121 protein-coding genes and 2 pseudogenes (1 of these 123 only partly in view) are annotated in these 115,343 nt (G+C 45.6%); 69 read left to right on the forward strand and 54 right to left on the reverse strand.

What is annotated here, in order from left to right:
* On the forward strand, positions 1-145 hold the final stretch of the coding sequence (locus NTE_RS15365) for a hypothetical protein (protein ID WP_148701822.1). 497 nt of this gene lie to the left of the window's left edge; the window shows 145 of its 642 coding nt (coding positions 498-642); its start codon lies beyond the left edge, outside the window; its stop codon occupies positions 143-145.
* 20 nt (positions 146-165) lie between these two features.
* Positions 166-1,098: a carboxypeptidase-like regulatory domain-containing protein gene (locus NTE_RS15370; RefSeq protein ID WP_158385665.1), complete on the forward strand. Its 933-nt coding sequence runs from the start codon at positions 166-168 to the stop codon at positions 1,096-1,098.
* Between the two features lie 185 nt (positions 1,099-1,283).
* On the opposite strand, the gene NTE_RS15375 is transcribed toward NTE_RS15370, so the two are convergent.
* The 3 genes from NTE_RS15375 to NTE_RS15390 form a co-directional block, all read right to left on the reverse strand.
* Complete coding sequence (locus NTE_RS15375) at positions 1,284-1,745, reverse strand: hypothetical protein (RefSeq protein ID WP_148701824.1); 462 nt, start codon at positions 1,743-1,745, stop codon at positions 1,284-1,286.
* 211 nt (positions 1,746-1,956) lie between these two features.
* The gene (locus tag NTE_RS15380) at positions 1,957-2,256 is read right to left on the reverse strand and encodes a hypothetical protein (RefSeq protein WP_148701825.1); all 300 of its coding nucleotides are present in this window, start codon (positions 2,254-2,256) and stop codon (positions 1,957-1,959) included.
* 465 nt (positions 2,257-2,721) lie between these two features.
* A complete protein-coding gene (locus NTE_RS15390) occupies positions 2,722-3,288 on the reverse strand; it encodes a hypothetical protein (protein ID WP_148701827.1) in 567 nt (188 codons plus the stop codon).
* A gap of 120 nt (positions 3,289-3,408) precedes the next feature.
* Between NTE_RS15390 and NTE_RS16840 the strand changes: the two genes are divergently transcribed.
* The 21 genes from NTE_RS16840 to NTE_RS15485 all read left to right on the forward strand — a co-directional run bounded on the left by NTE_RS16840 (position 3,409) and on the right by NTE_RS15485 (position 14,143).
* Positions 3,409-3,567, forward strand: coding sequence for a hypothetical protein (locus NTE_RS16840; RefSeq protein WP_158385667.1), 159 nt, complete (start codon positions 3,409-3,411; stop codon positions 3,565-3,567).
* Between the two features lies 1 nt (position 3,568).
* The gene (locus NTE_RS15395; RefSeq protein ID WP_148701828.1) at positions 3,569-5,092 is read left to right on the forward strand and encodes a hypothetical protein; all 1,524 of its coding nucleotides are present in this window, start codon (positions 3,569-3,571) and stop codon (positions 5,090-5,092) included.
* A 188-nt stretch (positions 5,093-5,280) separates the two neighbouring features.
* Positions 5,281-6,051: a hypothetical protein gene (locus NTE_RS15400; RefSeq protein WP_148701829.1), complete on the forward strand. Its 771-nt coding sequence runs from the start codon at positions 5,281-5,283 to the stop codon at positions 6,049-6,051.
* Positions 6,041-6,322, forward strand: a complete 282-nt coding sequence (locus NTE_RS15405; protein ID WP_148701830.1) for a hypothetical protein — start codon at positions 6,041-6,043, stop codon at positions 6,320-6,322. Before NTE_RS15400 ends, NTE_RS15405 begins: the two co-directional genes overlap by 11 nt.
* Positions 6,323-6,622, forward strand: coding sequence for a hypothetical protein (locus NTE_RS15410; RefSeq protein ID WP_148701831.1), 300 nt, complete (start codon positions 6,323-6,325; stop codon positions 6,620-6,622). It abuts the gene before it with no gap.
* Positions 6,619-6,810: a hypothetical protein gene (locus NTE_RS15415; protein ID WP_148701832.1), complete on the forward strand. Its 192-nt coding sequence runs from the start codon at positions 6,619-6,621 to the stop codon at positions 6,808-6,810. Before NTE_RS15410 ends, NTE_RS15415 begins: the two co-directional genes overlap by 4 nt.
* A gap of 9 nt (positions 6,811-6,819) precedes the next feature.
* A complete protein-coding gene (locus NTE_RS15420) occupies positions 6,820-6,999 on the forward strand; it encodes a hypothetical protein (RefSeq protein WP_148701833.1) in 180 nt (59 codons plus the stop codon).
* On the forward strand, positions 6,996-7,208 hold the full coding sequence (locus NTE_RS15425; RefSeq protein ID WP_148701834.1) for a hypothetical protein: 213 nt from the start codon (positions 6,996-6,998) through the stop codon (positions 7,206-7,208). Before NTE_RS15420 ends, NTE_RS15425 begins: the two co-directional genes overlap by 4 nt.
* A complete protein-coding gene (locus NTE_RS15430) occupies positions 7,205-7,444 on the forward strand; it encodes a hypothetical protein (protein ID WP_148701835.1) in 240 nt (79 codons plus the stop codon). The genes NTE_RS15425 and NTE_RS15430 overlap by 4 nt, the downstream gene beginning before the upstream one ends.
* A gap of 22 nt (positions 7,445-7,466) precedes the next feature.
* Positions 7,467-7,739, forward strand: a complete 273-nt coding sequence (locus tag NTE_RS15435; protein WP_148701836.1) for a hypothetical protein — start codon at positions 7,467-7,469, stop codon at positions 7,737-7,739.
* Positions 7,726-8,535, forward strand: coding sequence for a hypothetical protein (locus NTE_RS15440; protein WP_148701837.1), 810 nt, complete (start codon positions 7,726-7,728; stop codon positions 8,533-8,535). The genes NTE_RS15435 and NTE_RS15440 overlap by 14 nt, the downstream gene beginning before the upstream one ends.
* 2 nt (positions 8,536-8,537) lie before the next feature.
* The gene (locus NTE_RS15445) at positions 8,538-8,756 is read left to right on the forward strand and encodes a hypothetical protein (protein WP_148701838.1); all 219 of its coding nucleotides are present in this window, start codon (positions 8,538-8,540) and stop codon (positions 8,754-8,756) included.
* On the forward strand, positions 8,757-9,458 hold the full coding sequence (locus NTE_RS15450) for an ATP-binding protein (RefSeq protein WP_148701839.1): 702 nt from the start codon (positions 8,757-8,759) through the stop codon (positions 9,456-9,458).
* A gap of 43 nt (positions 9,459-9,501) precedes the next feature.
* Complete coding sequence (locus NTE_RS15455) at positions 9,502-9,786, forward strand: hypothetical protein (RefSeq protein ID WP_148701840.1); 285 nt, start codon at positions 9,502-9,504, stop codon at positions 9,784-9,786.
* A 121-nt stretch (positions 9,787-9,907) separates the two neighbouring features.
* Positions 9,908-10,981 carry a hypothetical protein gene (locus tag NTE_RS15460; protein ID WP_148701841.1) on the forward strand — a complete coding sequence of 358 codons (1,074 nt, stop codon included), beginning with the start codon at positions 9,908-9,910 and terminating at the stop codon, positions 10,979-10,981.
* Between the two features lie 18 nt (positions 10,982-10,999).
* The gene (locus tag NTE_RS15465; protein ID WP_148701842.1) at positions 11,000-11,662 is read left to right on the forward strand and encodes a hypothetical protein; all 663 of its coding nucleotides are present in this window, start codon (positions 11,000-11,002) and stop codon (positions 11,660-11,662) included.
* A complete protein-coding gene (locus NTE_RS15470; RefSeq protein WP_148701843.1) occupies positions 11,659-12,456 on the forward strand; it encodes a hypothetical protein in 798 nt (265 codons plus the stop codon). Before NTE_RS15465 ends, NTE_RS15470 begins: the two co-directional genes overlap by 4 nt.
* A gap of 5 nt (positions 12,457-12,461) precedes the next feature.
* Positions 12,462-12,821, forward strand: coding sequence for a hypothetical protein (locus NTE_RS15475; RefSeq protein WP_148701844.1), 360 nt, complete (start codon positions 12,462-12,464; stop codon positions 12,819-12,821).
* A gap of 3 nt (positions 12,822-12,824) precedes the next feature.
* A complete protein-coding gene (locus NTE_RS15480) occupies positions 12,825-13,805 on the forward strand; it encodes a discoidin domain-containing protein (protein ID WP_148701845.1) in 981 nt (326 codons plus the stop codon).
* Positions 13,806-13,808: 3 nt separating this feature from the next.
* Positions 13,809-13,955, forward strand: coding sequence for a hypothetical protein (locus NTE_RS16845; RefSeq protein ID WP_158385669.1), 147 nt, complete (start codon positions 13,809-13,811; stop codon positions 13,953-13,955).
* Between the two features lie 5 nt (positions 13,956-13,960).
* On the forward strand, positions 13,961-14,143 hold the full coding sequence (locus NTE_RS15485) for a hypothetical protein (protein ID WP_148701846.1): 183 nt from the start codon (positions 13,961-13,963) through the stop codon (positions 14,141-14,143).
* A 74-nt stretch (positions 14,144-14,217) separates the two neighbouring features.
* On the opposite strand, the gene NTE_RS15490 is transcribed toward NTE_RS15485, so the two are convergent.
* From NTE_RS15490 to NTE_RS17465, 4 genes are all read right to left on the reverse strand, one after another.
* The gene (locus tag NTE_RS15490; protein WP_148701847.1) at positions 14,218-14,514 is read right to left on the reverse strand and encodes an outer membrane family protein; all 297 of its coding nucleotides are present in this window, start codon (positions 14,512-14,514) and stop codon (positions 14,218-14,220) included.
* A 217-nt stretch (positions 14,515-14,731) separates the two neighbouring features.
* Positions 14,732-15,250: a DUF2524 family protein gene (locus NTE_RS15495; RefSeq protein ID WP_148701848.1), complete on the reverse strand. Its 519-nt coding sequence runs from the start codon at positions 15,248-15,250 to the stop codon at positions 14,732-14,734.
* Between the two features lie 521 nt (positions 15,251-15,771).
* Positions 15,772-16,224 carry a hemerythrin domain-containing protein gene (locus NTE_RS15500; RefSeq protein ID WP_148701849.1) on the reverse strand — a complete coding sequence of 151 codons (453 nt, stop codon included), beginning with the start codon at positions 16,222-16,224 and terminating at the stop codon, positions 15,772-15,774.
* Positions 16,225-16,244: 20 nt separating this feature from the next.
* Positions 16,245-16,784, reverse strand: coding sequence for a 4Fe-4S dicluster domain-containing protein (locus NTE_RS17465; RefSeq protein ID WP_148701850.1), 540 nt, complete (start codon positions 16,782-16,784; stop codon positions 16,245-16,247).
* Positions 16,785-17,061: 277 nt separating this feature from the next.
* On the opposite strand from NTE_RS17465, the gene NTE_RS15510 reads away from it, so the two are divergent.
* Together NTE_RS15510 and NTE_RS15515 are read left to right on the forward strand one after the other, a co-directional pair.
* Complete coding sequence (locus NTE_RS15510) at positions 17,062-17,490, forward strand: hemerythrin domain-containing protein (protein ID WP_148701851.1); 429 nt, start codon at positions 17,062-17,064, stop codon at positions 17,488-17,490.
* Between the two features lie 138 nt (positions 17,491-17,628).
* The gene (locus NTE_RS15515; protein WP_148701852.1) at positions 17,629-17,973 is read left to right on the forward strand and encodes a DUF488 domain-containing protein; all 345 of its coding nucleotides are present in this window, start codon (positions 17,629-17,631) and stop codon (positions 17,971-17,973) included.
* Positions 17,974-18,028: 55 nt separating this feature from the next.
* Here NTE_RS15515 and NTE_RS15520 read toward each other — a convergent pair whose 3' ends face one another.
* Both NTE_RS15520 and NTE_RS15525 read right to left on the reverse strand, forming a co-directional pair.
* A complete protein-coding gene (locus NTE_RS15520; protein ID WP_148701853.1) occupies positions 18,029-18,433 on the reverse strand; it encodes a hypothetical protein in 405 nt (134 codons plus the stop codon).
* Positions 18,434-18,569: 136 nt separating this feature from the next.
* On the reverse strand, positions 18,570-18,806 hold the full coding sequence (locus tag NTE_RS15525; protein ID WP_148701854.1) for a hypothetical protein: 237 nt from the start codon (positions 18,804-18,806) through the stop codon (positions 18,570-18,572).
* A gap of 459 nt (positions 18,807-19,265) precedes the next feature.
* Between NTE_RS15525 and NTE_RS15530 the strand changes: the two genes are divergently transcribed.
* Together NTE_RS15530 and NTE_RS15535 are read left to right on the forward strand one after the other, a co-directional pair.
* The gene (locus NTE_RS15530) at positions 19,266-19,760 is read left to right on the forward strand and encodes a hypothetical protein (RefSeq protein WP_148701855.1); all 495 of its coding nucleotides are present in this window, start codon (positions 19,266-19,268) and stop codon (positions 19,758-19,760) included.
* Positions 19,761-19,940: 180 nt separating this feature from the next.
* The gene (locus tag NTE_RS15535; protein WP_264357952.1) at positions 19,941-20,282 is read left to right on the forward strand and encodes a hypothetical protein; all 342 of its coding nucleotides are present in this window, start codon (positions 19,941-19,943) and stop codon (positions 20,280-20,282) included.
* 94 nt (positions 20,283-20,376) lie between these two features.
* Here NTE_RS15535 and NTE_RS15540 read toward each other — a convergent pair whose 3' ends face one another.
* Entirely contained in the window at positions 20,377-20,595 is a 219-nt protein-coding gene (locus NTE_RS15540; protein WP_148701857.1) for a hypothetical protein, read from the reverse strand.
* Between the two features lie 768 nt (positions 20,596-21,363).
* The gene (locus NTE_RS15545) at positions 21,364-21,762 is read right to left on the reverse strand and encodes a hypothetical protein (RefSeq protein WP_148701858.1); all 399 of its coding nucleotides are present in this window, start codon (positions 21,760-21,762) and stop codon (positions 21,364-21,366) included.
* A gap of 427 nt (positions 21,763-22,189) precedes the next feature.
* On the opposite strand from NTE_RS15545, the gene NTE_RS15550 reads away from it, so the two are divergent.
* Positions 22,190-23,923, forward strand: coding sequence for a hypothetical protein (locus NTE_RS15550; protein ID WP_148701859.1), 1,734 nt, complete (start codon positions 22,190-22,192; stop codon positions 23,921-23,923).
* A gap of 270 nt (positions 23,924-24,193) precedes the next feature.
* On the opposite strand, the gene NTE_RS15555 is transcribed toward NTE_RS15550, so the two are convergent.
* Together NTE_RS15555 and NTE_RS15560 are read right to left on the reverse strand one after the other, a co-directional pair.
* Positions 24,194-25,342 (reverse strand): LpqB family beta-propeller domain-containing protein, encoded by a 1,149-nt coding sequence (locus NTE_RS15555; protein ID WP_158385671.1) that lies wholly within the window; start codon positions 25,340-25,342, stop codon positions 24,194-24,196.
* 232 nt (positions 25,343-25,574) lie between these two features.
* On the reverse strand, positions 25,575-26,768 hold the full coding sequence (locus NTE_RS15560) for a hypothetical protein (protein WP_148701861.1): 1,194 nt from the start codon (positions 26,766-26,768) through the stop codon (positions 25,575-25,577).
* 211 nt (positions 26,769-26,979) lie between these two features.
* Between NTE_RS15560 and NTE_RS16850 the strand changes: the two genes are divergently transcribed.
* Complete coding sequence (locus tag NTE_RS16850) at positions 26,980-27,138, forward strand: hypothetical protein (RefSeq protein ID WP_158385673.1); 159 nt, start codon at positions 26,980-26,982, stop codon at positions 27,136-27,138.
* 337 nt (positions 27,139-27,475) lie between these two features.
* On the opposite strand, the gene NTE_RS15565 is transcribed toward NTE_RS16850, so the two are convergent.
* From NTE_RS15565 to NTE_RS17205, 4 genes are all read right to left on the reverse strand, one after another.
* Positions 27,476-28,105, reverse strand: a complete 630-nt coding sequence (locus NTE_RS15565) for a hypothetical protein (RefSeq protein ID WP_148701862.1) — start codon at positions 28,103-28,105, stop codon at positions 27,476-27,478.
* A gap of 472 nt (positions 28,106-28,577) precedes the next feature.
* The gene (locus tag NTE_RS15570; RefSeq protein WP_148701863.1) at positions 28,578-33,614 is read right to left on the reverse strand and encodes a hypothetical protein; all 5,037 of its coding nucleotides are present in this window, start codon (positions 33,612-33,614) and stop codon (positions 28,578-28,580) included.
* A gap of 155 nt (positions 33,615-33,769) precedes the next feature.
* Positions 33,770-34,168, reverse strand: a complete 399-nt coding sequence (locus tag NTE_RS15575) for a hypothetical protein (protein ID WP_148701864.1) — start codon at positions 34,166-34,168, stop codon at positions 33,770-33,772.
* Between the two features lie 10 nt (positions 34,169-34,178).
* On the reverse strand, positions 34,179-34,469 hold the full coding sequence (locus NTE_RS17205; RefSeq protein ID WP_148701865.1) for a hypothetical protein: 291 nt from the start codon (positions 34,467-34,469) through the stop codon (positions 34,179-34,181).
* A 305-nt stretch (positions 34,470-34,774) separates the two neighbouring features.
* Between NTE_RS17205 and NTE_RS15585 the strand changes: the two genes are divergently transcribed.
* On the forward strand, positions 34,775-35,209 hold the full coding sequence (locus tag NTE_RS15585; RefSeq protein ID WP_148701866.1) for a hypothetical protein: 435 nt from the start codon (positions 34,775-34,777) through the stop codon (positions 35,207-35,209).
* Between the two features lie 458 nt (positions 35,210-35,667).
* Here NTE_RS15585 and NTE_RS15590 read toward each other — a convergent pair whose 3' ends face one another.
* Positions 35,668-35,940 carry a MarR family transcriptional regulator gene (locus NTE_RS15590; RefSeq protein ID WP_148701867.1) on the reverse strand — a complete coding sequence of 91 codons (273 nt, stop codon included), beginning with the start codon at positions 35,938-35,940 and terminating at the stop codon, positions 35,668-35,670.
* Positions 35,941-36,327: 387 nt separating this feature from the next.
* Here NTE_RS15590 and NTE_RS15595 point away from each other — a divergent pair, with 387 nt between their 5' ends.
* Both NTE_RS15595 and NTE_RS15600 read left to right on the forward strand, forming a co-directional pair.
* Positions 36,328-36,702, forward strand: coding sequence for a hypothetical protein (locus NTE_RS15595; RefSeq protein WP_148701868.1), 375 nt, complete (start codon positions 36,328-36,330; stop codon positions 36,700-36,702).
* 216 nt (positions 36,703-36,918) lie between these two features.
* The gene (locus NTE_RS15600) at positions 36,919-37,191 is read left to right on the forward strand and encodes a hypothetical protein (protein ID WP_148701869.1); all 273 of its coding nucleotides are present in this window, start codon (positions 36,919-36,921) and stop codon (positions 37,189-37,191) included.
* Here NTE_RS15600 and NTE_RS15605 read toward each other — a convergent pair.
* Entirely contained in the window at positions 37,186-37,761 is a 576-nt protein-coding gene (locus NTE_RS15605) for a hypothetical protein (RefSeq protein WP_148701870.1), read from the reverse strand. The two genes, NTE_RS15600 and NTE_RS15605, sit on opposite strands and share 6 nt — an antisense overlap.
* A gap of 328 nt (positions 37,762-38,089) precedes the next feature.
* Between NTE_RS15605 and NTE_RS17660 the strand changes: the two are divergent.
* Positions 38,090-38,179, forward strand: a pseudogene (locus tag NTE_RS17660) (redoxin domain-containing protein); the annotation flags it as partial.
* Between the two features lie 1,016 nt (positions 38,180-39,195).
* Here the strand turns inward: NTE_RS17660 and NTE_RS15615 are convergent.
* Together NTE_RS15615 and NTE_RS15620 are read right to left on the reverse strand one after the other, a co-directional pair.
* The gene (locus tag NTE_RS15615) at positions 39,196-40,614 is read right to left on the reverse strand and encodes an NAD-dependent succinate-semialdehyde dehydrogenase (protein WP_226987057.1); all 1,419 of its coding nucleotides are present in this window, start codon (positions 40,612-40,614) and stop codon (positions 39,196-39,198) included.
* 49 nt (positions 40,615-40,663) lie between these two features.
* On the reverse strand, positions 40,664-41,719 hold the full coding sequence (locus NTE_RS15620) for an alcohol dehydrogenase (protein ID WP_148701872.1): 1,056 nt from the start codon (positions 41,717-41,719) through the stop codon (positions 40,664-40,666).
* 363 nt (positions 41,720-42,082) lie between these two features.
* Between NTE_RS15620 and NTE_RS15625 the strand changes: the two genes are divergently transcribed.
* The 4 genes from NTE_RS15625 to NTE_RS15640 all read left to right on the forward strand — a co-directional run bounded on the left by NTE_RS15625 (position 42,083) and on the right by NTE_RS15640 (position 45,716).
* A complete protein-coding gene (locus tag NTE_RS15625; RefSeq protein WP_148701873.1) occupies positions 42,083-43,021 on the forward strand; it encodes a DNA-3-methyladenine glycosylase family protein in 939 nt (312 codons plus the stop codon).
* Positions 43,018-43,554 (forward strand): DUF488 domain-containing protein, encoded by a 537-nt coding sequence (locus NTE_RS15630; protein WP_148701874.1) that lies wholly within the window; start codon positions 43,018-43,020, stop codon positions 43,552-43,554. The genes NTE_RS15625 and NTE_RS15630 overlap by 4 nt, the downstream gene beginning before the upstream one ends.
* A 99-nt stretch (positions 43,555-43,653) precedes the next feature.
* Complete coding sequence (locus tag NTE_RS15635) at positions 43,654-44,193, forward strand: 4Fe-4S dicluster domain-containing protein (protein WP_148701875.1); 540 nt, start codon at positions 43,654-43,656, stop codon at positions 44,191-44,193.
* 383 nt (positions 44,194-44,576) lie between these two features.
* Positions 44,577-45,716, forward strand: coding sequence for a patatin-like phospholipase family protein (locus tag NTE_RS15640; protein ID WP_148701876.1), 1,140 nt, complete (start codon positions 44,577-44,579; stop codon positions 45,714-45,716).
* A 48-nt stretch (positions 45,717-45,764) separates the two neighbouring features.
* Here NTE_RS15640 and NTE_RS15645 read toward each other — a convergent pair whose 3' ends face one another.
* Together NTE_RS15645 and NTE_RS15650 are read right to left on the reverse strand one after the other, a co-directional pair.
* The gene (locus tag NTE_RS15645) at positions 45,765-46,934 is read right to left on the reverse strand and encodes a Rieske 2Fe-2S domain-containing protein (protein WP_148701877.1); all 1,170 of its coding nucleotides are present in this window, start codon (positions 46,932-46,934) and stop codon (positions 45,765-45,767) included.
* Positions 46,935-47,649: 715 nt separating this feature from the next.
* Complete coding sequence (locus NTE_RS15650) at positions 47,650-48,162, reverse strand: CBS domain-containing protein (protein ID WP_148701878.1); 513 nt, start codon at positions 48,160-48,162, stop codon at positions 47,650-47,652.
* A 935-nt stretch (positions 48,163-49,097) separates the two neighbouring features.
* Between NTE_RS15650 and NTE_RS15655 the strand changes: the two genes are divergently transcribed.
* From NTE_RS15655 to NTE_RS15665, 3 genes are all read left to right on the forward strand, one after another.
* Positions 49,098-49,385, forward strand: a complete 288-nt coding sequence (locus NTE_RS15655) for a winged helix-turn-helix transcriptional regulator (protein ID WP_148701879.1) — start codon at positions 49,098-49,100, stop codon at positions 49,383-49,385.
* Between the two features lie 559 nt (positions 49,386-49,944).
* Entirely contained in the window at positions 49,945-50,508 is a 564-nt protein-coding gene (locus NTE_RS15660) for a methane monooxygenase/ammonia monooxygenase subunit C (RefSeq protein WP_148701880.1), read from the forward strand.
* A gap of 421 nt (positions 50,509-50,929) precedes the next feature.
* Entirely contained in the window at positions 50,930-51,430 is a 501-nt protein-coding gene (locus NTE_RS15665) for a 4Fe-4S dicluster domain-containing protein (RefSeq protein ID WP_148701881.1), read from the forward strand.
* A gap of 461 nt (positions 51,431-51,891) precedes the next feature.
* Here the strand turns inward: NTE_RS15665 and NTE_RS15670 are convergent, their stop codons facing one another.
* Complete coding sequence (locus NTE_RS15670; RefSeq protein ID WP_158385677.1) at positions 51,892-52,683, reverse strand: alpha/beta fold hydrolase; 792 nt, start codon at positions 52,681-52,683, stop codon at positions 51,892-51,894.
* Between the two features lie 193 nt (positions 52,684-52,876).
* Here NTE_RS15670 and NTE_RS15675 point away from each other — a divergent pair, with 193 nt between their 5' ends.
* The 5 genes and pseudogenes from NTE_RS15675 (at position 52,877) to NTE_RS17665 (ending at position 57,932) form a co-directional block, all read left to right on the forward strand.
* On the forward strand, positions 52,877-53,347 hold the full coding sequence (locus NTE_RS15675; protein WP_148701883.1) for a universal stress protein: 471 nt from the start codon (positions 52,877-52,879) through the stop codon (positions 53,345-53,347).
* A gap of 108 nt (positions 53,348-53,455) precedes the next feature.
* The gene (locus NTE_RS15680) at positions 53,456-54,679 is read left to right on the forward strand and encodes a cation:proton antiporter (RefSeq protein WP_226987059.1); all 1,224 of its coding nucleotides are present in this window, start codon (positions 53,456-53,458) and stop codon (positions 54,677-54,679) included.
* A gap of 243 nt (positions 54,680-54,922) precedes the next feature.
* Complete coding sequence (locus NTE_RS15685; RefSeq protein ID WP_148701884.1) at positions 54,923-55,258, forward strand: hypothetical protein; 336 nt, start codon at positions 54,923-54,925, stop codon at positions 55,256-55,258.
* 365 nt (positions 55,259-55,623) lie between these two features.
* Positions 55,624-57,075, forward strand: a complete 1,452-nt coding sequence (locus NTE_RS15690) for a glucose/sorbosone family PQQ-dependent dehydrogenase (RefSeq protein ID WP_226987060.1) — start codon at positions 55,624-55,626, stop codon at positions 57,073-57,075.
* A 295-nt stretch (positions 57,076-57,370) separates the two neighbouring features.
* A pseudogene (locus NTE_RS17665) lies at positions 57,371-57,932 on the forward strand (NADPH-dependent FMN reductase).
* A 151-nt stretch (positions 57,933-58,083) separates the two neighbouring features.
* On the opposite strand, the gene NTE_RS15700 reads toward NTE_RS17665, so the two are convergent.
* Both NTE_RS15700 and NTE_RS15705 read right to left on the reverse strand, forming a co-directional pair.
* On the reverse strand, positions 58,084-58,524 hold the full coding sequence (locus tag NTE_RS15700) for a universal stress protein (protein ID WP_148701885.1): 441 nt from the start codon (positions 58,522-58,524) through the stop codon (positions 58,084-58,086).
* Positions 58,525-58,831: 307 nt separating this feature from the next.
* The gene (locus tag NTE_RS15705; RefSeq protein WP_148701886.1) at positions 58,832-59,797 is read right to left on the reverse strand and encodes a CBS domain-containing protein; all 966 of its coding nucleotides are present in this window, start codon (positions 59,795-59,797) and stop codon (positions 58,832-58,834) included.
* Positions 59,798-59,899: 102 nt separating this feature from the next.
* Between NTE_RS15705 and NTE_RS15710 the strand changes: the two genes are divergently transcribed.
* The 3 genes from NTE_RS15710 to NTE_RS15720 all read left to right on the forward strand — a co-directional run bounded on the left by NTE_RS15710 (position 59,900) and on the right by NTE_RS15720 (position 63,491).
* Complete coding sequence (locus NTE_RS15710; protein WP_148701887.1) at positions 59,900-60,121, forward strand: hypothetical protein; 222 nt, start codon at positions 59,900-59,902, stop codon at positions 60,119-60,121.
* Between the two features lie 162 nt (positions 60,122-60,283).
* Complete coding sequence (locus tag NTE_RS15715; protein WP_148701888.1) at positions 60,284-61,996, forward strand: SLC13 family permease; 1,713 nt, start codon at positions 60,284-60,286, stop codon at positions 61,994-61,996.
* Positions 61,997-62,282: 286 nt separating this feature from the next.
* Complete coding sequence (locus NTE_RS15720; protein WP_158385679.1) at positions 62,283-63,491, forward strand: patatin-like phospholipase family protein; 1,209 nt, start codon at positions 62,283-62,285, stop codon at positions 63,489-63,491.
* A gap of 89 nt (positions 63,492-63,580) precedes the next feature.
* Here the strand turns inward: NTE_RS15720 and NTE_RS17670 are convergent, their stop codons facing one another.
* Complete coding sequence (locus tag NTE_RS17670) at positions 63,581-63,760, reverse strand: hypothetical protein (RefSeq protein WP_420835314.1); 180 nt, start codon at positions 63,758-63,760, stop codon at positions 63,581-63,583.
* A 230-nt stretch (positions 63,761-63,990) separates the two neighbouring features.
* Here NTE_RS17670 and NTE_RS15725 point away from each other — a divergent pair, with 230 nt between their 5' ends.
* Entirely contained in the window at positions 63,991-64,401 is a 411-nt protein-coding gene (locus tag NTE_RS15725; RefSeq protein WP_148701890.1) for an ATP cone domain-containing protein, read from the forward strand.
* A 473-nt stretch (positions 64,402-64,874) separates the two neighbouring features.
* Entirely contained in the window at positions 64,875-65,435 is a 561-nt protein-coding gene (locus NTE_RS15730; protein ID WP_148701891.1) for a hypothetical protein, read from the forward strand.
* A 1,480-nt stretch (positions 65,436-66,915) separates the two neighbouring features.
* On the opposite strand, the gene NTE_RS15735 is transcribed toward NTE_RS15730, so the two are convergent.
* On the reverse strand, positions 66,916-67,398 hold the full coding sequence (locus NTE_RS15735; protein WP_226987061.1) for a cupredoxin domain-containing protein: 483 nt from the start codon (positions 67,396-67,398) through the stop codon (positions 66,916-66,918).
* A gap of 482 nt (positions 67,399-67,880) precedes the next feature.
* Between NTE_RS15735 and NTE_RS15740 the strand changes: the two genes are divergently transcribed.
* On the forward strand, positions 67,881-68,363 hold the full coding sequence (locus NTE_RS15740) for a universal stress protein (RefSeq protein ID WP_158385681.1): 483 nt from the start codon (positions 67,881-67,883) through the stop codon (positions 68,361-68,363).
* 110 nt (positions 68,364-68,473) lie between these two features.
* Here NTE_RS15740 and NTE_RS15745 read toward each other — a convergent pair whose 3' ends face one another.
* The gene (locus NTE_RS15745; RefSeq protein ID WP_148701893.1) at positions 68,474-69,430 is read right to left on the reverse strand and encodes a hypothetical protein; all 957 of its coding nucleotides are present in this window, start codon (positions 69,428-69,430) and stop codon (positions 68,474-68,476) included.
* A 1,760-nt stretch (positions 69,431-71,190) separates the two neighbouring features.
* Here NTE_RS15745 and asnB point away from each other — a divergent pair.
* The 3 genes from asnB to NTE_RS15760 all read left to right on the forward strand — a co-directional run bounded on the left by asnB (position 71,191) and on the right by NTE_RS15760 (position 74,972).
* Positions 71,191-73,188, forward strand: a complete 1,998-nt coding sequence (gene asnB, locus NTE_RS15750) for an asparagine synthase (glutamine-hydrolyzing) (RefSeq protein ID WP_148701894.1) — start codon at positions 71,191-71,193, stop codon at positions 73,186-73,188.
* Positions 73,189-73,194: 6 nt separating this feature from the next.
* On the forward strand, positions 73,195-73,512 hold the full coding sequence (locus tag NTE_RS15755) for a hypothetical protein (protein WP_148701895.1): 318 nt from the start codon (positions 73,195-73,197) through the stop codon (positions 73,510-73,512).
* Positions 73,513-74,792: 1,280 nt separating this feature from the next.
* Positions 74,793-74,972 carry a nuclear transport factor 2 family protein gene (locus NTE_RS15760; RefSeq protein ID WP_148701896.1) on the forward strand — a complete coding sequence of 60 codons (180 nt, stop codon included), beginning with the start codon at positions 74,793-74,795 and terminating at the stop codon, positions 74,970-74,972.
* A gap of 842 nt (positions 74,973-75,814) precedes the next feature.
* Here NTE_RS15760 and NTE_RS15765 read toward each other — a convergent pair.
* Complete coding sequence (locus tag NTE_RS15765; protein ID WP_148701897.1) at positions 75,815-76,000, reverse strand: C2H2-type zinc finger protein; 186 nt, start codon at positions 75,998-76,000, stop codon at positions 75,815-75,817.
* Positions 76,001-76,065: 65 nt separating this feature from the next.
* Entirely contained in the window at positions 76,066-76,221 is a 156-nt protein-coding gene (locus NTE_RS16860; protein ID WP_158385682.1) for a hypothetical protein, read from the reverse strand.
* Positions 76,222-76,846: 625 nt separating this feature from the next.
* Between NTE_RS16860 and NTE_RS15770 the strand changes: the two genes are divergently transcribed.
* Complete coding sequence (locus tag NTE_RS15770; protein WP_148701898.1) at positions 76,847-77,800, forward strand: mechanosensitive ion channel family protein; 954 nt, start codon at positions 76,847-76,849, stop codon at positions 77,798-77,800.
* Positions 77,801-78,778: 978 nt separating this feature from the next.
* A complete protein-coding gene (locus NTE_RS15775; RefSeq protein ID WP_148701899.1) occupies positions 78,779-79,417 on the forward strand; it encodes a DUF1326 domain-containing protein in 639 nt (212 codons plus the stop codon).
* Positions 79,418-79,849: 432 nt separating this feature from the next.
* Here the strand turns inward: NTE_RS15775 and NTE_RS15780 are convergent, their stop codons facing one another.
* Positions 79,850-81,886 (reverse strand): potassium transporter TrkG, encoded by a 2,037-nt coding sequence (locus tag NTE_RS15780; protein ID WP_148701900.1) that lies wholly within the window; start codon positions 81,884-81,886, stop codon positions 79,850-79,852.
* Positions 81,887-82,200: 314 nt separating this feature from the next.
* Here NTE_RS15780 and NTE_RS15785 point away from each other — a divergent pair, with 314 nt between their 5' ends.
* Positions 82,201-83,298, forward strand: coding sequence for a prohibitin family protein (locus NTE_RS15785; RefSeq protein ID WP_226987062.1), 1,098 nt, complete (start codon positions 82,201-82,203; stop codon positions 83,296-83,298).
* 381 nt (positions 83,299-83,679) lie between these two features.
* Here NTE_RS15785 and NTE_RS15790 read toward each other — a convergent pair whose 3' ends face one another.
* Together NTE_RS15790 and NTE_RS15795 are read right to left on the reverse strand one after the other, a co-directional pair.
* Entirely contained in the window at positions 83,680-84,921 is a 1,242-nt protein-coding gene (locus NTE_RS15790) for a cation:proton antiporter (RefSeq protein ID WP_148701901.1), read from the reverse strand.
* Between the two features lie 121 nt (positions 84,922-85,042).
* Positions 85,043-86,002 (reverse strand): ligand-gated ion channel, encoded by a 960-nt coding sequence (locus tag NTE_RS15795; RefSeq protein WP_420835315.1) that lies wholly within the window; start codon positions 86,000-86,002, stop codon positions 85,043-85,045.
* Positions 86,003-86,160: 158 nt separating this feature from the next.
* On the opposite strand from NTE_RS15795, the gene NTE_RS15800 reads away from it, so the two are divergent.
* Positions 86,161-86,532, forward strand: coding sequence for a universal stress protein (locus tag NTE_RS15800; protein WP_148701903.1), 372 nt, complete (start codon positions 86,161-86,163; stop codon positions 86,530-86,532).
* A gap of 4 nt (positions 86,533-86,536) precedes the next feature.
* Positions 86,537-86,683 (forward strand): universal stress protein, encoded by a 147-nt coding sequence (locus tag NTE_RS17675; protein WP_420835316.1) that lies wholly within the window; start codon positions 86,537-86,539, stop codon positions 86,681-86,683.
* A 265-nt stretch (positions 86,684-86,948) separates the two neighbouring features.
* Here the strand turns inward: NTE_RS17675 and NTE_RS16865 are convergent, their stop codons facing one another.
* The gene (locus NTE_RS16865) at positions 86,949-87,098 is read right to left on the reverse strand and encodes a hypothetical protein (protein ID WP_158385687.1); all 150 of its coding nucleotides are present in this window, start codon (positions 87,096-87,098) and stop codon (positions 86,949-86,951) included.
* Positions 87,099-87,179: 81 nt separating this feature from the next.
* On the opposite strand from NTE_RS16865, the gene NTE_RS15810 reads away from it, so the two are divergent.
* Both NTE_RS15810 and NTE_RS15815 read left to right on the forward strand, forming a co-directional pair.
* A complete protein-coding gene (locus NTE_RS15810) occupies positions 87,180-87,575 on the forward strand; it encodes a hypothetical protein (RefSeq protein WP_226987063.1) in 396 nt (131 codons plus the stop codon).
* Positions 87,576-87,640: 65 nt separating this feature from the next.
* Positions 87,641-87,985 (forward strand): Sso10a family chromatin protein, encoded by a 345-nt coding sequence (locus tag NTE_RS15815; protein ID WP_148701905.1) that lies wholly within the window; start codon positions 87,641-87,643, stop codon positions 87,983-87,985.
* A 1,328-nt stretch (positions 87,986-89,313) separates the two neighbouring features.
* Here the strand turns inward: NTE_RS15815 and NTE_RS15820 are convergent.
* Positions 89,314-89,778, reverse strand: a complete 465-nt coding sequence (locus NTE_RS15820; RefSeq protein ID WP_148701906.1) for a universal stress protein — start codon at positions 89,776-89,778, stop codon at positions 89,314-89,316.
* Positions 89,779-89,955: 177 nt separating this feature from the next.
* Here NTE_RS15820 and NTE_RS15825 point away from each other — a divergent pair, with 177 nt between their 5' ends.
* Positions 89,956-90,201, forward strand: coding sequence for a hypothetical protein (locus NTE_RS15825; protein ID WP_148701907.1), 246 nt, complete (start codon positions 89,956-89,958; stop codon positions 90,199-90,201).
* A gap of 18 nt (positions 90,202-90,219) precedes the next feature.
* On the opposite strand, the gene NTE_RS15830 is transcribed toward NTE_RS15825, so the two are convergent.
* Together NTE_RS15830 and NTE_RS15835 are read right to left on the reverse strand one after the other, a co-directional pair.
* Positions 90,220-90,645, reverse strand: a complete 426-nt coding sequence (locus NTE_RS15830) for a YidH family protein (RefSeq protein WP_148701908.1) — start codon at positions 90,643-90,645, stop codon at positions 90,220-90,222.
* 364 nt (positions 90,646-91,009) lie between these two features.
* On the reverse strand, positions 91,010-91,795 hold the full coding sequence (locus tag NTE_RS15835; protein WP_148701909.1) for a PepSY domain-containing protein: 786 nt from the start codon (positions 91,793-91,795) through the stop codon (positions 91,010-91,012).
* 793 nt (positions 91,796-92,588) lie between these two features.
* Here NTE_RS15835 and NTE_RS15840 point away from each other — a divergent pair.
* Positions 92,589-93,137 carry a hypothetical protein gene (locus NTE_RS15840; RefSeq protein WP_148701910.1) on the forward strand — a complete coding sequence of 183 codons (549 nt, stop codon included), beginning with the start codon at positions 92,589-92,591 and terminating at the stop codon, positions 93,135-93,137.
* A 185-nt stretch (positions 93,138-93,322) separates the two neighbouring features.
* Here the strand turns inward: NTE_RS15840 and NTE_RS15845 are convergent, their stop codons facing one another.
* A complete protein-coding gene (locus NTE_RS15845) occupies positions 93,323-94,321 on the reverse strand; it encodes a DUF2182 domain-containing protein (protein ID WP_148701911.1) in 999 nt (332 codons plus the stop codon).
* Positions 94,322-94,651: 330 nt separating this feature from the next.
* Here NTE_RS15845 and NTE_RS15850 point away from each other — a divergent pair, with 330 nt between their 5' ends.
* On the forward strand, positions 94,652-95,314 hold the full coding sequence (locus NTE_RS15850) for a DUF1326 domain-containing protein (RefSeq protein ID WP_148701912.1): 663 nt from the start codon (positions 94,652-94,654) through the stop codon (positions 95,312-95,314).
* A 226-nt stretch (positions 95,315-95,540) separates the two neighbouring features.
* Here the strand turns inward: NTE_RS15850 and NTE_RS16870 are convergent, their stop codons facing one another.
* The 9 genes from NTE_RS16870 to NTE_RS15890 form a co-directional block, all read right to left on the reverse strand.
* On the reverse strand, positions 95,541-95,708 hold the full coding sequence (locus tag NTE_RS16870; protein ID WP_158385689.1) for a hypothetical protein: 168 nt from the start codon (positions 95,706-95,708) through the stop codon (positions 95,541-95,543).
* Positions 95,709-95,746: 38 nt separating this feature from the next.
* Positions 95,747-96,304 carry a class I SAM-dependent methyltransferase gene (locus NTE_RS15855; RefSeq protein ID WP_158385691.1) on the reverse strand — a complete coding sequence of 186 codons (558 nt, stop codon included), beginning with the start codon at positions 96,302-96,304 and terminating at the stop codon, positions 95,747-95,749.
* 476 nt (positions 96,305-96,780) lie between these two features.
* Positions 96,781-97,434, reverse strand: a complete 654-nt coding sequence (locus NTE_RS15860) for a hypothetical protein (RefSeq protein WP_148701914.1) — start codon at positions 97,432-97,434, stop codon at positions 96,781-96,783.
* Positions 97,435-98,509: 1,075 nt separating this feature from the next.
* On the reverse strand, positions 98,510-99,772 hold the full coding sequence (locus NTE_RS15865; RefSeq protein WP_148701915.1) for a cation:proton antiporter: 1,263 nt from the start codon (positions 99,770-99,772) through the stop codon (positions 98,510-98,512).
* 159 nt (positions 99,773-99,931) lie between these two features.
* A complete protein-coding gene (locus NTE_RS15870; RefSeq protein ID WP_148701916.1) occupies positions 99,932-100,183 on the reverse strand; it encodes a hypothetical protein in 252 nt (83 codons plus the stop codon).
* Between the two features lie 411 nt (positions 100,184-100,594).
* Positions 100,595-101,134, reverse strand: coding sequence for a MarR family transcriptional regulator (locus NTE_RS15875; RefSeq protein ID WP_226987064.1), 540 nt, complete (start codon positions 101,132-101,134; stop codon positions 100,595-100,597).
* A gap of 136 nt (positions 101,135-101,270) precedes the next feature.
* Positions 101,271-101,831, reverse strand: a complete 561-nt coding sequence (locus tag NTE_RS15880) for a hypothetical protein (protein WP_148701918.1) — start codon at positions 101,829-101,831, stop codon at positions 101,271-101,273.
* 409 nt (positions 101,832-102,240) lie between these two features.
* Positions 102,241-102,528 carry a hypothetical protein gene (locus NTE_RS17435; protein WP_148701919.1) on the reverse strand — a complete coding sequence of 96 codons (288 nt, stop codon included), beginning with the start codon at positions 102,526-102,528 and terminating at the stop codon, positions 102,241-102,243.
* Positions 102,529-102,857: 329 nt separating this feature from the next.
* Positions 102,858-103,922: a TerC family protein gene (locus NTE_RS15890; RefSeq protein WP_226987066.1), complete on the reverse strand. Its 1,065-nt coding sequence runs from the start codon at positions 103,920-103,922 to the stop codon at positions 102,858-102,860.
* Between the two features lie 183 nt (positions 103,923-104,105).
* Between NTE_RS15890 and NTE_RS15895 the strand changes: the two genes are divergently transcribed.
* On the forward strand, positions 104,106-104,561 hold the full coding sequence (locus NTE_RS15895; protein WP_158385695.1) for a PepSY domain-containing protein: 456 nt from the start codon (positions 104,106-104,108) through the stop codon (positions 104,559-104,561).
* A 986-nt stretch (positions 104,562-105,547) separates the two neighbouring features.
* Here NTE_RS15895 and NTE_RS15900 read toward each other — a convergent pair.
* From NTE_RS15900 to NTE_RS15910, 4 genes are all read right to left on the reverse strand, one after another.
* Positions 105,548-106,288, reverse strand: coding sequence for a prohibitin family protein (locus NTE_RS15900; RefSeq protein WP_264357926.1), 741 nt, complete (start codon positions 106,286-106,288; stop codon positions 105,548-105,550).
* 472 nt (positions 106,289-106,760) lie between these two features.
* Positions 106,761-108,377, reverse strand: coding sequence for an SLC13 family permease (locus NTE_RS15905; RefSeq protein WP_148701922.1), 1,617 nt, complete (start codon positions 108,375-108,377; stop codon positions 106,761-106,763).
* A 43-nt stretch (positions 108,378-108,420) separates the two neighbouring features.
* The gene (locus tag NTE_RS16880) at positions 108,421-108,558 is read right to left on the reverse strand and encodes a hypothetical protein (RefSeq protein WP_158385697.1); all 138 of its coding nucleotides are present in this window, start codon (positions 108,556-108,558) and stop codon (positions 108,421-108,423) included.
* A gap of 43 nt (positions 108,559-108,601) precedes the next feature.
* Entirely contained in the window at positions 108,602-109,072 is a 471-nt protein-coding gene (locus NTE_RS15910; protein ID WP_264357927.1) for a universal stress protein, read from the reverse strand.
* A gap of 469 nt (positions 109,073-109,541) precedes the next feature.
* Here NTE_RS15910 and NTE_RS15920 point away from each other — a divergent pair, with 469 nt between their 5' ends.
* The gene (locus tag NTE_RS15920; protein WP_148701924.1) at positions 109,542-110,621 is read left to right on the forward strand and encodes a slipin family protein; all 1,080 of its coding nucleotides are present in this window, start codon (positions 109,542-109,544) and stop codon (positions 110,619-110,621) included.
* A gap of 198 nt (positions 110,622-110,819) precedes the next feature.
* Positions 110,820-112,229, forward strand: a complete 1,410-nt coding sequence (locus NTE_RS15925; RefSeq protein ID WP_158385701.1) for an NfeD family protein — start codon at positions 110,820-110,822, stop codon at positions 112,227-112,229.
* On the opposite strand, the gene NTE_RS17680 is transcribed toward NTE_RS15925, so the two are convergent.
* Entirely contained in the window at positions 112,226-112,324 is a 99-nt protein-coding gene (locus NTE_RS17680; protein WP_226987292.1) for a universal stress protein, read from the reverse strand. The two genes, NTE_RS15925 and NTE_RS17680, sit on opposite strands and share 4 nt — an antisense overlap.
* Positions 112,325-112,633: 309 nt before the next feature.
* Complete coding sequence (locus NTE_RS15935) at positions 112,634-113,479, reverse strand: cupredoxin domain-containing protein (RefSeq protein ID WP_158385703.1); 846 nt, start codon at positions 113,477-113,479, stop codon at positions 112,634-112,636.
* Positions 113,480-114,746: 1,267 nt separating this feature from the next.
* On the opposite strand from NTE_RS15935, the gene NTE_RS17440 reads away from it, so the two are divergent.
* The gene (locus tag NTE_RS17440; RefSeq protein WP_148701928.1) at positions 114,747-115,049 is read left to right on the forward strand and encodes a universal stress protein; all 303 of its coding nucleotides are present in this window, start codon (positions 114,747-114,749) and stop codon (positions 115,047-115,049) included.
* Between the two features lie 8 nt (positions 115,050-115,057).
* Complete coding sequence (locus NTE_RS17685; protein ID WP_420835317.1) at positions 115,058-115,228, forward strand: universal stress protein; 171 nt, start codon at positions 115,058-115,060, stop codon at positions 115,226-115,228.
* Positions 115,229-115,343 lie beyond the last annotated feature (115 nt).

Genomic DNA, 115,343 nt, shown 5'->3' on the forward strand with positions numbered 1-115,343 from the left:
ACTTGATGAGCCAAGCGATGCAAGCGCGTTGAAGACAATGCTTGATGATAGCAAGGTGAAAAACTTTGAGGTGGTAAAGAATGACGGCAAGATCGAGCTCTACAACATTCGGTTGATCGATTCCGCTCAGGAGACCGTGAGCTAAACAGGGAGATGCTGAAGAGAATGAACAACAAGATTTCATCAACCCTTCTTGCAGTCTTAATAGTGGCGTCGATAGCATCAATTGCGTACACAATAAGTGGTCAACCACAAAAGGCATATGCCACAAACATTACAATCAGCGGCAGGGTGGTTACATCGCTTAACACTAGCGTCGCAAATGCAAAAGTGTATCTGGAAGCACCATATCAATCAGGAAATGGATTTTTGACTCCTTATGAACATGCCTTTACAGCAGACGCTTTTGGATCCTTTTCGATATCGGTTCCTCAAGGATATACATATACGCTTGACGCAAGCAAGGATGGATCCAGTAGAGCGCGATATCCTACCACAATAACTACAAGCACCAGCGGTATCACTCTGATAAGCAATCCTCAAACAACAGCAATTCTCGACCTGTTCGTAGCACCAGACGACGAATTTAGAAGCCTTTATGGCGTGAACTCGGAGAGTACTGCGTGGAGCAAAATTACCTCAAAAGAAGCAGTATATAGAGACAATTGGAATGTGCATTTCAATAAGAAATACTATTCGACTGCATGGACTTCTCCAAGCTCCACCGATATGCTTACGTTGCTAAATGATGCTGCGTCTGATACTGGATGGAGTTCTGGAAGCTACCAAGGGGCAGATGAGTTATTGGCTATAACAGGAATATCGGGCACTTTGTACTGTGGACCAGATCCCGCATCCGGTTGCGTACCTACTCCTCTGCCCTCTACTGGCGGCACACATCCAAAGGCACTTGTCCAAGAAGGTACGGCCATCACAGAGGCAGTGAATCACGAGTTATTACACAACTACGGATTCTCGCACCATACAAGTAACTACTATTGCATAATGAACACTGGGTTATGGAAAGACAATGATACGGCACAACCAAGCTATGATGATACAATGGCAATCAGTGGTTCGAGAAGGAGTTGGTATTAGCAAGCTACCGCTCCCCCTTCTCTCTTTTTTTAGTCCCAAACTAGCTGACCAAGGAATCGGCCGTATATAAGAATCCATTTTGTTATAGGCGATTTGGGTTGTATGCTTATTCTTTTAAGATTCTGACCTTCTTAACAAAGCCTTTGGAATCTGAAGAATTTTGCCTCCCGGCAGCGAATTTTGACTCAAGCGGTAATTTCGATCGAGTTCTCGGCAATGGGCCCCAAGCTCTCAGGGTTTTCTAAACCGCTGACGGCAAAAGTTCTGAGTGTATAGATGTCGGAGTAAAGGGGTGTCCAAGATATTCCCATCTCAGTCTTGTTATTTGCTCCCAATGTACCAGTCTGAAACGCCAGATACTCTGTCACACCAATGGAATTCCTAATTTCTATTATTTGTGCAAACTTCAAATCACTTGGCTCGCGATTATTTGCAACGACCCAGACCACGACTTGTTTGCCCACAACAGATTTTTGAACTTCGACTGATTGATCAGCCGACTTTAGAAAAGGCATGCTTGGAATAATAGAAGCGCGAGATTCTGCCATAGCAGGTTCTACTCCAACTGATGACAAACTTGGCAGCATAATGGCCACGATACCCAAAATAAGAAGTATCGGGCTTACATTCACCCTTAGGCGGGTCATCAAACTGAATGAACTCTGTACTTCCCGGTAATAAAATTGACGGTATCAGGCTCTACCCGATATCCTATCCTTACAATATCCACACGTGGTTTCCTACCCCTCCAATTGCAACTTCCTGAATTTTACTATTTGCAATCTGACGTTTTTTGTGAAACCGAACATTTGGCTCACACAAGTAGGGTATCAAGGTAAGCTAAAAGGCTGCTGAACGCTAGAAGTTTCGTTCTACCTGCTTCATAAGTTCAAGAATGGACCTGACCTTCCGGGTCAGATCATAAGTCGTCCTCATCGGTCTACTGTCCATAACAGTTCTTTCCAGTAGCCCCATTTTCGTTAGTCCGTTTAGGATGATGGTGATTGATGCCCTGCTCCTGACAAGTTTCTGCTCGAATGCGTATCTCATCACATCGTTGTAATGCATGCTCCCCTTCTCGTCGATATGCGCAAGAACCTCATAGAACCTCTTCTTGGCCGTCCCTTTCCCGAAATCTTCGAATTCGCTTGATGTCAACGGCTCGAAAGATATTTGGTCTAGAGTATTAGACAATTGCCGAGTTAGGCAACTGCTATTTTCTCTCGCTCTAATAGGTGGATCATCGCTTTCTCTGACGATGCGGACATACCAGCGTCGTGCAATCAGCCCTGCAATCGCTACAATCGTTCTTATCGGCGTAGCCTTGGCAATAGCCACGCCTGCAATTTTCCAGAACAGCCCTTTTAGCCGATTTTGAGCGTGTTAAGATACTTTAGAGGGTATCTTGACGGTATCTTAACACATTTTTCCATTTCACAGTGCGGCAGCACAGTGCGGCATACGTCAATTTCTATGCGGCAGCACAGTGCGGCAGGATACTATAGTTATACGGCAGCATGAAAACTTGATGCATGGCTTTTGTCAAATAGTGTCTAAACCGTGGAAAGTCGTTAAATGGTTGGAAATTCCATCGTAAAAACGGGCTGGAAAAAGGGCTATTGACTAACTATCATCTTTAACTCTGCTCTCCCCCCCCCTGTTGGCTTTTTTATTTGGTCGGTTTGTTGCTATTGCATGTTCTGTTTCAGCAATGTCGGCGTAGTCGCAGCCGTAGGATTTACATTTGAAGCAATATGGACGACCTTGGCGAAAATCAATCAAGTGTGTCTTGCCTGCCGAGTCTGTAAAGGTCATGGGAAGCACTGATTTCTGTTTGATGTTCAATGTTCCTAGTTCTGGCAGCGCCAAGGCAAAATGAACATGCTCGCAATCGTTGGACTCGTCAAGGTAGCAAATCAGTTGACTATCTTTTATCACAATTTCCGCCGTACGGTCTTTCATGTCGTCTTTGACAAACAATGATGTTTCCGTCCTGCCTGCAAATGACAGGCTTGGTGCATATCTTTTTAGAAATTCGTCTTTTTCTACCGACATTAGCACAATATCGTTGACAAAATCCTTTAGGCTCTTGCCTTTGGCCTCTGCAGCCTTCTGTGCTATTTCATATACTGACTTGTAAAACTCAACATTGACAACGCCCTGCGCATTCTTCGGGTTTTTCGGTGGCATGTTGCAGACATGCTATTAACATGCTAGGACTATAAAAGACTTGATGCCGCCAATCTCAATCGTTTTGACATGTCAATAGCACGGCAATGCTTTTATACATGTTAATGCTGTGTTATTGGCATGTCGATGACGAGTCAAAGGGAGGACACGACGTTGAACGTCGACAGGGACATTCTCGACTTGCTCGGGATTTTGGCGGTGCAGGAGAACCGCACGAAAAAAGGCGAGATAGCGTTCCTCGTTAAAGAACGTGCAAGGAAGTTGGGAGTGAAGGCGTAGCATGGCGGTCGTTGCAGGGTTCCAATCCACAATCAAGCCATCCATGCCTGCGCCTTCACTTTCTAGCGGCGACACGTCTCTAAAAGGCATTCGCAAAAGTCGGATGAGAGACGACAGTGGCAAGCGAGTCGCCGACAAGGGCGAGATTGAGCGCCGCATCGTGCAGCTGCTTGAAAAACCAAAGACGACAGGAGAACTGGCGGCGCTGATGAACCGCAGCAGCCCCAAATCGTTCTACCGTGACTACATCAAGCCGATGTTTGAGCGCGGCCTCATCGAAAAGGATGGCGACTACTGGAAGCGCAAGGGCGCCGCTGAAGAGACCGTGCGCCGTGAGCGCTTTGAAGACCTGACGGACGAGGCCTTTGGCAAGTTGCCATGCATGCAGCGCCTTGTAAAAAAGATGAGTGAGATAGAGCGTGGCGACGACTTTTACGGCAGGATACGGCGCATTTGCACAGGCCAATACATCAAGGGATTCAAGTGCCACCCTGAAGCATGGGTGGCCGCTGACAACAAGGACGCATCAACAAACGCCGTCACTCAGACATTCGTTGACGCCTACAAGGCCGAGAAGGGCACGACTCGCCTTGACAGCATGACGAGGCAGGCCGTGAGATACTTTTACTCTTACGTCATCGGCCGAGAGATGACCGACGCAGAAAAGACAGAGTATGGCCTTGACGGCAAAAAAGACCGCATCGGGATGCACAACGATGTCAAACTCACTGACGAGCAGATTGACGCAGGGCTTGACTTTTTCATCAACAAGGAAGAAAATGAAGAGATGGCGGCCTACTGGGCTTTTGCCATAGAGACCTTTGGCCGTCCAAACCGTGTCTTCAATGCCGACCCCGACAAGTTCACCTTTGCCAAGCGCAAGATAACCAAGGCCATCATCGAGGGCTTTGACGAGCCAATCTACGAGCCAAAACTCGTGCAGTTCTTCAGAGGCCTTGCACTCGTGCTGCCAGGGAAGGTGCGCATAGAGACTGTCGAGTCTGAAATAATGACAGGCGAACTCTACGAGAGCAAGACCGACAGGACATGGAAAAAATTTGCACTGCATCCAAAGTCAGTCGCCATCATAAAAGCATGGGTTGAGCAGCGCCGCCGTGCCCACCGCAACACTATGTTTGGCGACGATGGCGAGTCCTATGATGAATTTGCCTTGCGCATCAATCACGAGTTGCGCAAGGTCTACCTTCACCTTGGACTGATAAAGCCCGTCTGCGGCTGCGGCAAGGCCTTTGCGAACAATGACGACTATTTGGAGCACGGCAGACACAAGAACAGGGGCAAGACTGGCTGCCCGCAGTGGAAGAAAAAGGCCAAAACGTCCTACTGGGAAGACAGGCCTTCATACACACTGCGACACTGCGGCGCTCACCTTTGGCTGAGGCGCACGGGCTACAACTATGGCGCCGTTGCTGCCATGGGGTGGGAAGACCTGTCAACGCTGCGCACCTGGTATGGCGCCTTTGACATGACGCAACTCGAAGCGAACCTGATGCGTGAGTGGTAAGGGGGTGAATGGGGAAAAATGTGGAATATTTTATGTCAAGAATGCAAAAAGACAGGGCGAGCAGACGGAGAAGGAATGCTGCAGTCCTTCTACACTGAATTTGCTGCCAAACTAGCAAGCGACATGCACAACGTGACGCACGGGCACAACTCGTACGTGCGTGCTGATTATGAGGAGGATTGAGCAGCATGGGGAAATACAGTTACAAGAACCGTGTCTACGTCTACCCTGCTGATGACCTTTATGAGAAAATAAAGGCCGAAGCCAAAGCACAAGGCAAGAGCCTGAATGAATATGTCAAGGGCGCAATTGAGGCTTTTGCCAATGGGGAAATCGTGCAGACTTCGAAACTTTTCACTGGCGAGCCTTCAACGGCGTGCGTCTATGGCTTGGAGGCCTGCACCGCCTGTCCGCTCCGCAAAGCCTACCCAGAACTGCAAAAGCCAGAAAACGCCCTTGCGCTGCTGAAATTCTGCAACGGCTGCCACATCAAGAAACTTGCCATAGAGTTAGAAAAGGCCAAAATCAAGGCCCGTGACCGCATCAACGCATCAGCGCCGCCAAGAACAACAACACCAGCAGCAGTGCCCGTGCAGCAGGCCAGCACCGCGCCGCCACGCCGCATCTTTGACTGCATCAACGGCTGCGGCTGCAAACTCTACTGGCCCGCTGGCCCGACTAAAGACAACCCGAAGTGCAGGCCCCTTGAAGCAGAGACAAACATCGTGCATTTCTGCCCTCTCTACAAGCCAAAACCAAAGACAGAGAGTCAGCAAGTCGCCGCCATGGTCATGGGGCGAGTCACCTGCTCCGTGTGTAAGCAGGGCTTTTCTGCCGACTCTTACGGGGAATTGGAGCGAGACTTTCTCGACCACATAGACAAGGACGAGCATCGAGATGTCAAGGATGATGAAGTTGAGCAGCTGCGCAAGGCTGCGGAGGTGCTCGGTGATGACTGAAAGCACCCTTTCCGACATCGAAGCACGCCTGCGCATCTATAGCGCCTTGAAGAAGGCCAACGACAAGGACGATGAACTTGAGCCAATAACTGCTGAAATCATCAACCGCATTGGCGAGCGCACACGTGTCATGGCAGGGGTTCGCAAACTGCTCAAACAGGACTTGAAGACGTGCATCAACATGCTGGAATTCCCTGCCGACTACAAAGACGAGGTCAAATCGCTGCAACTTGTGCGCAACACGGCCAACCTCATCATCAAGGTGCTCTAAATGGCCGACCAGCGAGAGTTTTTGAACGCAAAGAAGGGCGGCCACTGCGACCACTGCGGCTCTGACGGGCTGCTGTTCGTGCAGCGTGTCGTCAGCGGCCACAGCGAGCGCTACTATGGCTATGTCAAGCACCCTGCCGAATTTGAAGACAGCAAGCAGGTAGCGACGGCAAAACGCTGCTACGTAGGCCTGCTATCGAAATACATCACGGGGCGCACGTGCGACCACTGCGGCCGCCGCTGCAAATTCAGCGAGTGCTACAAGTGCTCACGCAAAAGGAGGGCGGCAGTTGCAGCATGACGACTACGACCCAAAGCAGCGCTGCGTTTGCGGCGACACAAGAGCACAGCACGGCGGCGCCAGATGCGACACTGGAAAATGGAAAATGGCCTCAAAGTGGGCGGGTCGCTGCCATGCTAGACGCTATGTCACAGATGGAGAGGGCACGCACGAGGTTCCTTGCTTCTGTCTGGCATTCGTGGGAGTGAGCGGCAAAGATGGCGACAAAAATCAGAATCATCTTCGAGTTGACATGCCAGTGCGGCAAGTGCAGCAGCGACCTCAAGCACTTCAAGGCGCACGTCAAGGACTGCCGAGAATTCAAGAGTCTGCCGCCAAAACTGCAAGGGCTGTTCGAGACCTTGATTCATTCTGCGGGGGAGATGGCGCCTAAATGAAAGGTGGCTACAGACACGGGAATTATTTCCTGCACCGGGTCAATGTCGTCAACGGCTCGGTTGTTGGAAAATTGCCAGAGGTGCCTGCCATGCGCAAAGCGTATCTGAAATATTATGCGCACGCCAAGACGGTCAGGGAATTAGAGGCGCACGTTTTTTGGCGCTTCGAGTTGGCTGCGGCTGGTGTTTTGGAGTCGATGATGCCATGACCTGCAAGGGCATTCACGCACGCTTTCAGGGCTATCGCCGCCAAACAGCCAAAAAGCCAGACTACCATGTAGAGCAGTGGTGCAAGGGCTGCGAGTGCACCTTTGACATCGGCCTATACGTCAAGTGCCCGTGCTGCCGCTTCAACCTGCGCAGCAATCCCCTACATCGTGACGTAAAGTCAAGAGTGCCGCTGGAGATTCGTGGTCGGCCAATGCCGACCGTGACTCCTCTTTAACACCCTTTTCTTTTTTTTCTTCATGTCTTCTTCTGAAAATCCACCGCCCGCCGCCGCACCTGCGAGCGAGCAAAGCCAGTCGAAACAGCCCGACGCTTCAATCCCTGTTGGTCATTCTCCTCAAAAGCAAGAGGCGCCGACTGACGCTCAAAGCAAGCAGGGCAGCAAAAAGGGCGGTAGTGGATGGGGTCTCGTCATCGGCATAGTCCTTTTGGGCTTTGCTTTTGGCATGGGCTACTATCTCTACACGAAGCGCAACGAGGAAAAGGAGGAAAAACCAGTTGAGCAGCAATAGTGAAGCGCCTGCAACAGCCGACAAGCCATCCGAGACGCAGCGGATTTTGAAAGAACTTGCTGCGGCAATCGACAGCGGCAGCGACCTGACAAACAAGGAAACAAGGGTGCGTGTCTGTCACGACATCGAAGCAAGGCTGCAAGTGCCCTATGGGAATGTGACAAAGCAGGTGAATCGTGCGCTTCGAGAGGCAGCGCAAAAGGCAGGGGCCCCGCCCGCATCAGTCAAGCGCAACCTTGGCGGCAGCACGACAGAGGTCAAAATCCCGCCGCTTGCGCAAGCAGAGCAGGCAGCAACAAGCACAGAGCCAGCGGCTAGATCTACTGAGCCAGCGGCGCCAGGGCAGCAGGCCTCGCAGCCGCAGCGGCCAGAAAACGCCATCCTTGCCAAATACAATAACCTTGAAGAGTTGATGGCAGGCCCAGAATATCAGCGCCTTTATCTCACGTTCTACTCGGCCTTTTCAGAAGTGCACGGCATGTATGCCCGCATCGGCATCCCGCCTTTTGAAGAGGAAATAGAGTTCACCGTCGTCGGCTCTGACGGCACGACACGCAAGCAAAAGATGTTGAGGACGCAGCACCTTGCGCAGCAGTGGGCGCTTGCCATGATAAAATTCGGGTGGGATTTTCCGCCTTGGCTTGAAAAGGGGATGCTCATCGGTGGAACGCTGCTCACGCTGGCAATGCCGCCACTGGCGCACTTTGGCCTGCTTGACGACATAAAGAGCGGCTTTGGACGCAAGAACAAGAAAGACGCAAAGCCCGAACCTGAAAAGTCGGAGAACCCTCTCTAGGCATGTTCAGTCCTGCGATGATTGCCAAGGCCAAAAAGGCCAAGGAACTACACAAGAGCGTGCCTGCTCCTTTGAAGGTGCACGAGCACATCGAAGACAGGCCAGAGGGTGCAGGCCTCTATGTCTTTCAGGCCTTGTTTGCAAAGAAGGAAGACGCCGAGCGCTTTATGCAACTCTACCAGTTGAGCAGCGACCTTGAAAAATACGTAGAGGGTGACTAGATGGCTATCGACTATCAAGACCACTTTAACTTCAAGTGGGAGGTCGGCACTGAGAATAGCGTCGTTATCGGCGCCCACTGGCAGGGCAAGACGCACCTTGCGGCAAACTTGATAGCCCGCTCGATTCTTGGCGCCTATCCACTTTGGGCATGGGATTATCACGGCAAACTGCGCAAAGAACTGCTTTCAAGGCACCTGACGCCACAGCAGCAGGCGCTTGTCTATCATGGCACTTGTAAAAGGGTAGAGATGATTCGCAAGGGCACTAACTTTGTCGTGCCGCTCGACCTTGGCATTCGGCACTTTGACGAGTTCTGCAACCTTGTCAACAGGCAGGCCAACATGCACGTGATGATTGACGAGGCGCACAACTACAGCAGCGCCCACCGCATCTTGCCGTCCTACGAGCGCCTTGTCAGAGACAAGGGCAACCAAAACGTATCATACACGGCCATCTTCCAGCGACCAGCAGAGAACCACAAGAGCATCATTTCAAACGCCACGCACCTTTTCATCTTCAAACTGCCGCTGCACACGGACGTTGACTACCTGCGCAAGTGGGTCGGCGCAGAGGTGGAATTGCTGCTGCAGCCTGAATTCCGCAAGTTTTACGAAAAAGAGCCAGAATTGCCGAACCGTTCTTTCATCTACAAGGACACGAGGGCGAGCAGGCCGGTCGTGGTCAGGGGTGGTCTCCATTGAGCGTGACACGAGCGCCCCATCCATCAAGAGACCCTGAAATGTATTGCCATTCTTGCCACTGTCCGGCGTGTTTCATGGCAAGACGAATCGAGAGAGAAACATCGATTCGCTTTGCATGGGGGGGATTGACTTGAAGCGCCGCATCAAAATCTTCCGCTGCCCTGACTGCCGCAAGGGGTTTGAATCCTTGCGAGGATTGAATGACCACATCACCAAGACAGGCCACAACGAGCGCCAGAAAATAAGGGCGGAAACCAAAGTCACGTCAAGAGGCCTGTCGGTCGTTTTTATAGCCTGCGCAGCACAGGCCAGTTCTATTGAGGGCTGAAACGCCCTTTCATGGAATTCCAATCCATCATCGTAGGCGTTGGCATTGCCGTCGTCGGAACCGTCATCGGCATAGCCGTCGCCAAGAGAGTAGGCGTTCTTTAGGAGGCTCTTTTTTCTAAATGGCCTTCAAGGTTGAACGCAAACCGCTGGACTCTGCAAGAGACACACTGGACATAGCAAACAACCTCAACAAGCCGGGGCTGAAAATCGAACTGCCGCAGGACAAGTGGCTCAAGAAAATATGGATTATTCTCAAGGGTCAGGTTGACACGTCGGGCGCTTCAACGCTCAACGAGGATAACCCAATGTCGCTCATCAAGAACGTGCGCCTTGTGGTCAACGGCAAGGCTGTGCGCACCGTCGATTTTCCCATGCTGTACTACCTCAACATCTTTGACTACCACGGCGTAGTGCCGACAAGGTTCAAGACGCCGACAACGGCGCTGACGAACCAACTGTTCAAGGCTGTCGCGTGCATCGACTTTGCCACAAACCCGCAGGCGCCAAACGGCGATTTCAGCGCCATTGACGCCATGCTTCCGGCGCAAGACCTGTCGTCACTTTCGCTTGAAGTTGACACGGGCGCAGCGTCGGACCTTGGCACGAACCTCACGTTCGACAACGCAAGCCTCTACACCGTGCTTGAACAGGTCAGCATGGACAAGGCCACGGAGGAGAACCTCTACGGCAAGAACCGCGAGAAATTGTGGTTCATTCTCCAATCGATGGCCGAAAAGAAGATTGACGGCGCCTACACGAACTACCAGTTTTCGCAGGACTTGCCAGTAGGAAACGTGCTGCGCAGGTCGCTCATCAAGGCAGTGGACAACGGCATAAGGTCAGACTCTATCGTGTCTGGCTTCCGCACGAGGGTGCCCGTTGCCTTCATGGAGGACGTGTGGAACTGGGAGAGCGCACAGGAAGACGACCGTGTTGGCTTGCGCCTTGGCAAACTGACAGGCACAAACGAGATAGAGACCTCAAGCGGCACTGCAATCATCCCAAGCATCAGGGGCTTGGTGCTGAACGACTATGCCGACCTTGGCTTCATCAACGCCACTTCGTTGAAGAAAGGCTCGGTAGTGTGGGAGGCAAACACTGGCTCGCCGACAGGCACGAGCAAGGTCGTCATGCTGCACGAGGAACTTGCAAGCGCACAAGCGGCGCTAAACGCACTGAGCACTGGCAGGTAAGGAGGCGCAGCACCTTACTTGTCATCAGTCGTTCTTTCCCCCTTGGTGACGACGGCAGGTCCGTCGTCGCTTTTTCCATTATTTGGGCTTGGCGGCAATGTGCCGGAAGGCTCGCTAGGTGACAGCATCAACAAGGCCACTCTAAAGGCGCTTGATAACATACGTGCGGCAGTCGGCATTTCTGGCTTTGTGGTTGACAATGCGGTTGCCACCCCAAAGGCCAAGGACGTGAGCAAGTCGTCATCGACAGGCGGCAATGCACCTTCTGGCGGCGGTGGCGGCGGTGGAATGTCAAGAGGCAGCGGCGCAGGCGACGACAAGCCGCCAGCAGCAGGCAGGCCGGCCAGACTGTCAGACTTTAAAACAGCGCTAAAGATTGGAGCGACAGGCGCCGCTGTTGCGGGCGCTGGCCTTGCCGTCAATGAAACGGCAAAGCAACTCGGACAAACTGCCAATGATGCTGTCGCAACGACGGGCGAGGTCATCAAAAACATCTCTGACTCTGTCGGCAAAGGGCTTGACAGCGCATCTCAGGCGGTGGGAGACGCCCTTTCTCCAATCACTGACCCGCTAGGCTTGAGCGACCCTGAGACAAGAAAGAACATCGGCGGCCTTGTCATCGGCGTGCTGGTGGTCGGAATCATCGGCTTCGGCCTCTTTATGGTGATGAGTAGGAAATGAAAGCAGCCCCTCTAATCGGATTTGTTATCATCGGCGGTGTTGCAGCCTACGCTATTTGGCGCCTTGCTTCGGCAAAGTCAGCCGCAGCATCGACGCCCGCTGGCAGCGGCACCCCTTCCCCCAACAACGTGCAGCCGTTGACAGTGATAGTGCCCGCTGGCGACAGCGGCAGCACTGGCGGCGCCAGTGCGCCTATCGGCATAGGTCCAGTTGACCAGCAGCAGGTGCAGGCCAGAGAGGAAGCAAACACCGCAATTGCAGAGAACAACGAGCAGGTCACGGGCTTTGCGGCAGGCGACAAAGGACCGATACCGACCATTCCAGTGTCGTTTCTGACAACGCAGACAAACCCCGTTACTGGCAAGGAGCAGGCCGTCTTCCTTCGCACCGACAACGGAGGCGTGCCAGCAGCTGCAGCCTTCCAGTTTGGAGAGAACACGGTCGGCTTCATCGAACAAGTGCCCTTTGGCGCTCCAAGCGGCGCTCAAAACGTCATCCAACTTTCACCCGACCAGCAGTTTGGCTTCCATCAAGTCAGCGGCGGCAGCGGCGGTCCTTTGAAGCCGGGCGACCCTGGATATGAACAGGCCGTGGCGTCGGCAAGGGCGAAAGTGGCAGCAGTGAGGGCAGAACAAGGCGCAGTGGAAACAACTGATGCAAAGACGGGTTTGACGACAATCACATACACGAACACGGGCGCATCATCAAAGCCAGCATCATCATCATCAGAACCTGCGAGCAGCAGTGGCCTGCTGTCCTTCCTCAACGTCAAGAATCCAGCGAGGGCGAAATAGGCAAGATGCGAGTAGTCACAGAATCGACAAAGTTCTTGACGGTGCTCATCCCTGCAGGGCAAACAGGCGTTTTTCAGCCTACAACGCCGCTGGCCTTGAAGTCCGTCGTGCGCATAAGGCAGGTTGGCATTTCTGCACCGACCCACGATGCAACGACAATAATCACCGTCAGGGCAGGCCAGCACAACCTTATCGACCAATACCCCGACCTTCAGTCCTTCGAGACTGCACCCCACAGCGGCCCCGAAAGTGCGCCCGAAATAGGCCAGAGCGACGAAATTACTGCAAGCGTCAAGGTTGCAAACGCCTACCTAGCCAACACGACGGTCGTCATTGCCGTCTCTTATTGGGTGGTGCTGCCTTAGGATATGTGGGGCGGCCTTTCAGAGCAGCAAATCGCAGACATCGTAGAGAAACAAGTCGGCGTGAACAAGGTCAAAATGCCCTCTCCCGTTGTTGGCGACTACCAAAGCCCTGTTCTGGCAGTGGCAACGAGCGACACAATAGCAACCACGCCGGTGACGTGGTCGGCGACTTCGACATCATCGCACTCACTACGTAGCGGCTCGTACACCCGTGCAGGCATGAGGATAACCGACGCCACGAAAAGAGGGCTGTATCTGCTTTCTGCAACGTTCTATATGGGGAAGGCTCTAAACCCGACCGGCAATGTTGTCGCCACACTAAGAAAGACTAGCGACGACAGCATCATAGCATCATCGACCCCTATTGATGCAACCACTATCAACTCAAACGAGAACCCAGTAACCTTCACGTTTAACCGCGCACTGACGCCTAACGAAGACTTTAGAATCAGCGTCGAGTATTCTGGCGGCGATGCGTCTAATTTTCTGTCAGTGTTCGGGAATTTTGGCTCTAGCCAGTATTCTGGCGGGATGTGGTCGCTGTATGCTGGTTCATGGGGCGACGATGGTATTGGCAGAGACTTGCGCGGGAGCATGACTCTCTCCGCGGAGGCGTATGTCCTTGATGGAAACACCGCAACGGCGTGGAATTCCAACAGCCAGACAAACCCCTTCATCTATCTCGACATGGGGTCGAGCAAACTGATATCGGGCGTGCGCATCTACTGGCCGACATCGAACAGGCCGACAAATTATGTTATTGAAACTTCAATCGACACCTTGACATGGACTCCGGTATTGACCCTGAACTCGCAGCCTGCGGCTAATGCATGGACTGAATATGCCTTTAACACCGTTGTGGCAAGATACTTCCGTGTGCGTGACCTTGACGCTGGCAGTGTGGTAATGTCGATTGCTGAGATTCAGTATTATGTCAAGACGACTGACCAGGTGCTTTCGACGCACGGGCATGGAGATGTCTGAAAGATGGCGCGCAAAATAGTGGAAGATGCAAGGGCAAAGGCGGCCGATGTCAAGGCCAGACAGAGGGGCAAGCAGACGCCCGCAGCACTGGAAGAACGTATTGCAGCCTTGGAAGACACCATTGAAATGCTGCTTCACATGGTAGAGTAGAGAGCATGGAACCAGAACTTTTGACCATTGCGGGGCAGTTTGGCCTTGGCGGATTCGGCCTCTACCTGCTCTTTCGCATCTTCCAAATACAGCAGAAAACCTTCTCGTGCCACCTGACAGACTTGCACAAGGACAACGTGCGCACCCATAACCTGCTTGAAGACCTGCTGCGAGCGCTGCGCAAATGAGCACCTACCCCGCAAACTGCGGCGCCTTCGGCGCCGTGACGCCAGCCTTCTTTTGTTCTTTCAAAAAAAAGTCTTCATGCGCCCCGCAGCGCACTTTGGTATCTTTTAATTGAAAACGTGTGCTTGTAAAGATACTTTAAGTGTGCTTCCAGAATGTACTGTCTTGCCACCTGCGTATCGAGTCCTTCCTTTGTGAATACTTCAATGGTGTATGGTATGCCGTCTTCATCCTTGTCTGAATTTGCTGCTTCCCTTTGAAGAAAGTCATTTAACAGCGCGGGATCAACTTTTGGCAGCACCTTCCGGTAGGCTTCTCGCAGCTTTGCAAATTGGTTTCTTACTTCACCTACATTGACAAGTTCCGTGGTCATACAATTGCATTGTAATATTCATCTTTTAAGTACCGAGTTTTCAGTGTCATGCACTGCACACGTACATGCACAAGATGGATATAGGCAATTGACGATCGTTTTGCTAGGTTGACCTAATTACAGCCGGTGTTCCGATGTATTTTCAAAAAAAATAGAAATCAGAGCAGGGTGGGCACATAGAAAAGCGCACCGCCCCGATATTTCCGCTCTTACTTGCTCAAGATAGTTGCCGAAGGTTGTTCACTATCGGGCTTTGTGCAACGTCTTCTGCCAGATTAATGGGTGCTTTTCTCTCCATCAGAGTCTTGAGCGCTTCAACTCCACCCTGTGCTTTTGCTATGAGGGTTGCCTGCTGTGGGTTGGCTGTTTGTGAGAGAGATTGAAGCTGGTTTTGAGCCTTTGCAATCATATTCATGGCATCTGTGTATGCCGTCTGATTTACCACTGTAGGTACTCCCCCTCCTGTGTTATTGCCCGTGGTTGGCGGAGCCTGTGTTAGGAGGTCAAGGTCTATGTATTTTGCACCTATCCCGGTTGCGTATGATTTCAGTGCAGATATTACTGTATTCTCTATTTCCTTTGCTTTTGATTTGATGTCGGCTGTTGGCGCTTGGGCCCATGCTTTTGCACTTATTGCAGAAGACGATGCCCCCAACAACAATACTGCCATTGCAAATATGGCAGAAAGGAGTATCGTCTTTTTAGACCTCGTACTTTTGCTTGTACTTGACATCATCACATATTGGGATCATCAGAAAGAATTAAGAGAATCGCATGGTCTATACCTAATTATTTTATTAGAGAAGAATACTGCTTTCTTTCCGTGCACGAGATATGTACAATTCCATGCTAGAATTTTATTGATTCATACTTATACCAAGATGTTTAGAATGTGCGTCCTACATTCGCACTTACTTTCTCAAGACTTCTTTTTAAACTGCCGTATTGAGTGATGCAGTTCGTTGTGTCGTTTGTAATATCAGGAAGACGGAGTTTCGCACGCACTTTGTTGTATACCTTGATTGTTTGCTCTGTGGTCTCTGCGGTCTGCTTGATGATGGGATTGCACATGTCGGATATTATGTAACGAGCATTCGAGCGTAACTGGTCGGATTTTCTTTCCCATATTGTTTTGACTACTAATTTTGAGCTTCAAACATGCAAGATAATAAACAATCTAACACTTTGAGGACGGGGAGGGGAGGCAGATATACTTGTTCTTAGCCGTTCCTAGTTCGGTCTGAATGGGAGACTATCCTATGAAATTTTTAGCCTTTCCTTCAGATACTCGCCAACCAGAATACTCGCGGGATATAGAACCTCTTCTTCGTTCTTGGCATGCAACATCAACTTTTCTGCAAACGCAGCATATTCTGCCTTACCCTCCTTATTTGCAACATCCAACAGATTTTTCAGAGAAGCGACAATCGCTTTATGTTCTTCAAGCATATGCAGAAGGTCTGCCTTCAATTTGTCGGTCATCGGTATTACATCTTTCATATCTGACGTAACTCTCCCTTCAGCCAGTGCGGACAACAGCCCTAGTGGCGGCATGGCATACTCTTCCTCCTTCATAAAATGAAGATGGAGGGCTTCTGCTACTGCCTTTGCGGCTTCTCCCACTTTGCCGCCAGCTCCGATGGCTTTCTTCAGTTCTGCATGAAGCTCTTCGTGCTCGTGTTTCAGCGATTCTGGAATCTCAAACTGCATATACAGATGTCACACATCGCCTAATGCGCGTGTGGAGGCGGCGCGCTCCCCTTTGCTAACGCTTCATTGAACGTCCCAGCTGCCTTTTCATGGAACTCTAGGTTCGACTGATCTACTTTGATTGCCTGTGTGGGGCACACCGACACACAGGCCATGCACCATATGCAGTCGTGCTCCCTTATTGGGTCTGACTTGTCTGTATAGTCCTTGCGGCCGTCCCTTGAATGGTCTTCTCCTGAACCCGCGCTAGTTGCATTCTGCATTTCTATTCCCGGCACATCCTGTTCGCTTCTATACCACTGATAGACTTGAACTGGACATGCTTCAATGCAAGCACCGTCGGCTATGCAAGAGTCCCAGTCAAGGGCAACCATCGTGCCGTGCACGCCGAGTGGAACGAGCTGCTCGCCCCTAGCCTCGTAGGCTTTTCTTACCTCTTCATTTTCTGCCGCTTCTGCTTCTCTCCCCGGCCCCCATACGAAATGGAAATGCGCACCGTCTGCATGCTGGTGTTTGCCTATAACCTGATGGTTCTTTGGAAAGTCCGCGTCAATTGGCATAGAGGTTATAAGCTTAAAATCGCTAATAAGAGATGCGTTTGCGCTTAATTGCAAGGTACTCCTAATTCTTTTATCTCGTTCCAATGCATAATTAGAGAGCGGCTTTTGCAATGACTTCTTTGAGCGGACAATGCAAGCATAAAGGAGAAACTGTTCGCGACAAAGTGACACTAAAGGTCTTTCAGGCAAACCGCATTGCAGGTGAAAGAAGTTCTGAAACGATGTCAACAAATAAACAAGATGAGGAGTACACAAAAGAAGAGGGTGAGAGAGTGACTTGAGTTACAGAATCAACTTTGATGAGCCAATACCCGACCTGATAGAGAGGTTGAAAAGGGAACACCGCCAACTTGAGTCCAAGCTTGCTGCAGTAGAGTCTGCTGACACCGTTAACGAGCAGTCGATAAGAATATTGGAGGAGTTGAGCGAGCCCATTATACGCCATGCTGTAGAGGAAGAAGCGAGGGTTCTGCGCGTCATTATGCACGAAGCAAAAGAACAGTCGCGAGAATCTATCAAAATCGCACAAGAGCACAACTGGATTGCAGATTTCATCAAGAAAACAATCCCAAAGCTGTCATCGATGCCCCAACAGCAAGCAAAGCAGGAGGTAACGCAATTTATCTTGGATCTAAGGCAGCACTTCTCGGAGGAAGAGGAAATAATGTTTCCACTTGCCCTAAAGGCGAGCTCGGTGAAGAAATAATAATAATGAGTATTATTGTTGTTATGTAATTGAACTTGAGGGTCTCTTTGAATCCTGATCCCGGTACTTATATGGGAATTTGGGATGTTATTATCAGAGGTATCAATCACGACCCTTGAAATACAAAGAATCTATGATATGAAGAAGCACGCCGCCAGAGAAGAAGAGGAAAGAAGTTTCAAGATATTTGTAGATAGGCTTTGGGCCAGAGGCATAAGAAAGGAGGACATCACCGTAGACTTGTGGTTAAAGGACATAGCACCAAGCGATAGCCTCCGGAAGTGGTTTGGGCATGACCCCCGCAAGTGGAATGAATTCAAGAAGCGATATTTCAAAGAGCTAGATGGCAAGAAAGAGCCAGTTGAGTTGATTCTGCAAAGGTTGCGTTCTGGCACTCCTGTATTATTGCTTTATGGCGCCAAGGATGAGAAATTCAACAACGCAGTGGCGCTCAAGGAATATCTGCTTAGGCAGGCAGAGTAGATGCAATACTACTCTGCTTGTGTGTATAACAACACAGGTTGTGTGTCATCGTTGATTATGTAGTGCGAAACAGTCTGCACATACCATTTCTACTCATTTCTTTTATCCATTCTATTTGATCCTTGTTGGTTATCTTGCTGCCATCTATCACTGTCTTTTTGGCATTCGATAGTTTGTTTCCTGCGATAATTTCTTCCCGTATTACTGAAGAGCCATCGCGTGAAAGATATGCTATGATGCTAAAAAAGTTCTTTCTGTTGCCGTAAATGTTGACGAGATCATAACTAGTTACGATTTGTTCACCATTGGCACCTTGGTTGGTGGATACCTCCTTGAATATCAGCCTAGACTTGGCCGGAGTCTCTGACTGTTCTATCTCTTTGAGCAACGATTCGTTCTTTTTCCAAAATGGCAAGAGGTTAAAGTTGTCTAATTGTTGAGAAGAAATGCCTGATTCCATACAATTGCTCCTACTGTGAATTTGTGAATAGAACTTTAAACAGTTTCATACTTAGAATCTTCAGCATTACCTAGGGCGGATGCAGCAGTCTACAAGTGCGGGCGGTTTGGATAGTCTCTGGCATTTTTTACAGAACTCATTTTAGTACTTCTTCAAACTTTGAAATCAAGTTCTTGACCACGTCATATTCTATTCTCTGTTCTGACAGGCTCTCTATCGGACAAGCATCTGATGAAAATCTCAGGATTGCAATTATTGTCTTGATTTCCTCATCTGCAAGTTCAACAAGGTGGGAAATATGATCTACTCCTAACAACTTCACAATATCCTTTCCTCCATAAATAAAGGCAATAGCAATTATATTTTGGTTCAATGTGCATCCATGTTCACAACTGCATGCACAGGTGTGTCGGGGTGAGGGACATATTGGCCACCCCGCCCTCTGAGCGATAGGAGAGAGGGCAGGGTAGACCTAATCTCGTCGGTGCGTGGGGGTACATGCTGCGTAACTTGCTCAAGCGCAAAATGCGGTTATGCGCCTGACAGAGGTCAGTTAGATTGCGGCGTTATTATAAATTTCGATAGTTAACGCACCTATTTTTGCATGAAGTTAGCCCCGGTAGATAATTATTTGTAATTCTTCGGTACATAATTTTCCCTTGCGATGGCCAGGGCTATGCGAGGTAGTAGTATTATTCTTTTACTGCAATCTTCTCTTTTTTGTGGTTGGCATCGGGCATCATCCATATGGACAGTTATTGAGCCAATCTAACTAATACACGAGCAGAGGCTTGCTTGGCAAATACTGACAAGAAAAGAGACTCTACCTGTTGTGGCACATGCATGGAAGAAAAGAGGCGTCGGGCGTACGGTAGCCAGCTTTTTTTACCACCCGAGCAAGTCAGACCGCATTAAATATACCCCGTGTACAGACGTCCGCCTAGGTGGCATCTTTGAGCACAAGGATGTCTATCTCGTGGATATGCACGGGGATGGCAACATACACGGACACATCGACCTAATCAAAGCATACAGGATAAAGCATGTTGTGATGGCCGATTCTCAATATCGGAAGAACGAGTATAAAATGACGAAGGATGTCATGACACTACCGGGCAAGCTAGAAAATGAACTTGCCAGATTCGGTTGGTTCAGGGCGGTTAAGCCTTCTGCTTCTCCGGAGAAGGTCTATGAATTTGTTATGAAGAAGATGAAGGAAAAGGCGACAGGGGAGAAGATCAGGACATCAAATCTTGGAAAAGTATTCGAAGTCGTATTAGAAAAAGTGGGAGAAGAGCCGGAAAGAGTGTGGAATCAATTCTTGTAGCTTCGAATCCTTTCTAGCAGGTGAGGGAATCTCGTAACCCAAACTCCTGTGATGATGGCTTTCGTAAGAAACATTGCCGTTTTATTGCCAGTTTATGATATCCCTGTAATCATCCTCTAGATTATTGTTATATAATGGCGCGAGTCTTGCCACTGCCAGTGGGGGAGGGGTGCTTGGAGTATAGTAGATTCTGACATTTTGGCAGAGGAAATACTACACAGACTGGAGGAGATATTTAGTCGGCAAATTTTCAATGCAATCTGTGAAAAAATAACCGAGGACTTTTTTGGAAACGAAATGGATTTGCGCACGGCAATAGTAGCAAGACCCGACCTCTTTGAGCGCGCTTTCCATTCCATATTTGGAAACACGGGATTCAGGATTCTTGAGCCCGTTTATGATGAATTGCATAAAGAGTTTGGACTTGATAAGGACCTAACCTATTTGGGTAGAGGGGACTTTGCCAAGTTCATGGGAATGAAAAGTGTCAATTCAAACACTCCACGTCTGGCAAGCGTTTAGCTTTTGCCTTTCAACTTGTCTTTATGCCATTCCCTCTCGTGGGCCAGACATTCGCTCTCATAGAAAAAAGTCAGATTGCAGAAGTCGCATTTTATCAATGGCCTCTTGGCAGACTTCCCACTTTTGCCATTATTGTCACCCTGAGGAAAGATCGAAGAAAGTCTCCGGTTTCTCTGTGCATTGATTCTAGCGGTCTCCATTCATATGGTGCGGCGGAATGTCTGAATCCCTCCTTCCAGGCTGATATCCATTTTTCAAGCATGAAGGGAAATTCGATATGCTGTCCGTCAGGCTCGAGAATCTCATCTGCCAATTTTACGTAATCTGCGGATTCGTTGGTGGATGCCCGAAATCCAATCTTGTCGGCAGCCAGCCTGATTGCAAACTCGGTCTCTTTTGCGTTAGACCAGAGCTGGATCTTTATTATATAATATTGCTCTATTCTGCCATAATACGGCTATCCCCCCTATTCAAGGATTTCTGAAATTTCTTCATGTTTTGGTCTAAACGGGTCACCGGCATTTCTATAGTGCTGGTGGAAATACAACTGATTGCTAAGCTTGGTAGAAACGCAGATCATCGTCAAAATCAGCCGACTCCCCACCAGAGCTATTATTCTCGTGTTCTGCGCACCGAGCGGGATCCGTTCTTGCGCTGACTACTGTCCTCGTCTTTCTGACTCTGTGCGACTTGTTCTTTAGGTCTCTCTCTGCGTGTGTCTATGTCGAACTGACGCTGACTAGTCTACAGTGAGACAGTCTCTAGACCTGTCGTCTAATTGCGCCTGCGAGGCGTGGTTGGTCCTATTTTTTGCTGCCGCGATCCAGGATATGCTAGCGAGGATATGTTAGCATATTTTTCGCCCACTTGGCGGTGTTGCAAAGCATGTCCGTCCTAACGCAGGTGTGCACACAATCTTCCCATGCCTACTTCAGGCCGTGGGAGAGGAGGAGACTAGTTGTCTACTCCAAGGTTGAATACAAGGGAGCCTGACGCATGCATGCGTGGACTTTTCTTCTAAAGATATTCGGAAGATACTATGGGCAGACAGACTCGCTCAGGAGACGACTCGTGTTTTATTTTATTGTAATCCAACTACTTCAGTTCCTCTTTTTTCTTGAGAAACCTCTACTTTTTCTTTGCCTTTTTCCGCCGCCGCTGCCTTCTTTTTTTCTGGTTGTTGATTTTTTTCGGTGCCGGCTTCTTCTGCCGCTGCTCTTTCCTCTCCCGCAGTCCGGATATCATTTGTGGTAGTAGCAATTATGCCACTGATGACATCTTGGCAGTATTTCTTGATGTCATCGCGAGAACTTACTGCCATGACTTCATTCAGGACGTTCACTGCAGGTGGGGTTCCGACCTTTCCAAGTTCCTGGATTGCTTTCTTTTGGGTTTCAGTGTCTTTGCCCCACTTTGCATCCTGCCTCAGTTCCCAAAGCCTCTGTTCTTCTGGTGATGATGATGAAGGAGATGACGACATGTGATTAACTAAATGTCGTTTCATTCTAAAAGAGCTTCGGAGGTTTTTTCTCCCTCTAGAAGCGCTATTATCATCACGACTCGCGACCTAACTTGTACTATCTGACACGAGCTCATCATCCAAAACATAGCATATGAACACGCTTCGTAGTTACGACACTAGCAGCCATCAAAATCAGCATTTGATAATTCTAAATTGTTTTATGTTGTTTTGTAACACCATGGTAAATGGCTTCTGCCGCTTACACCTAGGTACGATGGTTAGTCACAAAGTTGTATACGTGATCTACGCTGTTTGTGCTCTGCGCTTACATTAGTTTCGCTCCAGGTTATGGAGGTTAGAGCTCGTTTCATATGCCGCTTACCGCAGTTTCGGTATCATTATACCACAACTTTATATAAATAACTGTGGTCATATGATACCGAAATTGAATCCTTCTTCAATAGCATTGCTCCGGGCACTCAAAGAGGGGCTGTCAAACCTTAAAGAAATAAGGAAGGCTGTTGGAGTGCAGGAATGGCAGTTCAACGAAACGGTTAAGGCTCTAATAAGCCAAGATTACATTGAAAAGAAAGGTTCGGTTCTTGCTTTCAAGCAAAATCCCAAGACGATATTATTCCGAGACGTATCAAGTCAATATAACATCGAAAAACTCTTGCGTTATTCCAACGAGCAGGTTCTAGTTCATCTTGTAGACGGACCCGTTTCTGCCAAGGATATTCAACGCTCCACAAAATTGGGAATAGCGACAATTCATAGGTCAATATCCGACCTTAAATCAATAGGAGCTATCCATAAACAAGAAGAAGGAGGAGATAAAATAAGCATAAAGAGAGACAACGAAGACAAACTCTATCTCTTTGCCCGGCTCCTAAAGACAGAAAATGAAAGGAAGAAAATTGAACCTTATGCTGAAGTAATCTATCGAAACCATTCTGTCACGATAAAGAAAGTCCCCACAGGAAAAATTGCCGATGGCGAGTTAACTGGTTTCTCCTTATTTTCTGAATATGGGATAGAGTATCACACTGCACATGATTACTATGTCAAGCAGACATCTCCGCTTACTCTCCAAGACGTGTTACTCCATTCAATCATTACAGCCGCCAAAAATAGCGATAGAAACGCTATGAGCGTGGCGATGTTGTTTTATCTCAAGAATCGAAGCAGGTTCGACCCCCTGGCCATTAGAGCAGCTGCCAGAGGTTATGGGATGTCCAAAGTCTGGCTTGATGTTGAAAGTTTTATCAGAAATGGACCGTTAAGGAATCCAAGCCTGTTTCCTTCAAGAAAGGACTTTGAAGAGAAAGCACGTCTATATGATACCTCTTCGGATGAATATGACCTTCCTAAAGCATATCCGCAATTATTCCAAGAAATAGGTGATAAGGCTCCTTTCAAAATCTCGGCCTATTTAATAGGTGGAGAAAATATGCGCATAAAGGGACTGAAGGATAAGACAAAGGATTGCGACATCGTAACCCTTGATACTAAAACCTTCACTGCAGTTGTAAAAGTGCTAAAGGAAATGGGTTACAGGTCCATCAACGAATCAAACCTTTCAGAAGATGACAAGAGGCTCAACGCAGGCGATATTTTGATACACTCTGAAAGAAGCAGTAGGATGGATGTCTTTAATCGAAATATTGGAAGGAATCAGTTGTATTTGTCGGAACGTATGGTAAAACGTGCAAAGATGGAATCCTTCAAAAAACTTGACCTTGGAATCTTGGATGATTCTGACATCTTTTTGTTAAAGAGTATAGCTGGTCGAACCGGCGACATCGATGACATGCTCAAGATTGTAAACGAGGGCCAACTTGATTGGAACATTGTATGGGATGAAATGGTTAAACAGGAAGACGAAACAAACGCAAATCTTTCAGGTTTGCTGCTAGAAGCAATTGAGGATTTAAAGGAAAGGAAGGGAATCGAGCCACCTTTTTATAAAAAGTTGATCAGACGAGTGCTTGACAGAAATATTTACTGGCAGGTTAGAAAGGGCAAAAACACCCTGAGAGAGATAGTTGACCTCCTTCAAGGAGCGGATATCTCTGAAAAGACTATTAGACATAGAATAGATTACTTGGAAAAGAAGGGTTACCTAAAAAAATTAAGAAAACGAAATAACGAAGTAATCCTGGAAATACGAAACGCTTGATTTTTTTGAAAACCCTCAAGCCTTGACAACTTCTGTAAGGTGTTGTTAACTATTCGTCGGCTGAAAGATCGTCTCAATAAAATGCTAGCCTATGGTAAGTTAACAGTATCGCGCTCTGTGACCTGGGCCCCGTGTACACGCGTTACTGGCAGGGCGTGGTCCATGTCGTGGAGAATTTCTCCTAGCCAGCCCGAGGGCTTGATCGTGCTCATTTATTGCAATATATTGCAAACCGCTTAAAGCATTTTGCGAAAAAATCTCAACATATCGCTAAACTTGTTTTCCAGTATACTTGGTTATGAAGGCTTTTCCCAAGAAGATACTTGTGCCTAACATTACTACCACCGCCATTAAGGCAGCCCCTGTTGCAAAATCTGGCATGGCGCTATCGATCTGCAGCATATAGATTCCTGATTCTCCTTGCAAGTCTTTATTGTTGGCGGCTAGTCCGAAAATCACGGATTTACCATCACCACCTGTAATCGCTGCCCCTACCGCGTTAAAGCTTGAATTACTGTAAACGGGTGTATTTATTGTACCATCGATTGAAATCAGCCTAATTTCTGAGGCTGGCAGTGTTTTGGGCGAGTATGTGGTCACAATAAATTCGTTATTTGGACTCCACCGCGGGTCATGATACGCGGCTGGAAGATTCTCATTGTTGTTAGTTGAGTTACCTAGGATTCTTGTTTTTCCTGTTTTGATATCGAGCACTTTCAGAAAGGAAGCATAGACATTTTCTTGACTAGAGGTGATAAAGGCTACCTTTGTACCATCCGAACTTACATCGATGTCTCCAACAGGTTCAGGGGAATTATAGACTTGTTTGGAGTTGGTGCCATTCTTTGAAGAAATCCAGATCGTATCTGAATTTGAAGACGCGTTGCCACCTGAGTAGAGAATAGTACCGTTTGGCACCCAATCTGCGGAGCGAACAGTAGGAATGTTGAGCGATACTTCTGCGAGAGTGTTTTTCTCTAAATTGTACTCAAAAAGTCCCTGTTTTGTTTCATCGCTAATGCTACTTGCATACGTAGCGACGAACAGAATCTCGCTGCCATCAGGAGATATGCGAGGGTTAAACATATTAGAAAAGGATGTCGTCAGCGAAAGCTCGATGAGCCTCGGATTCCCATAAGCAGATTCATTGCTACTTGAATTAGAAAGGGTTATCGCCCATAATGAGCTCTTTTTTGCGGCGTCCCCACTATTCGACGCAAAAATGATTGTCTTGCTATCTGGACTGATGTCAAGAACGGTTGCAGCTTGCGTGGTGTTGCTAATTTCAAAAGTAGTTACTTTTGTCAGCTTGGAACTATCGTGTAGATCCTTAGATGTGGCTGATGCGTTCCCATTTGAGGTCTCTGCCGCTTGAATAACCTTGATATCTGGCAGCGATATAACTATGAGGAGTATCATTATCGATAATGCCAAGACAACTTGAGTCCATCGCATATTTTGCATACTAATGGAACCAAGTTGGCTTGACCTCAAATAGTATTTTACTCTTATGCAGAAGAACTTCAAACTTTGGCCGTATATCTTTAGGATGCATTACTGGAAACCAAAATCTTGACGACAAATCCAAATGCAGATTTTATAAAAATCACGATTGACTTCATTATCAAAAAAAGAAAAGGAGGGGAGGAAGTTATGGGCAACCTGGGATGTAATTCGCCATGTTATAGTTGCTCCATGTGACCGTGCCACCGGTTACGAGACTTCCGGACATAACTGGCGGAGGAGTGGTGTGCGGGTAGGTATAGAAGGTGGTGCATTGCTGATCATATTGCTGATCTGATGGCCAATGGTAGTAGTTGACGCCATCAGAATAATCAGAGTACGCTTGCAAGTCAGCTGAGAATCTAGCGTTCCAGCTAGTTGATGATGGAGGGTTCCAATTCTCCATCCACACTGATGTATTTGCGCTGCCTGCCTGTATAAGATACGACTTCATACCTGTTCTTGAAGGACTCATTGCAGTCACGCCAGTGTTAACATCAAACGCTATCATTCTCCATGATGTAGAGGGAGTGCTATAAGCGTGTATTCTGAAGGTATAGTAATGCCCCGGGGTGTACGTAAGGCCAATATTGGTTGGGACACATTGGGTGAGCGTGTCAGCATACACAACGCGAGCGCCACCAACAGATGGATAATCGAATCCTACCTGAGCAAAGTAGCCATTGTACACATTAGAAGGCAGACAGCTGTTGCCGCTTGCCTGATACTCATCTGCATTTAGTAGGAAGTCTACTTGTCCGTCCATGCTTGCAGCCGATGGGGTGTAGGTCGGAACGCCATTTTGTGTGCTCATGAACATTTCTACAGGATTGGTAGTACCCTTGTAATCATCAGATGAATAACTAGGGCTTGATGCAGCAGATAGTATTGATTCCGTTCCATCTTCATTTACTCTTGGTGCAAGTTTGGTTATTGCATATTGCTCAACATTCGTTATTTTGCCCGTATTCATATCGATTGTCACGTTGATTCCTGTCTCGTTTGCCACATTGATATGGACTATTGGATACCATTTGACCGGCGATTCGCGCGTGTTGCCGATGAACCCTATTCCGTCAAAGTTGTATGACTTTCCGCTCGCAGCTTGCTGTACTTCGTTATTTGCTAGTGCAATGGCTTCCGCCTTTGTTTCTTGCGCTGCTGTTAGAGTCGGAGGGTTTGCTATAATTTGTGGGTCGATATCGGTCCTTGGATCGATAGGCAGCGATGGCTTTGACTCAATCGCTGAGGCCTGGCGCAGAGGGAGGCTGCCAATTGTCCCCATGAAAAAAATGAAAGCTAGGCCGATGGCAAACAGTTTGGTCTTCGATGACGTTGCCATAAATTTCTCAGATAAGATAATTCACTAAATAAATAGCGTAACTTAGTTTCATAATATTAATATTCGCCAACTGTAGTAATAAACGGGACAGAATAGACTAAGAGAAGAAAACCAAAAATCGTTGTATTTTCTTCGCCACACAATTGGCATGATGGAAAACCGTCTACTGCAGGAAATACAACCTGAAATCAAGACCCTCCCTTAGAACTTTATGAGCCTGCCTTTGCTGCACTTTTTGCCGTACAGCACAGGGCCGCGCTTTTTCAACTCCAACCTGCAATTCGTGAAAAAGTGGTTTGACGTCGACTATATCGACTATGGTATAACTTGGCGACGACGCCAGAAATGTGCAACAGAGCGGGCAGGCTAAAACGATAATGACAAGTGTCAGGTATCTTCCATCGTCGCCTCTGTTAAGCCTCACACTTCATCGACTCAGGATATCTTCACTCTACTCCTCTGTCATTCGATTTTGGTCGGACGAGTCGCGCTTTAGCTTCAAGAATCCGACCTGACCTTGATAGGTTCACGTTCAAGAATCTGCATATATGTGGTTGTAAAATGAACCGGATCTTCGATTGAGAACTATCTGATGACTGCCAAATTAGCTAACCTCGATCTCTATAATTTGACTAACCGCTATTTAACTACCGACAATGAGAACTGGAGCTACCTAGCCTTTAGATTTTCAGCAGCCTCAAACCAGACTATCCAAACCAGTTTGCAGGTGTTCGCTCTACCTTGAGAGTATAATAGCAGTATTCTTCAAAAGTAGCATCAGCCAAGTTTGCGTGAGAACATCTGTATTTGATATTGGTTTCTCTAACAGCAGCATCATTGTTGCTGCTGTCTTTTCCACCCGCTGCTTTGAAGGATATCTTGCCGCTATCCCTTAGATATTCATACTCGTCAATTGACATACCTGTTGTATATCTCGTAGCAGATGGGATATCGCATAATACAAGCTGCCGTGCGGGGCAATCTTGAGTAGCGCGGTCATACTTGATCGTGACTTCTCTGATTGCCCGAGCTAGTACTGGGGTGTGGTCAACAGTCTTTTGAGATATTTCCATGAACGGCATCGTAGTCGAGATTTGATTGGGAGGAATCTGTCTTAGCGTAAGTTGTGCATAATTTACGTAGAAGTAATAATACAGAAATAAAGCAGTCGTCGCTATCGCGGCAAGAGTTGCGGTAACTATTACCTTTCTTCGTGTTTTAACTAAATACATGTCTTTTAATATGAAGAAAGAAAGAAAAAAATATTCTGGTGTTTTTCTCCTATGGTTGCGGTGCTGCTGGGCATATTGGGAACGCATGATGGAAGAATATGTCATGCACGCTTGAGGCATGGGTATCTGAGTCAATTATTACGTTGGTTCCATAGTCGTGCCCATAAGTCCCTGACTGTATGGTCGTGCCTCCGCCGGGAAGGATTTTGAATTAAGTGCACCAGTTGCGTGTGTGAACGATACGACCCATGACTGAGTTGATACGTCATACGATATCCTCAGTCTCATTTGATTCGATGCTGAGTCACAAGGCGAGCCCACAGTGTACTGCTGTTGGGTTATGAAGCCTGTAGAGGTTGTCTTTCTTGCGTAGAAGCTCCATCCTGTAGAAGACAACATGCCATGACTCACGGAAAATCGTGCGGTTAATCAACTGCTAAGAGACCTTTTCGTGTTCACGGTTATAGTTGTACGTATGTGGGCTAGAAAGATGTCAGAGTTGAAAAATTGCAGATATTACAATTTTTCCGTCCTATAAATAAGTCATTTATACAAATTATGTAAACTCAGGTCCAATTCAAGGCCATCTTCTGCCAAAGAGCGAGAAATTGCCAGTTTTTGTAATAATAATGCTTATAGCTATAGAGATAGCCGCAATAATGCCGGCAATGTTGTTGAGACCAAACTCCGGCACTGGGGCATCATAATTCACCGTAAAATTGCGCGTCTTGGATGCGATAGAGTTGTCAGGCGTTCCATCTGCAAATGTTGCGGTCGCCGTCCATTGCCCGGTCTCAGTTGGATAAAATGGCTGTGACACTAAAGTATCATCATTCATTGTCGGAGAAGCAGATTCTGTTTTCCTTATTTTGCCGTCTGGTCCGCTCCAGTGGATGATGATTGTCTTTGATGCCAAGTTATCATTTGTCTTGGCGATTGCGATCAAAGGTTGGCCAAGAGTTACGGAGACAGCTGCAGAGGTTGTGTCAGCATTCTCGATATTTGTGAGAGAATTTGTGATCAAGGAATGGCCGTTGCTCGTCAGCTGCAAGTCGTAAGATGTTTTGCCTATTGCGACTACCTTATCATCATAGTCGCCATCCATCGGCACCGAGGCATAGCTTACAATGCTTCTGTGAGTTACATGCAAAGAATACGTGCTCCCTTCAACAAGGGGTTGGGAAGGCACAAAGTCGATTTCGCGGGTCAGCAATTTGCCATCAGGGGCATTGACCGTGCTAACAGGGATTGTAATCCCATTCAGCCCTGCGACGGTTATTGTCGTATTTTCCACATTGTTTGCCAATATATATTTGTCAAACTGCACTCTTATCGACGAGGAATTTGTATTCTTGCTGGTACCTCCATCCACATGAGCCAAGGCAGAGACTGCGATAACCGATGGTGCAGCAAGTGATACCATTCCTATATTAACATCGTATCTAGGTGGAGGCTCATGAATTATTTCACTTGATGCCTGCTGGTATCCGGGTTTTTGATAGGTTATCTTCCAATCGCCTTCTGGGACATCCCATGCATAGTGCCCATCCGAATCAACAGTTTCAGGGTTTATTTGACCGAATTCTTGGGCATCCCACACATGCCATTGCTTGGTTTTCGGATCCTGCTCAAGAATTGTGGCTGTGACGTTTTGTAACCTATTTGAGGGGACTGCTTCGTAAACAAAGCCGCTGGGATCAAACAAGTAGGTGGGATCGACTTCGTCGCAGATCGCCCAGCAGATACCAGCAGCAAGAACAGCGCCAATGCCAAATGCCGTTCCAAGTGCGCCAAGAAAAGAAATAGTGGAGTAAGCAGCCAGTAGACCAGCCATCCCAAGCTGAGCTCCAACAATAGTGCCGATTACTCCCGCAAGGGCACCACGTGTTATTCCGTTAGGATGTGCAACTATTTGTCCTTGAAGTATTGCTGTTCCTAGGTAATTTACTGACTGTAAATTCCCGACAGATTTCGCTTGCATACCCGAATCCTCCGGGGCAAGGGCAAAGTCTACCAGTGTTCCATGCAATTCTTCATCAACAGATACATCAAGAAAGTCGGTTTTTGTCGAGCCGCTCTCTTCGGAAGAGAAGGCGCCGTCAGGTACAAAGACTTCACCCTTAATTGCCAGACCCCCGTTAACATCTGTCTGGACTATGGAAATTGGGAAGATTGGATGCTGCGTGGATATTGCTTCTTTGATTTCTGCAATTGTTGGAGTATGCTTGACATTCTTGGTGGCATGAGATGCAAATTTGTAGACGGTGCCATCTTCTAGGGATACTCTGCCTGAAAAGTCAGTTTCGTTGTTATCCTGGATCGTGAGCTTTCCAGGCGAAGGCCCAGCCGGGGGTGGAATCTGAATAGGAAGCGTCGGGATCCGTACCTTTGAGATGTTGTCTGGCGGTACGAGCTTGTATACCACATCAACATTTCCAAGCGACTTGTTGTCCGAAGGAACGATTGTCGCCCGGTAAACTCCATCGCTGCCCAGGGTAGCATTTCCCATGCCTCCACCCGTACCGTCAAGAAAAACCTTTACGTCACTAACTCGCTCGGGATGGTCAAAGCGAAGTTCAAAATTATAGGGATACTGCCAGACTGAAAGATATGGAAAGCGTGCAACGCCCAGCTCTGGATTTACGCATACGCGGTTGTTCAAGTCTTGCTGCATGCATACCTCGATTAGTTTTGGAGATGTGCTATCAAATATTACAGTAGCATCGCGTGAATGCAGAATTTTTGATGAAGAATTGATGATGATGCCATTAGCATGTAAAACGTGCACGGCAGGGTCACCGCTATCGGGCAGCGTAACATTCATCCTCCAGAATCCGCCCTGTGAAACATCGGTTTGACCAAGCAAAGTATTTCCATCGTACAGTTCTATTTTGCCTCCAGCGGGACCTTGGCCTGATACCATTGTACCTCGTTGGGTCAGCTGGTGGGGAATATCAATACTGAGTTGGGGCACCGGTATGTGTAAGGAACCTATCACTTCCTGTCGTTTCTGAATCCCGCCGTCGGATTCCAACGAGTCATATTGCAGGAAGGCACTAATGTTAAGCCCATCCTTGTCAAAGTCATCATTCAGCCTGATCTTGTACGTGGCAGTGCCAGCTAATGAGGTGCCATTTACAACACCATCAAGTGGAATTTGGTAGAATGCTCCTCCGTCATAATTTGCGGCAGCTTGTTTTCCATTCAACACAATGCTCTTGTCTACCAATGTTGTGTTAGCAGGAACTTCTAATAGCAGAACAGGAGTATTTTTCATTCCTTGTGTGATTATGCTGTTGAATGAAACATGCAACGTAATTGTATTTCCAGGCGCTGCTGTTGCAGGGGTGCTGGCAATGGCATTTCCTTCATTTCGCACAACGCTTCTTTCGCGGAGTAGCTTTACATCGCCAACAAGTGCGCTCTTGTCATTGTCAACCATCGTCGTGATTTGGGCAAAATGGTTGCTGGGATTTATACTACCATGCGAGCTCACATCGGTATCGTTATACGTGCTGTATATGTCCAACTGGTACAGGCCCGCCTTAGGGACAGATACATCAATTATCTGAGAGTTGTTCCAAAAGCTAGAAATCCACTCCCGGCGGCCGTCATTATTCAATGAATAAAGGTACGCGTTCCAGCTGGAAACAGGATCGGCTGTAACAGCATCAATTACTCGCCCCTCTATCCGCCCACCCTCTTGCAAATAGAAACTGGCAGCTATGCTCTGAGTATCGTTCAGCACCATACTTCTACAGCTTTCTGGCAGGCGGAACGTAGCATATGGGCGAACACATTCTTCTATCTTATCCCCCAGAACTCCGCGAAAAGAAATTAGCCCGTCAGATCTAGGATAATGATGATTACCAAATTCATCTGTCAGTTCCGCCGTAAAAAAGTTCTCCGATGAAGGATTTACGGGTCCTACCCACCCTGATCCAACGTACTTTGAGTAGACGTTCGTAGTAACGTTATGGATGGGCATGAGCTCTGCGGTTAGATCCACCTTGACAGGGCTGTCTGCTTTATTCAAATCTAGACTCTTGTCATTGACAATGTAACTTGCATTGGAGCCCTTGATTGTAACGAGTCCTTGCAGCAGCGTGAAATTATAATGACCTGCATTATCAGTCGTAGAGGAGTAGAACCAATTCCTGCTGTCAACTTTTTCTGATGCCGTTATGGTCATCCCATCAATGGGTCTGCCGCCAACGTCTGTGACCGTACCAGCTACAGACTCTCTTTTCAGGGCATCGAGATGGATTATTTGGTTATTCCGACCTCGAGTTAGCGTGATAATTGTCTCATTCCTATTTGGGGCATGATAGAGGATGCTTCCCATTTCGATGCTGGCATTTACCTTATGAGCAGGGATCCAAGAGATCGATACGCTGCCATTTTCGTCCACCTTCTTTGTATCTATGTACTGACCCGTAGTAGCATCATTAAATGAAATAGATGGGCCCTTTATGCTGTTTCCATTTTCATCTTGCAATCGCACAGTAAGATTTGCCACAGGATTTGCATAGCCAAAGTCGATGTTTTGGATTGGCCCAGTCAAGCTGCCAAGATTACCAAATTCATAAATTCCACTGGCAATTGTCCGCGTAGTGTTATCAATCTGTACATCATTTACCGGCTGCGTCCTAGTCATGCCTTCCGGTTCGCTGGATGATTCAGAAACCAATTCTGCAGTTGGTGAGAGAAAAGCCTGGTACGTTCCATCGCTAAGGGTTTGAATGCGATATTCTGTAAATGGATGCAGGTAACTAATGTTAATACCGACGTCAGAAATGCCGGGTTCTCCAGAATCCCTTTTGCCATTACCATTCAGGTCCTCATACACCATACCCGTAACTAGAATCGCAGAGTCCTTAATAGAAGCAAATCCAAAATCGATATTTTTTCCGCTTATCTGCTGAACGTCATTGTAAAGGAAACTGCTTGTCAGGGTGCTGCTGTTGTTGTTATTATTATCCCAAGACGGGTTATGCACATCTCCCCCTTCAGTTTCAAAGTAGCCTTCAGGTACTGCCGTTTGAATACCAATCAAGGTAGAGGTGCTTGGAAGGAACGTCCGATATGAGCCGTCCTCACCCGTTTTCAGAGTTTCACCGTGTTCTTGAGAGCTAGTCCCATTAGGCCGATACGATACTTGTATTGAAGCTCCGGATATTCCCGAGTCGTCAAGATCTCTCTTTCCATTGGCATTCTTGTCATTGTACAACGTCCCAGAAAGCAGGACGGTCGGGTTGCCGCTTTGAATGCCACCACTGCCTGCGTCCGCAGTATCTTCAGTGCTTGAAGTTGATGTAGTAGAGTTATTGCTTCTGCTATCTGCATACGCGACTCCAAGCGGAATTGACAAACTAATGGATGATTGTTGTTCTGCGGAGTTGTTGTTATTGCTACTTGATTGCATGGCATGCAAGGATAAAGATTGAAAGATATTTGCGGCATTAATGCTTTGTAAAGATTCAAGATGCGAAATGCTCTTGCTGATAAGAAGAGGGTTTGCATACATGATGGAAAACAAGAGTAAAGTACTTAGGATTATTGCGGATACAGACATGGCGACATTTTCATCCCGTAGATAGGGTATTTCTCCCACACAATTCTGTCAAAATGGGCCTAGCGTTATAAACCTTATTCGAAAAATACCTTAACAAAACAACATAGCATGGTTTGTGCATTGTTTTGAGACAGCAGAGTATGCAATGCAGCATTTAGAAAAAATCTCCTGAACAACCCTGCGACGAATCTGCCTCATCCTTTAATCAAACCTGATCTGCATGGCAAGAAGAACGCTATGAATCCAATTGTGGCGGCAGTGGTAACACCGAGCATTGTCCCAGATGAGAATTCCGGCGTTGAAGGCGGGCCGATCGTGTCTGGAATTTTCAAAGTTTCTATAGATCTGTTAAATTCAGTCAGATGCTTGTCGTAATAAACCGGCGCCGACGACATGTACAAAAATACGATTGTATGCTTGTCAGTCTGTAAACCAATTGTCTTTTGCTTAAAAGACAAAGACACCTGATCATTGTTTTTGCATTCCCAGTCCGTTACCGCTGCGCTCATGCCGTTTATCTTGGGATAATCTGTTACAGGGTTACATTTTGCACCGGATAAAAGACCGACTATGGGAGGGATGCCAATTCCCACAGATCACCCTTCATCTGACAGGGCTTCTGTCTTTGAAATGCTCAAGGTAATGGGTGTCCTGTCGTCCTGCACGGCCGAATTTTCTACCGGCATCATGAACACCACCGTCCCATTCTCGGTTCTTGATTGAATGCCGCTCCAGCCGTCTGGAAACGTTATCGTCAAGCCAGAATAGGATCATGAAACTTGCCTTTGATATTTCCAGATTTGCTTCTCTCGGCCCAATCTCAACATGCTTGTTTATGACGATGATCTTGATTTTGTCAGGATGTCCTAAAGCATCAATGACACGGTTTGCCATAATACCTTGATGCGGTCTTGCAGGATTATATCCATATCGCGTTTTAAGAGTGGCCTCTCCATATCACGAACCAATTTTTTCATGTATATGAAAGTGAAAGAAACTACTGCACAGAATTATTGCTTTGGTATAGCTATGGTCCTAATTGCCTTAGCCATTATCTTCGTATCACTTTCTGCAAGCTCTCATTATGAACTCGCAACCGTAGTCGCTTACCTTACTATTCCCACAGCTATAGTTCTTGGAGCAGTTGGGATGGTCATCAAATACAATCAGTCAAGATGATTGTTATAGAAAAAGACTTAATGAGCTACTTTATCATTAAACGTCGCTTGACTGACGTTTTAGTACAATGGGCAGCCTACGGTAGTGCTTTCTCAATAATGAGTTTCTTTAGCAGCATTCTAGTTCATAAAGACGGAGCAAGCGACAGATACATTTTCCGCGGCGATCATCATTACACAAGTAATTTCAAAGCAGCAATCGCTATTCTGATAACGGTTGTAGTTGGTATAGCAGTGGAGGAATTCGTTCTACAGCCATATCTGATTTCTGTGTATGAAGTAAATCTTGGCAAGATTGTACAGCTACTGGTTGCCAGCGGCCTTGCGCTCTTTTTGACGATATGGTGGCATGCAGGTTTGATGGACAAGGCGGAGAACATACTTGGTTTCATAGGCGGTTGCGTACTGGCTGCTACGTTGTTTGCTGATGGATTTCGTGTCATTCCACTTTGGTAAGGCCAAACCGACGAATATTAACATCCTTTTCCAGCCTATGGCAAGTTAACATAACCATATGCTCTGCTTGCCACTCGATATTGACACCTCTAGTAATGCTGATGTCATACTTTTTGCCTAGCGTCAACCTGACCTCGGACGATGCAAGGACAAGCCCGAAGTGAATGCGGACCAGGTTTCTGTCGTCTTCAAGGCAGTAGGCCTTTTTTCTTAGACATTGGGATGAGTTAATTCCTGCCAGCATAAGACGCAAAAATTACCGGTCACCTGGAATATCTCTGCTGGCCGGATGGAGCAATATTCGCAGACACCATCATATCCGGGCCCTGCTGCTACAGTGACCAATTCGCCTTTCTCTTGGCCTTCAGAAGATCCATCGGTTGTTGACATTCTATTGGTTCCTTGCTGGACGGCAGCACTTGTAGAACATCATGTCTCTTCCGCTGCTGCAGCACCACTCATGCCGCTACGCTCCTCGAAACGCCATTCTTCTCAATGACAATGATGTTGCGTTCTGGGAACTCTGCCGTGATACGATAGACTCGCCGACTGTTACCCTTGGCTATGGGCACGCCGCTAATCAGGCTATTACAAATCAACTTTTTTAACGCATCATGTGTTGATGATTCTGAACAGTAGCAGTACTTGTTCTGCAGGTATTCTCTTATCTGTGAAAAAGTCGCGGTGCCGCCAAGTGACTGAATGGCCTCATAGACTTCCCATTGACCCATCAGGCTATCACCACCACTACTTCCTTTTCCCCAGCTGCAGCCGTAGAATGCATCGGCGGAGAAAACACTTGCAACCGCGTCCTGTTCTGTGGAATTGTCACTCTATTGCTTCACCTCATCGCCATGTCCAGTGCGAATTCTGACGGATGTGTGACAATCAGGGCATGAAGCATAGTATTTCTTGTGGCCTCCATACGTCCATTTACGTCCGCATCTTGTACACCTCATCCGGATTCCCTTTTCCGGTACCTGTGCCAAGACGTCACCTGTTTCCATACCTATTAGTCAGTAGATTCTACTATTATAATCTACCTAGTAGTATGTAGTAGTAATAGAGTATATATAATGGCTACTACATACTACTATACGGAGAGAGGTACGAAAGATATGCCGATGACCAAGGGAGATAAGCAAATAGTAATCCACCGAGATCTGGTTGCAAGACTTCAGTCCAAGTGGGAAGAAAGGAAGGTACGGCTGCCGCAGACGAACAAGACGTTCAACGGATTTGTAAACGAGCTATTGTCAGACGTTATAGAGAAGGATGAGTTCCTGCAAAAGTACGCACCGGCGCTATCTCTTGAAGGGCACAGCTACAATGTCCTGTTCATCAGAGACGCCAAGCGGAAGGCACTGGCAGAGATCTACCGCCACGACAACAAGATCAAATGCGCATTATGCAACACCTTTGACTGCGAGCATGTGCATTTTGCACTTGCGGTACCTGAAGTAGCCAAGCTGGGATTGAGAAACGCTTCCTAACTTGTGTAGAGTGGGATTTACGCTCGTTTTTACTAGTAAAGCGGTTCGAATTTCAACGGCCCCACGATGTCAGCGGGGTAAGTACAAGGGGTCAGATTTGTCACCCTTACCACCCTATACACGATAGTGTAGACGATAGTATGAGAGAAGGTATGCATGAAAGGTTATAGCTGGCTCTGTGGTTAAGCAGCGTTAACCAAGGTTAACACTATCGCCATGCCCACCGTCGGAGCCAAAGTCAGTCAAAAGGAGTTTGATGCCATTACAGAATATGCAAATCTGTGCGGAGAGACAGTCTCTAACCTCATCAGAAAAATAGTGGTTGCAGACGCCACTATTCTACACGGTGGCTGGGTGGATGAGCATCCAGAGTATGAATGCAGTATTCCAATGCCGCAGAATGTTTCAGGAGAAGAGGAAAATAGGATCCTGGAAGAGAAAACAAACAAAATAAGGAGAATTCTTGGTTGGCGCGACATAAAGCTATGAGGAGACATCTGAGCGCAGAAACTTCATCATCGCTTCTGCGGTCTTGCCATGCAGAGTTGGAATTCTACCTGCCTTAAGCAGTCGCTGTATGCGTAGCCATGTTTCTTTGATGATGCCAAATTGACGCACTCTGCTTGGCGGAGTGGCAATTATCCTTTCTTTGTTCTCCGACATCTTTTGTGAGATTGATGAATACGCGAGTGTGGTATCGTCATTAACGCCCAATACTTCAGAGACCTCCAAGTCATTGCTCTCCTTTCCAATGTGCACCACCGATGAAACCCTGATGTGCTTCCTTGTTAAGATGCCCTTACTTCCATCAAATTTTGCTTCGCGGTGATTGGCATAATCCCTGACAACACCTGAGAACTTTTTCCAGTAGTGCTGCCCCTTTAGCATCTTGTCCGAATTGTAATCGATAAAGTCTTCATAGGCGCAAACTTGCGCGTCCTTTCTAAAAGGGGCCAGTGGTTTGATGACCTCTCCTGTGTCAGGGTCAGTAAAGTTTCCAACGCCTACGATGCAAAAGTTGAAGGGCTTTATCTGCCGGTCGTAGGGCTTGCCTTCCATCTTATTCCTCAAGAAAAGCAAGAGCAAGGCAATGAGGATGGAAATTGGTATGATTTCTCGTCGAGAGCTAGGCCTCATTGTTGCTGGAGTTGGCTTATCAACAGGAGCGATAAAAAAGTGATGTTACACATCAATCATCATTCTCTGCTGCTGGAAAAACAATTAGCCGGTCAAACAAGTACTTTTTGCCATTCTTGAAAAGACACAGATAAAGATGAGTTGCAACAAGCCGCTTATTTCTTGTCATTTCGGTATCAAAAAGGGTGGAATACGCATATTGTCATTCTTCTTTCTTTGCGTGCCCTTTACCTCAATACTTCGTACATCTTTTCGAGGAAGGCCAGTTGTCCTAGCCTTCTATCCCGCGGACTTTAGTCCAGTTTGCGGAGATGAAATGGTGCTGTTAAACGAAATACTGCATAAGACTTGAGGAATCTTGCTACAGGCTCCTTGCTCTTGTCTTTGTTCCACTTTGGGCCCTTTTTACGATTCTTGTCGTTATCATCGTGATTGTCATTAAGAGTATCCAACTCGCGTCGCAGCATGTAGGCTATCCTTCTTCCAAGCTCATGTTCTATTAGGAACTTACGGATCTCTTCTGAATAATCATTCTTTTCTTTTGTTAGCGGAAAGTATGCGTTCTCCTCCTTCCCATGGTGAAAAACATCGACAAACTCCTCCATAACTACGGAGATTATCTAAATGTCTTCGATTGTTATCTCTTCATTGGCATATAACCTCTCGGAGCACCTTTGGGCAATGCCGCCAATGCGCCGGACAGTTAGATGTTCTTGTAACAAGTCCTTTGTAGCTGAGCTCATTCTATGAATTGTTCTCAACCTCCTCCACCGTATTTTGTTTTCGATGCAGCAAATTGCACAGGATTACCATAAATACTATGATTGGAATAGCTGTACGTGGTTGAGCTGAGATGTCCCAACTGCAAGAGAGTCTGGCAATATGATGGTCATGCCAAATTCTATACCCACTGTCCGCAATGTGAGACGGTAGTATGGATCGCCCGTCCGAGGAATTACGGTGGAAATAATCCGAAGGTAAGGAGCTTCAGAAATGCTCATTAAATTTTGTTAGTCGTGTTTAACGATTTGCGTAATGGTGTTTTCGAACTTGGATGTTCACATGCCTGAGCAAGTCAAACAAGATTGCTGCGTTTACGGCACTTGTGATTGCCATGTTTTCGTATTACGATGTAAAGACGTTAAGAGATCTAGAAACGAGATTAACTGCAAAGAACAAAACGGCTGGTCTGACAGCAGAGATCGATGCTTTGCAAAAACGTGTCGAAGAATTAGAAAGTAAGAGCATTAATGTTTAAGAGAACGCATGCGTTTTACTCTATAATGTTTCCCTGCACAAAGATAGACAGCAAGGCTTGTTTACTGCTTCTAGGATTCTGCGCGTAGCTTATTCATCTCACTCTACGTGATGATGACTATCTAGCTGATCATAGAAGCGCACGGATTTGATGTTTACAAATTCTAGCATCCCATACCGGGAAAGCTCCCTGCCAAACCCGCTTTTCTTTACTCCGCCAAATGGGATTCGAGGGTCGGAAGCCACCGTATTATTTACAGTCACCACGCCTGCTTCAATTGTTCTTGAGAGTTTATCAGCCTTATCCAGATCTGCAGTCCATACACTTGCGCCAAGACCGTACTCAGAATCATTTGCAATCTTAATTGCTTCCATTTCATCTTCGGCAATAGTTATGGGCGCAACAGGACCAAAGACCTCTTCTCGCGCAACGCGCATTTTTGGCGAAATGTTCTCCAGTATGGTGGGTTTGTAGAAATAGCCTTTGTCGCTACCATGCGTCAACCGTTCGCCTCCTGTCAGCACTTTTGCACCGTTTTTGACAGCATCCTGAACTAAGGACTCGATGTTGTTTACCGCACTTTCGTTTACAAGGGGACCCATGTCCGTGCTATCTATAAGAGGATCGCCTACGACAAGTTTCTCTGTTTTCTGGATAAATTGCTCTATGAACTCATTCGCCGCTTTCTTTGTCACAATGAACCGCTTTGACGCAATGCAGCTTTGTCCACAATTGATAAATCTCCCCTTGACAGCACCGCTTGATGCCTTTTCTATATCTGCATCTTCGCAGACGATGAAGGGGTCGCTACCCCCTAGTTCAAGCACGCACTTTTTTATCTGTGACGTTGTCCTTTGCGCGACCTTGGCACCTGCAGACACGCTTCCGGTAAAAGTGACTGCGCTCACATTCGAATCTATGAGTGTGTTTGCGATGGACGAATCGCCAACCAGCGTCTGAAAGACTCCATCAGGCAGCCCTGCCTCTCGGAATGTATTTTCAATCTCTATACCACACTGCATAGTAGCACTTGCAGGTTTTAACACAACGGTATTGCCAACCATGAGTGAAGGAGCTGCAAACCTCAATGCCTGCCAATAAGGAAAATTCCACGGCATTATGCTTCCAATAACGCCCAGAGGTTCAAATGTTATGAAACTCTTCCTTGCATTCGTATTGATCAGCTCATCGCCGACAAAGATGCTGCCATTGTCCGCATAATAGTCCATTGTCATCGCGCATTTTTCCACTTCCGAACGGGATTCTTTAATCGCCTTGCCCATCTCGCTCGTCGCAACTCTCGCAAGCTTTTCCTTGTTCTTTCTTAACTGAGAAGCAAAGTTGTGAAGAAAATCCGCCCTCTTGTTCTGACCTCCCTTCTCATTGTTTTTCCATTCGCCAAATGCCTCTTTCGCTTTCTTGACTGCCGCTAGGATTTGTTCTTCTGTCATCATATCATATTCATTGATGACGTGTCCCGTCGCAGGATTGACGGTCTTTATCTTGTTGTTCATCATTATTACTACTCAACTGACCTTGGTTGCATCAAATATTGGGAAATGGATGTCAAGGCTTGAGGACGCCTCTTCCGGTTATTTTGCCTTCCTTCAACATCGTCAGCGCCTCTGTTGCTTGCTCAAGTTTGAATTTATGAGAAACAATGGGCTTTATGACCCCTCTTTCAGTCAGAGATACCAGTTCTGCCAAGTCCCTTAGATTTCCAGTATATGAGCCAATCAGCCTGTACGCTCTAGTCGGCATTGAAACCAGATTTAGCTTTAATTCGCCCCCATAGAGTCCTACAAGTACTACTTTGGCTCTTCTTCTCAACATCTGCATGTCTGTTTCTACCGTCTTGGAAGCATTGACAAAGTCAATAACCGAATCTGCACCCAGTTTGTGTGTTAGCTCCATTACGCCCTTTACGGGATCGTCTTTCTTGGAGTTAATAACGAAGTCTGCACCGTTACTTTTTGCAACCTTCAGTTTTTCGTCGTCTATATCCATCGCAATTACGCGGGCGCCCGTGAGGGATTTTATTACTTGGATGGCCATCAAACCCAGTCCGCCGACGCCAACTATGACGACGTCTTCATCTGGTCTTAATGATGCATTCTTTACTGCCGTATATGCCGTTAGCGCGGAGCAGGACAATATTGCTGCTACATCGAAATCCAGCTTATCATCTATTTTTATCAAGTACTTGTAGCTGGAAGCCAGCACGTATTCTGCGTAGCCGCCTTCAGTATAGACACCGAGAGACCGAGGTTTATCGCAGAGATTTTCTTCTCCTGCTCTGCACGCGGGGCAAGTTCCATCGCCGATCCAAGGATATACAATTACCCGGTCTCCTCGACTAAGGCCCTCAACGCCTTCGCCCGTGGCTTCGACTACTCCAGCAATTTCATGACCTGGAGTCAGAGGATATTTTACCCCTCTATCGGTAGTCTTCATGAATTGACCCTCAATTCCCTCATAGCCTCCTTCCCACAGATGGATATCGCTATGACAAACTCCTGAAGAAATAATTCGAACCAGAACCTCTATCCCCTTAGGCTTGGGTGTTTCAAGCTGTTGTATTTGCAATGGTTCCTTCACGTGGACGATTCTCGCAGCTTTCATCGCGACACATTGTAAACTGGGTAACCAATTCTTTAAAGGGTTACAGTTCTTTTGCAATCATATGCATTGTCAAGAATACCTTTTGGTGTCAAGTGGGATTAAGAGTACTTTTTAAGGGAACAGTCTTCTAAAGACATTCTTTAATGCTGACACAAAGCATGCATTGCATATACCGTCCAATCTGCCATGATCTGAAGGACTGCTCTACAATCATCATCAATAACAACATCACAACAACTCTAATGGGATTGCCCTGGTGTAAATCTGCCCTCTGGAGCGATGTATTGCGGAGCCCAAGCATGGACACAATCTCTGTCAATCATGAATATAAGCAAATTTGACGTGTATACGTATACATCATTAATGGTAGACTCGATTGCTCTCTCCGCTGTAGCCACATTTCAACTCGATTTTACCGTGTGGGCTCTTCGAAGAAGAGATACGAACATTATTGACCGATGGGATGGAACCAAGTATGTACGGGTACTTACTTTCAATAATGAACCCGTAAAGATAGCTGTCAGACAGGAAGGCACCATTAATGATCCAAAAATCGCCATTACCTTGCAAAGTAAGAAGAGGGCAATGACCCCAGTTCGCGCACGAAAAGATGCTCAAGTACTCGTTCAAAAAATGCTTGGCCTTGATCGGGATTTGACCCCTTTGTATACACGGGCAAGAAACAACAAGGACGCCGTACTCATTTCGCTTGGTCAACAATTCTTGGGAGTTAAACCTCCTTGCTTTTCTAGCATCTTTGAGACACTCATAAATGCAATTGCATGTCAACAGGTAACACTTGACCTGGCAATTTTGATGCTTAATCGCTTATCTGTAAAGTTCGGGTTAGAATTTGAAGATGATGTTGATGGGACTCTCCTGCATGCTTTTCCAAGACCGGAGGATTTGGCGGATGTTTCAGAGCAAGAGATGAGAAAATTAGGGTTTAGTCGCCAGAAGGCAAGGGCAATAAAAGAACTAGCAATGGCTGTTGTAGATAATGAAACGAAGCTGAGCAATCTCTCAGAAATGACCAATGAGCAAATTGTAGAGTATCTGTCGTCCATACGCGGTATAGGACGATGGTCTGCAGAATATGCGCTCTTGCGAGGCTTTGGCAGAATAGATACATTTCCAGGTGACGACATCGGTGCTCAGAATAATCTTGAGCGATTATTTCACCTCGATAAAAAGCCAGATTATGCAGAGGTCAAAAAGTTGACATCACGATGGCACCCGTATGAAGGGCTTGTCTATTTCCATTTGTTGCTAAATAAGTTGCAGATGAGAGGAATTATATGAAAACTGGAGCCATCGTCTATACCATAGGTCACTCCACTCGTACAATTAATGAATTCGTTAAAATACTTCGAGCATATAAGATTCAAACGGTTGTTGACGTCAGAACAATTCCTAAATCGCGCCACAATCCTCAGTTTAATGAGGAGGAACTAAGGGCAAATTTACTCAAAAATGACATCGGATACATCCATATGGAGGGGTTAGGAGGTCTGCGGCATACAACCAAAGCATCAGTCAATACTGCTTGGAGAAATTCATCATTTCGCGGTTTTGCCGATTATATGCAAACATCAGAATTTAAGAATAGCATAGAACTACTCATCAAAATTTCTGCAAAGAAACAAGCGGTCATTATGTGCGCGGAAGCCGTCCCTTGGCGATGCCACAGGTCACTCATTGGAGACGCTCTAGTGATACGCAACATTCGTGTGGAAGATATCATGAGTGAGAACACTAGCAAACCTCATACACTAACATGGTTCGCAAAAGTAGGCGGAAATGAGATTACCTATCCTGAAGTCGATGATCCATGAAATCTGTACACAGAGGAGCAAGCAACTACTATCATTAATTTGCAATCGGTTGCATAGTGGTTGTAACTCTTTAAGGCTTGTTCGTCTAACGTACAGACTATGCCAATAGATCCAGAGTTTCCTAAAAATCAACAGGTGATAGGCAAACATAGCCATTCAGACGGTCAGCACTTCCATTTCGTATGGGGGCCGGGGAGAACTGCAGAGGCCGCAGATAATGAAGAGGTCAAAAAGGCCTACGAGGCCAGAGGAGAGCAGCTTGTTCCACTCGGCGTGCACGGCACGATGGTCGCGCTCGATTGGGATTCATGCATAGCAGATGGTGCGTGCATAGAGGTATGTCCTGTCCAGGTTTATCAGTGGTACAGAACAGAGCAAGATGTACCGGGGATAGAGCTTCAGAATGGAACAAGTGCAGGTTCTGGAGAGGATCATAATCGTGAAGGTCGAAAAGACTACACCGACAAGTCTGACCCAATTAGGGAGCACGACTGCATCTGGTGCATGGCATGCGTTTCAGTATGTCCCACACAGGCGATAAAGGTGGACCAGGCAAACTTGGAGTACCACGAAAAAGCTGCAGGAACGTTTAATGAAGCCCTTGCAAAGAGCGGTGCGCCTCCACCACATGTACACTAGAAGCATAGGTCAGTGCGGAGGGCCAAGCTATAGCAAGGAGGGTGAATAACACGCAATCTAGGATTAGCATTACCAAAAATAGTTCAAACAAACAAAGACATGCTTATTTCTTGCTATGCGGCAACTGTTTCTGATTTGTATCAGTAATCAAGCCTAATGATAGATGGAGTACTGACTTCGCTGATGCCGTCTGCCCGGTATGCAATGATTATAATTTGAGAGCATTGCGAACGTCTATTGACACAGTCTAGTTGCACGAAATAGGAAGGGGCAACCTAGCAAGTGGACGAAAAGGCAACTTCAAGAATCCTGGCAGAGACTGATCAAGAAGGCTGCGTTTTGCGTACTCTTAATAATCATATTCGCAATGTACCTCCAACGCCATGACACTACGTGAATTAAAAATAAAACATGTGCAAAAACCGCAATCCGAAACGGTTCTCGTCATGCAGGGCGGGGGCTCATTGGGTGCGTATGAATGTGGAGTGTACAAGGCGCTATCCAAACGCGACATAAAGTTTGACATAGTCGCGGGAACATCGATAGGAGCCGTCAATGCGGCAATAGTGGCAGGCTCAAAGAACGATAATCCGGAAGGAGATCTAGAGGATTTTTGGTTGGATGTCGCTGAAAGAGTAACTGGCTCTATTATTTCAGATAACCTTAGAGCGGTCATGTCCTCATGGTATGCGGCTCTGTACGGTAACGCCAAGATTTTTTCTCCTGCCTGGTACACGACACCAAGCCTAAACTACACTCCTTTAGGCCATTTTACTTCCATACGGCCGCCGTATATGTACGACCTTGCCATCCTGAAAAGAACCTTGGAAAGATACGTTGATTTTTCAAAATTGAACAGCAACAATGTTCCTAGACTTATAGTTACAGCCACTGACATCAAGAACAGTAAAGCAGTATTGTTCGATAGTATGGCAACAAATATTGATGCTGATCACATACTGGCGTGTGCCAGTTATCCCTTTTACGGTATAGGCTGGACTGAGAAAGACGGTAAGTTCCTCTGGGATGGAGCACTGCTTAGCAACACCCCGCTGAGGGAAGTGATTGAAGCATCGCCAAAGCGCGACAAAAAAGTGTATATTGTAAATCTATTTCCGCATGTTCAGGAGGAATTGCCGGAAAATATGTTTGACATCTGGCACAGAGCTAGAGATATTATGCACACGGACAAGACTGATAGCAATGTGAGACTATCGAAGGCAATCTCTGGATATCTATTGCTACTTAGAGAAATGCATGATATCTTGAGCAACGCTCCACTCGATAAAGAACTGCATGAAAGATTCACCAAGATAGAGCCCGAGTACCACAAGTTAGCTGATGCGAGAGGCGCAATAATTGATGAAATAACCAAGATTGAAAGGAGGGAAAAGGTGCATTTCCTTTTTGAAGATGCGGATTTTTCCCTTGCTACTATAAAGAACCTGATAAAACAAGGAGAAGAAGACGCAGAGAAAGTTATAGTGGAAAAAGAAAAAGGAAAAGCAGACGACAGAAACTAGAACTCAAGTTGATCTGATGCCATTCCAGTGAGAATCTCAGAGATCAGTCTAATAGCCAGTAAATGCCTCTGTCCTGATCCTGTCGCCGGATACTCCGATTTCCTCTGACAATAGCTTTCGCATGGCATTCAACATTGCAGGAGGGCCACATGTGTAAAATATCGAATCCTTCAGTTCGTCAATGCTCAGATGTCTTGCCAACATAGCTTTGTTTATCATCCCTTTTTCGTCGATCCATTCAGGTGTCGTCAATGACTGAGGAGTCTCTGGTTGTTCTTGCTCTCCGGTGATTGTATAGATAATCTTCAAATTCTTGTTGAGATTTGCCCATCTATCAAATTCATCTTTGTACAGGACATTTGCACGGTTCCGATTAGAATCAAACATCGTTATCTTTAGTGCTAATTGCTTATCCGTAGCATACTTTATCATACTTCTAAAGGGGGTCACTCCGCCGCCCCCTGTCAGAAGCACTACTGGCGATGAGTTATCCTCAGGAAGAGTAAATTTGCCTGCTGGAGCTGTAATTTTGACAGAAGCCCCAATATCGAGCTTTGATAGCTTTTGCTTGAAGGGAGTATCTCTTATTCTTGTACTAATAAGTATGCCTTCCTTTTCTGTTGGAGAAGAGGCTATCGTAAAAGACCGTGTCGGACCCTCGGGATCTTCCCTTGTACCAAGATCGACTATAGAATACTGTCCTGCCTTGTAATTTAGGTAGTTTTCGCTGTCGCTACGAGAGAATCGAAATGACATGATATCCGTCCCTTTTTGCGAGACCTTCTCTAGCAACTTTAATTCAAATTTCAGCGGTCGTGCCGGCACATCGTCCACTGCAACTGCGTTTTCTTGTCGCGCGATACGTGGGCTACTCCCGCTATCGGAATGAGATGCGCCAGAATCTGTATCTATCGCAATCAGTCCGCTTTTCTCTTCGACTTCAACTCTATAAGAGCGCAGGTCAGTAACCCAATCAGTTTCAGGCGATGCTTTAGCTGTTCGTATGTCAAAAATGCCCTGATGCCATGGGCAGATAAGAGAATATTCTTCGATGGATCCTTCCTCTAAGGGACCGCCTTCATGGGAGCAAACTGCGTCCATCGCATAAATCTTACCCGATACCAAGGCTAGAACAATTGCTTTACCATCAATATCGACTCTGACTGGTTTGCGCTCTTGTAAATCCGCTTTTCTAAACGTCGTATTGTACCTTGTCATGTATCATAATAATCCCTGACGGATTTAAGGCATTCCTCACGCGAATGAATCTGTAATAAAACTAAGATTTACAATAATCGCTGCAGATTGATAAATGTAGTTAGAACGGTTGATAATATGGATGAATTCGTGCATTTTGAAGGCTATCGGTGCTGTGCATCCATACTATATAACGTCAGTTCCAACTGCTATTAATTCCAAAAAAACAACTCACCTGACTTTGCACATGCCTGTTTTGGGTCAAAACTGACTGAAGAGATCATAGGCAATCAACACTGTGGTAATGACAGCGCAAGATTTGTCGTTGTAAATGAACCATTGTCGATTCAACAACTCGGGATACCGAAACCTAAAGGTACTGGAATAGGGATTAGGATTTTATTTCCTCGCCTTTCCAATGACCAAAGCAGCATTTCCCTATGCATGTGCGAGAGCGCCGGAGAAACTTTGTTTTAGTCTGCTGTCATCCCCTTCGTGAAATCGAACGCCGTAACTAACAAGTTAAGTCAGAGCATCAGGAGCGCTCTTTCATAGCTCTTCTCTAACTTTATCGAACACTCATTCGTGGCGATTTCTTCAGCATTTATCTTCCAACAACCTTCGGATCCATATCCGGAGCGCTTCTTTGATATTTCTACGAACATGCACAGTTTACAGGTTGGTCCATTTCCCCTTTTGTCAACAAAAAGAAGCTGCAACGCAGTATCCTGAGCTCTTACCTATTGCTTGACTGCGGATGCTGTAGGTCTGCAAGCATAAATTCTGAAAATCTCTGATAGACAGGTCGGTAATCGGCTGGCAGGCTTGCATCTATGAAGTTTGAGAGCAAAGCGGGACTCTTGAGTATCGCCCTAAAGATATCCTTGTCCGTTAGTATGCCTACCATTTTTCCATTGTGCATCACCGGTAGTCTCCGTATGTTTTTGTCCTGCATGGTATGAAGTGCGTCCTTCAGAGACATCATCGAATCCGCGGTAATCATCGGCTTCTTCATTACAGTAGATAAATGCACATTAAAGGAGATTTGAGAAGAACTGACGAGCTTGACAATATCTCGTTCTGTTATGATGCCCGAGGGAATACCGCCGCCATCTTCTTCGACGATAATGACTGCGCCAATGTTATTTCTATCCATTATTTCTGCAGCGGTCTTTATCGACTGATTTTCGTTAGCAGTTTTTACATTCTTTGTCATGATACTAGAGACAGGGATAGCATCTATCGTCATATGCTCTATTCTCTCTGAAAGTATTTACGCTTTAGGATCTTGAGAGGCAACATATGATGAAGGTATCCAAGAATCAATCAATGAAGAGGATTCGCGCAGCCAACACGACTATTACGAAGTACATCTATGTCTAATCGCATAGTATCGTTCGCGGATAATTTTTATCAGTTACGTCGTTATTCCGGATTACTCTCGCAACTACGCTACAAATAACCAAGGCAGCATCGACATTACTTTGAACGTTTTATTTGCATCATTCTCAGCAGGGTAATCATCATCTAACTTGAAGGTTGTTGGCGTACCAAATATTCCGAGTTAAAAGTTGATAGTGTTTAACAAATCCGCCGGCGATCAATTGGTCATGTGAAATCGTAACAAAGAGATTTTCCAAGCAGTCAGTGCAGGGAAGATTTTAATGTGATTTCTGTGAAGATCGGTCGTGTCGGAAATAGAAACCACAAAGTGTGAATCGTTCGGGCACGACCTGTGCGATTGCGGATATTGCTGCGTCGACGGATAAACGCTTCGAAGAATTACACTGCTTACCTGACTTAAGATCATATTGCCCCAAGGTATCCATAACGATACAATCGTTCTGATTCAGCTTGCAAGAGCCTGTCAACTATGGGAATGGGCTCCCTGATGCAACTCGTCTCCAAATACTCGATGAAGCAGCAAAATATCCCTTTCCTCCTTTTTGAATACGCTGTGATCCCGTCTTATCTATTGGCCACTATACTTGCAACTCTTAGCCAACAAGATAACTCTATAAGTCAGTCCGGCCACTTTTAGATAGATTGCAATCCACCGTTAGCTCTGAAGCTCTAAAGTTTGATCTAGAACTTGTTAAACTCTATGACGGGACAAAACAATGCCCCATTAACTTTACCTTAAAACTTATCGGTAACAAGTTTACTCTTTTAATTTTGAGAAACATGATTTATTTTAAACAAAACAGGTTCAATCAATTCCTCAATTCTATTGAGGACATCAACACCAAGGCACTCACTAACAGACTGAAGGAAATGGAGCACGAGGGATTGATTGAGCGCAGGATCTTCAACGAACATCCCGTGAAGATAGAATACTACCCTACAAAACAAGGTCTTGCACTCAAACCTCTTCTTGACTTGATGGCGTCATACTCTCTGACATGCTTTAGCAAGGAAGTAAAGGACGGCAAAAAGAGGAGCCTTTCCCAAATAATAAAGAATGGAAAATAAGGCTGGCAGGCTTCTAACGTTACACACGCGCACATATTGGCTAGTCGAGTCTGTGTGTATGTTACAGAAACATTTTTTCTAATTTTCGATTTCTTACTGAATGCACTTCCAACTTGTTATCTATCCACTGCAGTCGACTCTGCTCCGACAGTATCGATATCGATATTCTGTTGCGACGCAAACCATTCGTTCTCATACTCTTCCAAGGCTAGTTCCATTTAGAGAAAAATAGGAGTAGAAGCGAGATCATCAAATTGCTTCTTCTTCCTACTCCTAAACATCTGTGGATGGTAGGGAGTTTTAGTTGTCGTCTACATACTGCAGATTGCCTTCCTTAGTGTTGCATCCATCCACTTTGACATGTAATTCCAAATCTAGAGGGCCGGGAAAAGACTTGGAGCAGACGCCGCATGAATATGTTGGTCGCTTTATCAATTCGATATGGATACTTATGCTTAGCGTAATTAATAACTTTCCATACGAGCGGGCCTTTCTTTTATGCGGGCACTTTCATTTCGAAAGTAATTAATATCCTCAATACTATGCAATACTGATCAACATGGCACAAATGCCATCACTGATACCAAAAGAAGTCGAAATCCAAAGGCTGAAGAAAGTGTACATAATGGTGATAGCACTGGGTTCGATCGCAGCATCAGTAGAGGTTGATAATTTCATCGACGCTTCGCTGCATCAGACCGCCATTCGAGATTCTGCATTTACGCCTGCTCACTGGTGGCTGTACAGCCACTTCGTGGCCCTTCCGCTAGGATGGGGAATGATAGCTTTCTATAGCAGAAAGACTCCAATCCTGAGAGGCCCAGGAAACTCTATTCCCACGGGTTTGAAGATAACTATCATTGGTTACCTGGCGACAATGTTTACAATTGGAGTAAATGAACTGTGGCACTTCTGGTTCGTAGAAGAAATCTTCTCTGTTCCAAACCATTGGATGTTCAATACTGGAATTGTTGTGGCCTTTATGGGTGCATTGGCCTTCGTAGTAAGGGTATATGCACGTCTGGTGGAGCTGGGTGCAGAAACACCGGCAAAGAACCCGTATGTAGCAGAACTGTACAAGCTAGCGCTTGAAGGCAAGCTGTACAGCAGGTCGATACCGTAATAATACACAAAACACGACCATCAAATACCCCAGTCCTTCAAAAGTGCAGATTCAATAGTAAAATGACGAATGAAGACAAATTCCACTTCATTCGTTTCCGTTTCTCTTTTTTGTTAGCGACGGCGTGTCAGTACAGGGCAATACACCGCAGAGTATTTCTGATTAATAATAGTTTTTGCACGCATATATTATTTTGAACGATACTTTTGAGGAAAGTTGACACAGACACATATACGCAAACGCATACAGCTAGACGTGATACTGAGAAGCGATGTCCGCGATGCATCAAAACAAGTAAATGAAATATGTCTGGAGATGACTCAGCTTGATAGAACGTGATATCTTACGAAAAGGTTCTTGTGCATTATTCTTAACAGCGTGACAGGATGCTTTAAAGCAATTAAGAGTGTATCAAATGTTAATGCCAATTGATCCAGAGTTTCCCAAAAACCATCAAGTAATAGGTAAGCACAAACATGCGGATGGACAGCACTTTCACTTTGTATGGGGCCCCGGAAGGGCAGCAGAAGCCTCTGAAAACGAAGAGGTAAAGAAGTCATATGAGGCAAGGGGAGAGCAAATTCTGCCGCTAGGTGTTCATGGAACCGCGGTGGCGGTAGACTGGGATTCTTGCATTTCCGACGGCGCCTGCATCGAGGCGTGCCCCGTACAGGTGTACCAGTGGTACAGGACAGAGCAGGACGTGCCTGCTATAGAAATGCAAAACGCAACCAGTGAAGGAAGTGGTGAAAATAGCCTGAGAGACGGGAGAAAGGACTATACTGACAAATCCGATCCCATAAGGGAGCACGACTGCATATGGTGCATGGCGTGCGTTTCAGTGTGTCCACCGCAGGCTATCAAGGTAGAGGAATCAAGCCTGAAATTTCATGAGCAGGCCGCAAGCTCCTTCAAAGGTTAAGCAATAATTACACGGTATGCAACAGTATCTACGCACACACGCACTCACAAACGCGTTGAGAAGAAACAAAAGAATAGCTCGGGTTCAAAGTACGTTAAGCAGTACTACTAAATGTATATCGATCATTAATATGCATAGAGAACGATCTATTAACTGATGACAATGATGAAACTTTACCCAACCCGTTATCAAGATGGTGTAAATATTGTTTTCCTATTCTGTCGTTTCTGCTTCTGGTGCGCCTCCCTTCTAGGAGCCTCTTGCAGGATCGTGGAATGTCCTAGATGCCTCAATGAAGATATTGCAGCGATGCCGGTATCTGCGGCCTAGTTAGCCGATAGATCTGCTGTCCTGCCAGCAGCATTGAAGAATATCGAGTAACACCTTTTGATTTATTCAACCGGAGAGGCCACGACAACAGATGTAAAAATGCGGTCCTAACATCACTAAGGATTATCGGTTCAACTCTTGGAGACTCCGATTATCTTACCCAAAAAGCCCATTAGGATATCGTACATCTCCTTTGGTTTTTCTATTATCACCCAATGATCGCTGCCTTCTATGACTTTTAGCTCCATTTCCGGCATCATTTCTTTAGTCTCTTTTGATAGCCTTATAAAGGCAGAATCGTCGCTCCCTACTATCGCAAGCACTCTGCAGCCTGACATACGTAATTTTCTCGCAGCATCTTCTGGTATGGAATACAGAGCCACAGTCGCGGCTACAAATCCACCTACTGAGGTCTTTGTAAATACGTTCTTGAAAAAGTCAGAGTATCGCTTCTCCTTGGCAAGGTCCTTGAATTCGTCAAAGCTCTTGAGTTTGTGTTCTGCCAATGCTTCAATGCCTCGGGTAATTGCAATGGCCCGTGTTTTAAAGTGCTTCTCCAAGTCGAAATCCTGAAATTTCTTGGGTGACGAATTAATCAAAACAAGGCCATCTACCTTTTCTGGATTCTGTGCTGCGTATATGGAACCAATTATCCCGCCAATTGAATGCCCAATGATGGTGCATCTTCGAATGTCCAGATGAGTCAAGAGAGCACCCAGATCGTCTGCGAGGTCTTGCATGGCATATGCATTGCTCTTGCCCATGTTCGTCCTATGATGTCCCCTGATCTCATACGCAATTATCCTAAATCCGTTCTTTAGAAGGAGCGATATTTCGTACTCCCAGATTAGGACGTTGCCTCCGATAGGATGAATTAGAATGAGAGGATACGAATCGAGGTGACCATGATCTTCGTAGTACAAATTAATTGAGTGAGGAGCTATTTGCAGATAAGGCATGCCTTTAGAGTAAGACTCATTATGTCGCTACGCGCCTATTTAATAGTTCCAGTCGCTCCATCCACTATGTAAATAATTCGTGTACTAGCTCGCCATAGGCATTACCGACAGATACCTTCGAATTCTTAATACTCTCGGCCGAAAAATAAAATATAGTATGACAAAAACAATCTTTGTTCCACATGAGGATAACGAGGCGTCAGCCAAGGCCATAAAGTATGCAATAGAAATTGCCAAGGGCTTGAATATGGAAATAAAATTGGTCAGAGTCGTGCCCGAAGTGCTCGATTTTTCAACCATGTCTCACTGGAATGACGTGGAGAGAAAAAGGGTAAAGAAGGCATTAGATCGGTATAAGAAAAATGTTCGGGAGCAAGAAGCCGAAAAGCTTCAAAAGCATGTGTCCAAGATTAACTCCAAAGGCATCAAAGCCTCCGCAACGGTAGTCGAGGGCGTCAATGCCGCCGAAAAGATTGCCGATCTCGTAAGACAGGAAAGGCCATACCTAGTTGTTATCGCCAGTAAGAGGCTAAAACTAAGAGGCAGTCTTGCCAAGCTGCGGATGCTTGGAAGCGTTGCCAGAAGAATATCAGAGGAATCGACAAGTCCTGTTTTGATAGTAAAATGACGCAATGACCTGCCACGGTAATAGCCCGCAGCGGTCTCGGTGGTTTTTTGCGATAAGCAATATTTATGGCCGAAGAGTGAAGAAACAATGATAGAGATAACACAAGATATGGCAGAAATCGCAGCCGCCCAAGTAATTCAGGATTTTGCGATCATAATGGTCGTCGCCTCTGTCATGGCACTAGTCTCGTACAAGTTGAAGCAGCCCATGGTAATCGGGTATATCGCTGCGGGGATGATAATTGGACCCCACACTCCTCCGTTCAGTCTAATACTGCATCCCGAGATTCTAAACTTGCTTGCCGAAATTGGCATAGTGCTTTTGCTGTTTGTAGTGGGCCTAGAATACCCAATTGCCAAGCTACGTGCCGTAGGCAAAAAGGCACTTGTCATTGCTTTTGCAGAAGCGTTTGGCACTTTTGGTATCGGAATTGCGGTTGGGCAGGCTATGGGAATGACGCTATTTGACAGCATGTTCATCGCTTTGGCAATCTCAGTGACAAGCACTGTGGTGCTTTCCCAAGTAATGAGGGAATTTGGAATCGCCAAGACTGATACTGCCTCACTCATCTTGGGAGTAACTGTAATCGAAGACATAATCATCGTCTCAACACTTGCAGTACTGCAGTCGGTTGCGTCGACTGGTAACCTTACCATAGTTGAGATTGGTACATCAGTAGGTCTTGTACTGGCTTTCATTGGCGGTGCCTTGTTCATCGGTTCAAAGACCGTGCCCAAGTTTGTCGACATGGTTGGCAAGACTAATCACTTCGATGTGCTGCTTGTGGCAATATTGGGCGTAGCGTTTGGTCTAGCATTTATCGCAAACGAGCTTGGCATCTCTGTTGCAGCAGGCGCATTCTTTGCAGGCGTGTTGGTGGCCGAGTCCAAAGGTCATGCTACTGCCCATGTCTTAACAACGCCACTCAAAGACATGTTTGCAGCTCTCTTTTTCGTATCGATTGGAGCGCTAATGGATATCTCCCAGCTTCCGTTGTTCATTGTGCCTGCGCTGATATTCATCGCCGTTTCCTTTGCATCCAAGTTTGCAACCGTATACTTGTCTGCAAAATCCCAAGGACTGGACAAAAAGACAGCATTACAAGCGGCCTTTGGCTCATCTGCGTCAGGAGGAGAGCTGGCGCTCGTTACTGCAAAGGGAGGCGCGGACGTTGGCGCTACCAGCGGTTTTGTTCTTCCTATGGTGGGTGCAATGACGATAATTACCTCGTTTCTGTCGCCATACGTTGTCAAGTTTGGATTCAAGATAGGCGAGAGAATCGCTCCATCGTCTGAAGTAAAAAAGGATGACAAAGAAGGAAAAGAGATATGATACGCAAAATAAGAGGGAGGCCGAGATTAAGAAAGTGTGTATGCATGTGTGTACGATGCGTATCTATATGTACGTCTGACCCTGACGACACGCGAATAGGAAACTAATCTATAAAGAGATATCTTTTTGATCTTATAATTTACGGCAGTCGCAGTATTACATCCAGAAGATTGATAAGTGCTGAATTTGAAAAACAATAGAGCTGTCTGTCGTCGAACAAACCACATCGATGACTGATCAAAAATGTCTGATCGAAAGGAAAAATCATCTGAAGCCAATTCAAATCAAAGAGGCACAAAGAAATTCTCAAGCGAAAACACGCTAGATGAAGGAGTTATTGCTTTTGGAGAATGGTTAATGTCTGCAGAAGATCTGAGCGCTCGATGCGGTCCACTCTCTTTAAGGAAGATGATAAACGATGATGAAATTCTATTGTTTGATGCCATGCTTAATCAAGATGTCATCGTCAAAATGATTGGTGGAGTACCTGAGTGCGGCGCATGTCATAACGATACTGAGTGCATGCATATTGGCTTTAGCATCTGTGTTGCGCAGATGAATAGGCGGAACGCAATCTAGGAGCCTGCGGGATCCTAAACGAATACAGATGTGTGTATTGTTAGATAATTCGCTATGATGGACTGTGTGTATGTGTTAACATTTTCGTGCCTTCTTTCTGAATAAGGGATCTGTTTCTGCCTCTAAGAAGAGAATCGAGTCTCGTGCGCGATTTGATTCCAAAAAGTTTCTTGTTATTGAACATACCATTATAATATGCCGTAATCTCGAAGAATATATCAAAGAATTCTGCCTATTGATATCATAATCATATTCTTCAAGCCTTAAATATCAAGAATACGGTTTTTTATGATGCAAAAATGCCGAATTCTAAATTACGAACCGGCATGGCTGTTACATTTGGGTTAATCGTCCTACTATCGCTGATGCCTACAATTCTCGGCACTTTTAGACCAACGGCGCTGGCGCAGCCTATTCCACCTCCAAGCGGAAGTAACCAGAATGCCACTGATATGCAGGCTGGCGCCGGAGAGCCCAGACTTCCAACGCAAGATGGTTTTACAATACGCGTTTTAGCATCAAATTTTAGCGCGCCATACAACATCCTCTATGGGCCAGACGGCGCCCTGTGGATTACCGAGCGTACAGGCAAAAACATCACCCGCGTTGACCCCAACAATGGATTGAGGCTAAACAGCATGTCTGTTCCAGGTGTTTACCAGTCTGCAGGCCAAGATGGCCTCATGGGCATGGCTTTTGATCCTGAATTTAATAGTACACGTCACATTTTCGTAGCTTACACATATGCGAACGAAACCGCTGAAGAGGTTGACCGCCGTACAAAGATAACGCGCTTTACATATGATTCTGGAACTGGTACGATTAAAGACCCCGTGGATCTCATTCGAGGGCTCCCTGCCAGCATTGACCACAATTCTGGTCGCATGACGTTTGGTCCCGACGGCAAGCTCTACTATACAATAGGTGATCAGGGCAACAACCAGTTCACTAGATATTGTCTTAATATTCGTGCGCAGGCGCTCCCAACTGCTGAGCAGGTTGCATCTCACGACTGGAGCACATATCAAGGTAAGGTACTAAGAATCAACCCTGATGGCTCCATACCAGAGGATAATCCCCAGATAAACGGCGTCCGCAGCCACATCTTTACTTATGGCCACCGTAATGCTCAAGGCATAGCAGTGGGTCCAGACGGCGACCTCTATGCAGTCGAACACGGCCCTAACTCTGACGACGAGTTCAACCATCTTCGGGCGGGCGGAAACTTTGGGTGGCCGTACATAGCAGGGTTCCAGGACGACAAGGCGTACAGGTACATGAATTGGTCTGCGGCGGATAATTGCCAGGACCTCTCATGGACGCAGACTGGGCCTGCTCCGGAAGGCGTGCCTGTAATGAATGAGAGTGATTTTAAGGCAGAAAACCTAGTTGAGCCGATAGCCACCTTTTACACCGTAGAGACCGGATACAATTTTACAAACCCTGCTTGTGGCGAACTTAGGTCCGTCTGCTTCCCTACAGTAGCACCTTCTAGCCTGCACATGTATTCGTTCGACAAGATTCCAGACTGGAACGGCACATTCCTGATGACAACTTTGAAGTCCGGCAGGATCTTCCACTTGGTGCTGAACGAGAATGGAACAGCGCTTGCAGGCGAACCTCAAGAGCTATTCAGATCGGAGAACCGCTACCGCGACCTTGCATTCGGTCCGGATGGACGCACGATATACGTCATCACAGACTCTTTCGGTTTTGCGCAAAACCTTGAAGGCGGCGCGACTACCAGCCTATGGACGCCTGGCGCGCTTATAGAGTTCAAGTACATAGGCCAGGGCAATGGCTCCCCGGGCAAGTAGACAGAGAGGTTGAATCTTCTCTTGAACGTCTGCAACTTACCGAAACGAATAACGTGCGCTCGAGAAATTGGATTCAATGACGACAATGATATTTATGACTCTTATCTACGTTCCCAGAACCATGCGGTCAACACTACCAACTCAATATGTGAATATTGACACTTTCTTATACTCTGCAGCACTTTAACTCCCTTGGAGCAGTTTGTGAGAAGGGTCACCTTTCAATTTACACAGGTAACAGAGAACGGCTGACAAGATTGGCACAACGGATGGATGACAGTAGGCAACAACACAAATGCTAAAGGTGGCAATAATTCTAGGAAGCACCCGCCCCGGAAGAAACGGCGAAGCTGTGGCTAAATGGGTCTATGATATTGCAAAGAAGCGTACTGATGCCGAGTTCGAGTATGTAGACATCAAAGACTACAAAATCTCCCGTTGTTGGATGAACCGATTCTGCCTTCGTAAAGGAAATACTCCAAAGACCATACCAAAGCTTGGTCGGCCAAGATTGATTCCTTTGACGCATTTGTGTTTGTGACGCTGGAATATAACCACAGAATACCTGGCGCATTAAAGAATGCCATCGACTTTCTGTTTAAGGGGTGGAACAACAAAGCCGCAGGATTTGTCGGTTATGGAAGTGCCGACAGCGTTCGCTCGACGGAGCAGTTGGGTTTGATGACGGCAGAGCTAATGGGAGCGACCGTTCGTGCTCAGGCGCAGCTTTCCCTCTTTACCGATTTTGAGAACTTTAGTGTTTTCAAGCCAGCTCCATACCAAGAAAAATCGGTTAACACTATATGCTGGACCAAGTTATTTCTTGGGCCGGTGCTATGAAGACTGTTCGGACATGACAGAAGAAAGGAGGAGCGGAAAAATTCACTAGTTTTCACAGATATTGAGGCGCATGACCGATTCTGTTCAGTCTATTTCCAATGACATCTTTTTTCAAACTATGAACCTATGACCGGTTTATAGGACGATTTTAGCGTCTGGTCACTTCCACTATCTTACAACAAGTACCGAGCACTTGGCATGATGTACAACCTTATCCGATGTGCTGCCAAGCACAATGTCCTTTAGCTTGCTGTGTCCTTTGGCTCCCATTACTATCAGGTTAAAGTTACCTTTTTCGCAAAACCCAACAATGCTTTCGCCAGGACTAGTACCTACAAGAATGACAGTCTCTATGTCCAATGCTGCCCTCTCTTTGGCAGTGGCTTTACACTCGTCAAGCAGTTTCGAAGCCTCGCTTCTGAGTTTTGCCTTTGCATCGTCTAGCACCTTTTGAGATCCTACGTTTACCGTCGGCATTGGCACAATAACATGAATGGCAGTTACTACTACTGCGCCCGTACTGGCATTACCTTTGGCAATCGACAGCGCTTGTTCCAAGGCTCTTTTTGAATAATCAGAGCCGTCAACCGGCACTAGGATCTTCGACATAGCTTCTTGTTCCAATGCGTACTATTTTATCCGATGGTCTCTCAAAAAGCAATGTCGAGGACTTTTGGGATGCTAGAGCGAGGCAGACTGTTACATATCAGAGTTGCTCAGAGATGAAATCCTAAATAAGCATGTCATAAATCCAGAGAATTTGCAAGAACAAAGATACTTCATGCACGAGGTAAAGTTATGCCAACTTTCAGTTCGTACATAGAACTCATCTGCTAAATGAAAATAATATACAAGAAAATTCGAGAAGTCACTGCCTTTCAATATTATGAATATTCTGATGGTAGAGGAGCCTATCTTATATACGCGATAGTGCCGTTACTACATCGGTCTTTGATATAATTCCAATGGGCTGGTTACGTTTTGTTTCACCTTCTAATGAATCGACAACCGGTAGCGCGCTGACGCGATGACTTGTGAGGATCTTTGCAGCTACTGCCAAATCCGCATCCTTTTCGATGGTTATAGGATCAGGCGTAAAGATGTCTCCTATCCTCACAAGAGATGGCTCTGAAAAAGCCTTAAAATTCTGCTTGGACGATGCAAAAATTGTACCAATGTATTCAGAAACAGATCTCTGCGTCTTTGATTTGAGGGCGAGAGTAACACTAGAAATATCTTTTTCAGAAAGTATTCCAAGTATGCTTTTGGCAGTATCGTTTGACGTGACGGCCAGTTGCGAAATATTCTTCTCGACCATTAATTGTGCCGCAGTTGAGATTTTCTCATCTATTGAAATTGTGACAACTGGCTGCGACATGTACTCGCCGACTGATGATAAGCCAACGCAGTTTTCAGAGTAAAACCTCGAAAGGTCAGTTGATGTCACAATTCCAGATAATATTCTGCTACTCGCTGACGATTGCGTCTCTTTGGAAAAGCCAGAGTCTTCTCTGACAATTACCAACGAGCTGATATTGTGATTATCTTTAAGAATTCTTGCGCAATTCACAACCCGTTCGTCCGCATCCGCGGTTACCAGTTTGACAGTCATTGCTTCAGAAATTTTCATTTCATAAAGGGATCTATCTGTCTTATCGTTAAGTAAAAATTTCAACATGTCCTTTACTGTCATTATCCCAATTGGAATTTTTCTAGCAATTTTTCCAGAAGAATTGGCAATGACTATTTTTTTAATTCTGTATCGCGACATTTCATTTTGCGCCCGTAACAAATTATCGTAAGGCTCCAAGGTCATGACCTGCTTGGTCATCAACTCCTTGACCGTACGTTCAAGTATATCCTTAGTCGTTTCACCTATCATTCACAATGTTGCCTCGATCCCGCGTACTGTAAAGGCCTGGTTCCTTTTATCTTCTCCTCGTCCTTTCGGACAAGATGCAGAAATCAGATATATCTCATTGGAATGCCGCGATATCTTGACCCGATAGGAAATAATTCTACAACCCGGAGTCAAGACAATGCACTGATCTGCCTTATTCCCCCTCTCCTTACCAAGTCACAGAACAACCTATCTCCGGTAAATCTTCCCATCTTTCCAGTGGGCGACGGCAAGATCCTCATAAAGAATATTGCCAAAGCCTATGACATTGGAAGCAAGCAGGAAGGGGAAGAAGCAGTAGTCTAGTCCTTAGAACACAAGTCAGTGCGTCAAAGCCCATAACAACAAGATCGGAATCGGGTTTCTGCCGACATCGGCGAATCTCTCAGTTTTATTTGTTAAACTTCACATTACGCTTGTTCGTTCCAAAGAGTCTTTAATTTCCATTCCCACGAAATGAACATGTAATTGAGTTTGGATATATTGGGAGGCCACAAGGCTTGGTTTGTCAAGAAAGAGAACATCGGCTTGATTCTTGGACCCCTGCTATTCATAGCCATTATTCTGATACCAGCGCCCCAAAGCATGGCCAAGGCAGCATCAGATAAATCACTTCCTGCGTTTGCACCACAGCTCGCGCTTGGAACCATGATTTGGATGGTCGTATGGTGGGTGACAGAATGTGCTCCGTTGGGCATTACAGGTCTAATTGCTCCTTTAGTTTTTGTAATCTCTGGCATACTAACAATACAGAACGCGGTCCAAAACTTTGCCGACCCGATCATCTGGATCTTTATCGCAGGTTTTGTCTTGGCAGCGGCATTTCAGCGCTCAGGGCTTGATACAAGAATAGCTTATTCGCTGGCTCTTTTGTACCGTGGCAGCAACCCAAGAATTGCCACCTTCTTCGTCGCTTGTCTTCCGGTGTTTCTGCTGACTATGACAGGGTCAATAACGGCTTCAACTACCATCGTTTTTCCATTTCTTGTCGCATTTATGAATATCCTGAATATTCCAGTTAGGTCCAATGACGGTAGAAATAAGGGAGGTACGGATGACGATAATGATGCTGTTGATGCATCTCTGACTTCAGGTTCCTTACCCTCTAGTAGAGGAGAGTACAAACAACAAAAAAGAAGTAATTATGCTGAAGCAAGCTTCCTCTCCCTTGGCCAAGCCGCATCTGCCGGCGCAATGCTTCTCCTAATAAGCACGGCTCCAAATCTTATCGCAAAAGCCACCGTAGAAGAGTTTGTGTCGGCGGAAGGAGGCCAGACCATTTCATTTACTGACTGGTTTGTGATAGGAACTCCTCATGCAATAATGGGTTTGCTTGTCTCATGGTTTATCATTTTTCTGATGATAAAGCCGGAGATCAAGTCCCTTCCAGCAACAAGAAGTCAGTTCAAGGCAAGGTTGAAGAGCATGGGCAAGATGCAGCGCCAAGAAAAAGCAGTACTTGCCATTCTGATAGCAGCAATGTTCCTATGGACTGTGCCGTCGTTGCTGAGATCATCATCGGAGGCGTCTGCTTCACTCGCAGGCGATAGTGGTAGTGTGTTTTCTAACCTCGTCGCAGCATTTGCAAAAAATATGACAGAAGCCGTTCCTGCGCTGATGATTATTGTGGCTGTTGCACTAGTCCGGGTGGGTAGAAACAGGCCTCCATTGCTGAAATGGGAAGAGATGACAAAGGCTGTTGACTGGAATATCGTCCTGTTGTTTGGAGGTGGCCTTGCACTTGGAATGGGAATAGAAGCAAGCGGTCTTGCGGACTGGATAGGTCTGCAGCTTTCTTCATCGTCGCTCATAGCTGGAGATCCGGCAGCCGCCGCTGCTAACAACAACGTGCCTTGGATAGTATTTGCCATAAGCGCGATCATGGCTTTTGCCATTAGCTATGCCGCCTCAAACACCGCATCAGCAGTGATAACGTGTCCCATTGCTGCCACTCTTGCAATCGGAGCAGGAGTTAACCCCGTCCCGCCTATTATTGCAGCAGGGCTAGCGTGCTCCATATCTACCGCAATTCCATCCACGACACCGCCCATGGCAATAATTTACTCATCTCGTGCTGTCCGCATTTCCGGTATGCTCAAAACGGGCATAGTGTCTGACTTTGTCAGGCTTGTACTCTTGATATTGCTTGGACCGCCATTGATAAGCCTAGTGACAAGATAGCTAGAGAGAAATGCGAAGAAGAAACTCTTAGATGAACGGAAAAGGGCTAAATGAAATGGTTCTTTCTCTCTATATAAGCGACAGAGTAACGTAAGAACATGCTAGTTCCGAGCCCAATATGGGTTTTTACAGAGACTAAAAAGTTAGCATTAATAAAAGAAGAAGATCATCATTATCACAAGATACAGCGTTTTGGAATCCATCAAAGATAGAATTGCCAGATTCTTGTATGACCAGTCGGCTGTAAATTATTATTATAATGTCGAGCAAAGGCAGTGACAGAGCCGTGTCAAAAAAAAAGTTAGAAAAGGTGCTGATACTCCAAGGCGGAGGCTCGCTGGGTGCCTTTGGTTGCGGCGTGTTTAAGGCTCTTGCAAAGAGCAAAGAGCATAAGCAGCTGGACATCGTTGCCGGCACTTCCATAGGCGGCGTAAATGCTTCAATAATTGCAGGCAGCAAAGAAGACCATCCAGAAAAAGCGCTTGAACAGTTCTGGTTAGAACTCGCTGAAGAAAATAATGTCACATGCTTGAATTCGGACCACTTTAATTCAGAGAGTTTCCTAAGCAGTGGATGGTTGACAGAGCCTGTGATGGATCCATATTACGTTGCGTTGTCAAGCCTGCTGGCTATTATGACAGACGATCCCCGGCCAAAATCTTTGCTCTCCTTTATCCGCTCAGCAGTGTTTGGGAACAACAGGATGTTTAGTCCCAGGTGGTCTCCAGACTATATCTTCAAGGATCCCCAATTCTTTACACCCAAAAAGTGGACATATCTGTATGATCTCTTGCCGCTAGAGAAGACGCTTGCTGGCTATATCGATTACAACAAGCTAAGGCCAACAGGAAATCCAAACTCTCGCCTGATAATGACGGCAACAAACGTATTGACGGCAGAGCCCATCACCTTTGACAGCTCAAAACAGCAGATTACTTCCAAGCACATACTCGCCACATCTGCGTACCCGCTGTACTATTTTCCTTGGATGGAAGTCGAGAAGGGACTCTACTGTTGGGATGGAGGGCTTTTGAGCAACACTCCCCTAAGAGAGGTCATAGACGCATCTCCGATTGTGGATAAAGAAATCTTTCTAGTTGAAAATTACCCAAAGCATATTGCCAGTCTTCCACAGAACCTGCCAGAGGCATTTCATAGGGCTCGTGACATCATTTTCAGCGACAAGACGCTGCACAACGTAAAAATGTCAAAGGTGATAACACAGTACCTTCGCTTCATCGACGAGCTATACCAGATCATTGAGGGTCACGTTGATAAGTCAAAGATGGACAAGGAAACGCTTGCAACAATTAAGAGAAAGTACAAGAGAATCAAACAAGAGCGGGGCGCCGAAATTAAGCGGGTGTACTACATATCCAGAAAGGAAAAATATCCACACGTTTACGAAAATGCAGATTTTACGATGGAAACTATTCGCACATCCATTCAAGAAGGCGAGCTAGCGGCAAAAGAAGCCTTGCAGAAAATAAAGTAAGAACGATGTCGACTATTAATTGCGGTGCTAAAATATCCAAAGACATTTTTCCTACTTTATCCATAATTCTTCAAAGACTTTTTAGTAGATTATTTACTAGTTAACACAGCTTCTCTTCTTTGTCTAGTTCCTATTTCATGAGCATCGGAGACATCCTTGACAAATATCATCCCATGTGCGTCACGTCCAGCATGCTGGCCAAGACTATTTGATACATCTTCAACAATCTGATTCACTGAGGAGTCAGATACAATTGTTTCAGCCTTTATCCTCTTTACATATTATGGAGTAATTGCTCTACCGGTCATGTATGCCCGTACCATTTCTGATACGGCCTCCCGTTTTGATCTACCTGCGCCATTTACTTCATAGAAGATCTATTCGCCGTTATGATGCAGATAATGCGTACAAAACCGAGAGAGGTAAAAATGAATGTGATGAAGACGTAGTTTTTGTGTAGATATTCATAAAAAATAGTCTTGATAATATAATTGCACATATGTCGTTCAAGAAGACCACACGTAGCAACAGAATAACGGTAAAAAAGCGGAGCGGCCGTCTAGAACCGTTTGACAGCAGGAAGATGGCCAGAGCTACGAGTAGAGCAGGTGTGCCTTACTCCATCGCCCTAGAGATAGCCAAACGGATAAAAAACAGTAAATCACTCTCTGAGAGAAGTCAGGTTAGTTCCACTACATTGCGCAAGATGGTGGCCGAAGAGCTGATCAAGCACAACCATGATACTGTTGCCAAGTCATACCTGGGATATAAGAAAATTGAGGGTGCAAGAAAAGAAAAGTTTGCCAGAAGTCTCAGACATAGGTCAAAGGTCGGAAAGTCAATTAAGACCCATACAAAGCAGGCAGTCAAGGACAAAGACATTTCTGGTGGCAGATCTACGCGGCAATAAAAAGAACCGAGGGTAAGCAGCAAGTCTATGGCATATACGCGCTTTCGCCACGTGCATAAGGAGAAACCGACCGCAGAATAGGAGGCGACCCTGTTCGGCTACAGTCCGCCCTTAGGATTGAAGGGAGTTTCTTACAAACCTTCGTCAGCCCTCACACTCAGGTTAAGAAGGGTGACTATGCGGAATACTGGTCGATATGAACGCTGCGGAAGGGGCGCAGCACGGACTTATTTTTAGCATTTTGTATTGTAATGATTCTTCTTGACCTGAAGAATCATATAGTCGGCATGCTTTAAGACTCGTAGGCTCTTGCAGACAATCCTGAGAACCGTGCCAGTGGTATGATACTCGCAATCTTTCGTCAGATATGTTAGGTAGGCATCCGTGGTTAGGCAGATATCGCTTTAACTTAAGGAAGAAATCCTACCAAGGAAAAAGCTGCATTAAATACTCTCTTTACACATTATGATATTATGACTTCAGGTCAATATTTCAACAAAGGAGTAAAGGCGCTTGATTCGCCTCACGTCGGACACGTGGTAAGAGAGACGGACGACAAGATAGTAGTGTTTGGAGGCGGTGATGACAGATACGATATTCCAAAATCAGAAATCAAGTTTACTAGCGGCAATGTGCTGATTGATCTACCAATGTATGAAATTGCAAAAAAGTACAGAGTCAGCAGAGAAGAGCCGCTTCCAACTGGGAAGGCAACTAAAGACCCGTGGACACGGCCGGAAAACGTAGACCTGGCCTCATATGAGAGAGAGTATCCAAAATCACTTTTCAATAAGGGAGTAAGAACAAACAATGCAGATCATGTCGGGCATGTTGTAAAGGAAACGGATGACAAGATAGTAGTGTTTGGCCACTTTGATTATAGGTTTGACATTCCAAAATCAGAGATCGTCGCAGCTGGCAGAAATGTTATAGTCAAGCCAGATTTTCCTGAAATACTGAAGTATAGAGTAGACAGAAATGCTCCTCTACCGACAGGCGAGCCAATTGACAAGTTGGCTGAAGAGGAAGTGTAATGGTTCACTTCTCTTCTTTTAGTTACACTAGTCTCTATCAAATAGCTATCCTTTTTCAGTCAATAATCAGTTTAAATGATTTCTTTAGAAAATTGCATGCACGGACACACCAATAAATCCGATCTAGTCCGTCCACAAGTAAATCATAATAGTAAATGCGGACATGGGAAAAATCATCATTCGTTTTTTTGATATTTTTCTTTTGCTTGTAATGTGGTGCTCTCTCGTCGCCGGCGATAGAGTTAATTCTAAAATATGGCCAAGGATCTACAAAAGAGAAGAAGTGGATGATAAAAGAAGGCATGGAAGCGTGGCAATACAGCGAAAACCGTAGAAGAATAATCGTCTGGTTGAAATAATGTACGATTTCTTGAAATATGTCAGGCGGAGGTCGCCGCACAGAAGGTGCTATTGGCTAATATTAGAGATGTCGTGTTGGAGATTGCTCAGGCATGAAAAAAATGCTGGCTCGCAATTTTAATACAATCATAAAGTTTTACCTTATTTGGTCTACCTCTACCCATTGTGATCGTGATTAGACGGTGAGCAGGGGTAGACTTGCTTTGGAGTATGCCGATTTTTTACTTGCTCAGACACGGCTATGGTGGTTGTGCCTGATAGTACTCGATCATAACAGAATTGTCTAAGTTTTGCTCATTTACCGATAAGTGTACACTGTAACCATTAGCAACCGCCAGTTGCCAGTATTTGGTATTACTAACTTGATCTGTGAATATGAGATATGCAGGGCGTTGTCAATTTGCTTCTCGGGCTTTCAGGAGCCATGGTCGTTCCTGAGTTTCAGTTCGCAGTCTGATTATTGGTGCTATCTCTATGGCCGCGGTCATCGTTGTGTATAAAAAGTTGAATTGGATAGTACCAACGTCACGGTAGGCTGCTTTTCGCTTTAGCACAGGATCTTTGTATTAGAGGTCACCTACCCGCATCTATGCGAATCCCTCTGGGCTCGTACTTTTTCGGTTCGAAATCTTTGTCCATTATCCTTATTATTGGATGAAATATGTCGCTGATTGTCTAATATGAGTATGCATGGCCTTTTTCTAAAGTCTTCCATAACTAGTGGCAGCCAATTCTAGATGCTTTAGAATCAGAACAAATCTCACCAAAACTGAAACCGTGCCCAAGAAATTACATCACAACATCAATGGTGGGCACAATCGAGAATATGCGACCTACTGGACGCCGGAGGGCACCATGTGTTTTTTGTGCTCGATAATAATAATATGACTTTCTAAATATGTCTTGTTTGCAAAACGCAAATGACATACCTCGCATTCAAAACCTTCAAGCTTTTCTTTCCTTGATTTTTCCATTACCGAGTACGTCATATCCCTTTCCGAGCCTTGAGTTTAACTTAACTATGTTAGCCCGTTCTGCAACGAACGTGTGCTGTATAGGCATCGTGCTTTAATGTGGTACCTACTACATACGAGGGCAAAGAATACATCACAAGATGCCGCTAATCATGCTCGGCTAAAACCGTAACCGTGCCTTTCATCCAAGGATGCGGTATGCAGTGATAATGATAGACTCCAGCCTCTGTAAAAGTAAAATTGTATGTTTGTCCAGACGGCATCAGTCCGATGGTGGCTGTAGAATCGAATTTTCCGCTTATCTTGTCTACATAGTCATTGTCACTGGTTACGCTGTGATACGTGTTGTCGTTGTTTTTCCATATGACTTTGTTGTTAGCGCCTAGACTAACACGAACATCGCTTGGAAAGAAGTTTTGCGCTTGAGACTCTAGCGAAGAACCCGGCAAAATCCCAACATTAGTAATGCTTGGAGGATTCAAAATGTCTTGAGAGACCTGGGGCTTTTTATTTATCGCAGGGATGTAGTAGAATTGATAGTAAGCCAGACTGGCAGATACTGCCACTACAAATGCCATGATAGATATGCCTGCCGCCATCCTTTTTTGGTTTTTCTTCAAGAAAGCCATATACTGCAATCACCATGATTCGTAATGATGCAAGCCGTCAGGTTTCCTTTAAAATTTCTTGAAGATAGCCATCTTAAACGTTGTTGTGGATCTCCCTGAGAAGCAAAGAAACATTCTTTTTGGTTTTCCTCTTTGCCTTTCCAATATGATGACACGGATGAGAAGTAGATGTAGCAGAAGAATGAGAGCATCGATGCTACATTCTTCTTACCAAAAGGGCGCGAAGCTTCTACTAAATGTAAACACCGAAGAGAATCCATGAAGCTGTGAGTTCAACTCCTTATGCAGCATATGTGTGTATAAAGATCCATTTCATTGTTGATAACACTTTTGCTGAGGTAGAAAAAAGCGGACTTCAGCACTACCTTCTCAGCCATTATTGTTAGATAATCTATCATATTTCATTTCTCGTTTTCTTCTATTTTTAACCCTTCGAGTTCCTTTTGAATTAGAACCGCGTAGTAAAATGACAGATGAGGTATATGGAGACTAAGAAGAATGAGATTCAAAGAATACTAGTTCCGATTGACGGCTCTGAACCTGCCTTTGATGCTGCTTCACTTGCCATTACAATCGCAAGAAGGTTTGATGGAGCGCAATTGTACCTTTTGCATGTCGTACACATAGATCAGATTCTCCGTGCCTTAGGCATACATTCCACATCTGAATCATACTCCAAAGTAGTTGATGAACAGGTAACAAAAGCAAGAAAGGAGGCGGACAAATGGTTTGAAAGAATCAGCAAGGAAGCAGAGGCGCAAGAGGGTATGAAAATAACGAACATTGACGTCAAAGGTACGTCCCTTTCCATTGCCGGAGAAATTGTTGATTACGCAGAAAAGAACAACATTGACCTAATAGTCATTGGTACACGTGGGCTTGGTGGATTTACAAAGCTGCTTATGGGAAGCGTTGCCACAGGAGTTGTAAATTATGCTCCTTGCTCGGTACTTACTGTTCGATGACGCAGGCTCTACGTTTGTGTTTGTGTATGCATATGTGTATGTGGTCAACCGATTGAGAATACTGAGAGGAAAGGGGGAGGAGGTAAGGAGCATAGGCAGGGCCCTTAACTCTACTGCTCCTTCGGGCTACCACCATTACCAGCAGCGCTGCCGCCATCACCGCCACTATTCTTAGCATTCATCCTAAACCTGCCGTAAAGAACAGCTGCGGCAAGTGCAGGAAGCGATATTAGGAGCGGTATCGGAAATTCTGGCACTACTTGCAGGTTGTATGCTGTCATCAGGTTGGGGTGAATCTGCAAATGCGCAATTGACATAATGTCCATCGCAGACGCTTTGCTTTCTATTGCACTGAGAAAAGCTGGGAAGGACTTGTCAAGTTTCTCTACAGAGTTTCCGGATCCTCCATCAGTGGCTTGCGGTTTGATTTGTTGGTATAGGCCCCATGCCTTTTGTGCAAACGCCTTGGCGCTCTGGTAGTTAGCTTCGCTTACTATGACGGCTTTGCTCATGCTCATGCCGCTACTACCACTACTACTACTAATGTTACTACTGTTCATGCCTTGCGTGCTGCCGCTATTACTACTGCTACCGGTATTCATACTCATACTACTGCTTGTTGTGCTACTCTCGTTTCCTGACATGCTGCTGGTCATGCCGGCCATGCTTGACATGTCAGTCATGTTGCCTTCGTATCCAATCGCTTCGCCATAATGCTCAAGCGCTTCATTTACCAGATTTGCTACTATGACTGCCTGAACGGTAGAGTTGGTCAGCTGAGATTTTTCAATGCGCACTTGCACTGTTTCATCTAGCAGATCACTTATTGTCTTCACATCCTGCTCTATCTGGCTTGCACTAACACCGGAGCTTATAGACATTCTTAGTTGTTCAATGGACGCAGGAAGATCCGTTGCAAGCCTCTGGTTTCTCTCTGCTATTTCTTTTAGCGTTGAATTGGTCAATGCTTCACTGGCATGTTCAATATGATCTATTGCAATGTCCTTGTCAGCGGAGCCAGTATTGTTGCCAGCAAGTGCGGTTTCCGTCTTTATCACCTGGACCATAGTTAGGAATTCCGCACTTTCCCCTCCTTGAAATGTGTGGGCGTAAGCGACGTTGAAAGGCCCGATAACTATAGTTGCACTAGATAAAATCAGCATCAGACAACACGCAATGACAGCAATAACTGCACCAGTATTTGTACTCAAAGAAAAAACACTTTTCCTCTTCCTCTTACCCGCACAAAAGACGATAGGTATTGTCAAATTAAAGTATTATAGTACAATCTTCGAACAAGGCGGCCCTTGGAAGGCCATAATTGGAGATATTACCTTGCAAGAGCAACACCTGTATGATTATAGCAGCATTAGCTTTCTCCCTCGCACACATTGTGGGAATAGCAACCATAAGTATGCTTCCAAGTTTCAGGTTTGAAGGTAATAATGATAATCACATCACCTTCTTTTCTTCTTCAAATCAGCATATTCGAAAATTCGAATGGCATTATACATCTTTACCTGGGATACTCGCTGGCGTAGATGTTCGACTGATTCTAGTAATTCTTGCTACCTTGCTAGGTAGATGTAAATTGCGCGATCTTGTTCTCAATCGATTTCCACAGCAAGGACAGAGCCTGCCTTCGTATTTGAGAAATGCTTCGCACATGGTACATCTTTTTGAGCCATTGGCATAATACTTTCTGCAGAGATCTGCCTCGTATTGTTTGCATAGGTTTTTGCAAGGTCCGCCAGTACCTGCTTCTTCTATTCTCTATGTACAGAGAATTCTTTTATAATATTCACGTTTACTATGAATTGGCGGTTTCAACAACATAGCAGCCTCTCCGCCGGACAAAATCCATTGAGCTTGGGTTCTATCACGCCCGGCGGAGTATTGAATCGAGTCTATTTCCTTTTGCGTCTGTTTGCTATGTACACAAGAATCTTTTATTTTGGATTTTGTAATTTCGATTCACACACAGACAACTTTGTGTATCCTCCCTGCCGGTTGTTCTTCTCCCTTGGCTTGGGTTTATCACACAGCCGGCGGGGTTTCAAATCAGTGTGTTCTTTTGCATGTATTTGTCACGTACATACGATGATTTTATCAAAGCAAGGGTCATTAATCATTATTTACACTCTCGTCTAGTCGTGGCAGAGGCTTCGCTGGTTGTTTTCTCTTAGGCTTGGGGTAAATGCATATACGTCCGGCGGGGCCATCTTGTGCCTTTGTTGATAGGTTCACGATTAGAACGTAATGTAATTAACGCGACTTGATAGCAGCAAAAATGCCAATCCTGTATGTGTAAGAAGAATAGCAAGTACTGAACCTCGAATCGGAAATAATTCGGTTGTTGGCTGTCCGAATGCGGTCTGCAAAGTAGCATAGGCAGAGTGAGTTTGCCGTCTCTCCCTCCCTCTCTCCAGCTAGCGATGCAATACCTCCAGCAATAAGTGCTACTTTGGCTTTAGCAAAAATTCACCAAGTTCGTGAAGCTATCCTGAGAACTTGTTATAAAACCTCCTTATTAACATCTTCGAGAGTCTATAATGGAGATATTCCATAACAGAATATAACATGATTTTTACATCTATGTCAGACCGGATTAAGAAGTTTTGGCTTGTACAAAAATAGTACATATATTTGAATACAATAGTTTTTAAGTAATAAGACACATGTGCAATCAGTTCGAAAGGAAAAAGCCAGGATATATGTGGGCAGCCACAGATTCGCTGCACTGCTGCGTATCTCTCTATGTCCCTGGCCTCGAGCCGAGAAAAAGAACGTACGAAAAACATCTGTTGGGGTGAATATAAGCAAGAAAATGTGTGGAATAGCCGGAGTACTTGGAAAAAGTGAAAATAAGAAACAGAAGAAAACCAATGTCGTCCCTCTGGTCAAGTCAATGTTGTCATGTATGGTTCACCGGGGACCTGATGGTGCAGGAATAGCAGCAGATGATGAAGTAATAATAAATACAAACTCGATAGCGAGTCTCGCTGCTTACAAGATAAGGGCCAGTAGCAGCGTAGTTGGCCACAATAGACTTGCAATCGTTGGAGGCACTACCTGTGGCTCGCAGCCCTTTGTAAGCTGTGATAAAAGACTCGTGCTTGAGCATAATGGAGAGATATACAACTACAAACTTCTTCGAAAGAAACTTGAAAACTGCCACAACTTTAAAACGCTCACAGATAGCGAGGTAATCGTCCATCTTTTGGAGGATAATTTGAAGACGATCGAAGAGCAGAGTGAAGAAAAAGAAAGAGAAAGACGAGAGAAAAAAACATCGGAGAAGGAGGAAAATAGTAAAGCGAAAATACTTGAATTAGAAGCGACAGCATCAGAAGAAGCGGGCGCAATTCTCTTGAAGGCAATTCAGAAGACTATTGCCGAGCTTGACGGCGTGTACGCCCTTGTAATCAGAGACACAAAGACTGGCTACACTGCACTCGTGAGGGACAGACTGGGCGTGCGGCAGCTATATTACGCGCAGACTGACAAGTTTCTGGCATTTGCGTCAGAGCTGAAGGCACTGTGGAAGATAGGCATCAATGAACAGATTGAAAGAGTGATGCCCTGCACTGCCGTAATGATTTCCCCAGGTTGCGAAAAAATAGAGACTCACGCGGTTGCAAGTATCATGTCCGATATTGTTCTCGTAGCCGCTGATGACAATAGACGATGGAAAGAACGACGAAAGAAAAAGAAGGTGGGAGGAGGACGGCGAAGTAATGATAATAACAATAACTATTGGAAGCCACGCTATTACCGTACAATGCGCAAGTCTCTCAGAGAGTATCGCTTGGCACTCTTAAAATCAATGCAAAAGCGCACGCAAGACTTTGAAAGGATTGGCATTATTTTCTCCGGAGGCATTGACAGCGTCATGATTGCACACCTTGCAAAGCAAATGGTCCCTAACATCATCTGCTACACCGGTGGAATCAAGGGCTCTAGCGACATCGAATATGCCCGCCAAATAGCAAAGGAGCTGGACTTGGATCTTCGGGTAAATGAAATGACGCGGCAAGACATTGAAGAACTTGTGCCAGAGATCATAACTGTCATCGAGGATAACAATGCAGGCCAGGTGGAGGTGGCCTTGCCTGTGTATGCGGCCGTAGAACTCGCACATAAGGATGGCATAAGGGTGATGCTATCCGGCCAAGCAGCGGATGAGCTGTTTGGAGGCTACCCGTGGTACGCAAAGGTGGTAGAGCGAGAAGGCTATGACAAGCTACGCGAGCACATGACAGAAGACCTGTTTCTTTTGTACAAAGAAACACTGGAGCGCGAGGACAAGATTACGATGGCTCACAGCGTTGAACTGCGAGTGCCTTTTCTGGATCCTGAGGTTGTGAATGTGGCAATGAGGATCAATCCTTGCTTCAATGTAAAGGGCGGTGACGATATATTTGGCAAGCATGTGCACAGAGAACTTGCAGTAGCCATGGGCATACCGCGGAATATTGCATATCGAGTCAAAGAAGCAGCTCAACATGGCTCTGGAACCCACGGTGCGCTTGATGCTATAGCCAGACGCAGTGGATTTGCTTCTTCTGATGTTCCGGATTCATATCTTGAAGAACTGCGCGGCAGGGAAAGGATTGGCAGCTCACAAAGGTATGGCTACTTATTTGGAAACAAAAGAAGTTGGGTAGCGGAGCCACATGTCCAGATGTATCTGGACAAGATGGCAAGAACTGTGCTGCCAAACTTTGATACTCTCGTTCGGTCGTCAGTATCGTCATCATCAATGACGCCGCTGGCGCTTGTTAAGGAGAAAGCAGGAAGCAGGAATTCTGCAAAGTTTCCATAGTGATGATTGCCTTGGTGTGACGGTGATGGAGCAGGCGGTCCTGATGACGATGAAGATGACATAAATGATGACCTTTTCCTTCTTATCATCATCCCCCTTCTAACCCCTCCCTCGGCAGATGAATGCAGGATTCACCATTATATTGTCATCGTCGAAAGAGATATGTCTGACAGAAGAACGAAATTTTTAAAACCCTTTGCCCTATTGTTTCATGCAGCGATGAGTCTTTCGTCAAAGGCGATTATCGCAAGTCTTGGAATAATAGTCGTATTGGCAGTAATGTTCTATTGGCAATTCCTCGCCTCTGGTGCCGCATCGCAGTAGCACAATGACGACAGCACAAATCTAATTATGTATATCTCTTTCTAAGAGCTAAGATATATACCGACACAAGCTGGTTTACTAGCACAAAGTGGAGGAGGTAGTGGCCTGTCGACCTTTAGTTAATAATAGGTTCTGTGACACTTTGCCAACAGTCGATGCAAAAGTCTCCTTCAGCTTGGAATATCTGAGCTTCCTTTCCACAGCTATTACATTTCATTTCTGATTCGAGGATTTGCATATGCTTAATCAAGGCGCATCATACGAATTTCGCATTTAACACTACATGTTTCTAATGCAATCGTGTGTAATTATTAGCACGATTTAGAACCTAGGTAATTGGTGATAATCGTAATCGTGGATAATTAAGTGGACAAGCATTTCGTAGATGCCAATCCACGTTGCAGGAATTGGTGTGTGTATTTACGACTTCTTGGTCTATCTGGTTTCTGGAGCCGAGTAGGTTCTCTACTTTGTCATTGCTCTAAGCGAAGGTCTAACAGCAAACACTTGCGCCAGAGCAGGAAAAGGCATGACGACGGCGACGTTTCACCATATGAGCATTTACCACAATAACAAGGTCGTCGAGATGTCGAGGCTAGGAACGCAACTTTAACTTTGCCATCATCAGCCGCGCTATCCCATCATCATCATTATTATTGTCCTGCTCTGGCTCTTTGCCCTATACGCGTTAGTATAAAGCCATTCCTGTTTTCCGGTGGATTATATAGAAAGTAAAGCTAGAAGAATTGTTTCATTGGATAATAGTTGTGTTAGAACAGGCAACACCGACATCACGACCAGCTACTGTGACTCATGCTTGGGACGGCGTGAGTATGCAACTCAATTTGAGCATATTTGTTGGGAGCTTGAGCAGGCAGATGTCGCGCCAAGCCGTACCCCCATGTGCCCTGTCATGACGCCAGAAGTTATCCTAGGAACTTTATAAAAAATCTGGAGAGTTCTTAGATTATTTCGTTGCTGAGAAAGTAGTTACGAGAATACTGGCCCATCTCGGTCAACTCGAGTCACATATGCCGATATGAACGAAGCGGACAGAGATGGGCCAATGGCAAGTGGGTAGCTATGCCACATCCTTCAATCATGTGACTTTCATTAAAGCACGAGGTGTACAGTGCATGGCTTATTTGACTCGGTTCAAAGGCAGCAAGCGTATTGCGCCCCATTCTCACCGCTTATGTATTAGAATTACATAGAACAGATATAGGAGACGAGATACTACCCCATAACGGCTGCTACGACATAATTACACGAATCAGCAATTGGTTGAAGAATACTTCAAGCGTATTGCGCTTGATGCAGAAGGATCGCTCCAGCTGTTTGCTGATGGCGCTGTTGTTTATCAGCCATTTATTGCAGAAGAGGGCGGTCTTGGTCTTAGAGGCAAGGAGCAGATACGTTATTTCCGCAGGCAGCTCAAATGGCAAACAGTGGACCTGTAGAGTATTAATCTCGTCTTTCAGTGAAAAAGAGTGGAATCGAAGCACTTGTTCATTTTACACAAGAAGATACTATTGATGACAGGTTCCAATCCAAAACACGCAAAATACAAACGGAGAAAGGAACAGAAAAGAGAATCAAGGAATTGAGAATTCGGTCCCTCAAATAAACCTGAGCTAGAGGAGGAGTTAAGTGTGTAGATTTCTACTTCAAGGTACGTGAAGAATCCATCCATCTATTGTCTATAACCCTCCATATGCCTTAGCGTGTCGATTGCCTGCGCAAACTCTTCCTTGTAAGAAGTGCGGTATGCGGGCGTAATATGCTCACAAACATAACGGAGGGTGGCTAGGAAAGTAAGAAAGTAAGCAAGTTGTTTGAGGGCAGGCGATACTAGAGGCTTTTACTAATTCTCACTTTTAGCTATCCATGTTCTTTTTCATTTTGGGGTAGAGTAGTGCGCTTACCATCGCTGCTATTCGCTCATCATCGAGGGCTTGCAAAAGCCCGGGTTCTAGCCCAAATTCAATCAGCTTTTTACGATCACCGGCAGCAGAATCGTTTTCTTCTTCTGTGGTTATACCTGTAAAATTGTCCTAGTTAGAATCTATACATATGAAGAGGCTGCTAACTCTAACAGTTCAGACTAGAATTACCACATTCGCAAGCAAGTATGGTTTTATTCTCGCTCTTGGCGCAACAATAAACTAAAAAAGTTGAGAGTACATCGAGCCAACTTTATTGCATTTCATAGAGCCGACCTTCAACAGTGGGATGATAAAAGATAGATATAGCATTCCGAGAAGGGGGGTGAGAAGAGAGGGAGAGGCGTTTACTACTGTTATTATTTCTGCGCCATATCTTTCTGCATTTTCTCACTCTCTATTCCCTTTGAGCCTGCATAAGGGCTATGCACATTGTCTGTGTGAGCGGCCAAAGCATCATAAGAGTCAAAGGAAGCATCACAAGCAGTGCAGTCATACTTGTGTCGCTCATCTCTTCTTTCTCCACTTGCAGTTGCTTCAGGCATATGCAGATTATATCTTCTCCTGAAATAACTTCAGCAGAATAGCTTTAAACAGTTACAGAGTCTCACTAGGTTTTCTTATCCTCTTCCTCGTCAGCTGCTTCTATCTCTTCAGGATCGTCTATTTTTACTCCAGTATTGGTACGTGGAGCCTCCTCTACCGGAGTATTGGAATCAATTTCCTTGACGGGTGGAGCTCTTTTGCCTTCTCTTTCTTGTGACATGTACATGAAGAAAGGGCTCTAAGAAAATAAGCGAGTTAAGTTAATTCACAGGCTAACTAGATTAATCGCGTCTTTATGGCATAAATATAGCGCCTGAATACAGAAACAACGACCATGCATGGTCGTCCTGTCTTCAGTGTTCTCACATTATCGTCCGAGGACAGGGCCATCAAACGTAACAGTACATAATTTTTATCGTATAGATATTGTTACTCGTTCATGCTATATCCTGTGCGATTAATGATAATGCATTTAAGTTATTTCTACTATTTATTAATGGAAAAAAATCTGCTCAGATATAGGTGACGTAAGGGTTGATCGCTGAAAAAGAACACGCGGTTCTAAACAGGCAGCGAGGTATTAACGATAGCGTGAGATGTAATCTATAGAGAATAATACAATATGGCAATAATAGAAAGTCATTTAAGTTATTTCCTATAACTCGGCATCATGCGTCAAGTTCCAGACATGCCATCATCATGACGGAGTATTCTGCAGTAGCCAACTATGACTATTATATGCAGCTTGGTGGGACAACAATGACAATAATGAGAAAAATTGTGGTGCCAAGGATAAGATTCGACGGTCTCTATACGAACCAGCGGATACTAGAGATTAAGAGTATATGACTATCGTAAGCACGTACCAACTGGCAGGAATTCCTAACACGATAAACGTGTTTGGAGCAGAAGTCGAAGTATTCAGAGTAATACTTACCATAATAGTCATAGTCGCAGGAGTTGGACTTGCATATTTTGCCAAGGCAGTCACTTCAAGGTACATTGGCACAAAGCTTCCGCCAGGCACCCGCAAAAACATGGGAAGGATGGTCTATTACGGAATAATTGCAATAGCTCTTCTATCTGCGCTTGGAATCTCGCATCTTGACCTATCAGGCATCTTTTTGGCAGGTGGAATAGCTGGAATTGTCATTGGGTTTGCAACACAGTCGCTGTTTTCAAACCTAATTTCCGGGATATTCTTGTACATCGACAAGCCGATGAAGGTAGGCGACCCTGTACTTGTTACTGGCAAGCTTCCAGATATTGCTGCTGTGGTGATAGAAGTTACCGCGCTTTCAACTCGTTTCAGGATGTTTGACGGCACGTACGTCAGGCTTCCAAACACAGAGGTGTTTTCATCAGAGATTCGCAACTTCTCCGGCGCTGCCGCAAGAAGAGTTGAAATACAGATAAGAGTTGGACTTCATGAAGACAAGGCAAAGGTATTGAGTATAATAAGAAATATTCTTGCAGACAATCCTCTTGTGCTTGTAGAGCCAGAGCCGGACGTGTACGTCGACAGTGTCGGCGACTCGGGAGTGAACATCAACATCTGGGCTTGGGCGCCCTTCACAGAATGGTTTCCAGTCAGAAAGCAATTGGTGGAGCAGGTGATGCTAGAGCTTGAGAAGAATCATGTAGAGGTGCCACTTCCGCAAAGGGTTGTGCATCTGGACATTAAAAGCAATAACAGCGACAGAGGCTTTCTTTCGCCTTTTAGAGGGAGGGAGATTAGGGAGGGAGAAGGAATTGATGATCAAAGGGACAGGAATGTTGATTTTTCTGGCACCAAGTGAGAGAAGGCGGCCTTCTGTTTCTTGTCGTTGTCTTGTCTAGACGAGAGATTCAGTCCTTGAGCGCATGTCCAATGATAGCGCTTGCGACCGTTTCGCCTTTTTTGGGAATAATAACATTGTCCTACAGCAATAGTATTGCCGCAGCGTTTGCAGATAGGAGCCTTTCCTAGCATACTTGCGAGTTTCTTGTACGAGGTATCAGTCATAATTTTCTGCAAAGGGGAGGTTTCGCTGCTTGAGGTAGTCGTATATCTCGGCATCGCAACTTAATGTACCACCGACAAATCTTTTAATTTTCCTCTTTTTGATACTATGGCGGATGACTCGCCATTTACAGGAACTTACCAATAGGACATTGCTCGCAGGATCTCAATTACATACACGCCGGTCCTTGAAAGCTTGAGTGCTCCGCCGGATCAGAAAGCACATGAAGCGCAATTAAAGTGCTCTGGCGGAGCTCTATGTTATGTCTTGCATTGATTACCTTACATAGGCTGTCATAAAATGATCTTGTGTACACAGCAAACAAATGCAAAGCCAAAATAATGGATGTATTTCTGGATCAGAAGCATTATAGCTCGATCATCAGATGATATAACATGCATTTGAGCATTTCCGACTTCAAGCTTGATCGGCACGTTATGCACCACTAGGCATGTCCTTAGATACTTGCTTCTGCTGCTCGTCCTCTCATCCACCACTAATCAAATCCTCAGGCCGAGAGTCTTGCATGTTTCTTTTTCTGCGTCCCTAAACTGACGCTCGGGCAATCTAGGCATCCTGCGAAAGAAGTTTGCCGCCCCAAGCCCAAATACTAAGGGATGGTTTTTGCAGCCACGACGGCACACTGGAATATTGCCTTATTGACATAATTTACCGAATACTCCGTCACGTTGAGCCAATGATTATTATTTTTACATTAGGAAAATATGCCAAAAGTCGATAATCCTATAAATCACTCCGGTATTCATTAGATATATGGTAGATGTTCCCAAATGGAAAGTTTCTGGCGACTGGTTTGACGTCTGCAAGTGCAGTATTCCCTGTCCATGTATATTTGCCCAGACTCCAACGTATGGCGACTGCGAGGGAGTGCTTGCATATCACATCAATAACGGCAACTATGGTGAAACGCCGCTTGATGGATTGAACGCACTTTTGGTAGGCGGCTTCAAAGGAAATATTTGGGCTGGCGAAGCAACTGATTCCAAAATGGGTTTCTTTTTTGACGAGCGAGCAAATGAAAAGCAGCGAGAAGCCCTGCAGATGATATTCATGGGAAAAGCGGGCGGCTTTATGGCAGAACTTGCCAAGCTCTTTGGAAAGGTTACAGGAGTAGACTTCGCCCCTATCAAGTTTGAGGTAGCAAAGGACTTGGCGCACTGGAGTGCAGAAATACCGGGCAAGGTTGTTGCAAAAGTCGAAGCTCTAACAGGCCCAATGACACCACTGGGAAAAAGGGTTCAGCTGTATAACGCTCCCGGGAGCGAGACTGGACCTGGCACAGTTGCGACATGGGGAAGGGCTTTGGCAAACGAGGTGGATGCCATGGGTTTCAAGTTTGACTGGAAAGGGAGGTCAAGCAAGCACATTCCATTTGACTGGAGCGGGCCATAGTAGTTGTTATCCGCAAGTAAGAATAATTGATTGTGGCAAAGGCTACTTTAGGTCATATCTCTTAATTGTCTCGATGCCGTGAAGCAACCCCGGACTCTTATCTTCAGAGGTTCCAACGTGCGTCCTTTTTCGTTACGCGTTGGTCTCTATCGAGTTGCCAGACCATGTAGCCCAGACCTCCAAAGATTACTACAGAGTTTATGTACATTATGGGATGGCTAATCACTCCCGTATAGATCCCAGCAGATCCTATGGCTGCCAGGATGACAGCAAGCATGATAAAGTCGTGGTCCATCCTATTCCTAGGAATTAGCGACTTTTTTTTCTTTATCTATGAAATTGCTATACTGGCAACTTTAGTTTCTGTTCGACTAGGAGACTTTCTGGCGTTATCAATAAGGATCACTTAGTACATACAAGATATCTTCCAAGCTATTTTCTAAAGTAGCTAAAGAAAATGTACAGCAACGCAATAATTTCAAATCTGCCGACAACCATATTGAGCGTAAGCATCAGTTTCGAAAATGAATCCAGATTAACCGATGTAACTCCAGCAGTCAAACCTGTTGTTGATATTGCAGACACTGATTCAAACAAGCTATCTTCAAACTTTGACCCTGTGAAAAAACTTATGGCTAGACCAGTTAAAAAGGAAATACATACATACAGCGCAATAATGACTAGAATCTCTCTCACTACTTTTTTGCCAACGATAAGCCGTGTCTGTCTCAGGAGAGTTGTTGTTTTTTCTTGATCGTCAATTTTATCTTCAATTTGTCCTCTTTGATGATCCTCGCGTATTCTTGTGATAAATTCAGAACTTCTGTAAGGATTGGCCGTCGAAGAGATGGAAGTGGATGTCGACGAACCTGCAACCGCCGCATTGCCCCCTACCTTTTCTCTTGCATGCTTGCGAAATTCTTGATAGAGGATTACGAATCTGCCCACCTTTATCCCACCTGCAGTAGAAAACGCCGTCCCACCCACAAGCATAATAACAATTAGAAATACCTTTGCAGTGGATGATGTGGAGTGGATATCTAGGTACTGAAAGCCGGTCGTGGTCGTACCGCTGATTACATGAAATGCAGCACTGTAAATGTCAACCTTTTCGCTCCTGTTGTCATCTCCAGTGATTGCAGATCCATTGTCCACAAAGCCGCCAGCCAACATAAAGAATATTGGAATTGACACTGCCATAAGGAGGAAAAATACTCCGACTTCCAGCGTTATCGTCTTTCTTGTCCTTAGCCCTGCCTTGCTAAATATGTAATAATGGAACGCAAAGGGCAGAGCTGAAAGTATCATCCCAACGCTTACAAACGCCATTCGTTCGGGGTGCTGAGGATTTATTATTCCAGAATCGGGGATAAACCCGCCACTTGTGATTGTACTAAACACGAGCGAGGTTGCGTCCAACACATCTGTTTGACTGAAAAAGACTGTTGCAAAGATTAGCAGTACAGTATAAGCGGTAAAGATTACCACTATCGTAACCAAAAGCTCCTTGACCCTTAGCATGCCTCCGCCAAGGACGCTCTTCATGGCACTCAATTTCCTTTCAGGGAAGAAGAGGATCATCACCAGATACACAAAGCTCAAACCCCCCACCCACTGAGTGTACGAGTGATAAAAGTCGAGGCTTTTTGGCAGAGACTCGGGATTGCTTATGAGGGAAAGGCCTGTCGTAGTAAAGCCGGACGCGCTTTCAAAAAAGCTATCCACAAACAATGAGGGCCAGTCCAAATTCCTCTGGAATGGGTCAAGGTACATGTAGGGAATTGAGCCAAATAAACTCAGCAAGACGAAACTGCTTACGATAAATATCGATGCTTGTTTCAGGTTCATCGGACTCTTCTCTCCCACGTGTGTCAAAAAGAATCCTGCAAAAGAAAGACCGATAACCGCAAAAAGGATGCCTACTATGCTGGTATTCTCTCCCAGTGCGGCTCCGAGAAACGCCGGAACTACTAGCAGTACTCCGGAGAACTGCAGCAGAATCCCAAGGTTGCCAAGGATGGGCTTGTATTTTTCGGTGATCATGCTCCTGTAACGGCCAAAAGTTCTCTCAAGAACAGATGTCCTTACGGCATTTGCCAGGGCTACCTGGGTAACTATTCCAAGTACTTCCGTCCCGTTGACAACAACGGGAAGCCGCTTTACCTGGTTAATACGCATAAGCTGCAAGGCTTGCCTTACCGTTCCCTTTGGCGAGATAGTGACTAGCGGCTTTGACATTACGGTTTTAAGAAATACTTGATCAGAATCCTCGCCTTTCATCACCACTTGGTCAAGGATGTCACTGTCGGTGACTATGCCTGCAGGCCGGGCGTTGCTAGAAACAATAATCGTTTCGGCACTCTGCGAGTTCATCTGCTGGACAGCACGTGCGACATTTGTATTTTCATCAAGAGTTACGAATAGGCGGTGCATGTACGATGTGACTGGTCTTTCTAGTACATCCTGCATGGAAGAAGCTTACTTCAGATGGTTAGGGTTGTGCAATATTTTAATGCTCATTCAGATGCATTATTTGTTCTCTTTTTGCAAGCTGTTCGATCGCCCCCTATCTATCTTACGCTCTTGCTTCACAATGTCAAGACGACATGGCCTGTGGCAGCAATGCAGAGAGCAATAATAATTATTGAATTATTATGACGGTGAGGGTGGACTTAATAGATGCCGATGTGAATGTTCTTCTAATGAGAGAATCAATCAGAAAAGTCTTCTTTAGCAAAACCGGTAGGATGAATAGTTTTCATTCCAGAGTGAGAGTTTAGGAAATGGTCGAAGCAGGAACAATAGTGGCAATTGCAATCATTGTAATCGTGTTTGGAATCGGCGGATTCTTTGCGTTCAGGCGTATACAGCGAGCAAGGTTATTGAAGGGTCGATACGGTGGCAGCAGAACAAGAAGAACAACGCCGGACGGCGAGCCCCTGGAAGACCCACGCTCTTACACCGCTGGTAGTTCTGCCTTCAGGCGACTGCCCAAGATGATCATTTTGGTCGTCATCGGCTTGGTCGTGCTCACAACGATGCTCGCATCAAGCATCAAGCTGGTCGAAGCCGGTAATAGAGGTGTCCTCTTGCAATTTGGCGCTGTTGACACCAACGTATCGCTGCCAGAAGGGCTACACATCGTTACACCTTTCCGTGACAACGTGCTTCAGATGGATGTGAGGACCCAAAAAACAAGCGAAGTTGCAGCGTCTGCATCAAAGGACCTTCAAGATGTCAGGACAGAAGTTGCTCTCAACTACCATTTGAATCCAGATAGTGCCCAAATAGTTTACCAGCAGCTTGGATTTGGCTACGCAGAGAGGGTCATAAGCCCTGCAATACAGGAATCAGTGAAACAGGTCACTGCTAGGTTCAACGCAGAAGAGCTCATTACAAAGAGAGAGACGGTCAAGACAGAGATAGAAGAGCAGATCAAGCAGAGGCTGGCCAAATACAACATTATCGTGGAGATAATATCCATCACAGAATTCAAGTTCTCAGAGCAATTCACAAAGGCAGTCGAGTCAAAAGTCGAGGCTGAGCAGCGCGCCCTTCAGGCGTCAAATGAACTTCGCAGAATCCAGATTGAAGCTCAGCAGGCCGAAGCGAAGGCAATTGGTGAACAAAAGGCCAACATCGCCCATGCGGAGGGTGTAAGGCAGTCCAATGTGCTCCAAGCCGAGGGTGAGGCGCAGGCGATACAGATCATCGACCAGCGATTGAGGGAGAGTCCAAGCTACCTAGAGTGGCTCAAGACGCAAAGGTGGGATGGCAAGCTTCCGTTCGTAGTAGGCGGAGGAGATGGAGGAGCGACACCTTTCATACAAATACCTACAGGTGGGGAAGGAGCAGGACAAAATGCGACGAGAACGCAGTGACAAAATCTCCCTAGTATGAACGCGAACGAGGAGGGCGCAGACAGTATAGAGGAGTATCTTTACGATATCTTCTCTACTTCGCTGTTCCTCTTTCCGCTAAACCTAAACAAACCTCTGAACCCTCATCCATGATAGAGGGACGGCAAGTGCGGTATTGAAAGAGTATCAAGCGCACCCCGATAGCATATTCCGCAGATCGGAAGATTTCCCAAAATTCTAAATTCATGATTCCTCTCCTGAATAGTGTTTTTGTACCGGGTCACTTGGAGCTAAGAATTAACGATTTTTGCGAAGCCTTATCTAGCAGAAAAATGCACATGCAAGGACCATAGTCGTTTCAGGGCCTCCCTACGTTAGGGGAGAAGGGGAACGAGAAGGTCCTTATTCAACTTTTGTAGTATCTGAAACAGCTGCGGGTTCATTTTTGTACGCTGCTTTAAGCCACAGTGGCGTTATGATTGTAGTCGCCGCAACCATGATGATAACAGAGGTGTACACATCGCTGGTTATGGCTCCTGCAGATACGCCTACTCCTGCAACTATCAATCCTACTTCTCCTCTAGAAATCATGCCTATTCCAACTTTCATTGCCTTGCCCTTGTCTTTGTTAAGGAATAGGAGAGAAGGCAAGCCTGTGCCAACAAGTTTAGTTACAATGGCTACCGCAACTAGTATCGCAGAGAAATACAGTACATTGAGATTCACACCTCTCAAATCCACTTGAGCGCCTATGATGGCAAAGAAAAGAGGTGCAAAAATGATCTGCAGCTTGTCGACATACTCTTCCATCTGATGTATGACCTTAGTGCTTGCAACTGCCATACCTACGGCAAATGCGCCGACGATGGGTGACAATCCAACAAATGCTGCTAGTCCGGCAGCTCCAAAGAATGCAGCAGTGGCTACGCCTTCGATGCTGCCTTTTGACTTCCATAGTTTCTCTGTGTGAAGCAGCTTTGGAATGAGAAATATTGCGCCGATGAGGAGCGCTGCAAACAATCCCAATATTTTCATAATGAGAAATGCTATCTCCATTATGTCCGGGGTGGTGTTGCCTGTCTGGACCATTGTAGTTACAACGGATAGGGCTGCGATTGCCAAAATGTCATCAACTATGGCGGCTCCCAAAATAAGACGGGCTTCTTTTGAATGCATTCTTCCAAGTTCTGTTAACACTTGGATAGAGATCGCAATGCTTGTCGCCGTAAGTGCAGTTGCAATCAGCATAGACTCTAGAGCTGGAAGTCCAAATGCTTCGAATACATAGAAACCTACAAAGAAAGGTACAATCACTCCAAGCGAACCAACAGTAAACGCAGCAGCGCCTCCTCTGAGAAACTCCCTTGGCGTAATTTCAAGGCCTGCAATAAACAGGATTACGATGGCAGAAATTTCGCCGATGTGCTTGACAGTTTCATCCAATACTACCAAAGGTTCACCGTTGAAAATAGGAATTGCACCAAGTGCGAAAGGTCCGACAACTATTCCTGCAGTAAGCTCGCCAAGAACTATTGGCAGCTTGAATCTGGCAAAGAGTTCCGCAAAGATTTTTGCAGCAAACAGAAGTACGCCAATCGTAATGATTACATGAATGAATGTTGTTGATGCTTCTTCCACTGCCATTTTTTGCTAACCCTCACCAAGTACAGTATTTACAATTAAAGAGTGTATAGCCTCTGACAGTTTGCCAACGGACTTCTTTCTCAGTCTTGCTTTTGTATTCATCTTTCTGAAGATGCAAGTATTATACTACTCTCAAGTCAAATGGCACCAATACTGCTAGTATGACACCGATAATTACAGGCATTAACTTGCGCATCTTTGCATTGACTTTTGCCGCCTGCTCTTCCTTCTTGTGATCCACCAGTCGCATCTGCAGCACCATGGAGACAAGGTTATTCAAAAAGAGCGCATAAGCAACTATCATCACTTTGTCCATTAAAGTCAAATAGCCTATTGGCGGGAGCTGACTTGCCGCAGCCAGATGCGCCGCCACGGCAGCCAATAAAGTTGATGCAGCAAGGCCAATGCGGGGAGGAAAGTTTGTGGGACTCATCCAGAAGGCAAGCATCGCTATGGTCGTAATTATGATGACAGGAAATATGGTCTTCAAAAACGCAGATAATGCGGCCCTCTGTATGTCAAATGAAAAGATGTACCTTGAATAGCTCTGGTCAGGGTATTGGTGGACTATAACACTCTGTTCGGTCTTTCCAAGATTCCATCCCGGCACGTTTACAAGACTATCGTATCCGCTTGATACAGTATCCGGGACAAACACGAGTTTGTCAACAGTTTCGAAGCCTTCAACTTCCACTGTGACCTCCTGAGTGTCGAATGGATAGTTCCTAAAGTCCATATTCTTTAGGAAAGTCCCCTTTACCCTGACTTCATAATAGTTAGGCTCAATACGGCTTGGCTCTATCTTTGCATTCATAGAGTTCATGAAGTCAAATGTGGGTTTCTGTTTCGTAAAATCTACAGTGGAGTTTGATGCAGAAGCTAGCCAGAAGTAAAAATCCAAGTCGTAAGAGCCTGTTTGGAGATCGACTTTTCCTATGTTAAGGAGATAGACGCCTGCAGAAAGACGCTCCGGCTCTGCGGCAGAAGAAGCAATGCCGCCACTATTGCTATCATCCGGAGTAGTAGTTTGTCCATACGCTTCCTTTATGGAATGAAAAGGATTCAAAGGTACAAGGCCCATCAACGATAATGAAGAAGATGACGATAGTACTAATCCTACCAATGTCAGAGATAACATCGCCAAAATCAGAGTTTTTAGTTGATGCTTATGCAACTTTCCTTCCTTGACGGTCCTTCTACATAATATTAATCTACGTTGGAACCTGAATATAGTTATATGTGAAAACAGAATCAAAGGCAAAGACAATTCTACTGCCGTTTGACGGTTCTAGCGCTTCCAATCGGGCGATCGAGACTGTGACGGATATGGTTCTCGCTAGCAGTGAAAGAGAATACCGAATCATTATTTTACACGTAATTCCGCAAGTTGACACTACTCCTCTCCTTGAGGAGTTTATGAAGCGAGAAGCCGACACCACTGGTAATAACAGTGGATCGCCAAAAGCTGATGACTATTTGCAGACAATGTACAAGCAGGAGTCAGATGCCGCCAAAAAAGAGCTAGAGCGCAAAAAAGGCGACTTGGCATGGAACTTAAAGAGCTCGAAAGGCTACAATAGAGACTTCGATCTTAATTGGCAATGCAGCTAATCAAATACTCAAGTGTGCCGCAAAGGAGCAGTCCGACGTTATTGTAATCGGCAGTAACAGTCGAAATATTGTTGATAGAATTAGAGGGCTTGGCAGCGTGGCAAGAAAAGTAGCAGAGGATGCACCTTGTCAGGTTTTGATTGTTCGTTGAGTTCAGGAGGAGGCAAGGTTTCTCTGTAATGTCAACGAGTATTCTAAAATTTGAGCATATGCATGTTTCATAGTTAAATTGGAAAACAGGCTCGGCAATGGATAGTCTTAATTAACTATGCTAAACCCGATGGCAGACCCCATCTTTATCTCTGTTGTGATGTTAGTGGACCCGACGAAATGCTGCGACTCATCTAAGAGTATTGCGCATCTCTTGAACTGAAACGCAATAGGTTAAACTTTTCCTAGATATGCAGAATTTCTTTTCAACAAGCCTTGTCAATTTTCTCTATTACACATTGATATCCCATCGATATCCATCCTTCGATTACGATCTTTGTTACCTTGTACGACGACGGGTTGACTGCGTGGTTCATTAAATACACATAGCCATACTGGTTGTTGAACCACATCATTGGTGTAAGCTGCTCCAGAGTAAACTTGCAGCCCGCGTGCCTTGGTTCAGAGGAATCTTCGCACCACCACTTTTGAAACGCTTGGTGGCACTAAAAGCAAAAGAATACGGAAACAGAGTCCTCTCCGATTCGGCCCACCCTGGACTCATCAGGAGCCTTATAGAGGAGCATCAAGTCAGCGCTCAACCAATCAGATTCAACGAACAACTATCACAAATGACAGCCAAGAGCTCAAGAGCAATCAAGGAAGAACGAGTTAGAATACATCCAACATTCAAGGACCACCTGTTAGAGCAGCTAATGACAGCATTCTACGATGGAAGAGGGCATACTGACAAAATAAAGGGCACCTTCGACCTTGGAGACGCTTTTCTAATGAGAATTAGTAATTTCAGAACCGGAGAGCTTGAGGTAATCAACAACCTCTGCAACTTCAAAGTCTCCAAGATTTCTTCTGTGCCATTAATTTTATCCTAGACAGGACAATCATCTGCAACATAGATCTGCGAGACTCTTTTATCAAATTACCTCGAATATATCTCATGAAAAATAGAAGTAGGCTGGATATTGCAGCTGCAGTCCTAGACATCGCTGAAAGCGGAGCTAGGAAAACAGAAATAATGTATCAAGCGTTCCTTTCGTTTCCACAACTAGAGGAATACTTGGAAATTCTGCAAAGTAGAGGGATGCTAGAATATACCGCGGGCAAGAAAAGATACAATACCACAAAAGAGGGAAAGAAGTTCTTGCAGGGCTACAAAGAAGTAGGCAGGTTTCTTATGCCACAGTCCAACAAGCTAACAACGCCGGAAATCAATGAGCTTAGGCAAAGAAAGGATATGGTGGGGCAATGGAAAGCTGGGGAAGAAGTTACAATCACAAAATAGTTCAGGATTAATCCTGTTATTTTTCATCTTAAATTTCCTACTAATGCTATTCCTCATTACCTCATATCCGGGTTCATGAGACGCTATGCCATCGAAAAACGGTTGATAAATAGTCAGAAGATTCTAGTCATATCCGCGCTGTTAACGCTCGCTGGTAGCATTTTTGCGACGTACAAAATAAAGAACTTGGAAAAGAGACGCGGTATCAGTTAACAAAAATATCATTCTAAGCAGTATCTGATCCTGTCCTGTTATTATATGCCGACGATGAGGAGAGACGGGGACGGTTTGCAGGTGTTGGCCAGGTTGTTCTCTGTATTCATGATATAAGACGTTCGATTAACATAGTTATCTTGCACAAAAGATGCACATAATTTGATATAATATGTCAAATAATGCAGAAACTGTCGCATTTACGAATCATTAGGTAAGGAGCTAAGCATAAGCACTAAAACCTGACTATGTTAATTCCTCTTCGTGAGGTTTTGGATTGAATATCATACCATTGGTGGGCGGCATGACTTCTCACGAGTGACTTTCAGGAGTTCAAGAAAGCGCACGAGTTAACTGGACTGCCTCAGGCTCTGTTCATTCTAAGTTGTCTGCATCGAGGATTACCAGAAAGAGAAATTATCGAGAGGTTGGATAATGACTCGCAGCTCGTAGAAATTTGGATAAAGTTTCTTTCGGATATGGGCTGGCTAATCAAAGTTAGGTCAAATAACAGATGGTTACTTACAGACATGGGAAAGATTGAGCTAGCCGAGGAATGGACTCTTGTGGTAGCATAGCTTCATTACGTTAGTAGAATGTCGCTAGATTAACCTGGTTACGGCACTACTCTTTTAGTTTCTGCAGTTCACTTACCAATGACTAATTCACTAGATTCGCCTCTAAAGGATTAGTCATGCAACCTGTTCACAGGGGCCTGAAAGCTTGGGGTTAGAAAGCAAGTGAGTAATGCCTTTCTTTTTCACAAACTGAATTAGGAAACTGCCTGCGCTCCTGCTTAACATCATCGGAAGTTAGCAGAATGGATACACAACAGGGGCGCAGTAGATGTCCGGTATCCCCCTTGCTCTACTCTACATTTATTACTAATAAGATTATTGTATCTTGATCTTGTCGCTCTTTACTTAAAACATTACATATATGCTGCGCCGATCATGCAATTTCTGGCATCTTTTGATATAGAGTATGTTAGCGATCGAGTGGATGCGCAGTGATGTATCAATTCGTGAGGTGCAGAAGATGTGGAAAGAAGGATCTCTTAGGCATTAAACCAGGACAAAGCCTCGAGTGGTGGCGGTAGTGCAAGAGATATACTCTCACTTTACAATCAAAACGGGGCAAGATGCATGATTTGAGACTGCATGGGATACGCTTCCAAGCAGCAATTCCTTGACACCGCTGGTTCCGCTGCTTCCTACTATTATTAGGTCAGCATCACTCTGCTTTGCAGAAGTAATAATTACTTTGGCAGGGCTTCCTTCCTTTATCAAGTAATCGATTGTAATTGTCGTTGTCTCTCCAGCTCTGATTCCAAATTGCATTTCCACGCGAGATTTGAGCTGTGCAATCAAATGGTCCCCTTCCTTTCGCAAAGAGTCGGCCAACTGTGCGGCTGATACACCCTCTTCGCCTGCCACAGGAGGCGTAACCACGTGCAAGACCGAGATGTTTGCTCCTGTCACCATTGATAACCGCACTGCATAATCAAAGGCCCTAACAGCGTGCTCGGACTTGTCTACTGCGACTAGGATTTTTGTGAACGGTGCGACATTTCCTTCCAAGCCTCATCCTCATCCCATTGATTGTTCTTATATTCTGCATATGATGCACACCATATTAATTGCCTCTGCTGTCGCATCTTGCTTCCAAGGACCGGAGAAGCGCCTTACAGGCCAATGGGATGGCAGAGCAGTTGTCGGATGGTTTCTGCCAATTCCTTCACTTAAGTGGTCAGATTCATGAAAAAAGAGAAAAGGATCAAGCGTGCTAATTCCAGTGTATACAAAATGGATCGTGACTTTATCATACTTGCTGCCATCCTTGTAGCCATTGGCCTTGCGGGCATCTATGCGGGATTGATTAGTCATCCAATAATGTACATAAACTCGGCAGTTCTCTTTGGATATGCAGGCTATGTGACTTGGCAAAGCTTTAGAGTTCGGAAAGCTGCAACAACAAGGAGAAGAAAAAAGGAAGTGATCTAGAACCTTATGAAGAAGACTTCAAGGCAAGGATACAATCAAGAGATAAACTATGGTAACGCCGCCAAAGATGGCTAGCAATACTGCGCCAGTATATACGACGCTCTTCTTTGGAACATACACACCGCTTTCAATCTGTCTATTGCCATCTCTGTAGCTTTTGAGCGCGTAAAATATCAATCCCACTCCAAGGGCAATCATCATGACTCCAAGAATGGAAGAAAAGGAGTGTTCTGGGAGTACAATGTTTGTAGTAGTAGTAGAAGCCGTTGCCGCAGCCTCTCGCTGAATAACTAACTGAAACTCACGTAGGAAAAGGCCAAACCTTGCTACTACAAAACCGAGACCAATAAGAGCAATGGATGTCCTCAACCACGATAGAAAGGTTCTCTCATTTGCCAGGTATTGCTGTGTTAGGTCAATGGGTCTTCTTCCATCTTCCGGCATATCCTTAACTGTCCAATCTTCGTCTGCATTCCTTTAAAAACACGCCTTCCTTTCTCCTTCTCTTGTGCTTGAATGTTTTAAACAAAACTTCAAGCAGTAAAAGAGATAAAACTCCAATCATACGGGAATATCTTTGGAGGATTTTTACCGCCGTGTGCTCGATTCTGCTGAATCCACGCCGTAATCGCCCGTATTGCCAGACACAAGCTGTGACCCACATATGTACGCTTATTCATTTTGGTATAGAACATACAGAACGGCTGAGGGCCTATGAATTATACCAAGTGAAGAGAAGAGGGAAGAGCAGATTAGAGCCTAGTCCCTCATGTCACACGTCAAGCTCTTCTCGCTCCCACCTTTGCTCTCAGAAAACACCTCCGATTGCCAGGTTGCCCATGGGCATCATCTGAGGGGTAGAAACCGCGCTGGTGTTCGGGTCGACAGTCATCTTGTAGAGCGTCCCGCCGTTAACATCGGCGACTGTGATACTATAGACTACTCCTACATTTCCTCCCTCCGAGCCTTCAATTTCGCCTGCAATTGCTATGCCATTTGGAATCTGGTTTTCTGCTAGATTGGCAGCGTCAACCAAAGTTATAGTGAGGTTTCCAAAGGTCGTTACATTGCCCGCAGCAGCACCAAGCTCCACCAGGGGTCTACCTTCCGTAGACCTGGCAAGAACTCTTCCAGTACTAGGATCGACGTATACTTTGTAGGCTAGCTCGCTGTTCAGGTCGGCCACCGTTATGTTGTATACGAGCGAGTCCTGTACTGCATCCAAGCTGCCTGCAACCACCGTGCCATTAGTGACTTGTTCTTCTGCCAGGTCGGTCGCATCTACCAGCGTTGCATTGATGTGCTGATTCAAAAAGTCCTTCGCTGCTTGCTTGACGTTTATGGATCCATTCAGCTGCGGCATTGCAGTCGTCACATTGGAAGTATTAGAGTTAGTAGTATTATTATTGTCACTTGTGATAGGACCAGCCTGTGCAAAAGCGCTCAAGGGAGTGACCGTCGTTGCAGTCGATGTTGTCATCCCCATCCCTACAGACGGGAGAGCAGCAATCACCAAACCAATAATGATGGCGACAGCTGCCCGGGACCGCATTGCGAAATGCAAGAATGTTTTACTTCTGTCTGGACTTGACATCACTTCATATTCTTACAGTTTGCCATCTTAAAACTTGGGTAACATATTTGAGTATCAAATCTATATGAAACGTTCATAGCATAATTTTCTTATGCTGTGGCTAGGATGTCTTCGCCACTGTAACACAATATATGCATCCTAACTTTTTAAAGTTTGACATTCACACCATATAGATGATGTGACTCCTCGTAATTTTGCAAAAACCAATTGTTCTTTGTCAGTAGTGGCCATATCTGCTCTACTATGTGATGCATTTCTTTCGCATAAAGACGTTTTCCAAAATACGACTACTACTGCTATGGCAGTCGTCTATCATAAGGCAGATGAAACAGCTGCTATGCCTACTAATGATAATGTTATTGTTCTCAATCCAAAGGACAGCGATGTCAGGTCACGCCTTTTCCGATCTAGAGAAAGGACGTCTGACGGTAAAAAGAAGAAGCGGCAGGTCAAATTTCTGATTTGCGACTCTTGTTTCTGGTGCGCGTCGGTGATCTCAATGGAATCTTCACCCACGGCAGGAGAATCTCGGATCGTAAGCTGCCCTGTGTGCGATAGCAAACAAGTAGAATGGCTTCCCGTATCAACGGACAACTATCTTGATGATAACGACGAACCTTGTGAATGGCGACATTTTTGAAGCAGAGATAAAAGACCTCTAGACAAGATAAGGAACAAGGTACCTTTTGCGGACTAGGCAGAGGAGATTCATATCATATATGCATGTACACGCACTGGTATCAGAATACAAAGAAAGAGAGCTATAAAGGACGCTTGATGGAATGAGTAATTGATGGTTGAAAATGACAAGGCTGATGATTGTAATAATACTAATGATGATGCAATTGCAGCTGAATTAGATTCGATCTTGGACTCATATGCTGACGATGAAACAAGACCGCAGGACAATGTGCTTAATGAAGAGCAAGAACAAGAATTCTTGGCAAGATTCGAGCGGATAAAAGTCGAGGTAATCAAACCGACGATGGAGGAAATCGGAAAGTATCTTGAGAGAAAGGGACACTCTTATCAAATCAAGGACAATGCCAGCCCATACCATGACGAAAATCCAATAATAAAGATGGAGATCTATCCAAAAATCTCTGCTGCTGACGACGGCCGGCTACAGGAGCACGAGTTTCCCACCATCGCCTTCATAGCCGAGCCTGACATTGCAACAGTCGGAATAGAAGTCAGAGATGGCATGCCAAGACGGCCTGGGCTCACCAGAGGTCACACAACCAACCTTGAGTCCCTTACAAAGGAATACGTCCGAAACCAGATTATTACCGTGATAAAGATGAATTTTGTAAAGAGGCCTGCTCGCAAAAATAGTGACTAGGCCGACGAGACAGAATGCTGTTGTTGGAGAAACAGTTGACTATATCATCTATAAATTGTTTATCCGAACAGTAGGGTTTTTTGTCATTTGATGTTGCTTGGGGTGGGGAACAAGTATTCTTGTCGATGCCAATGCGCTCATTCATGATTCTTCCTTCAATTAGGGGCCAAGCTCCCATTCACACTCTATTTTGATGCGGATGAGGGCATTTTCATTTCAGACATTGCATCAGAATTTACAGGTGAACTTACTACTGCCTCTGAATTATTTCCCATGTTATTAACTGGGTTTTGCATTTGCATAGAACCTTCCGAACTATTGTCGTTTGTCATTGATGATGTGCCTTCAACACCGCTCATCGCACCAATACCACCATTGTCCATGACCATGCCATCACTACTCCCTCCACTGCCGCTCTCCCCACTCATCAAAGATGCCGCTGATGACAATACCAGTGATGGAAGCATCCCTGAAATGACTAGTATTCCAGTTATAACCAGGCCAATTCCAGCAGTTCTTGCAACCCATATTCCCCTTGACCACATCTTTTCTGCAAAAATAATCCCTGCAAACAGGCCCATCCAGAGCAGGTTCATCCAGCCAAGCGCCACCATAAGCAAAAAATACGGCCAGCAGCATCCAAGGCAGTACAGGCCATGCCAAAGTCCCATTCTGACTGCGCCAGAGGTTCCGTCTTTCCACCTGCGCATGAAAAAGCTCAGCGGGGACTCACAATACCCTATGCACACTCGCTTTAATGGAGTGAATTGGTAGGCACCTGCTATTATCAAAAGGACTCCGTAGATGCTTGCAATAAGTTGAGAGTTATTACCTGCAGAAGCAGTGGTCGTCATCATTATGGTGTTGTTCATCACAAGCGACCATCCAAGAAGCAGAGCAATCCCAGTAAGAGCCCAGACTAAAAGATAGCAGCCGATAAAGAGTATGACCCTTAGTGAGTGAATAGAGGAAGAAGATCTTGGCTTCTCTCCTTCTTCCTCCTGAACAATGAGGGCGCTTTGATTCACCTCTTTGCCTTCTTTATTGCTATTGGCGACAAATCTGTTATACAAAAGAACCATTGGGGCAATAGCCGGAAACATCATTGCCGCCATTCCTGCTGTCCAGCTTGCTGTAAAAAGTGAGATAGCCAAAGGGTTGTATGTAGTCATGGCAACCATCATGTCAGGTTGCTCTATGGACGCGATCCAAGCAATAGCAGACGTGCCAATCAAAGAGGCAATTACTGCTTTTTGACTCTTGTTCACCAAAAGAGAAGAATGTGTTGTTTGCTTTAAAGTATTGCTTGGTCGGCAAAATATGATTTATTGATATAAGTTATAGAAGAAGCTGCTCTTGGCATTCTCAAAACTCTTTGAGCGGTGGTAGTAGCAGCAATAGCACTAACATCGTTTAAGCATGAGGGGTCCCTATGTGCTTCACTTATATCCGTAAATAATTCATCTCACTCTCCAATAATCTTAAAAGGATCACAGTGATTGCATTCTGCATATATGTCGACAACAACATCACAGGCCGCCTCGCAATCCTCTGTCTCTGAAATTCCAAAATGGCAAATGAAAGCGAACTATGTTGAAGCATGCAACTGTGATCACGGCTGTCCGTGCAACTTCAACGGCTTTCCAACGTATGGATTTTGCAGGGCGCTTGTACTTTATGCAATCAAATCTGGAAGCTACTATGGAAACGTAAAGCTAGACGGAATAGACGTAGTTATGGCGGCATCTTGGCCAAAAGCCATCCATGAAGGCAATGGTACTGCACAGCTGTACATATCAAAAGACACAACGCAAGAACAAAGAGATGCCATCCTGAAGATATTCTCTGGCCAAGCAAAGGGCGAGGGTCCATTTACAATATTCGCCTCAACGTTCAAGTACCTTCTTGAGCCCCAGTTCGTAGATATCAAGAAGAACATCGATGGAAAAAAGAGTACTTTCTCTGTTCCTAGCGTATTGGATGTTCAAGTTGAAACGTTCAAAAATCCGGTAACTGGAGAGGAGCAAGATACGCAAATACACCTTCCAAAGGGGTTCATATGGAAGCTTGGGCACGCTGCCAAGTCAAAGCTGATGAAGATCTCTACTCCAAGCCTCAACTTTGACGATTCTGGACAGAATGTGATTGTTTCGGAAGTAGAATACAAGGGTCCCTGAGTCCCTCCCTCTCTTCTTTCTCTTTTTCCTGTTTGCGAGCATAATAAGAGGACGTATATGCGCTAGCATCCCCACTTGGGTGTGCGAAGCCCACAAGAGAGTTTATTGTAGTACTGTTTAGGGCATCTAGTTTCCGTCATTACTGCCGTTCTGCGTACTAACGTCTTTTTCAAACGGCCAAAAAGCGCCACAAAGTTGAGCCTGAAAAAGGAGAGAGCATCTCATGCTATCTTGATTCCGGGACGGAACCGCGTACAGCCCAGACCTGGCCGCGAAGGATAAACGGAGCTGTTTCATCTCGAAGTCTCAACTGCCTCTTTACTTCTTCACGGAGGATTGGTAGGTGGTCGTGGCCGATATGTTTCAGATACGCGCCGGCCGGGCCTTGACCCATCAGGAAAGGCTCCCAATAGTCCGGAAAAGATTTGAAATTCATCTCGACTTCCAGTGACTGTTCTCGTGTATATTATCAAGTGCAGCAGACTTGCATAGCTCAGAGAGCTCACCGGCGCGGCACAGCGGCATGTGCCTTTCATCTAGCCTGCTAGCGGTCGAGTCCACAGCTACTGCGGCATCCCAAAACACTCGCAGCATCTCCATGACGCCACCATAATCCCATACCGCCGCGACAACCTGCCCTCCGGGTTTTGTTACCCTCTTCATTTCAGAGAGCGCCCGGGGTGCATTTGGGATGAAGTTGAGCACGAGCATGGAAAGGCTATTGTCAAATGCCGCATCCGGAAAGGCAAGGTTCTGTACGTCACCGATTTCAAAGTGAACCCTGTCAGAGTAATTGTTGCGAGATTCGGCGTAGCTGACGTATTCCTTTGAAGTGTCTATGCCCACTACATGGCAGAGGGGCCTGAATTCGGCGATGGCGAAAGCCAGAGCACCTACGCCACAACCAGCATCAAGGATCTTGCCGCCACTATTGGGAATCTCTGCAAATTGTGCCAAGCATGGCGCAAGCAGGCGGCTCCACCTACCCATGAATTGATCATAGGCATAGGCGTTGGTAAACATGTGCGCCACTTCTGTTCACGGAGTAAAGCGCAAGGTAGATAGAAATAGCTATCATTGATCTTCAGGCAGCGTTTCCGGACTAGAGCTATCCTTCTGTTATGCGTACATCCTATCTCTCTTGCTAAATGAATGGCGGTTAACCGTAACATTTCGTGCGTATCAATACGTATTACTTCGCGCGATTCCTTAAGTTCTGTAACATTAGCATTTGATCTATTGTAAGATTGAAGGTGAATCTGTTTCAACAATCTGAGCTTGCTGTAACTAGCACATAAAACGATAACACTTCAGTGCTTTTTTTGTTATCTCAGATTAAGAGAGAAACAAATCGTGTTAAGTGCTAAAGATAAATCCTTGGTATGCATGATAAATGTCTAGCATTAAAACATGCGTCTGCTTATTTGAGCGCATCAAAAAAAAGAAGGGAAGGCTACAATAAATCACTAGCCGTCGTCGTCATTCTCTTTGTCATCTTCTTCATCGTCGTGTTTGTTGTTGTGCTCCTTACCGTAGTGGTCATGATCACGGTCACGGTCTCCATGATAGCGGTCTTTGTCATTGTCATCCTCGGTATCACACCATTTGTCACCATCGTGTCTTTCCATGGTATTCTTCTTTTCGAATTCATACCTGTACGTGTGGTCACCCTTGTACTTCTCATAATCGCTTGAATCCTTGGAACCACTGCCACTAGAATAGTCGTATGATGACTTGTCCTTGTGGTCCTTTCCATTGTCATCATTTTTATCGTCATTACGGTTATTGTCGTAGCTAGCGTCCTTGTCTTTGTGGTAATGGCCGCCACTGTCTCTGTCGTTTTTGTCATCATCTTCAGACTTTTCATCACCTTCGTACGACTTGCCAAAGCCACTTTCTTTTTCATTCTCTTTAGAGTCGTGCGATTTCTTTAGCTTGTATTCATAGTCGGTACTCTTCTCTGTCTCTTTCCAGTATCCGCAGTTCTTGTAGTAGTATTCGCTGCCCTTAGATGCGTGCGCTGAAGTCGGTGCGACGGCCAATGACATTATCGACGCGGCGCCAAGTACTATCAATACAAGGGTCACGATTCTTCTCCTTTTGAGAGTTTGTTTGGACATAGGATATTATTTACCGGCAATGTCGCTATTATGCACACGAGGAGAAAAAACAGAAAAGGAGACGTGACAAGATATTACTCATGAGGCACTAGCTAACCTGACACGGCAACACATCAATTAGGAGCGTGCTCATAAAATCACGATATGCGGACGAGATCCGAATCCTTGTATTTCAAGGATATCAATTTTTGTTAATGTGATGTGGTCACGATACTGGTAACAGATCACTGGAATTTCTTTGCTAAAATATACCCATATGAGCTTTAATCTTCGAGAACCTAAATTGAAGAAGTCATGATGCAAGCCGTCCGCAGTTTTGAAATCAGAACAACGTCCGCAGTGCCGTCATCAAAGATCGTCCACAGAACAAATTTCGCGATCGCAATAATAGGATTCTTAGCATCGACGCTTCCAGGGTACTTTATCGCGGCGAACACGACAAGCGCATCACAGGAAGAGGGACGACCTCCCAACCTTGTAAGGGAAGGCTTTGTCTTGCTGACAACAGGGCGCTGCAAGATATCAAAGAATGATGATTGTTATTACAATGATTTCGCTGTAGTACGACATCTTGCAATTCAGAAACACAAGAGGGCTCCAATCTGCACGCGCTGCCGCGATAAAGCATCGTTCGAAGTCCTCCATGAAACAGAGGCTTGCTATCTTATGCGTCGTTTTTGTACCCGTTGCCTGGCGGGAGCTGGGTATGATTTGCCCGAATAGTGTATAATTCCTGATACCGCTATGTTGTAGTGAGCTGCTCTTTGTAACGGATTCCTCAGATCGGTCGGATGTTCTGCGTCAAGCGCGCCTTGGTGGCACCTGTAGTTCCAGTGGATGCCAAGGGTTTGGGCGGTAAGTGCACTCTAGTCCATAAGGTAATTAATTTTACGAGAGGTCATCCCATCTTTGTCGGCTCCTGACTTTGCCCCTGCAATGACCTGCAAATCCAAGAATGCGTTTTCTTTCTTGTGTCAGGATTCTCAATTTTCTGTCGATCGGTCCAAAGACTACTTCATTCATTCTACTTCAATATCCTATACGTCACCTCGAGGAGCAGCTTGGTACATGTACTCTAAGGGCTAGGAGCGTCATCCTTGGTGGCGGTCTTCGCGGAAGATGGCGCTTTTTCTGGCGGTACTTTCTTGTAGGCTGCCTTTAGCCACAGTGGCGTTATGATGGTGGTAGCTGCTACCATGATGATGACTGAAGTATATACGTCGCCTGTTATGGCTCCTGCTGACACACCAACACCCGCAACTATCAAACCCACTTCTCCCCTAGATATCATGCCAATTCCAACTCTCATTGCCTTGCTTCTGTCCTTCTTGAGGAATAGAATGGACGGCAGGCCGGTGCCAACAAGTTTTGTAATTATGGCCACCGCAACTAGAATTGCAGACAGATACAACACGTTAACGTTTGCTCCCCTTAAATCGACTTGGGCGCCAATAATTGCAAAGAAAAGTGGAGCGAAAATGATCTGAAGCTTGTCCACATACTCTTCCATTCGGTGGATTACTCTGGTACTTGCAACTGCCATTCCAACTGCAAACGCGCCAACGATAGGCGACAACCCAACAAATGCGGCAAGTCCAGCGGCTCCAAAGAATGCGGCAGTGGTTACGCCTTCGATGCTTCCCTTTGACTTCCATAGCCTCTCTGTGTGAAGCAGCTTTGGGATGAGAAATATCGCACCTATGAGAAGGGCGGCAAACAATCCCAGAATCTTCATTATCAGGAGCGCAATCTCTACTATGTCAGGAGTGGTGTTGCCCGTCTGCACCATCGTAGTCACCACTGATAGTGTTGCGATCGCTAGAATATCGTCGACTATGGCCGCGCCTAGTATCAACCGGGCCTCTTTTGATCGCATCCTTCCCAATTCCGTCAATACCTGAATAGTGATTGCAATGCTGGTAGCAGTGAGGGCAGTAGCTATAAGCATGGACTCTAGCGCTGATAGTCCATACGCCTCAAAAACATAGAACCCCACAAAGAATGGCACAATCACACCAAGCGAGCCAACAGTAAATGCCGCAGCACCTCCTCTGAGAAACTCTCTTGGAGTTATCTCTAGCCCCGCAATGAACAGGATTACAATGGCAGAAATCTCTCCAATATGCTTGACGGTTTCATCAAGAACTACCAGAGGCTCGCCATTAAAAACAGGAATTGCGCCCAAGGCAAAAGGGCCTACAATGATCCCAGCAGTCAGCTCGCCAAGAACTATTGGCAGCTTGAATCTGGCAAAGAGTTCTGCAAATATTTTTGCAGCAAACAGAAGTACGCCAATCGTGATAATCACATGAATAAACGCTGACCCCTCTGCTACCATTGTCTACTCCTTTGAATTTCCATGAAGATCCGAAACCAGCTATTAATAACCAGACCAATACTTGATCTTTTATACAGCTCTGAAGAAATTGTTCTGACCGAGGATGCCTGCCTCTTCTCCCATTGGATTTGTGGTTGCAATGACACGATGGTTAGCCTGCTATGTCAAAAGGTCTAGTACCATCTTTAATTCGGTTAATTCTTGCTCAATTGCATTCTTCTCGATTTCCGAGTTGTATCCGCATTTGAGAAGGAGGCTTTCACATGCTTTTATTTCCGCCAGTAGAATCTCCTTTTTGTCGACGGTCATCATGAGATGCGTCTGGGGCAATATGTATGCCACCCGGCTTTTGTTCCTCCCACCACACGTCCTCGCTTCAAGAGGCAGGACTCCGATATCAACGATGCCCACAGGATAGTAGCCTCCGGTTCGAATTGATCTCATCAGTATCTAATGGAATTACGCTCAAGTTTGAATCACAAAGTGGACATTTATTGGGCCGATGACCGATGGAAGTGGCGCACCAAAAGCAGAAGTCGCATATCACGAATCGCAAAGGCAATTGCGATTTGTTTTCATATTTAACGGTCCGACCTTCATGCCGCATGGCTGTATGGCTTGAGAGCGGGCTAGTCTCTTTTGCGCCTGCCCCTTCGTGTGAGGCAGGATTTGGCCCGGGGCAGCAATCAATATCTGCTACATTACTCCTCATGATCCATTCACTTTGAGAATGACGGGGATGATGCTGCCGCTTGAACCACAGAAGCAATTCCCGAGGTGCGTAAGTTTATCAAAACTGCGTGGATCAAACCTGCTGCTGTCCTAACCGGTCGCGGCAATGTCGTCCGCGCCAGTATCAGCTGAAGCAGTTTGACTCTCTCCATCAGTAGTTTGCGCATCCGCAATGTTGTTATTGTCACCAGTTTTCTGTTCACTACCTGCTATACTATCTTCAACCATCGCCGCTTCAGTGGGATTCATTGCCATCCCCATAAAGGACATCATTGACGCAAAGAGCGCTGCACTCATTATGCCGGAGAATATCATCGTAGGTATCCAAACACGGTTGTCGTCCATAAGTGACTCCATTGTCTTTCTGTCACTATTGTAATAGCATGCTCGCAGAGCCTTTGCCCCGAGATCAAGCTCATGCCTCTTTTTGTAAAGAAGCCTGCTTCCAATCTTGGTAATTCTTGTTTGAGTGCTCGTTCTCCTAAACAATTTCCTCCTTTCTGACAAGCTAACAAGTTGGTGCGCAAGGAGGTCGTTTACAATCAATTCTACGTCGGCCTTGTCAAATTTGGTTGCTTCTGCAATCCTGGCGACGTCTCTTATGTCCTTTGAAATTGCATCAAGTACCATGAAGTGAATGAGACTATCAGTTTTCCTGATACTACTATTTGTCGACATATGTATAACAGTCGATTGATTGTCTAATTAAGAAAGGAGTATACCTTGTCTTGCATTGTACTACAATGCGAGGACTGGACACAATGCACTATGCTGAAAAGGTGAAGCATATAGTATCGCCGTCCATCATTCTAATGTCTGTCTGCTTGCCAAGCACATCTTGTGACAGTTCTGATATGAGTGTCTTGACATAAAGCGACCATTTGCTCCCCAGATTATGCTGAATCTTGAAGTAGTATTTGCCATCCCTAAATTCGATATTTTGTTGTATCCATGATACGGTAAGCCAGGTTCGCATAATCTCCACAAAATCATCAATATTGGGGCTGTCGTTCATGAATGCTAATATTCTCTTGAACCTTTGCTTCTCTATCTTTTGGGCGAGGTTGACTATCTGCTCATCGGACAGCCTGATCAGTGCTTCGCCTAGGAAAGCCTCTGTCATGGGAAGGAGCCCAACCTTTCGCTCATATCTCTCCCACTGCACATGATTGACAAATATTCTTGCAACATAACTGTTGAGGGTGACCCCTTCTAGATCAGCATCCATTCTCAATTCATCAATAAGCACGGTCGGAAGCCTGAATGTAATAGTTTCAGTCTTGGCCTTTTTGACATCTGAGTCTTTACTATCGTTGTCCCACTGCACGATGGATACACATAGCTTCTGATAGCATGCGCTTGAATTAAAACTTGTTATGGCCGTCTAGTGACAGAAATTTATGTCCATAAATTTGGATCCTGGGAGCCGGTTATATTGGTTCATTTTGCCGTCGGCGGTACATGCATTGCGTCACTTCTTGCCAAGAATTACTCTACTGTGCATTAATAGACAAATAGCTTATTATGAAATGAAAGTAAATGATTCACGCAAGAAAGAAAACGAATGCATTAGAGACCTTTCAGAATAAAGTAAATAGTTTCTTAATTTGTCTCTGCACAGCGCTATCTGCAACCCTGGTCGTGTCGACAGATGGATCCTTGATAAATGAATCGTTTTCGGCCGTACAGGTGCCTTCAGAATCCTCATCCCCACCCTCAACTTCCTCTCCCTTGATTCAAAATTCAACACGGGACACGACAAAACCTTTTGGAGCAATTATTTCACCAGCGCCATTGGATGTCGTTCCTTTGAATGTACCCTTTATTGTGAATGGGACCGCATCTGACAATGTTGAGATATCGACGGTAGAAGTAAGAGCAGTAAACTTGGCGGATACGAATGGGACAACGTATGCTTTGGCGACATCCTCGGACAGGTACGCGCACTGGACCTTCACGTTGACAATACCCGACGAGACTTTCGAGAACATAACGGTCAGGATAACTGATACTTCAGGCAACATGAAATGGATGACTCACCGTGTCAACATTACTAATATAGCAGCCACAACTCTGCCACAACAATAAGTGTTATAGTTGAGCACTGATCCGGCTATTTAAATAGAAAAACATATGGGCGCATAATCGTTACCATTAATTTTTTGGCTCTCCTAGACGTTCATATGATACTCCAACTTTTGAAAACCAAGGTCAATTGTATTCCTATTGATTCCTGCAATCGACTGATTATGCAATCCGACAGTGCGCAGAGTTTGTGGAAGATCCTAGCGCGGCCGTATAAGATGGTGTGCAAGAGTCAGTGTTTTACAAAACTGTAGCTATAGAAGCTAACTCATCTTTTATTATCTTTGTCAGACTGTTGCTTATTTTTAAGAGCATTTTTGTCGCCAATCCTCGTTTTAGCAATTGACAATCCTACGGCAGAGCCAAGTATTGCAAATATCGCAGCCAAAGAGGCTTCGATTGGAATCTTGTAGAAATCTGAGAACAGCATCTTTGCACCCACCAGAACTAGCAACGCAATGAGGGCCGGCTTTAGATAGTAAAACCTGTCCATAAGTCCGGCAAGCAGAAAATAGAGACTTCTCAAGCCAAGTATTGCAAATATGTTTGAGGTTATCACTATGAATGGATCGGTAGTAATAGCCAGGACTGCAGGAATAGAATCCATAGCAAATATTAGGTCGGTTAGCTCGACAACTACGAGAGCCACAAGCATCGGAGTCGCATAGAGGACGCCCCGCGTCGAGCGAAAAAGAAATTTGTCCTCCCGTAGTGTCGAGGTTATGGGCACTAGTCTCCTCAGGAGCCTTACCGCAACATTTCTCTTGATGTCAATTGTTTCCTTTTCTCTTCTCTGAAGCGCCATCCGCAACGCGGTGACGAGCAACAACCCACCAAACACGTACAACATCCAGTGAAAGTTTTCGAGCAAAGTTGTTCCTGCAAGAATGAGCGGAATTCTCATGGAGATGGCGCCAAGGATACCTAGAAAGAGCACTTTGTGCTGATATTTATGAGGTATTGCAAGAGAAGAAAATATAATTGCAAAGACAAACATGTTATCGACACTCAGTGACTTTTCAAGAGTGTATGCACTTACAAATTCGAGGAGACTACCATATCCTCTGCCGAGGTAGATGATCAGAGCAAATACTCCGGCAAGCGATATCCAAGCAATTGTCCAATGCAAGGCCCGCCTGAAAGTAATATTTGTTCCAATTTCCTCTTGGACTGGACAATTCTCTTGGTCTGGAATTTTGGAAGAGGATGTTGACTCCTTTCTTCTGAACCGCATTTTGCTTATTACTCCAAGGTCTATAGCCAACGCTGCTCCAACGAAGAGGCCAAATACCAGCCAGAGAATGTAGTAATAGTAATTGCCATCAGGAAGCAATCGGAATTCACACAGTCTCTTTACTCAGAAATTGGACTAATTCGTATTTGATGAAGGTGTTTACCTTGTGTTGCAGTGTGGACCTAATTCGTAAATACACACTAGATGCAGCAATATTCATAGAATGACGAAAAGTCAAGCGTATTTTCATTCTCTTTCTTTTTCCTATTGTTTATGGCAGGCTTGAGCGCTGCCACCTGGAAAGAGACAATTATCAATACCACATCATCGAACGCATATGCGCAGATCGCAACAACCGAACCCGATGAAAAGCAAGCAGCCTCAAGTGCTGTGGCCACCGTATCTACTACAGGTTCTGTAAATGCCACCCAGGCGGCAATAGACTTTTTGAATGAAAATCTTAATCCAACACTTGTGGATGCAACAGACTTAGCAGAAGATCAGGTTGTTAACGGTACAGTGATCGGAGGCCGGTTGGACGTAGTGCAGGGCCACTTGGTGTACAATGTCACGGTGGTCGACTCAGACAATGAAGTAATGTATGAGGTAGACATAGATCCAAACACCGGAAGAGTCCTTACTACTTCTGCCGTTGGAGCGCCTTTTGGAATTCTTTTTACGACTGAAAATGATTTAATGATTGAATTTTTGAGCCAGAACTTAATGCAACCTGGTTGATGCTGCTAATACAGCAGAAAATCATTTTGTAAATGGATTTGCGATAGCGGGCAGCTATGAAGTTATGCAAGGCAGTGGAGTATACACCATTACTGTGGCCGAAATAGACAGAGCCACACTGTACAAAGTAGTAGTAGACCCACGCAATGGGAACATCATATCTATCTCCGAAGCAGTCCCAATGGGGGAGCTGAGAATTGTAGGAGTCTTCTGAGAATAAAGGACAGAGATGGTTCGTATCGCCCCCACCGGGCAGTGGCGAGCGCTCAAAGAAAGAGATCGACGAAATTGAGGACGTCGGTCCGCTCCGCCATGGCAAATGAAATCATCAAGATAGTGGTAGAACAACGATAGAGTCTTTAACGGCACTGCCTTGATTGGGAGGATTTCATGAATGAATCTCGTTGGTTCAGCGCCAATTGCAGGTTCTGTGAATGCTCCTAGAATAGATCTTTTTGCGCTGATCGATCGATCATCCAATACCAAACAAACTTTTATGATTGAATTGAAGTCCATAGAAACAAGAAAAAGGAAACTCGCCTTCACAGTTGTTGATCTGCGGACTTCCCGGTCCTCCGTGTTCATCTTAACCCTCGGACCGCAGGATTATTGGTTCCGTAATTTCTTGGGCGAGCTATCGGCACTGAATCACCACACTACGGACAGTGTGTAAAGAACTTTGAATTGCCATTGTACTGCCATACTCATTTGCAATTATTGCACCTTAGCTCAACCATGTATTTTATAGGGATTTTCATCTTAAATGGTTAAGATGGCGCATGTGACCCAATTCCATCGGGCAAACAGATAGCATCTTATTGAGGAGTCCTTGGGGCTAGCACTTCGTTTCGGTGAAGACATTCAGAGCCCTTTCCAGCACGGTGCGGAGAACCAATACTGGAAAGAGGCTTTTGAAATCCCAAAAACAGCATACGGGCTTCTATTTGCGCTACTTCTCTTAAAGAATTGAAAAAAATACATTCTTGCTAAGATGTCCTCGTTGCGTTTTGTATTGCTCCTTCTCCTCCACCATCTTCATCTGTGGCGGAAGCGCTGCCGCCAGTTGGTATCTGGATGAAAGGCGTTGCTCCTCCATCTCCTCCTCCCACTACAAATGGCAGTTTACCGTCCCACTTTTGGGTCTTGAGCCATTCCAGGTAGCTTGGGCTCTCGCGTAATTTCTGGTCGATTATCTGTATTGCCTGTGACTCTCCCTCGGCATGAAGGATGTTTGACTGTCTTATGCCTTCTGCGCGAGCAACGTTGGCTTTTTGCTCGCCGATGGCCTTTGCCTCTGCCTGCTGGGCTTCTATCTGGATTCTACGCAGCTCGTTTGACGCCTGTAAAGCGCGCTGCTCAGCCTCGACTTTTGATTCTACGGCCTTTGTGAACTGCTCTGAGAACTTGAATTCTGTGATTGATATCGTTTCAACGACGATGTTGTAGATGGCCAGCCTCTGCTTGATCTGCTCTTCAATCTCAGTCTTGACAGTCTCCCTCTTTGTGATAAGTTCTTCTGCATTAAACCGGGCTGTAACCTGCTTGACAGACTCTTGAATTGCAGGGCTTATGACTCGCTCTGCATAGCCAAATCCAAGCTGCTGGTAGACTATTTGTGCGCTATCTGGATTCAAGTGGTAGTTGAGAGCGACTTCAGTTCGGACATCTTGAAGATCCTTCGATGCCGAGGCTGCAACTTCGCTTGTTTTTTGAGTCCTTACATCCATCTGAAGGACGTTGTCCCGAAAGGGTGGGACAAGGTGCAGACCCACCTGCAGCGATACGTTGGTGTCGACAGCAGGGCACTGGCAAGTGTCAAGAAAGTATGAGGACGTGTAATACAGCGCCTCCCTGCTGAAAAATGGCGAAGGGCATCAATCCGTGCCTTTTGCCGGGACAAAGCCGTTTTTCAAGTATTGACCGAAACAGAGCATTGCTACTTGATGCGCCCCTTTTGGATCCAATGTTTCCTGCAGGCGGGCTACGAACTGCCCAAAGATGCCCAGTGCGACCCTAACTAGAGAGATAGATCTATGCGACAAAATCAGGACCTTATAGGTTTACACCACAGCAGTCCTGCATCCGACAAAATGACAAATAAAAGTGCACAAGAAAGCCGTCACAACCTGAATCGTAGATGATGAGAAGTGGTGACGCCGATGCGCCCGATGGCTCCTGGTGTAACTCCATATTTTTTTCTCATTTTCCCCATGCGAGAGGCGCCAGCAAGCTCGTCATTACCGTAACCAAGACTATCCCAATGACGTCAAGAGGAAGACCTGCCCGGGCCATCCTTTTGGCAGTAATATGCCCCGTTGCAAAGACAATTGCGTTTGGAGGAGTCCCAACTGGCATGACAAACCCATAACTTGTGGCAACCGCTACGGAAGCCATCAGCAGAATTGGGTCCATAGACAGCGACGAGGCAAGCGAAGCTGCCACAGGGATGATGAGCGCTGCTGATGCTGTATTGCTTATAAATTCACTCGAAAATATTGTTACCGCAACGATGACAAGGATTATCACGATATAGTTCATGCCACCCAGCGAGCCTAGTGATGTGGCTATCCTTACATCAAGTCCAGATTCTGAAAAGGCATGGGCAAGTGCAAGTCCGCCGCCAATCAGAATTAGAACACCCCATGGAATCTTGGCAGCAGACTCCCAGTCAAGGACTGCTACTGCTATTGCTCTTGAATGTTTTTTTGGATTAGGAGAGGCAGCAGCTGATGGTGAGGAAGTCGAAGATGGGGGAAGATGCATATTGCCATCGTTTGAATTTGCTTCTTCTTTCTTTTTTCGGTCACCTTGACTTGCCGCAGAGCAATTAGAAGAAGCAGCTGCAGGGATAAGGAACAAACTTACCGCAGCAGCGATGGCTATCATCGAATCATCTACCATCGGAACGAGGTCTTTCCATAATAATCCACGGCTGACCCATGCAATTGCAGTGGCAAGAAAAACAGCTGCTACCATCTTTTCATCCCTGCTCATCTTGCCCAGCTCTGCCAGCTTTTTGGTTATCAGCGACTTTTCACCTGCAATCGATGATGACGGCATGCTCTTTGCGTCAAGCTTGGTGCCAGCACCAAGATTGACAAGGTAAGCCCAGGCAACAAAGAGCGAGACGGCACTTACTGGCATCCCAACTACCATCCACTGGGAAAATGTCACGTCAGTATCGAGAATTGATTTTGAAAGGGATGCAAAAACAGCGTTTGGAGGCGTACCTACAAGGGTAGCCATGCCGCCGAGGCTGGCAGAATACGCGACTGCAAGCATCAGGCACACGCCAAATCTTGCTCTTTGTTTTTCGTCGTCTATCAGAGCTATCACCGCTGCCGCTATTGGGACCATAAGCATCGCGGTGGCAGTGTTGCTCAACCATGCACTAAGAAAGCCGGTGACTATGACAAAGGCCGCAACGACGTATTTTGGGTTTGTCCCAAAAATCCGAAGGATGTTGAGGGCAAACCTTGTATGCAGGCCTGTTTTTTCTACCGCCTTTGCTATGATAAAGCCGCCAAGAAAGAGGAAGATGATTCTGTCAGCATATCTTGCCGCCGTATCTCCCAGATCCGTTACGCCAAATAATGGAAATAAGACTATGGGGAGCAGCGCAGTCACATATATCGGAAGTGCCTCAGATATCCACCAAGCGACCATCCAGGCTGTAGCGCCAAGAACTACTCTCTGTTCAAATGTTACTTCATCTGGAAAAGGGAAGAATGCCGCCAATATAATAAAAAGCAGAGGTCCTGAGACAAGACCGAGCTTGCCAAGCATTCCTTCCTTGGCTGCAAAATTAGCAGTCATAGGCTATACATAAGCCATCTTGACCAGGATAAAGACTGAGGCATCATATCCCGCTCATTCTGCCATGATGTTTTTTATTATGATTACAGCTGTAGATGCAGGTTTCTAAATTGGTCTTTATTTTCCCCTTGCCTTTCCCTCTGCAGTTTTTGTTCCCTTCGTCTTTTGATATCATCATCATTGTCATTATCTCTATCTCCAGATATACACACACTCTGCCATGTCTAGTGAACTAACATAACGGGACACATAGATCTTTCTGACACAGCTCTTGCCACACTTCCAAGCGATGTGATGCGGCGAATGCCTGTTAATCTACCACTCCCTATTATTATCAGGTCTACGTCATTGTCTTTTGCTACGGTTAGAATTTGCTCGACAGGATTACCAACTCTTACCAGAGTTTTTACTGCATTTGCCCCTGCAGCAGCTTCGAGCGTTTCTTCGAGAGCCATTTTCTTATCGGCGAGCATTTCTACCGCTGCCTCTTTCATTCCCTGGTACAATTCCTTTAGGTACTCTCTTGACGATTTCACATATGAGATTTTCATACCATAATCGAGACTCGGAGGAAGATGTATTTCTGGAACTACATACAAAAGAAAAACTTGAGGACTATTTTCTTTCACAGAACGGGCTAAGTCAGCGGCATATCCAAGAGCTTTTTCGGAGGGCTCGGAGCCATCATAAGGCAAAAGAATTCGCTTCAAAGCTGCTTGTATGCAGTGCACCGAGCAATATTTATCTCTCTGTTGCAACTATGTTTTCAGTGCAAGGCAATGCGCTGCAAAGAATACTCATAGTAGATATCCAATTATTTCTTGTACTCTGTGTAATAGTGAGCTAGATACAAAATGACTACTTCCGCTACTACAGCATACTGAGAGCAAAGCAGCAACACATCTAAGTTCAAGGTATCGTCGTTCCTTACGACGGCTCTCCTTGTTCGGAGAGCGCTTTAAGACTGGCAATCGCCTTGGCAAAATCCCTCAAGTATGAGGGAGATCACACTTTTGACCGTAGTGCGAGAAATTGTTATTCCGCCTATGATGAGGCAGACATTCTAGAACTTGTGAATGTGTATGCCTCCTCTTCGCATACAAATATGGCCGTGGGATGAGACTTTTTTCTGAAACTTAAATATGTGTAGGAACCATAGATAGTATGAGCACCTCTCAATTATCCTCATTGTCCGCGTCGTCCCCCTCTCTGTCTCCCTCGCTAATTCTAGAGCAGCTGGCTCTTCCGGAGTTAATTGGAATAGGCATTGTAGTGATAATATTCCTTGTCGTTGTGGCGTCGTCCATCCGGATTATTAGAGAATATGAAAGGGCCATAGTCTTTAGGCTTGGTAGATTAATTGGAGCAAAAGGACCTGGACTGATAATACTCATACCATTCATAGATAGGGCCCTAAAGGTGGACCTGAGAGTTATCACCCTCGATGTCCCCAAGCAAAAGATAATCACTCTTGACAACGTAACGGTTGACGTCGACGCTGTGGTTTATCTGCGTGTAAGCGATCCCAGCAACGCGGTAGTTAAAGTCAACAACTACCTGATGGCGTCAAGCCTGCTTTCTCAAACCACTCTCAGGGACCTTATTGGGCAAACCAGCTTTGACGACCTCCTCTCTAGAAGGGAAGATCTGAACAAGAGGATGCAAGAAATTCTTGATACAGCAACCGATCCTTGGGGTGTAAAAGTAAGCTCTGTGGCAATAAGGGATGTTTCACTGCCTGAGAACATGCACAGGGCAATTGCAAAGCAGGCCGAAGCTGAAAGGGAAAAGAGAGGTAGAATAATCATTGCAGAGGGAGAACTCATTGCAGCAGAAAAAATGGCTCTGGCTGCTGATTATTATACAAAGAATATCGCGGCTCTGAGGCTACGGGAGCTTCAGACATGGGCGGAAGTGGCAAGAGAAAAGAACATGATAGTAGTAACAGCCGGTGGTAGTGGAGCAGTAGGAGCAAATAGTGGCAGCGGTGACAACCAACGCGATCTCGGTTCTCTGCTTGGCATAATCAAAGAAAGAACACCTGTCGCCGAACAAGTCGACGCCGAAAGGATAAGGGAGATCGCAAGAGAAGAGCTAGCCTCTATAATTAGCGAGAGGGGCGGCGAAGGAGAACGTCGCCGTCCTCAAGAAACTAAGGGGCGGACGGGGCGAAACAAAAATCATAATGATAATAATATCATAAACGACCGTACTGTAAATTCAGATGACTTGAGTGAGGGTTGAGGAGATGTGGGCACTCGAGGATGATAATGATGACGATAATTTCGAGGTCCATCGCTTCTTTCTCTCTAAATGAATCTAAAAAATAATGTCAAAAAGCCGTCGTATTCCCTACATCAGACAGTACGAGAGCTGTTGTTGTTGCGAAAGCAATTTCATCGACTCTTGATGTTGATTGTCCTTTGTGCAGCCGGAGAGTTTGTGGTATACTGCTGCTCAATCTCGCTGTCGCCTGGCATTTCTTCTCCTATTACCATAGTGCATGCCCAAGAGGCGACCAGCTCCTCATCCTCTCCAAGGGAGCGACAAATACTCTGGGTCGACGTTAAGGACATTATCTCATCTGCTACCGCAGATCATATCTCGTCTGCGATAAGCCGTGCTTCAGACTCGCGTGAGGAGGTGGACGACAAGAGTAGCAGCAGCAATTTTTCTGCTGTCATCATTGCCTTGGATACACCTGGCGGTTCAGTCGATGCGACTTTCAAGATTATAGAAAGCATACAATCCTCCAAAGTCCCTGTAATAGGATACGTCTACCCTCAAGGAAAAAGCGCGTGGTCGGCAGGAACGATAATCCTTCTTGCCACAGATTATGCGGCCATGGCGCCCTTTACCACCATAGGTTCTGCTCAGCCAGTGGCCGGCGGAATCCCCGTAAATGATACAAAGATTGTCAATGCGATAACAGAAAAGATAGTCACCCTTGCCCAGCTACACAACAGAAATGTAACTCAGGCTACTCGGTTCGTAACACATAACGACAATCTCACACCTGAAGCAGCCATGAAAAACCATGTTATCGAAGCCATAGCAAGGGATCCGGAAGAACTACTTCAGAAAGCAAACAATTCCACCGTGATGACCCTCGCAGGTCCAAAACTTTTGGATACTCCTTTCAGCAATTCACACATTGTCGTTCACGAGCCGAGCCTTCGAGTTTCTCTGGTCGACATCCTTTCAAATCCTCTCCTTTCCACTACCCTCTTTACAATCGGGTTTTTTGCACTGATCTATGGTCTCACATCTCCAGGCTTTGGAAGTGAAATAGCCGGCGCCGCGATGATAATTCTTGCGCTCATTGGTCAGGGTTTTGACATCAACTGGGCAGCTTTTGCGCTGCTGGCGATAGGAGCCGGCCTTATTGCATACGAACTTTACTCGCCCGGATTTGGCGCGATGGGAATTGGCGGCATTGTACTTCTCGTTGTAGGATCCACTCTCATGATCACCCAGCCAGTGCGGCCGCTACTGATAAGCGAACATCGAATGTCTGAACTTGTCCTAATATCTGCGACAATCACTGCTCCGCTTGGAGTCTTTTTTGCGCTGATAACGTACAAGGCATGGAGGGCAAAAACGCAGGCACCTTTGCCGTTCGTACTTCAGAGCCAAACAGGAGTTACAGTTGAAGCTATATCTAGCACCAAGCCCGGCTTTGTGATTGTAGGTGGGGAATACTGGAGGGCCAGAACCGAAGAGGGTAGTGGAATTGAAATAGGAAAAGGCCAGAATGTGAGGGTGGTAAGAAAAGATTCAGATCTATTGATCATCGAGCCATTCAAAGAAGAAAAAGAAGAAAAGGAGAAACGGGAAGGAAAAGACCCCTAGCTCGCTAACACGCGCACGTCGCCCTTAAGTGATTTAGCAAGCTCTAACGCCTGTCTGATTGCATTGTCTGAAGGCTTTGAGCCATCATAGGGCACAAGAATATTGAATGCCAATCAGTCTCTCGATATCCCTAGTTTTGATTTAAGCATTTAGACAAACAGCGAATACGAGCCAATTACTTCCAACATGACACACAGATATACGGTTTACGTCGGATACCCGGCTTTTACGCTCAAAGGGGGGGGGTACTATTTTAGGATAATCATAGATGTGCTTGATACTAGATAGAGAGCTATGTTATACCTTCAATGAGGGAGCAGGAGAAAGAGAGAGAGAGTATAGTAATAATAATAAATGAAATAGTGAGGGAGGGAAGGTGGTGCAGTGAGGCGGCACCACCCTTCCTATTGTGTCAGCTGGAACTTGAACTGATCCAGTGGAAGTGGGTCACTTAGTTTTCCATTCACAGAGTAGAGGACCACGCTGATAGTGTAGTTTCCAGGTGCAAAGTTCCCTTGCACATGAAAAGCGCCCGGGTTGGAGTGTATTGTAGACGCCCTGTCCGGCCCATATGTAGTTGTCTGATTGTAGTTGCTGCCCGATATTAGCTCTACCTGCAGGTTGTTTGTCGATGGGAAGTAATGGCTGTAGACTGTCTGCTTTGTATCGCTGTTGGCCATGGTGAAGTAGTAGCTGGCCGGCGTAGTTTCCTCAAGTGATACCGTAGTCGGCTCGAATTTCAGCAGATTCCTATCAAACTCAGATAGGCTCCACGTACTTCCTGTTCCTGTCGAGAATTCAAAGTTTTTGCCAAGCGTAGACTGGTCGCTAACATGCACAAGTCCCGTCCTCCACGGATGGATCTGGCAGTAGTATGAATAGTCGCCTGCTTTATCGAACTCGTACTGGAAGAAGTAGAGGTATGACATCACGCCAGAGTTGAACAGCTGGCCGGAATCCGGACTGCCGGGACTACCACTCGTAACGGTATGGGGCTGTTCAGGGTCGTTTTCAAACCATGCCACTTCGGTATGCCTTGGGACTGCAATTTTGGGAGGATAATAATGATAGAGGCTTTCCTTTTGAGCTGCGCCTGGGACTATGGTCACGACGTATGTTCCTCCAAACGTGTGAAATGCGTATGCGCTGTTTGGTGTCAATATTGCCGCCGATGGCAGTAACACCGCAGCCAGCAGTACTGCTGCTACCATGCACGCCCATAGCGGCGCCGACGTTTTGAAGTTGATCATTTACCTCTAAAAACAGAGGGTCAGAGTTAAGATGGCGGACTGCTGAGCAATGCAGTGCAATACAGCAGAACCTTGTTATCCAAATAGACATGATACTTGGCAATCATCTAATATTTGCAAAAAGGCTCATTGCAGACAGAACAACTGGCGCCTAGTCTTGTCTGCCCCCTCCACCTTCCAATATCTCAGGATGAGAATAGAGAGCAAAGACATCCCGGAGCGGATCTCAAACCACTGACTGGTAGCTTTCTATAGCCGCGTTTCTAAAATAATTGCTTTCGCGCAAGGTGGTTGTTGCTGCTGAAGAAATAAGATGCGTGTTAACCGACAAATAGATATCAGCTAGCGATTCTTGTTATATAACATTCCCCTATAATTGGTGGACAGGGTAGGAATGAATCTACGATTTGGCTAGAGATTCTCATCCTGTGCCTTAATTTGTAGAGCCAAAGTTGTAATATTACTAGGCGGAGGCACGCACACGCACACATGAAATATCATCATGGGCCTACAAAACAATCGCCTCTACAAATGCGCCATAGCCAAAGATGGCGAGTTGCCGATTCGTCACCCTTGCTGGAGAGCACAGTCCAGTTATCGGATGCGAATGATGCGAATGATGAGAAATCTCAGGAAACGTGATCACCTGAGATTAATCAGAACCCGCGAAAGCTACCTTGACATGCCACTTCAATAATAGATAAAGAAGGCGGGCGAATCTCCCCTCCCCTCACCTCAAGCACGTTAGAGGTTGCACATAATACCAGTAACTTTTCCACATCAATTTTTCTGATAAAAAATTTACTCGTTATCTAGTATCAGGGAACGGGGGAATTCCGCTTGAGTGGGGAGAAGCAGCACTTGATTGATCAAGACCTTTTATTCATTATTTTGGTCCCAGCAATCGCTGGGGGTGTCTTCTTGCCATCCACAAGATGAAGAAACTCGAAGAAAAGTACGGAGTAGCTTAACCGCAGTATCTGCTCTGATTCAAGTCACGATTAAACCTACAAGTCAGAGCACACCACAACGGATGCAATGAATAGTAATGGTGAAAGAACGATTGACTGCCTAGCTTAATAGAAAACCAGTCATTATCTTTATTATTATCTTTCTTGACCCACTTGGGCACCACGCGGGTCAATTGTGACTCGTACAAAGTAAGGCTATCGCCTCTAAAGCCTTGCCACACATTCTCCCTAAAAGGAACAGAATATGCAACAGTAATAATTAATGGCGCATATCATATCAAGAATAAGAACAGTAAATGGAAGGAGAAGAGGTGGAGGAAAACGCGGCACCGTTCTCAAGGATCCTTGTCGCGGTTGATAATTCCAAACGCGCCATTAGGGCTTTTGATTATGCCATTCGATTGTCAATGCTAGCACCGTACAGGGCTGCTACTATTTCAGTCGTGTATGCAGTCACACCTCCTGTTGCCGGCGAAGAGGGTGTGCCAGCCCCAAAGTTGATCGAATCTTTGCGAAAGGAAGGGGAGCAGTTAATTGCACAACTCAAATTGCTCGCCCAAACACAGCTAGCAGTCAGAGCTGGAGTGACAACAAGGTAGATTACACGATAAAAGAAGGAAACCCTGTCAAGGTTATTCTTGCTTCTGCGAAGGAGACCCGCTCTGACCTAATTGTAATGGGAAGCAGCGGAACTGGCGGCATCAAGGAATTGTTACTTGGAAGAGTATCGCATGCAGTTTCAAACCATGCTTCATGTCCTGTGTTAATAGTTAAATGAGGCGTGGCATTGTCAAGTTGTCGGTCGTTGTAGCATGTCACTCCAGAGTCCGCAACTGAAGACTTTACAGTGTCCGGTAATCATTGAAATTGCTCCGGATGGCTCCCAAATCTAT

It is taken from the genome of Candidatus Nitrososphaera evergladensis SR1, from assembly GCF_000730285.1.
Classification (GTDB): domain Archaea; phylum Thermoproteota; class Nitrososphaeria; order Nitrososphaerales; family Nitrososphaeraceae; genus Nitrososphaera; species Nitrososphaera evergladensis.

What these genes read in the sequence shown, in the direction of transcription:
- NTE_RS15850 (WP_148701912.1), top strand. Translation starts at nt 94,652, where the DNA reads ATGTCGACAACAACATCACAGGCCGCCTCGCAATCCTCTGTCTCTGAA.
- NTE_RS15395 (WP_148701828.1), top strand. Translation starts at nt 3,569, where the DNA reads ATGGCGGTCGTTGCAGGGTTCCAATCCACAATCAAGCCATCCATGCCT.
- NTE_RS15595 (WP_148701868.1), top strand. Translation starts at nt 36,328, where the DNA reads ATGCCGATGACCAAGGGAGATAAGCAAATAGTAATCCACCGAGATCTG.
- NTE_RS15460 (WP_148701841.1), top strand. Translation starts at nt 9,908, where the DNA reads ATGGCCTTCAAGGTTGAACGCAAACCGCTGGACTCTGCAAGAGACACA.
- NTE_RS15645 (WP_148701877.1), bottom strand. Translation starts at nt 46,934, where the DNA reads ATGACAAGGTACAATACGACGTTTAGAAAAGCGGATTTACAAGAGCGC.
- NTE_RS15825 (WP_148701907.1), top strand. Translation starts at nt 89,956, where the DNA reads ATGAAAAAAGAGAAAAGGATCAAGCGTGCTAATTCCAGTGTATACAAA.
- NTE_RS15675 (WP_148701883.1), top strand. Translation starts at nt 52,877, where the DNA reads ATGACAAAAACAATCTTTGTTCCACATGAGGATAACGAGGCGTCAGCC.
- NTE_RS15765 (WP_148701897.1), bottom strand. Translation starts at nt 76,000, where the DNA reads ATGCCTGAAGCAACTGCAAGTGGAGAAAGAAGAGATGAGCGACACAAG.
- NTE_RS15710 (WP_148701887.1), top strand. Translation starts at nt 59,900, where the DNA reads ATGCCGCGATATCTTGACCCGATAGGAAATAATTCTACAACCCGGAGT.
- NTE_RS15865 (WP_148701915.1), bottom strand. Translation starts at nt 99,772, where the DNA reads ATGGTAGCAGAGGGGTCAGCGTTTATTCATGTGATTATCACGATTGGC.
- NTE_RS15860 (WP_148701914.1), bottom strand. Translation starts at nt 97,434, where the DNA reads ATGTCCAAACAAACTCTCAAAAGGAGAAGAATCGTGACCCTTGTATTG.
- NTE_RS15600 (WP_148701869.1), top strand. Translation starts at nt 36,919, where the DNA reads ATGCCCACCGTCGGAGCCAAAGTCAGTCAAAAGGAGTTTGATGCCATT.
- NTE_RS15935 (WP_158385703.1), bottom strand. Translation starts at nt 113,479, where the DNA reads ATGATCAACTTCAAAACGTCGGCGCCGCTATGGGCGTGCATGGTAGCA.
- NTE_RS15555 (WP_158385671.1), bottom strand. Translation starts at nt 25,342, where the DNA reads ATGATACTCCTCATAGTTATATCGCTGCCAGATATCAAGGTTATTCAA.
- NTE_RS15630 (WP_148701874.1), top strand. Translation starts at nt 43,018, where the DNA reads ATGAAAACTGGAGCCATCGTCTATACCATAGGTCACTCCACTCGTACA.
- asnB (WP_148701894.1), top strand. Translation starts at nt 71,191, where the DNA reads ATGTGTGGAATAGCCGGAGTACTTGGAAAAAGTGAAAATAAGAAACAG.
- NTE_RS15840 (WP_148701910.1), top strand. Translation starts at nt 92,589, where the DNA reads ATGGTTGAAAATGACAAGGCTGATGATTGTAATAATACTAATGATGAT.
- NTE_RS15515 (WP_148701852.1), top strand. Translation starts at nt 17,629, where the DNA reads ATGAAGAAGCACGCCGCCAGAGAAGAAGAGGAAAGAAGTTTCAAGATA.
- NTE_RS15680 (WP_226987059.1), top strand. Translation starts at nt 53,456, where the DNA reads ATGGCAGAAATCGCAGCCGCCCAAGTAATTCAGGATTTTGCGATCATA.
- NTE_RS17465 (WP_148701850.1), bottom strand. Translation starts at nt 16,784, where the DNA reads ATGCCAATTGACGCGGACTTTCCAAAGAACCATCAGGTTATAGGCAAA.
- NTE_RS15520 (WP_148701853.1), bottom strand. Translation starts at nt 18,433, where the DNA reads ATGGAATCAGGCATTTCTTCTCAACAATTAGACAACTTTAACCTCTTG.
- NTE_RS15370 (WP_158385665.1), top strand. Translation starts at nt 166, where the DNA reads ATGAACAACAAGATTTCATCAACCCTTCTTGCAGTCTTAATAGTGGCG.
- NTE_RS15875 (WP_226987064.1), bottom strand. Translation starts at nt 101,134, where the DNA reads ATGGTACTTGATGCAATTTCAAAGGACATAAGAGACGTCGCCAGGATT.
- NTE_RS15655 (WP_148701879.1), top strand. Translation starts at nt 49,098, where the DNA reads ATGATTTATTTTAAACAAAACAGGTTCAATCAATTCCTCAATTCTATT.
- NTE_RS15485 (WP_148701846.1), top strand. Translation starts at nt 13,961, where the DNA reads ATGGAACCAGAACTTTTGACCATTGCGGGGCAGTTTGGCCTTGGCGGA.
- NTE_RS15420 (WP_148701833.1), top strand. Translation starts at nt 6,820, where the DNA reads ATGGCGACAAAAATCAGAATCATCTTCGAGTTGACATGCCAGTGCGGC.
- NTE_RS15560 (WP_148701861.1), bottom strand. Translation starts at nt 26,768, where the DNA reads ATGGCAACGTCATCGAAGACCAAACTGTTTGCCATCGGCCTAGCTTTC.
- NTE_RS15490 (WP_148701847.1), bottom strand. Translation starts at nt 14,514, where the DNA reads ATGACCACGGAACTTGTCAATGTAGGTGAAGTAAGAAACCAATTTGCA.
- NTE_RS15400 (WP_148701829.1), top strand. Translation starts at nt 5,281, where the DNA reads ATGGGGAAATACAGTTACAAGAACCGTGTCTACGTCTACCCTGCTGAT.
- NTE_RS15545 (WP_148701858.1), bottom strand. Translation starts at nt 21,762, where the DNA reads ATGTCGTCATCTCCTTCATCATCATCACCAGAAGAACAGAGGCTTTGG.
- NTE_RS15790 (WP_148701901.1), bottom strand. Translation starts at nt 84,921, where the DNA reads ATGGCAGTGGAAGAAGCATCAACAACATTCATTCATGTAATCATTACG.
- NTE_RS15445 (WP_148701838.1), top strand. Translation starts at nt 8,538, where the DNA reads ATGTTCAGTCCTGCGATGATTGCCAAGGCCAAAAAGGCCAAGGAACTA.
- NTE_RS15730 (WP_148701891.1), top strand. Translation starts at nt 64,875, where the DNA reads ATGACTTCAGGTCAATATTTCAACAAAGGAGTAAAGGCGCTTGATTCG.
- NTE_RS16865 (WP_158385687.1), bottom strand. Translation starts at nt 87,098, where the DNA reads ATGATGTGGTTCAACAACCAGTATGGCTATGTGTATTTAATGAACCAC.
- NTE_RS15795 (WP_420835315.1), bottom strand. Translation starts at nt 86,002, where the DNA reads ATGGGCCTTGTACCTTTGAATCCTTTTCATTCCATAAAGGAAGCGTAT.
- NTE_RS15685 (WP_148701884.1), top strand. Translation starts at nt 54,923, where the DNA reads ATGTCTGATCGAAAGGAAAAATCATCTGAAGCCAATTCAAATCAAAGA.
- NTE_RS15690 (WP_226987060.1), top strand. Translation starts at nt 55,624, where the DNA reads ATGCCTACAATTCTCGGCACTTTTAGACCAACGGCGCTGGCGCAGCCT.
- NTE_RS16850 (WP_158385673.1), top strand. Translation starts at nt 26,980, where the DNA reads ATGAGCCTGCCTTTGCTGCACTTTTTGCCGTACAGCACAGGGCCGCGC.
- NTE_RS15660 (WP_148701880.1), top strand. Translation starts at nt 49,945, where the DNA reads ATGGCACAAATGCCATCACTGATACCAAAAGAAGTCGAAATCCAAAGG.
- NTE_RS15585 (WP_148701866.1), top strand. Translation starts at nt 34,775, where the DNA reads ATGAGCTACTTTATCATTAAACGTCGCTTGACTGACGTTTTAGTACAA.
- NTE_RS15700 (WP_148701885.1), bottom strand. Translation starts at nt 58,524, where the DNA reads ATGTCGAAGATCCTAGTGCCGGTTGACGGCTCTGATTATTCAAAAAGA.
- NTE_RS15615 (WP_226987057.1), bottom strand. Translation starts at nt 40,614, where the DNA reads ATGATGAACAACAAGATAAAGACCGTCAATCCTGCGACGGGACACGTC.
- NTE_RS15435 (WP_148701836.1), top strand. Translation starts at nt 7,467, where the DNA reads ATGTCTTCTTCTGAAAATCCACCGCCCGCCGCCGCACCTGCGAGCGAG.
- NTE_RS15830 (WP_148701908.1), bottom strand. Translation starts at nt 90,645, where the DNA reads ATGCCGGAAGATGGAAGAAGACCCATTGACCTAACACAGCAATACCTG.
- NTE_RS15835 (WP_148701909.1), bottom strand. Translation starts at nt 91,795, where the DNA reads ATGTCAAGTCCAGACAGAAGTAAAACATTCTTGCATTTCGCAATGCGG.
- NTE_RS16845 (WP_158385669.1), top strand. Translation starts at nt 13,809, where the DNA reads ATGGCGCGCAAAATAGTGGAAGATGCAAGGGCAAAGGCGGCCGATGTC.
- NTE_RS15415 (WP_148701832.1), top strand. Translation starts at nt 6,619, where the DNA reads ATGACGACTACGACCCAAAGCAGCGCTGCGTTTGCGGCGACACAAGAG.
- NTE_RS15705 (WP_148701886.1), bottom strand. Translation starts at nt 59,797, where the DNA reads ATGATAGGTGAAACGACTAAGGATATACTTGAACGTACGGTCAAGGAG.
- NTE_RS15745 (WP_148701893.1), bottom strand. Translation starts at nt 69,430, where the DNA reads ATGGTCCAGGTGATAAAGACGGAAACCGCACTTGCTGGCAACAATACT.
- NTE_RS17205 (WP_148701865.1), bottom strand. Translation starts at nt 34,469, where the DNA reads ATGGCAAACCGTGTCATTGATGCTTTAGGACATCCTGACAAAATCAAG.
- NTE_RS15785 (WP_226987062.1), top strand. Translation starts at nt 82,201, where the DNA reads ATGGTCGAAGCAGGAACAATAGTGGCAATTGCAATCATTGTAATCGTG.
- NTE_RS15920 (WP_148701924.1), top strand. Translation starts at nt 109,542, where the DNA reads ATGAGCACCTCTCAATTATCCTCATTGTCCGCGTCGTCCCCCTCTCTG.
- NTE_RS16880 (WP_158385697.1), bottom strand. Translation starts at nt 108,558, where the DNA reads ATGATGATGATATCAAAAGACGAAGGGAACAAAAACTGCAGAGGGAAA.
- NTE_RS15565 (WP_148701862.1), bottom strand. Translation starts at nt 28,105, where the DNA reads ATGACATATTCTTCCATCATGCGTTCCCAATATGCCCAGCAGCACCGC.
- NTE_RS15775 (WP_148701899.1), top strand. Translation starts at nt 78,779, where the DNA reads ATGGTAGATGTTCCCAAATGGAAAGTTTCTGGCGACTGGTTTGACGTC.
- NTE_RS16870 (WP_158385689.1), bottom strand. Translation starts at nt 95,708, where the DNA reads ATGGGTCAAGGCCCGGCCGGCGCGTATCTGAAACATATCGGCCACGAC.
- NTE_RS15430 (WP_148701835.1), top strand. Translation starts at nt 7,205, where the DNA reads ATGACCTGCAAGGGCATTCACGCACGCTTTCAGGGCTATCGCCGCCAA.
- NTE_RS15500 (WP_148701849.1), bottom strand. Translation starts at nt 16,224, where the DNA reads ATGCAGTTTGAGATTCCAGAATCGCTGAAACACGAGCACGAAGAGCTT.
- NTE_RS15590 (WP_148701867.1), bottom strand. Translation starts at nt 35,940, where the DNA reads ATGGGTCAATGGGAAGTCTATGAGGCCATTCAGTCACTTGGCGGCACC.
- NTE_RS15780 (WP_148701900.1), bottom strand. Translation starts at nt 81,886, where the DNA reads ATGCAGGATGTACTAGAAAGACCAGTCACATCGTACATGCACCGCCTA.
- NTE_RS15620 (WP_148701872.1), bottom strand. Translation starts at nt 41,719, where the DNA reads ATGAAAGCTGCGAGAATCGTCCACGTGAAGGAACCATTGCAAATACAA.
- NTE_RS15665 (WP_148701881.1), top strand. Translation starts at nt 50,930, where the DNA reads ATGCCAATTGATCCAGAGTTTCCCAAAAACCATCAAGTAATAGGTAAG.
- NTE_RS15480 (WP_148701845.1), top strand. Translation starts at nt 12,825, where the DNA reads ATGTGGGGCGGCCTTTCAGAGCAGCAAATCGCAGACATCGTAGAGAAA.
- NTE_RS15740 (WP_158385681.1), top strand. Translation starts at nt 67,881, where the DNA reads ATGGAGACTAAGAAGAATGAGATTCAAAGAATACTAGTTCCGATTGAC.
- NTE_RS15625 (WP_148701873.1), top strand. Translation starts at nt 42,083, where the DNA reads ATGGTAGACTCGATTGCTCTCTCCGCTGTAGCCACATTTCAACTCGAT.
- NTE_RS15845 (WP_148701911.1), bottom strand. Translation starts at nt 94,321, where the DNA reads ATGATGGTTGCCATGACTACATACAACCCTTTGGCTATCTCACTTTTT.
- NTE_RS15450 (WP_148701839.1), top strand. Translation starts at nt 8,757, where the DNA reads ATGGCTATCGACTATCAAGACCACTTTAACTTCAAGTGGGAGGTCGGC.
- NTE_RS15475 (WP_148701844.1), top strand. Translation starts at nt 12,462, where the DNA reads ATGCGAGTAGTCACAGAATCGACAAAGTTCTTGACGGTGCTCATCCCT.
- NTE_RS15470 (WP_148701843.1), top strand. Translation starts at nt 11,659, where the DNA reads ATGAAAGCAGCCCCTCTAATCGGATTTGTTATCATCGGCGGTGTTGCA.
- NTE_RS15725 (WP_148701890.1), top strand. Translation starts at nt 63,991, where the DNA reads ATGTCGTTCAAGAAGACCACACGTAGCAACAGAATAACGGTAAAAAAG.
- NTE_RS15495 (WP_148701848.1), bottom strand. Translation starts at nt 15,250, where the DNA reads ATGATGTCAAGTACAAGCAAAAGTACGAGGTCTAAAAAGACGATACTC.
- NTE_RS15905 (WP_148701922.1), bottom strand. Translation starts at nt 108,377, where the DNA reads ATGACTGCTAATTTTGCAGCCAAGGAAGGAATGCTTGGCAAGCTCGGT.
- NTE_RS15855 (WP_158385691.1), bottom strand. Translation starts at nt 96,304, where the DNA reads ATGGGTAGGTGGAGCCGCCTGCTTGCGCCATGCTTGGCACAATTTGCA.
- NTE_RS15735 (WP_226987061.1), bottom strand. Translation starts at nt 67,398, where the DNA reads ATGGCTTTCTTGAAGAAAAACCAAAAAAGGATGGCGGCAGGCATATCT.
- NTE_RS16860 (WP_158385682.1), bottom strand. Translation starts at nt 76,221, where the DNA reads ATGTCACAAGAAAGAGAAGGCAAAAGAGCTCCACCCGTCAAGGAAATT.
- NTE_RS15640 (WP_148701876.1), top strand. Translation starts at nt 44,577, where the DNA reads ATGACACTACGTGAATTAAAAATAAAACATGTGCAAAAACCGCAATCC.
- NTE_RS15770 (WP_148701898.1), top strand. Translation starts at nt 76,847, where the DNA reads ATGACTATCGTAAGCACGTACCAACTGGCAGGAATTCCTAACACGATA.
- NTE_RS15605 (WP_148701870.1), bottom strand. Translation starts at nt 37,761, where the DNA reads ATGGAAGGCAAGCCCTACGACCGGCAGATAAAGCCCTTCAACTTTTGC.
- NTE_RS15375 (WP_148701824.1), bottom strand. Translation starts at nt 1,745, where the DNA reads ATGACCCGCCTAAGGGTGAATGTAAGCCCGATACTTCTTATTTTGGGT.
- NTE_RS15425 (WP_148701834.1), top strand. Translation starts at nt 6,996, where the DNA reads ATGAAAGGTGGCTACAGACACGGGAATTATTTCCTGCACCGGGTCAAT.
- NTE_RS15815 (WP_148701905.1), top strand. Translation starts at nt 87,641, where the DNA reads ATGAAAAATAGAAGTAGGCTGGATATTGCAGCTGCAGTCCTAGACATC.
- NTE_RS16840 (WP_158385667.1), top strand. Translation starts at nt 3,409, where the DNA reads ATGTCGATGACGAGTCAAAGGGAGGACACGACGTTGAACGTCGACAGG.
- NTE_RS15650 (WP_148701878.1), bottom strand. Translation starts at nt 48,162, where the DNA reads ATGACGATAGATGCTATCCCTGTCTCTAGTATCATGACAAAGAATGTA.
- NTE_RS15635 (WP_148701875.1), top strand. Translation starts at nt 43,654, where the DNA reads ATGCCAATAGATCCAGAGTTTCCTAAAAATCAACAGGTGATAGGCAAA.
- NTE_RS15900 (WP_264357926.1), bottom strand. Translation starts at nt 106,288, where the DNA reads ATGGATGTAAGGACTCAAAAAACAAGCGAAGTTGCAGCCTCGGCATCG.
- NTE_RS15390 (WP_148701827.1), bottom strand. Translation starts at nt 3,288, where the DNA reads ATGCCACCGAAAAACCCGAAGAATGCGCAGGGCGTTGTCAATGTTGAG.
- NTE_RS15410 (WP_148701831.1), top strand. Translation starts at nt 6,323, where the DNA reads ATGGCCGACCAGCGAGAGTTTTTGAACGCAAAGAAGGGCGGCCACTGC.
- NTE_RS17435 (WP_148701919.1), bottom strand. Translation starts at nt 102,528, where the DNA reads ATGTTGCCTGAAGTATCAGTTATCCTGACCGTTATGTTCTCGAAAGTC.
- NTE_RS17440 (WP_148701928.1), top strand. Translation starts at nt 114,747, where the DNA reads ATGGAAGGAGAAGAGGTGGAGGAAAACGCGGCACCGTTCTCAAGGATC.